Source organism: Shewanella sp. 10N.286.51.B7, assembly GCF_002873615.1.
Lineage (GTDB): Bacteria > Pseudomonadota > Gammaproteobacteria > Enterobacterales > Shewanellaceae > Shewanella > Shewanella electrodiphila.
On the sequence record NZ_MCUF01000035.1, the window covers coordinates 1 to 115,343 of the forward strand.

At 41.0% G+C, this 115,343-nt stretch carries 100 protein-coding genes and 7 tRNA genes (1 of these 107 running past the window's edge); 62 read left to right on the forward strand and 45 right to left on the reverse strand.

The genetic code is table 11. From position 1 onward, the window contains the following. Window positions 1–864 precede the first annotated feature (864 nt). The 7 genes from kdsA to hemA all read right to left on the reverse strand — a co-directional run bounded on the left by kdsA (window position 865) and on the right by hemA (window position 7,974). Window positions 865–1,713: a 3-deoxy-8-phosphooctulonate synthase gene (gene kdsA / locus BCU84_RS10510; protein WP_102528051.1), complete on the reverse strand. Its 849-nt coding sequence runs from the start codon at window positions 1,711–1,713 to the stop codon at window positions 865–867. 60 nt (window positions 1,714–1,773) lie between these two features. Then, window positions 1,774–3,027, reverse strand: a complete 1,254-nt coding sequence (locus BCU84_RS10515; protein ID WP_102528052.1) for a DUF819 family protein — start codon at window positions 3,025–3,027, stop codon at window positions 1,774–1,776. Between the two features lie 315 nt (window positions 3,028–3,342). Further along, complete coding sequence (locus BCU84_RS10520; protein WP_102528053.1) at window positions 3,343–4,131, reverse strand: tetratricopeptide repeat protein; 789 nt, start codon at window positions 4,129–4,131, stop codon at window positions 3,343–3,345. Between the two features lie 9 nt (window positions 4,132–4,140). Continuing rightward, entirely contained in the window at window positions 4,141–4,536 is a 396-nt protein-coding gene (locus BCU84_RS10525) for a SirB2 family protein (protein WP_102528054.1), read from the reverse strand. 146 nt (window positions 4,537–4,682) lie between these two features. After that, on the reverse strand, window positions 4,683–5,537 hold the full coding sequence (gene prmC / locus BCU84_RS10530) for a peptide chain release factor N(5)-glutamine methyltransferase (RefSeq protein WP_102528055.1): 855 nt from the start codon (window positions 5,535–5,537) through the stop codon (window positions 4,683–4,685). A gap of 86 nt (window positions 5,538–5,623) precedes the next feature. After that, window positions 5,624–6,709, reverse strand: a complete 1,086-nt coding sequence (gene prfA, locus BCU84_RS10535) for a peptide chain release factor 1 (RefSeq protein ID WP_102528056.1) — start codon at window positions 6,707–6,709, stop codon at window positions 5,624–5,626. A 14-nt stretch (window positions 6,710–6,723) separates the two neighbouring features. Beyond that, entirely contained in the window at window positions 6,724–7,974 is a 1,251-nt protein-coding gene (hemA, locus tag BCU84_RS10540; RefSeq protein ID WP_102528057.1) for a glutamyl-tRNA reductase, read from the reverse strand. A gap of 317 nt (window positions 7,975–8,291) precedes the next feature. Between hemA and lolB the strand changes: the two genes are divergently transcribed. The 4 genes from lolB (at window position 8,292) to BCU84_RS10560 (ending at window position 12,169) form a co-directional block, all read left to right on the forward strand. After that, entirely contained in the window at window positions 8,292–8,921 is a 630-nt protein-coding gene (lolB, locus tag BCU84_RS10545) for a lipoprotein insertase outer membrane protein LolB (RefSeq protein ID WP_241906410.1), read from the forward strand. A 101-nt stretch (window positions 8,922–9,022) separates the two neighbouring features. Then, the gene (gene ispE, locus BCU84_RS10550; protein WP_102528059.1) at window positions 9,023–9,907 is read left to right on the forward strand and encodes a 4-(cytidine 5'-diphospho)-2-C-methyl-D-erythritol kinase; all 885 of its coding nucleotides are present in this window, start codon (window positions 9,023–9,025) and stop codon (window positions 9,905–9,907) included. 104 nt (window positions 9,908–10,011) lie between these two features. Continuing rightward, entirely contained in the window at window positions 10,012–10,959 is a 948-nt protein-coding gene (locus tag BCU84_RS10555) for a ribose-phosphate pyrophosphokinase (protein WP_102528060.1), read from the forward strand. 205 nt (window positions 10,960–11,164) lie between these two features. Further along, window positions 11,165–12,169: an FAD:protein FMN transferase gene (locus BCU84_RS10560; RefSeq protein ID WP_102528061.1), complete on the forward strand. Its 1,005-nt coding sequence runs from the start codon at window positions 11,165–11,167 to the stop codon at window positions 12,167–12,169. Window positions 12,170–12,273: 104 nt separating this feature from the next. Here BCU84_RS10560 and BCU84_RS10565 read toward each other — a convergent pair whose 3' ends face one another. From BCU84_RS10565 to BCU84_RS10580, 4 genes are all read right to left on the reverse strand, one after another. Next, window positions 12,274–12,930, reverse strand: coding sequence for a hypothetical protein (locus BCU84_RS10565; protein WP_102528062.1), 657 nt, complete (start codon window positions 12,928–12,930; stop codon window positions 12,274–12,276). Window positions 12,931–13,796: 866 nt separating this feature from the next. After that, a complete protein-coding gene (locus BCU84_RS10570; protein ID WP_102438942.1) occupies window positions 13,797–15,374 on the reverse strand; it encodes a general secretion pathway protein GspF in 1,578 nt (525 codons plus the stop codon). A 101-nt stretch (window positions 15,375–15,475) separates the two neighbouring features. Continuing rightward, window positions 15,476–17,920 carry a LamG domain-containing protein gene (locus BCU84_RS10575; RefSeq protein WP_102528063.1) on the reverse strand — a complete coding sequence of 815 codons (2,445 nt, stop codon included), beginning with the start codon at window positions 17,918–17,920 and terminating at the stop codon, window positions 15,476–15,478. A gap of 2 nt (window positions 17,921–17,922) precedes the next feature. Then, a complete protein-coding gene (locus tag BCU84_RS10580) occupies window positions 17,923–19,209 on the reverse strand; it encodes a hypothetical protein (RefSeq protein WP_229370611.1) in 1,287 nt (428 codons plus the stop codon). A 254-nt stretch (window positions 19,210–19,463) separates the two neighbouring features. Between BCU84_RS10580 and BCU84_RS10585 the strand changes: the two genes are divergently transcribed. From BCU84_RS10585 to BCU84_RS10655, 15 genes are all read left to right on the forward strand, one after another. Further along, window positions 19,464–22,226 (forward strand): PD40 domain-containing protein, encoded by a 2,763-nt coding sequence (locus BCU84_RS10585; protein WP_102528064.1) that lies wholly within the window; start codon window positions 19,464–19,466, stop codon window positions 22,224–22,226. 146 nt (window positions 22,227–22,372) lie between these two features. Continuing rightward, window positions 22,373–23,134 carry an SH3 domain-containing protein gene (locus BCU84_RS10590; protein WP_102477101.1) on the forward strand — a complete coding sequence of 254 codons (762 nt, stop codon included), beginning with the start codon at window positions 22,373–22,375 and terminating at the stop codon, window positions 23,132–23,134. A gap of 65 nt (window positions 23,135–23,199) precedes the next feature. Further along, complete coding sequence (locus BCU84_RS10595; protein WP_241906411.1) at window positions 23,200–23,856, forward strand: outer membrane beta-barrel domain-containing protein; 657 nt, start codon at window positions 23,200–23,202, stop codon at window positions 23,854–23,856. A 76-nt stretch (window positions 23,857–23,932) separates the two neighbouring features. After that, entirely contained in the window at window positions 23,933–24,436 is a 504-nt protein-coding gene (locus tag BCU84_RS10600) for a TlpA disulfide reductase family protein (RefSeq protein ID WP_102528065.1), read from the forward strand. 7 nt (window positions 24,437–24,443) lie between these two features. Continuing rightward, window positions 24,444–24,689 (forward strand): DUF4266 domain-containing protein, encoded by a 246-nt coding sequence (locus BCU84_RS10605; RefSeq protein ID WP_102439160.1) that lies wholly within the window; start codon window positions 24,444–24,446, stop codon window positions 24,687–24,689. Next, entirely contained in the window at window positions 24,670–25,830 is a 1,161-nt protein-coding gene (locus tag BCU84_RS10610; protein ID WP_241906412.1) for a DUF3570 domain-containing protein, read from the forward strand. The genes BCU84_RS10605 and BCU84_RS10610 overlap by 20 nt, the downstream gene beginning before the upstream one ends. 47 nt (window positions 25,831–25,877) lie before the next feature. Next, on the forward strand, window positions 25,878–26,531 hold the full coding sequence (locus tag BCU84_RS10615) for an AraC family transcriptional regulator (protein WP_198589561.1): 654 nt from the start codon (window positions 25,878–25,880) through the stop codon (window positions 26,529–26,531). Window positions 26,532–26,536: 5 nt separating this feature from the next. Continuing rightward, window positions 26,537–28,738 carry a CDC27 family protein gene (locus BCU84_RS10620; RefSeq protein WP_133146637.1) on the forward strand — a complete coding sequence of 734 codons (2,202 nt, stop codon included), beginning with the start codon at window positions 26,537–26,539 and terminating at the stop codon, window positions 28,736–28,738. Further along, window positions 28,738–31,995 (forward strand): tetratricopeptide repeat protein, encoded by a 3,258-nt coding sequence (locus tag BCU84_RS10625; RefSeq protein WP_102528067.1) that lies wholly within the window; start codon window positions 28,738–28,740, stop codon window positions 31,993–31,995. The genes BCU84_RS10620 and BCU84_RS10625 overlap by 1 nt, the downstream gene beginning before the upstream one ends. Beyond that, window positions 31,970–32,875 carry a tetratricopeptide repeat protein gene (locus BCU84_RS10630; protein WP_102528068.1) on the forward strand — a complete coding sequence of 302 codons (906 nt, stop codon included), beginning with the start codon at window positions 31,970–31,972 and terminating at the stop codon, window positions 32,873–32,875. The genes BCU84_RS10625 and BCU84_RS10630 overlap by 26 nt, the downstream gene beginning before the upstream one ends. A gap of 1 nt (window position 32,876) precedes the next feature. Then, window positions 32,877–33,215: a hypothetical protein gene (locus BCU84_RS10635; protein WP_102528069.1), complete on the forward strand. Its 339-nt coding sequence runs from the start codon at window positions 32,877–32,879 to the stop codon at window positions 33,213–33,215. A gap of 123 nt (window positions 33,216–33,338) precedes the next feature. Further along, complete coding sequence (locus BCU84_RS10640) at window positions 33,339–33,992, forward strand: MotA/TolQ/ExbB proton channel family protein (protein ID WP_102528070.1); 654 nt, start codon at window positions 33,339–33,341, stop codon at window positions 33,990–33,992. A 5-nt stretch (window positions 33,993–33,997) separates the two neighbouring features. Then, window positions 33,998–34,546: a biopolymer transporter ExbD gene (locus BCU84_RS10645; RefSeq protein WP_102528071.1), complete on the forward strand. Its 549-nt coding sequence runs from the start codon at window positions 33,998–34,000 to the stop codon at window positions 34,544–34,546. Continuing rightward, complete coding sequence (locus tag BCU84_RS10650; RefSeq protein ID WP_102528072.1) at window positions 34,543–35,073, forward strand: biopolymer transporter ExbD; 531 nt, start codon at window positions 34,543–34,545, stop codon at window positions 35,071–35,073. Before BCU84_RS10645 ends, BCU84_RS10650 begins: the two co-directional genes overlap by 4 nt. A 1-nt stretch (window position 35,074) precedes the next feature. After that, window positions 35,075–36,070 (forward strand): AgmX/PglI C-terminal domain-containing protein, encoded by a 996-nt coding sequence (locus BCU84_RS10655; protein ID WP_102528073.1) that lies wholly within the window; start codon window positions 35,075–35,077, stop codon window positions 36,068–36,070. Window positions 36,071–36,172: 102 nt separating this feature from the next. On the opposite strand, the gene BCU84_RS10660 is transcribed toward BCU84_RS10655, so the two are convergent. The 11 genes from BCU84_RS10660 to BCU84_RS10710 all read right to left on the reverse strand — a co-directional run bounded on the left by BCU84_RS10660 (window position 36,173) and on the right by BCU84_RS10710 (window position 41,138). Continuing rightward, window positions 36,173–36,655 (reverse strand): GNAT family N-acetyltransferase, encoded by a 483-nt coding sequence (locus BCU84_RS10660; protein ID WP_102528074.1) that lies wholly within the window; start codon window positions 36,653–36,655, stop codon window positions 36,173–36,175. A gap of 192 nt (window positions 36,656–36,847) precedes the next feature. After that, window positions 36,848–36,922 (reverse strand) — tRNA-Gln (locus BCU84_RS10665). Between the two features lie 57 nt (window positions 36,923–36,979). After that, window positions 36,980–37,064, reverse strand: a tRNA-Leu gene (locus BCU84_RS10670). A 107-nt stretch (window positions 37,065–37,171) separates the two neighbouring features. Next, window positions 37,172–37,248, reverse strand: a tRNA-Met gene (locus BCU84_RS10675). A 5-nt stretch (window positions 37,249–37,253) separates the two neighbouring features. After that, window positions 37,254–37,328, reverse strand: a tRNA-Gln gene (locus tag BCU84_RS10680). Between the two features lie 26 nt (window positions 37,329–37,354). Then, window positions 37,355–37,429 (reverse strand) — tRNA-Gln (locus BCU84_RS10685). A gap of 52 nt (window positions 37,430–37,481) precedes the next feature. Continuing rightward, window positions 37,482–37,566, reverse strand: a tRNA-Leu gene (locus BCU84_RS10690). Window positions 37,567–37,686: 120 nt separating this feature from the next. Next, window positions 37,687–37,763: transfer RNA gene (locus BCU84_RS10695), tRNA-Met, on the reverse strand. 215 nt (window positions 37,764–37,978) lie between these two features. Further along, window positions 37,979–39,070 carry a redox-regulated ATPase YchF gene (gene ychF, locus BCU84_RS10700; protein WP_102528075.1) on the reverse strand — a complete coding sequence of 364 codons (1,092 nt, stop codon included), beginning with the start codon at window positions 39,068–39,070 and terminating at the stop codon, window positions 37,979–37,981. A 105-nt stretch (window positions 39,071–39,175) separates the two neighbouring features. Then, the gene (gene pth, locus BCU84_RS10705) at window positions 39,176–39,763 is read right to left on the reverse strand and encodes an aminoacyl-tRNA hydrolase (RefSeq protein ID WP_102528076.1); all 588 of its coding nucleotides are present in this window, start codon (window positions 39,761–39,763) and stop codon (window positions 39,176–39,178) included. A gap of 148 nt (window positions 39,764–39,911) precedes the next feature. After that, window positions 39,912–41,138 (reverse strand): FAD-dependent monooxygenase, encoded by a 1,227-nt coding sequence (locus BCU84_RS10710; RefSeq protein WP_102528077.1) that lies wholly within the window; start codon window positions 41,136–41,138, stop codon window positions 39,912–39,914. 232 nt (window positions 41,139–41,370) lie between these two features. On the opposite strand from BCU84_RS10710, the gene BCU84_RS10715 reads away from it, so the two are divergent. The 7 genes from BCU84_RS10715 to BCU84_RS10745 all read left to right on the forward strand — a co-directional run bounded on the left by BCU84_RS10715 (window position 41,371) and on the right by BCU84_RS10745 (window position 48,145). Beyond that, window positions 41,371–41,916, forward strand: a complete 546-nt coding sequence (locus BCU84_RS10715; RefSeq protein ID WP_102528078.1) for a hypothetical protein — start codon at window positions 41,371–41,373, stop codon at window positions 41,914–41,916. A gap of 93 nt (window positions 41,917–42,009) precedes the next feature. Then, entirely contained in the window at window positions 42,010–43,437 is a 1,428-nt protein-coding gene (gene miaB / locus BCU84_RS10720; protein WP_102528079.1) for a tRNA (N6-isopentenyl adenosine(37)-C2)-methylthiotransferase MiaB, read from the forward strand. Window positions 43,438–43,579: 142 nt separating this feature from the next. Continuing rightward, on the forward strand, window positions 43,580–44,671 hold the full coding sequence (locus BCU84_RS10725) for a PhoH family protein (RefSeq protein ID WP_102528080.1): 1,092 nt from the start codon (window positions 43,580–43,582) through the stop codon (window positions 44,669–44,671). Continuing rightward, window positions 44,661–45,149, forward strand: a complete 489-nt coding sequence (gene ybeY, locus BCU84_RS10730) for an rRNA maturation RNase YbeY (protein WP_102528081.1) — start codon at window positions 44,661–44,663, stop codon at window positions 45,147–45,149. The genes BCU84_RS10725 and ybeY overlap by 11 nt, the downstream gene beginning before the upstream one ends. Before the next feature lie 50 nt (window positions 45,150–45,199). Then, window positions 45,200–46,078 (forward strand): CNNM family magnesium/cobalt transport protein CorC, encoded by an 879-nt coding sequence (corC, locus tag BCU84_RS10735; protein WP_102528082.1) that lies wholly within the window; start codon window positions 45,200–45,202, stop codon window positions 46,076–46,078. A gap of 46 nt (window positions 46,079–46,124) precedes the next feature. Continuing rightward, window positions 46,125–47,654, forward strand: coding sequence for an apolipoprotein N-acyltransferase (gene lnt / locus BCU84_RS10740; protein ID WP_102528083.1), 1,530 nt, complete (start codon window positions 46,125–46,127; stop codon window positions 47,652–47,654). Continuing rightward, window positions 47,651–48,145, forward strand: coding sequence for a prepilin-type N-terminal cleavage/methylation domain-containing protein (locus BCU84_RS10745; protein ID WP_102528084.1), 495 nt, complete (start codon window positions 47,651–47,653; stop codon window positions 48,143–48,145). The genes lnt and BCU84_RS10745 overlap by 4 nt, the downstream gene beginning before the upstream one ends. A 45-nt stretch (window positions 48,146–48,190) precedes the next feature. On the opposite strand, the gene BCU84_RS10750 is transcribed toward BCU84_RS10745, so the two are convergent. Beyond that, complete coding sequence (locus BCU84_RS10750; RefSeq protein WP_102528085.1) at window positions 48,191–48,691, reverse strand: zinc ribbon-containing protein; 501 nt, start codon at window positions 48,689–48,691, stop codon at window positions 48,191–48,193. A gap of 120 nt (window positions 48,692–48,811) precedes the next feature. Between BCU84_RS10750 and leuS the strand changes: the two genes are divergently transcribed. The 14 genes from leuS to lipA all read left to right on the forward strand — a co-directional run bounded on the left by leuS (window position 48,812) and on the right by lipA (window position 63,260). After that, window positions 48,812–51,391, forward strand: coding sequence for a leucine--tRNA ligase (gene leuS, locus BCU84_RS10755; RefSeq protein WP_102528086.1), 2,580 nt, complete (start codon window positions 48,812–48,814; stop codon window positions 51,389–51,391). Window positions 51,392–51,573: 182 nt separating this feature from the next. Beyond that, a complete protein-coding gene (lptE, locus tag BCU84_RS10760; protein ID WP_102528087.1) occupies window positions 51,574–52,068 on the forward strand; it encodes an LPS assembly lipoprotein LptE in 495 nt (164 codons plus the stop codon). After that, entirely contained in the window at window positions 52,068–53,099 is a 1,032-nt protein-coding gene (gene holA / locus BCU84_RS10765) for a DNA polymerase III subunit delta (protein ID WP_102528088.1), read from the forward strand. Before lptE ends, holA begins: the two co-directional genes overlap by 1 nt. Next, the gene (nadD, locus tag BCU84_RS10770; RefSeq protein ID WP_241906413.1) at window positions 53,096–53,806 is read left to right on the forward strand and encodes a nicotinate-nucleotide adenylyltransferase; all 711 of its coding nucleotides are present in this window, start codon (window positions 53,096–53,098) and stop codon (window positions 53,804–53,806) included. Before holA ends, nadD begins: the two co-directional genes overlap by 4 nt. Before the next feature lie 99 nt (window positions 53,807–53,905). Further along, window positions 53,906–54,235 (forward strand): ribosome silencing factor, encoded by a 330-nt coding sequence (rsfS, locus tag BCU84_RS10775; protein ID WP_102528089.1) that lies wholly within the window; start codon window positions 53,906–53,908, stop codon window positions 54,233–54,235. Next, complete coding sequence (gene rlmH, locus BCU84_RS10780; RefSeq protein WP_055025767.1) at window positions 54,235–54,705, forward strand: 23S rRNA (pseudouridine(1915)-N(3))-methyltransferase RlmH; 471 nt, start codon at window positions 54,235–54,237, stop codon at window positions 54,703–54,705. The genes rsfS and rlmH overlap by 1 nt, the downstream gene beginning before the upstream one ends. A 93-nt stretch (window positions 54,706–54,798) precedes the next feature. Next, window positions 54,799–56,655, forward strand: a complete 1,857-nt coding sequence (mrdA, locus tag BCU84_RS10785; protein ID WP_102528090.1) for a penicillin-binding protein 2 — start codon at window positions 54,799–54,801, stop codon at window positions 56,653–56,655. Beyond that, on the forward strand, window positions 56,652–57,764 hold the full coding sequence (gene rodA / locus BCU84_RS10790; RefSeq protein WP_102528091.1) for a rod shape-determining protein RodA: 1,113 nt from the start codon (window positions 56,652–56,654) through the stop codon (window positions 57,762–57,764). Before mrdA ends, rodA begins: the two co-directional genes overlap by 4 nt. A gap of 80 nt (window positions 57,765–57,844) precedes the next feature. After that, window positions 57,845–58,855, forward strand: coding sequence for a lytic murein transglycosylase B (gene mltB, locus BCU84_RS10795; protein WP_102528092.1), 1,011 nt, complete (start codon window positions 57,845–57,847; stop codon window positions 58,853–58,855). A gap of 16 nt (window positions 58,856–58,871) precedes the next feature. Next, a complete protein-coding gene (locus BCU84_RS10800) occupies window positions 58,872–59,687 on the forward strand; it encodes a septal ring lytic transglycosylase RlpA family protein (RefSeq protein ID WP_102528140.1) in 816 nt (271 codons plus the stop codon). Window positions 59,688–59,940: 253 nt separating this feature from the next. Then, a complete protein-coding gene (locus BCU84_RS10805; protein WP_102528093.1) occupies window positions 59,941–61,119 on the forward strand; it encodes a serine hydrolase in 1,179 nt (392 codons plus the stop codon). A 163-nt stretch (window positions 61,120–61,282) separates the two neighbouring features. Then, window positions 61,283–61,549 (forward strand): DUF493 family protein YbeD, encoded by a 267-nt coding sequence (ybeD, locus tag BCU84_RS10810; RefSeq protein WP_102528094.1) that lies wholly within the window; start codon window positions 61,283–61,285, stop codon window positions 61,547–61,549. A gap of 93 nt (window positions 61,550–61,642) precedes the next feature. Further along, complete coding sequence (gene lipB, locus BCU84_RS10815) at window positions 61,643–62,293, forward strand: lipoyl(octanoyl) transferase LipB (RefSeq protein WP_102528141.1); 651 nt, start codon at window positions 61,643–61,645, stop codon at window positions 62,291–62,293. A gap of 1 nt (window position 62,294) precedes the next feature. Continuing rightward, window positions 62,295–63,260: a lipoyl synthase gene (gene lipA, locus BCU84_RS10820; RefSeq protein ID WP_102528095.1), complete on the forward strand. Its 966-nt coding sequence runs from the start codon at window positions 62,295–62,297 to the stop codon at window positions 63,258–63,260. Window positions 63,261–63,328: 68 nt separating this feature from the next. Here the strand turns inward: lipA and BCU84_RS10825 are convergent, their stop codons facing one another. From BCU84_RS10825 to BCU84_RS10870, 10 genes are all read right to left on the reverse strand, one after another. Then, window positions 63,329–63,547 carry a DUF6500 family protein gene (locus BCU84_RS10825; RefSeq protein ID WP_102528096.1) on the reverse strand — a complete coding sequence of 73 codons (219 nt, stop codon included), beginning with the start codon at window positions 63,545–63,547 and terminating at the stop codon, window positions 63,329–63,331. Between the two features lie 164 nt (window positions 63,548–63,711). Beyond that, window positions 63,712–64,110 (reverse strand): ribosomal protein S18-alanine N-acetyltransferase, encoded by a 399-nt coding sequence (gene rimI / locus BCU84_RS10830; RefSeq protein ID WP_241906415.1) that lies wholly within the window; start codon window positions 64,108–64,110, stop codon window positions 63,712–63,714. 267 nt (window positions 64,111–64,377) lie between these two features. Then, window positions 64,378–64,722 carry a hypothetical protein gene (locus tag BCU84_RS10835; RefSeq protein ID WP_102528098.1) on the reverse strand — a complete coding sequence of 115 codons (345 nt, stop codon included), beginning with the start codon at window positions 64,720–64,722 and terminating at the stop codon, window positions 64,378–64,380. Between the two features lie 174 nt (window positions 64,723–64,896). Further along, window positions 64,897–66,657 carry a GGDEF domain-containing protein gene (locus BCU84_RS10840; RefSeq protein WP_102528099.1) on the reverse strand — a complete coding sequence of 587 codons (1,761 nt, stop codon included), beginning with the start codon at window positions 66,655–66,657 and terminating at the stop codon, window positions 64,897–64,899. A gap of 3 nt (window positions 66,658–66,660) precedes the next feature. Continuing rightward, window positions 66,661–66,933, reverse strand: coding sequence for a hypothetical protein (locus BCU84_RS10845; protein WP_102528100.1), 273 nt, complete (start codon window positions 66,931–66,933; stop codon window positions 66,661–66,663). Between the two features lie 101 nt (window positions 66,934–67,034). Then, the gene (locus BCU84_RS10850) at window positions 67,035–67,823 is read right to left on the reverse strand and encodes an SAM-dependent methyltransferase (protein WP_102528101.1); all 789 of its coding nucleotides are present in this window, start codon (window positions 67,821–67,823) and stop codon (window positions 67,035–67,037) included. 115 nt (window positions 67,824–67,938) lie between these two features. Further along, entirely contained in the window at window positions 67,939–68,448 is a 510-nt protein-coding gene (locus BCU84_RS10855) for a GNAT family N-acetyltransferase (RefSeq protein ID WP_102528102.1), read from the reverse strand. Window positions 68,449–68,450: 2 nt separating this feature from the next. Next, window positions 68,451–70,205: a pepsin-like aspartyl protease gene (locus tag BCU84_RS10860; protein WP_102528103.1), complete on the reverse strand. Its 1,755-nt coding sequence runs from the start codon at window positions 70,203–70,205 to the stop codon at window positions 68,451–68,453. A gap of 489 nt (window positions 70,206–70,694) precedes the next feature. Further along, entirely contained in the window at window positions 70,695–71,105 is a 411-nt protein-coding gene (locus BCU84_RS10865) for a TetR family transcriptional regulator (protein ID WP_102528104.1), read from the reverse strand. A gap of 124 nt (window positions 71,106–71,229) precedes the next feature. Beyond that, window positions 71,230–72,087: a GGDEF domain-containing protein gene (locus BCU84_RS10870; RefSeq protein WP_102528105.1), complete on the reverse strand. Its 858-nt coding sequence runs from the start codon at window positions 72,085–72,087 to the stop codon at window positions 71,230–71,232. Between the two features lie 366 nt (window positions 72,088–72,453). Between BCU84_RS10870 and BCU84_RS10875 the strand changes: the two genes are divergently transcribed. The 6 genes from BCU84_RS10875 (at window position 72,454) to BCU84_RS10900 (ending at window position 82,698) form a co-directional block, all read left to right on the forward strand. Then, on the forward strand, window positions 72,454–74,109 hold the full coding sequence (locus BCU84_RS10875) for an amidohydrolase (protein WP_102528106.1): 1,656 nt from the start codon (window positions 72,454–72,456) through the stop codon (window positions 74,107–74,109). Window positions 74,110–74,363: 254 nt separating this feature from the next. Next, window positions 74,364–75,095 (forward strand): oxidative stress defense protein, encoded by a 732-nt coding sequence (locus BCU84_RS10880; RefSeq protein WP_102528107.1) that lies wholly within the window; start codon window positions 74,364–74,366, stop codon window positions 75,093–75,095. 250 nt (window positions 75,096–75,345) lie between these two features. After that, a complete protein-coding gene (locus BCU84_RS10885; protein ID WP_102528108.1) occupies window positions 75,346–76,278 on the forward strand; it encodes a dihydroorotate oxidase in 933 nt (310 codons plus the stop codon). A gap of 337 nt (window positions 76,279–76,615) precedes the next feature. Beyond that, the gene (locus BCU84_RS10890) at window positions 76,616–78,784 is read left to right on the forward strand and encodes a cation:dicarboxylase symporter family transporter (RefSeq protein WP_102528109.1); all 2,169 of its coding nucleotides are present in this window, start codon (window positions 76,616–76,618) and stop codon (window positions 78,782–78,784) included. 415 nt (window positions 78,785–79,199) lie between these two features. Beyond that, window positions 79,200–80,366 (forward strand): N-acetyl-alpha-D-glucosaminyl L-malate synthase BshA, encoded by a 1,167-nt coding sequence (gene bshA / locus BCU84_RS10895; RefSeq protein WP_229370655.1) that lies wholly within the window; start codon window positions 79,200–79,202, stop codon window positions 80,364–80,366. A 76-nt stretch (window positions 80,367–80,442) separates the two neighbouring features. Beyond that, on the forward strand, window positions 80,443–82,698 hold the full coding sequence (locus BCU84_RS10900; RefSeq protein WP_102528110.1) for a cation:dicarboxylase symporter family transporter: 2,256 nt from the start codon (window positions 80,443–80,445) through the stop codon (window positions 82,696–82,698). Window positions 82,699–82,805: 107 nt separating this feature from the next. Here BCU84_RS10900 and BCU84_RS10905 read toward each other — a convergent pair whose 3' ends face one another. Further along, complete coding sequence (locus BCU84_RS10905; RefSeq protein WP_102528111.1) at window positions 82,806–84,155, reverse strand: amidohydrolase family protein; 1,350 nt, start codon at window positions 84,153–84,155, stop codon at window positions 82,806–82,808. Between the two features lie 297 nt (window positions 84,156–84,452). On the opposite strand from BCU84_RS10905, the gene BCU84_RS10910 reads away from it, so the two are divergent. Then, entirely contained in the window at window positions 84,453–84,755 is a 303-nt protein-coding gene (locus tag BCU84_RS10910) for an NINE protein (RefSeq protein WP_102528112.1), read from the forward strand. Between the two features lie 14 nt (window positions 84,756–84,769). Beyond that, on the forward strand, window positions 84,770–85,015 hold the full coding sequence (locus tag BCU84_RS10915) for a TM2 domain-containing protein (RefSeq protein ID WP_102528113.1): 246 nt from the start codon (window positions 84,770–84,772) through the stop codon (window positions 85,013–85,015). 95 nt (window positions 85,016–85,110) lie between these two features. Here BCU84_RS10915 and BCU84_RS10920 read toward each other — a convergent pair whose 3' ends face one another. Then, on the reverse strand, window positions 85,111–85,680 hold the full coding sequence (locus tag BCU84_RS10920; protein WP_102528114.1) for a hypothetical protein: 570 nt from the start codon (window positions 85,678–85,680) through the stop codon (window positions 85,111–85,113). 558 nt (window positions 85,681–86,238) lie between these two features. Then, window positions 86,239–88,476, reverse strand: a complete 2,238-nt coding sequence (locus tag BCU84_RS10925) for an acyl-CoA dehydrogenase (RefSeq protein WP_102528115.1) — start codon at window positions 88,474–88,476, stop codon at window positions 86,239–86,241. A 319-nt stretch (window positions 88,477–88,795) separates the two neighbouring features. On the opposite strand from BCU84_RS10925, the gene BCU84_RS10930 reads away from it, so the two are divergent. Both BCU84_RS10930 and BCU84_RS10935 read left to right on the forward strand, forming a co-directional pair. Further along, window positions 88,796–89,362 carry an SOS response-associated peptidase family protein gene (locus BCU84_RS10930; protein WP_102528116.1) on the forward strand — a complete coding sequence of 189 codons (567 nt, stop codon included), beginning with the start codon at window positions 88,796–88,798 and terminating at the stop codon, window positions 89,360–89,362. A 591-nt stretch (window positions 89,363–89,953) separates the two neighbouring features. After that, a complete protein-coding gene (locus tag BCU84_RS10935) occupies window positions 89,954–90,184 on the forward strand; it encodes a cytochrome c3 family protein (RefSeq protein ID WP_102528117.1) in 231 nt (76 codons plus the stop codon). Window positions 90,185–90,420: 236 nt separating this feature from the next. Here the strand turns inward: BCU84_RS10935 and BCU84_RS10940 are convergent, their stop codons facing one another. Beyond that, the gene (locus BCU84_RS10940; RefSeq protein ID WP_241906414.1) at window positions 90,421–91,047 is read right to left on the reverse strand and encodes a DsbA family protein; all 627 of its coding nucleotides are present in this window, start codon (window positions 91,045–91,047) and stop codon (window positions 90,421–90,423) included. Window positions 91,048–91,281: 234 nt separating this feature from the next. Here BCU84_RS10940 and BCU84_RS10945 point away from each other — a divergent pair, with 234 nt between their 5' ends. From BCU84_RS10945 to BCU84_RS10960, 4 genes are all read left to right on the forward strand, one after another. Next, complete coding sequence (locus BCU84_RS10945) at window positions 91,282–91,560, forward strand: peptidylprolyl isomerase (protein WP_102528118.1); 279 nt, start codon at window positions 91,282–91,284, stop codon at window positions 91,558–91,560. A gap of 72 nt (window positions 91,561–91,632) precedes the next feature. Next, entirely contained in the window at window positions 91,633–92,295 is a 663-nt protein-coding gene (locus BCU84_RS10950; protein WP_102528119.1) for a sulfotransferase family protein, read from the forward strand. A 171-nt stretch (window positions 92,296–92,466) separates the two neighbouring features. Beyond that, the gene (locus BCU84_RS10955) at window positions 92,467–93,156 is read left to right on the forward strand and encodes a DUF2057 domain-containing protein (protein WP_102528120.1); all 690 of its coding nucleotides are present in this window, start codon (window positions 92,467–92,469) and stop codon (window positions 93,154–93,156) included. Window positions 93,157–93,439: 283 nt separating this feature from the next. After that, window positions 93,440–95,680 (forward strand): penicillin acylase family protein, encoded by a 2,241-nt coding sequence (locus BCU84_RS10960; protein ID WP_347231189.1) that lies wholly within the window; start codon window positions 93,440–93,442, stop codon window positions 95,678–95,680. Window positions 95,681–95,776: 96 nt separating this feature from the next. On the opposite strand, the gene BCU84_RS10965 is transcribed toward BCU84_RS10960, so the two are convergent. Further along, entirely contained in the window at window positions 95,777–96,739 is a 963-nt protein-coding gene (locus BCU84_RS10965) for a TDT family transporter (RefSeq protein ID WP_102528122.1), read from the reverse strand. Between the two features lie 242 nt (window positions 96,740–96,981). On the opposite strand from BCU84_RS10965, the gene BCU84_RS10970 reads away from it, so the two are divergent. Beyond that, window positions 96,982–97,881, forward strand: coding sequence for a LysR substrate-binding domain-containing protein (locus BCU84_RS10970; protein ID WP_102528123.1), 900 nt, complete (start codon window positions 96,982–96,984; stop codon window positions 97,879–97,881). A 40-nt stretch (window positions 97,882–97,921) separates the two neighbouring features. Then, entirely contained in the window at window positions 97,922–98,323 is a 402-nt protein-coding gene (locus tag BCU84_RS10975; RefSeq protein ID WP_102528124.1) for a thiol-disulfide oxidoreductase DCC family protein, read from the forward strand. A 98-nt stretch (window positions 98,324–98,421) separates the two neighbouring features. Here the strand turns inward: BCU84_RS10975 and BCU84_RS10980 are convergent, their stop codons facing one another. The 4 genes from BCU84_RS10980 to BCU84_RS10995 all read right to left on the reverse strand — a co-directional run bounded on the left by BCU84_RS10980 (window position 98,422) and on the right by BCU84_RS10995 (window position 101,324). Beyond that, window positions 98,422–98,796 carry a hypothetical protein gene (locus tag BCU84_RS10980; RefSeq protein WP_102528144.1) on the reverse strand — a complete coding sequence of 125 codons (375 nt, stop codon included), beginning with the start codon at window positions 98,794–98,796 and terminating at the stop codon, window positions 98,422–98,424. Window positions 98,797–98,925: 129 nt separating this feature from the next. Beyond that, window positions 98,926–99,690, reverse strand: a complete 765-nt coding sequence (locus tag BCU84_RS10985; RefSeq protein WP_102528125.1) for an alpha/beta hydrolase — start codon at window positions 99,688–99,690, stop codon at window positions 98,926–98,928. 51 nt (window positions 99,691–99,741) lie between these two features. After that, window positions 99,742–100,761: a M14 family zinc carboxypeptidase gene (locus tag BCU84_RS10990; RefSeq protein WP_102528126.1), complete on the reverse strand. Its 1,020-nt coding sequence runs from the start codon at window positions 100,759–100,761 to the stop codon at window positions 99,742–99,744. A 125-nt stretch (window positions 100,762–100,886) separates the two neighbouring features. Then, the gene (locus BCU84_RS10995; RefSeq protein ID WP_102528127.1) at window positions 100,887–101,324 is read right to left on the reverse strand and encodes a PACE efflux transporter; all 438 of its coding nucleotides are present in this window, start codon (window positions 101,322–101,324) and stop codon (window positions 100,887–100,889) included. Window positions 101,325–101,479: 155 nt separating this feature from the next. Here BCU84_RS10995 and BCU84_RS11000 point away from each other — a divergent pair, with 155 nt between their 5' ends. Both BCU84_RS11000 and BCU84_RS11005 read left to right on the forward strand, forming a co-directional pair. After that, window positions 101,480–102,394 (forward strand): LysR family transcriptional regulator, encoded by a 915-nt coding sequence (locus BCU84_RS11000; protein WP_102528128.1) that lies wholly within the window; start codon window positions 101,480–101,482, stop codon window positions 102,392–102,394. A 160-nt stretch (window positions 102,395–102,554) separates the two neighbouring features. Then, on the forward strand, window positions 102,555–104,624 hold the full coding sequence (locus BCU84_RS11005; RefSeq protein WP_102528129.1) for a TonB-dependent receptor: 2,070 nt from the start codon (window positions 102,555–102,557) through the stop codon (window positions 104,622–104,624). A 175-nt stretch (window positions 104,625–104,799) separates the two neighbouring features. On the opposite strand, the gene BCU84_RS11010 is transcribed toward BCU84_RS11005, so the two are convergent. Together BCU84_RS11010 and BCU84_RS11015 are read right to left on the reverse strand one after the other, a co-directional pair. Then, a complete protein-coding gene (locus BCU84_RS11010) occupies window positions 104,800–105,345 on the reverse strand; it encodes a response regulator (RefSeq protein ID WP_102528145.1) in 546 nt (181 codons plus the stop codon). Next, entirely contained in the window at window positions 105,338–106,597 is a 1,260-nt protein-coding gene (locus tag BCU84_RS11015; RefSeq protein ID WP_102528130.1) for a HAMP domain-containing sensor histidine kinase, read from the reverse strand. The genes BCU84_RS11010 and BCU84_RS11015 overlap by 8 nt, the downstream gene beginning before the upstream one ends. Before the next feature lie 457 nt (window positions 106,598–107,054). Here BCU84_RS11015 and BCU84_RS11020 point away from each other — a divergent pair, with 457 nt between their 5' ends. Further along, window positions 107,055–108,971: an EAL domain-containing protein gene (locus BCU84_RS11020; RefSeq protein WP_102528131.1), complete on the forward strand. Its 1,917-nt coding sequence runs from the start codon at window positions 107,055–107,057 to the stop codon at window positions 108,969–108,971. A 360-nt stretch (window positions 108,972–109,331) separates the two neighbouring features. Here BCU84_RS11020 and BCU84_RS11025 read toward each other — a convergent pair whose 3' ends face one another. Beyond that, window positions 109,332–110,798, reverse strand: coding sequence for a carbon starvation CstA family protein (locus tag BCU84_RS11025; RefSeq protein ID WP_102528132.1), 1,467 nt, complete (start codon window positions 110,796–110,798; stop codon window positions 109,332–109,334). Window positions 110,799–111,921: 1,123 nt separating this feature from the next. Between BCU84_RS11025 and BCU84_RS11035 the strand changes: the two genes are divergently transcribed. The 3 genes in view from BCU84_RS11035 to BCU84_RS11045 are tightly spaced (at most 8 nt apart) and all read left to right on the forward strand, a layout consistent with a single transcriptional unit that may run on beyond the window. Continuing rightward, on the forward strand, window positions 111,922–114,009 hold the full coding sequence (locus tag BCU84_RS11035; protein ID WP_102528134.1) for a TonB-dependent receptor: 2,088 nt from the start codon (window positions 111,922–111,924) through the stop codon (window positions 114,007–114,009). Between the two features lie 8 nt (window positions 114,010–114,017). Continuing rightward, a complete protein-coding gene (locus BCU84_RS11040) occupies window positions 114,018–114,557 on the forward strand; it encodes a YfiR family protein (RefSeq protein ID WP_102528135.1) in 540 nt (179 codons plus the stop codon). Between the two features lie 4 nt (window positions 114,558–114,561). Beyond that, window positions 114,562–115,343, forward strand: the beginning of a protein-coding gene (locus tag BCU84_RS11045) for an EAL domain-containing protein (RefSeq protein ID WP_102528136.1). The gene runs 1,276 nt beyond the window's last position; the window shows 782 of its 2,058 coding nt (coding positions 1–782); the start codon lies at window positions 114,562–114,564; the stop codon falls past the right edge of the window.

Consider the following 115,343-nt stretch of genomic DNA (forward strand, 5'->3'; position numbering starts at 1 on the left):
TGTGGGCGAAGCGCCACGACGTTGGTTTAGACGTTGATTTAGATTCTATTCAAATCTAGAAATCATTAGCTGACTAAAGCTGCTAAATCGTTTTGGGACATAAACGAGTTACCCGTTTATGTGTTGCACTTCATCTATATTTGGCTCAATGACTTAAGACCATCACTTCAATCTAATCCATTGCCTGCCGCAGGCTTATGTGCAAATACAGCTGCGAGACGCTGCACTCTTTATATAAATCAAAAGGTCCATGTAAGCTCTGCCAAAACAAATAACATCCATGTTAAACGGCCAGTTCGGCATCCATGCCTCTCGCTCAGAACGTTTCACACTGTGAAACTTCGCCATGTTTTGGAAGTTCGCTGCTGCATCTACACTGGGATTATTATCTCTTCGATTTAACTGCATTCGTGATAATTTAAAGAGCTAAGCTAGTAGATCTTACATTTAAAAGACTCAATTTGAATTGAGGACGTTGAAGAAAATAGCGTGAGCCTGACAGGATGTCAGGCTAGCTTTCGCGGTGCAGGGATGCACCATCGGAAGCGTTAGCATTTTCGAATAAGATCGAAGCAGTCTACAAACGAAGTCAAAAGCTGGATCAATCCCCATCGAAAATTATGCGCTTTTCAGCATTTTTCGTCGGGGTGCAGAGGGATTGTTAAGGGGGACAAGCTGTTTCCCCCTTGACTCTGGTGTGGGTGAAGCACCACGACCTTGATCTTATTTCAAACTAAAACACTAATAAATCATCAATTACTCATAATAAAAGCCATTAACTTAAAGTAATAAAATTTAAATATGAATCCACAAAAAAGCCCTGAACTTAACCATAAGTTCAGGGCTTTTTAATCAATCTCTTATCTACTTACTGGTATCAATTGGTTCAAACGACTTAACCAAATCATCTACCGCTTTCATCTGCGTTAAGTAGTTTTCTAACTGATTAAGTGGCAATGCACATGGGCCGTCACATTTCGCGTTATCAGGATCTGGATGCGCTTCAATGAACAAACCCGCAAGACCTAATGCCATACCGCTACGTGCAAGCTCAGTTGCTTGAGCGCGGCGACCACCGGCACTGTCTGTACGTCCACCAGGACGTTGCAGCGCATGAGTCGCATCAAAAATGACTGGGTAACCAGACTGCTTCATTTCATCCATACCTAGCATATCAACAACTAAGTTGTTGTAACCAAAGCTTGAGCCACGTTCACATAGAATAATGTTGTCGTTACCTGCTTCATTAAACTTTTTAATGATATGGCGCATTTCATGTGGCGCTAAAAACTGCGGTTTTTTCACGTTAATGATTGAACCCGTTGCCGCCATAGCAACCACTAAATCGGTTTGGCGGGCCAAAAATGCTGGCAGCTGGATGATATCAACCACATCTGCCACTGGTTGGCACTGATGAATTTCATGTACGTCAGTAATAATAGGAACATTAAAGGTTGATTTGATTTCTTCAAAAATCTTCAAGCCTTCTTCCATACCTGGACCACGGTACGAATTTACAGACGAGCGATTGGCTTTATCAAAAGAGGCTTTAAATACATAAGGAATGCCAAGCTTTTGTGTCACTTCAACATAATGCTCTGCAATCGACATGGCCAAATCACGAGACTCAAGCACGTTCATGCCGCCAAATAAAACAAACGGTTTGTCATTTGCAATTTCAAGTTCGTTCAAACCAATGATTTTTTGTTCCATAGTCAGTTCTCTTTTATCAATACTCGTCACGTTAAGTGTTTAACGCGACATAAAATGGGGCTAAACAGCAATAATCTGTAGTAACTGTCCACATAGCCATGCCATATAAGTTCCTACAGCATAGCCCAATACCGCTAATAACACGCCAACAGGTGCTAATGCAGGGTGGAATGCTGCAGCAACCACTGGCGCAGACGCTGCGCCGCCAACGTTAGCTTGGCTGCCAACCGCCATATAAAACAGCGGCGCTTTTATCAGTTTAGCGACAATCAGCATAAAGCTTGCGTGGACAACCATCCAAATCATACCAATGGCAAAATACCAAAGGTTTTGCTCGTCAGCGAGCTTTGAGACATCCATGTGCAAACCAATGGTCGCCACAAGGATGTATAAAAATGCCGAAGCGACTTTTGATGCGCCGGCCGCTTCTAACTGTTTAACAGGGCTAAATGATAACGCAAGACCAATTGAAGTCACTAGTACCACTAACCAGAAGAACTTAGAGGTTAAGCTGTAATCTCGTGTCCACGGGTAGTTAGTTTCAAAAAATGGCCCTAAAAAGTCAGCTGCAAAATGCGCTAACCCTGTGACACCAAAGCCAATAGCGACAATTAACATTAAATCACGCAGTGACGGAATACGTGCATGTTCAGCGTGATACTTTTCAACTTTTTCCTTGAGCGCTTCAAGTGCTGTCGTATCCGCCCCTGTTTTAGCATCAATCTGTTTTGCCCGTGATGCCATGAGTAATAACACTGCCATCCAGATATTAGCCACAATCACATCAACCGTGACCATCACAGAGAAGATATTGCCGCCTGCTTCATAAATCTCTTTCATTGATGCTTGGTTAGCGCCGCCGCCAATCCAACTGCCAGCAAGGGTTGTCATGCCGCGCCATACCGCATCAGGGCCATTACCACCCAATACATCTGGGTTAATCGCTGAAATAATCAGTAAGGCAATGGGGCCGCCAATCACAATGCCCACGGTGCCAGTTAAAAACATCACAATCGCTTTGGGGCCAAGACTTAAAATCGCTTTTAAATCGACACTTAAAATCAATAGCACTAAACAAGCGGGTAATAAGTAGCGTGAGGCAACGTAATACAGTTTTGAAGTATCGCCGTCGACAATCCCAAAAGTATTTAATAACGATGGTAAGAAGTAACACAACAATAAGGCTGGAATGAACTTATAAAACTTTTGCCAAAATGGATGTGAAGAAGAACTGGTGTAGAAAACGAAGCCTAGAATAACGGCTAATAAGCCCAATGCCGTAGCATCATTAGTGACCATCGGAGTGGCAGTCATGAACAATCTCCCTTGCAAATGCATTTCATAGTGAATTATTTTTATTGTTGTGCTTTTTAGCACTTATTTTTGTTTATTATTTTTTAGCTTATCAACTCATAACGGTTAATTTTAACAGCTATTTTTTATGATTTAACGTTACTAACTTATCGTTACCAACTCAGTTTTACTGCTTAGGTTTTACTGCTTAAGTTTTACTACTTAGGTCTTTCTACTTAGGTTTTATTGATGAATCGTTATTGATTTTCTGGGTGGATATTATAAAAAATTCAGGCTCAATAAATGAGCCTGAATTCACACTTTACCAAACAAAATCTAATGGTAAGTTTGCGGTTGGTCGCTGAGTTCTTTTAATTGCATTTTAACGATTTCAGTCACGGGATCGTGTGGACTGCTATCAATAAAGTGCTGTAAATCAGAAATCGCCACTTTAATACACCCCAATTGCTGAGCAATAAAAGCACGTTCACGATTTAAATTAACGTCATCAGGATGCCATTGCAGAAGTAAGTTACAGCACTCCATTGCCTGCTCAAATTGATGAGTGACAATACAGCCTGCTTTTAGCTCATGCAGCATGCGGGTGATTAATCGCTTAAGCGACGCCGTTTTAAGGTACTTTGGCTTTAGCATTGCCGAATTACCAAGTTCACCGCGTACTAACAGATGCAGTTGGTGACGGCTTAGCTCAAGACCCGTTAACGGATCGATATACACTATATTGTCATTAATTCTTGAACGGACCACTGTTTGACCGGGAAGCAGCACTGCATCTAAGGTGATATCAAGCTGCTTAGCCAATAAGATCATGACCGTTGCCAGTGTTGTACTATTGCCTTGACGGCTCATAATACAACTGCCTAAATCGGCAGCTTCAACACTGAAATAATCTTCACGCGCACAAAAGCCTAAGTCGGTATAAAACCAACGCAGTAAACCTTCAAAACGTTGTTGCGGATCTTCAACATGTAAGCTCATTACTGAACCGGCAATTTCATACCAAGCCCATAATGCTTTTTTCTCTTGAGAAAAACCTAAATGCTGCGTAATTTCGAATACAGTGTCGGGGATCTTCACTGCATCATTCATTTGATGTTTAGCCATGAAACTCTATTAACCCATTAATACAACTTGTTTAAAATGAGCCAGCCTGGCAGCTAATACGAGCCATCCAATAGCGCCTAAAAAGGCAAAGATTTTAAAGAATTTATTGCGGTCACCTTTTAATGCCATTACACCTAGACCGATGTAAGCAAGTACTGCAAGAAACTTCTCTGTCATCCACGCATCCACAAAAGGATACTGCTTGATCATGAAGCACAATGTCAGTCCTGACAATAATAAGAAGGTATCAATTACATGCGGTGCAACCTTGATGAACTTCTTGTCCATCACTGGAGATTGGCGCATATGCAGGACAAAGCGAGTAATAAAGAATACCACACTTAATAAAATGAAGGTTAAGTGGGTGTGCTTAACAGCAGGGTATAGACTGTAAAAGGTTTCCATTATTGTTTTTCTCTTTGAGCTACAGATAAAATGGACGCTAGTTTACTTCATCAAGCAACCGGATAGCAACGTTAGGCAAAACCGCCTTTTTACAGCCTAGTCAGCCATCGACTTTATTGAAGATGACCTTAGGTTCAAAAGCTTAATTAACCTTGCCATTGCCCTAATGTGCAGCGGTCATTACTACCAAAATCTCGCACTGTCGCCACATTGTCATAGCCAAGATCAATTAACTTTTTTCTGACCACTAACGCTTGCTCAAAACCATGCTCTAGTAATAAATAACCGCCTTCAGATAGATAGGCTGTTGCATGCTCGGCAATATGGAATAAATCGGCATAGCCTTGTTCAGCTGCAGTTAACGCACTTGATGGCTCAAAACGTACGTCACCTAAATCAAGGTGAACATCGGTTTCGTCAATATAAGGCGGATTAGAAACAATCAAATTAAAATCTTGATGGGCAACTGCGCTAAACCAATCTGATTGCAAGATGTTTACCTGGGGCAAATTGAGGTTTTCACGATTGGCTTTAGCCAGTTCAACCGCATCGTCGACCTTATCGATTGCAGTCATATGCCATTGTGGTCGCTCTGACGCCAGCGAAAGTGCAATTGCCCCTGTTCCTGTGCCTAAATCCAATACTTTAGCATCTTTCTCCAAAGGCAAATTTAGAGCAGTTTCCACTAAAATTTCCGTATCAGGACGCGGAATAAGCGTAGTAGCGTTAACAATAAATGGCAGCGACCAAAACTCACGTTCACCAATAATATGAGCAACAGGAGTTCCCTGGTTACGCTTTTCAATCATGGCTTTATAAGCATGAAACTGATCGGCTGTAAGCACTTTATCAGGCCAAGTATAAAGGTAACTACGGGGTTTATTAAGACAATGCAGAAGCAAGGCTTCTGCATCGATGTTAGCCGACTCGGATGAGTCGACTAATTGGCTATACGCCCACTGCAAAGATTCCGCAATGGTAGAAAAAGAAGATTGTGGCAACGTCGTTCCTTAGTCATTTTAATAACTATTGAAGCTAGCTATTGAAACTAGCTATTAAAACTTGCTATTAAAATAAGTCTTTGAAATTAATCGTCAGCTAATGCTGCAAGCAAATCGGCTTGTTCTTCTTGCATCAATGGCTCAATGATAACGTTTAAGTCGCCTTCCATGATTTCATTTAAGCGATATAAGGTTAAGTTGATACGATGCTCACTCATACGACCCTGTGGGAAGTTATAAGTACGAATACGCTCAGAGCGATCGCCACTGGCAACCAAGTTACGACGAGTTGATTCTTCTTCACTACGACGCTTTTCATCTTCAACCGCTTGCAAACGTGCCGAAAGCACACTCATTGCTTGTGCACGGTTTTTATGTTGCGAACGTTGATCCTGACATTCCACCACAATACCTGATGGTACGTGAGTAATACGGATTGCTGAATCGGTTTTGTTGACGTGCTGACCACCCGCACCTGATGCGCGGAAAGTATCGACTTTTAAGTCAGCTGGGTTAATCGAAATTTGTTCCGCTTCTGGTACTTCTGGCAATACAACCACAGTAACAGCAGAAGTATGTACACGGCCTTGTGATTCTGTTTCTGGTACACGTTGAACACGATGTCCGCCAGATTCAAACTTAAGCTTACCGTAAACACCTTCACCAGAAACTTGAACGATCAATTCTTTAAAGCCACCATGTTCGCCTTCGTTAGCGTTCATGATTTCAAGCTGCCACTTGTTTGATTCACAGTAACGTGAATACATACGGAATAAGTCACCAGCAAAAATTGCCGCTTCATCACCACCCGCACCTGCGCGGATTTCAATAAAGGCGTTACGATCGTCATTAGGATCTTTAGGTAGGAGCAAAATTTGCAATTCGTCTTCAAGACGGGCAATTTCAGACTTTGCTTCTTTGATTTCTTCTTGCGCCATTTCGCGCATTTCAGCGTCATCTTCAGCTAACATTTCGTTTGCAGACTCAAGGTTACCTTGAGCCTCTTGAAATGAAGTGAAGCTTTTAACGATGTCTTCTAATTGAGAAAATTCTTTTGATAAGGCACGAAAGCGGTCTTGATCCGCAATTACACTCGCATCACTTAGTAATGCTAACACTTCTTCATTACGTTCAAGCAAGCCTTCCAGCTTGCGAATAACCGACTCTTTCATTTAACTCTGTTACCTTAATTTTTATCTAAACCAAGCGTGACGCGTAATTGGCCTAAGGTATTCAAGTCCCCTTGACGACTAGCAGATGTTAACGCTTGTGTCGGTGCATGGATTAAGCGATTTGTGAGGCGATTAGCTAACTCTAAAATCACTTGCTCATTGTCACCACCTTGAGTCAATTTGTTCAAGGCGCGTTCTACTAATTCGTCTTTAATTGCCAAACTTTGGCTACGGTATTCTCGAATACTATCTACAGACTCTAACGATCTCACCCACTCCATAAATACATGGGCTTGTTCATCGGCAATTATCTCTGCCTGCTCGGCGGCTTCTTTACGCGAAGCCATGTTCTGTTCAATGATGCTGTGCAAATCGTCCACAGTATAAAGGAAAGCATCGTCTAATTCGCCAACTTCTGCTTCAATATCTCGTGGAACGGCAATATCAACTAATAACATCGGTTGATGACGACGTTGTTTCAGCGCCTTTTCAACCATACCTTTACCTAATATCGGTAATGGACTGGCGGTAGAGGATATCACGATATCGGCTTTAGGTAGATAGTCTGGTATTTCTTGTAAGGTAATTGCTGTGGCATTGAACTCTTCACACATGGCCTGTGCACGCTCAACCGTGCGGTTAGCAACCACAATACTGGCGACGTCATTGTCTTTTAAATGCTTGGCAACCAGTTCAATGGTTTCACCCGCACCAATTAGCAACACATTGGTGGTACTCAGTGAGGAGAAAATATGTTTCGCCATGCTAACAGCTGCAAATGCGACTGAAACAGCAGCAGCGCCGATTTCAGTTTCGGTGCGCACTTTTTTGGCGACAGAGAAAGTATTTTGAAATAGGCGATCAATCGTTACTGCCGTTGTACCCGCTTCTTTGGCTTTAACGAAGGCTTGCTTCACTTGCCCTAAAATTTGCGGTTCACCTAGCACTAATGAATCAAGACCCGAAGATACGCGCATCAAATGCTTAACGCACTCTTGATTTTCATAGCTATAGATACATGGCAACAACTCTTCGTGAGTTAAGTCATGATAATCCTCAAGCCACTCAATAATGTCTGCTTTAGAGCCATTATTACAATAGAGTTCGGTGCGATTACAGGTCGACACGATAACGGCTTCGCCAGAACTAGTGCGGCTCGCCAGACTCTTCATGGCGTCATGAATTTTATCTGGTGAAAAAGCGACTTTCTCGCGAAGGTCGACTGTGGCGGTTTTATGATTTATTCCGATTGCTACTAGGCTCATTTGACTCGTTTTAAGTTCTTCGCGGGATCATTAATTAGGCTATTCTACTTAATTGATAAAACTAAAAACACAATTGGCTTAACAAAACCGAATAATTGTCTATATTTTTTCTAATTATTCTATCTTGTTAACAAAAATATAGGAAAGTTGACCAATTCTATTAAACATTATGATGCCTATAAACGCCTAACAAGCAAAGCTTTCTTACTATATTTACTTCTATAGGTTAATAAAAACCCAAATATCTAAATGGATTTTTACAATCGTGCTTTAGGTCAGTAGAATAAAGCATCACTATATATAGGTAGCGAATTCTTTTGCGATATTTAACATTTTCCCTGCAACGCATGATGTTAGTTTGTTGTCTTTTTCTTACCGCTTGTTCGGTTAAGCCTCCCCATAAACTCACCAATATTGATGTTAACCAAGCCAGTGAAACTAAAGCTTGGGAGTTACAAGGTAAGCTTGCTTTTCGTTCTGACGCCGACAAATTCAGTACTAATCTATTCTGGTTTCATGACCATAGCTTTAATCAGCCTCATGATGAGTTAACACTCACTACTGTGATTGGCACAACGGTACTGTCGCTAAGCTCAAAACAAGGCCTCGCCAGTATCGATGTACAAGGCAAAACCTATACGGACAGAGATCCACAGCAGCTAATCTCACGTGTTAGCGGCATGCAAATCCCATTGAATAAATTGCCACTTTGGATTACAGGTCAAGTCACCAGTGACGACCAAATTGAAGCATATCACCCTGATGGCAGCATTAAAGCCTTTACCAGTAAAGACATCAGTGGAGATTGGCAAGTCAAGTTTATGAGTTATCAGCAACAAAGCGGCGCTAATGTGCCAAGATTGTTACAGATTAATCGAGCTGATGTACAAATCAAGATTCAAATTAATCAATGGCAAGCTTTAGCCCCAATGCTTGAAAACCGTTAATTTACCGTCACTACGATAAATTAGTAAAGTTAATTCTGTTCAGTTAAATCCGTTAAGCTAATAAAGTTAACCTAATAAGCCCTTTAATAAAGAAGCGTTATATGACCACCGCGACATTGAATACTCATGAAAATTCAGCCTCTATTTCAGCAAACTGGCCAGCACCAGCAAAGTTAAACTTGTTTTTGCACATTACAGCCCAGCGCAGTGATGGATATCATGAGCTACAGACGTTATTTCAGTTTATTGACCAATGTGATTACCTGGACTTTTTGCCCATAGAAAATAAAACATTAACCTTACATTCAGAATTATCTAAAGTTGTCGCAGAAAAAGATAACTTAATTCTAAAGGCCGCAAAATCATTACAAGAATATTGCAATTATCAAGGCGGCGCAGAAATTTGGTTACGTAAAAATTTACCTATGGGGGGGGGATTAGGTGGCGGTTCTTCTGACGCAGCAACCACATTAATCGCCTTAAATCGGCTGTGGAAATTGAATTTACCGCAACAAACCTTGGCTGAAATCGGTCTCAAACTTGGTGCGGATGTCCCTGTTTTTATTAATGGTTTTTCTGCTTTTGCCGAAGGTGTCGGTGAACGACTCATCAACGTTGAACCACAAGAGCTATACTATTTAGTTATCGTGCCAGATGTACATGTATCGACTCAGGCAATTTTCCAAGATCCATTGCTTCCTCGCAACACGCCTAAATTAGCAATAGATACATTAATGCATAAGAATTGGACAAATGATTGTCAGAAGTTGGTCGCAGAAAAGCACCCTCAAGTTGCCAATGCATTAAGCTGGCTGGTAGAATATGCGCCGTCAAGAATGACCGGAACTGGCGCATGCGTCTTCGGTGAGTTCGAACAGCAGCAAACCGCATTAGATGCACTGGCAAAACTGCCAACAACTATGCATGGTTTTGTTGCTAAAGGCTTGAATCAGTCACCTTTATTGACTCGATTAAGCCAAAGCTAAAATATTTCTAAAGGTGTAATACGGTAAAACCAACTGTTCAGTTCACAGTATTTTATCTACATTTTTAGCCACTAACATTAAAGCCAACACCTGAGGTTCATAAAGTGCCCGATATCAAGCTCTTTGCTGGTAACGCTACCCCTAAACTAGCCAAAAAAATAGCCGACCGTTTATTTTGCAAACTTGGCGATGCAGTAGTAGGCCGTTTCAGCGACGGTGAAATCAGTGTTCAAATCAATGAAAACGTACGTGGTGCTGATGTATTCATCATCCAGTCTACTTGTGCGCCGACTAACGACAACCTGATGGAACTTATCGTCATGGTTGACGCTTTACGTCGTGCATCTGCAGGCCGTATCACTGCCGTTATTCCTTACTTCGGTTATGCTCGTCAAGACCGTCGTGTACGTAGTGCTCGTGTACCAATTACTGCGAAAGTTGTTGCTGACTTCCTTTCAAGTGTTGGTGTTGACCGCGTACTAACTTGTGATTTACACGCTGAGCAAATTCAAGGTTTCTTTGATGTGCCAGTTGATAACGTGTTCGGTAGCCCAGTACTGCTAGAAGACATGTTAGGTAAAGAACTTGATAACCCAGTTGTGGTTTCTCCAGACATTGGTGGTGTAGTACGTGCTCGCGCTGTAGCTAAACTACTTGATGATTCTGACTTAGCAATTATCGATAAGCGTCGCCCACAAGCGAACGTTGCTCAGGTAATGCATATCATTGGTGACGTACAAGGTCGCGACTGTATCATCGTAGATGACATGATCGATACTGGCGGCACACTTTGTAAAGCTGCTGAAGCATTAAAAGAACATGGCGCAAACCGTGTTTTTGCTTACGCAACTCACCCAGTGTTCTCAGGCAATGCAGCGGCTAACATCGCAGAATCAGTGATTGATGAAGTCATCGTTACTGACACTGTGCCATTAAGCCCTGAAATGTTAAAAGTAGAGAAAGTGACTCAACTGACAATGTCAGCAGTACTTGCCGAAGCGATTCGTCGTGTAAGCAACGAAGAGTCTATCTCAGCGATGTTCCGTCACTAATCATTTATTTGAATTAGTCGCTGGCTTAAGGTCTCTGGCTTAGGTTTTTGAGTTAGGTCTTCGACTTAGCGCCGACATCGAAAAAGCGCACTCAATCGAGTGCGTTTTTTATTGGCTGTTATTTGGCATAAATCAATCTAGATTAATAACCCATAACTCAGTACCCTATTGGCTATAAAAATAATTCAACAATAAGTCATTACCCATGCTTAAGCCTTTTTCATTAATCTCACTGTGTTTTGTTGGCCTAATCTTATCCACTCAAGTCACTGCGCAGTGGCATCAAAAGAGCTTTGAAGTCATGGGGACCCAAGCTCATGTTGAATTTTGGCTTTCAGAAGCAGATAAGAATACAGGTTTAACTCAACAACAAACTGCAGATAACCTCATCATCGCCGTCGAACAAGAAATGCATCGCATCGACCGATTAATGAGTCCTTATAAAGCAGACAGCGAATTAAGCAAAATCAACCAACTGGCAGGAAAAGAAGCTGTTGTGATTAATCAAGAACTGTTTGATTTGCTGCTTGATTCACACAAGATTGCTGAGCTGACAAACGGCACATTTGATATCACTTACGCCTCAATTGGTTATCAATACGATTACCGCCAAGGACAAAAGCCAGCGAAACCCGAGATAAACCAAGCCCTCGAAGCTATAGATTACCGCGCAGTAACCTTAGACAAATCACAATCTAGTGTTCGTTTTAAAAACCAAGATGTACGGATTGATTTAGGCGGAATAGCTAAAGGACATGCCGTTAAGCAATGCTTAGCCATTTTACAAGCTGCAGGTATTAAGCATGCCTTAGTCAGCGCAGGTGGTGATACAGGACTGCTCGGTGACAGACGCGGCCGCCCATGGTTTGTCGGTATTAAGCACCCTAGAGCCGCTGAAAAAACAGCAGTGCAATTACCACTGGCTAACGAGTCAATTTCAACATCAGGTGATTACGAGCGCTACTTCATCGAAGATGGAGTGCGCTACCACCACATCATTAATCCTAAAACCGGCGACTCGGCCAGAAAAGTGGTCAGCGTATCCATCATTGGTAAAGACTCAACTTACGTTGATGCCCTATCAACAGCCGTATTTGTCAAAGGCTTACAAGAAGGCATGGCGCTAATTAACCAATTGCCAGAATACGAAGCGATTATTATTGATAATCAACAGACGTTACATGTATCAGAGGGACTACAACAGGATTAGATAAGTGATGGGTTAATGGCATTTGCTTAGTTTTTCTGCCCCTACTTATTTGTAGGGACAAATCTTACTTGATTTGAATTTGAATGCTGCAGCGGTCAAATCAGTTAGCCTCGGCTACTGTGCGGCAGGAGGCTCATGTGTGTCAGCAGTACTTTTGCCTTCACTGACGGTATCAATGCACCTAGAAAGATAATTGCCAGTATATCTATAGATATGAATTGTGATTGCATTGAGGCTGTATATTGATAAAGAGCGAAGCCTGGACTGAATGATGCATCAACACCAAGGGAAACCTGAGGTGCTAAATGGATTGAAACATATGCTCCGCCAAGGCCTGAGTATTTAGCAGAAATGGTTCCAATTGCAATATTGGGAATTTGTAGAGCTTGATTGAGAATTGAAAGCCAATAGTACTTATACTTTTCTCTGATTGCAGTTATACCAGCCACAATATTTAGAACGACTAAGACTACCGTAACCATAGTACTTAATAGGGATGCAGTACCATCAAATACTGACAAAAAATAGGTTATTGTAATTGCAAGTGCAGCTATCACTTGAAGGTAGCCAATGATTAGCACTCTATTTTCAGCAATATTAAGCTCTTTCTGTTTTGCTTTAACTTGATGAGCTGCAACTTCTTCCTTTCTGCTAGATAACTCATTCAGCAAAGACTCAAAATTTTCACTATTAGGGTCAATGCTCCTTTTTACGTCTAATAGCTCATCAATTGAATATTGAGAATAGTCGATTAACTTCATACACTTCCTTGTATTACTAACATTTGTATTGTACACATTTATTGAACTAAACATTTATAGCTTACTAAAGCAAAGCTATTGATTAATAAGCACTCTATCAAAGTTATATTAAATAAACGAGTATCCATATTTGATTGCTTAATTTCCAAACTTCGTTTGGGTTAAGTTCAACATCGTGGCGCTTCGCCCACACCAGAGCAAAAGGGAGTGGACGGCAACTTCCTCTTGCATCACCCTCGCCGCTCCGGCGAAATTTAAAAAGCAAAATTTCCAACGGAGAATCATCCAGCTTTAGCCTATATTTTGAGCCTGCTTCGGTAAGCTGCAAAAATCACTAACGCTTACGATGGGGCGTCCCTTCCCCTCGAAAGCTAGCCAGACATCCATGTCTGGACTCACGCGATTTTCTTACTTACCTCAATTCAAATTGAATATTCAAAGGAGATCAAAAGCATTAAAAAACAAATAAAATTAACTTCAAAAAAATTTGGAACTACAACCGAAGTTGCAGGCTTGATGTTCCCCATTGAAATTGCTGAAATGTGTTGAAGAAAATGGCGTAAGCCTGACAGGACGTCAGGCTAGCTTTCGTTTGGCCATGGATGGCCTATCGGAAGCGTTAGCTATTTTCGAATAAGCATGAAGCTTACTCGCTTTGAAAGAGTAATTTCGTTGGGGCGGCAAGGGATGTCGAGAAGGGAAATGCTGTTGTTTCCCTTTCGTCGGGTGTGGGCGAAGCGCCACGACTTTGATTCTGATTTTAGTTAAATTTAAAAACAAAGTTAAAAACAAATATAAAAACAAAAAAGCTCAGAGAAAACCTCTGAGCCTTTCAATTTAACCAGCAAAATAAACTTATATTTTAATCAAACTATCGGCTGAAACGCTGTTAGCGAATCTAACATCGCACTGTTACCCAAACCTTGTCTTGGTGCCACCATATTGAACTGGCCTTGTTCACCATGTAACGCCATGTAGTTAAGCAACACCGTATCCACCAGCAAGTTCACGTTATTTGCCGATGGCGCCGATGCGGTATCTACTGAGGCATCTGAGCGCATAAAGCCGATTTGTTGGTTTTGCGCCATTTGATCGGCACTTGCGCCCATTAATTGTGGCTTACCCGCTGGGTTATACACCAAGAAGAAAGATGCACCTGTAGATGAGTTATCTCCCGTCCATTCGCCCTTGCCTCGCCCTTCCATTGAGTCATCAATGCGGCCATTACTGGCAACCGAGCCATCACTGAATACATACATCATCAAAGGTTGATTGCGACGAGCGGCATATTCCAAACATGCGCCCATACAACGCCCTGCGCGTAAATCTCGTAACTCACCAGTACCACGCTCACCAGTGTGATAGTCAAACCCCCCCATAGTGACAGTGCCAGCACCAGAGAATCCATTAACCACCAGTTTCATAATAGAAGCGGTTTTTTGGAACTCTGATTCTGAATCAAATTCATTAATGGTAAAAATACCGCTTGGGCCCACAATGTCAGGATCTAACACAGGATTAAGCGTCGATGGATCACCAAAGCGATCGGCTAAATCAGCACTTTTCACATAGCCACAATTGACTAAGTCTTTAATCACATCATCACGAGTCACTTGAGTGTTCACCGAGGCCATTTTCTGGGCGCTAATGCGCTGGATGCTTTCCATTACCGTTACGGCATCGCGCTGAGATAATAAGTTAAACAAATCCCCCACATCCACAAGCCCAGTCACATCAGACGGTCGATCGATTTTAGTTGGGCGCATACTCAAATCGACAAAATTAGCCGCTGCCATTGAGTTGCCACCAGAGTCAGTGCTGCGCGAGCCAATGAGTGGCATCAGCGAGCCATTAGCACCAGCCGCCGCAATAGCATACATAGGATTATGTGGGTTATTACCCGTATCGTTATCAGAACGACAAGGGATCACCGCACCATTAATCCGTGATGCGGTATCGGCTGAAACCTTTTCCAATATGCCACGTAAAAATGCAGAGTCGGAATGAAAAGCCAAACCTAAATCTGTATTGATAAAATCAGACATACCAACATCAGGGTTTGCAATCGATGGCGCCATATCACCGGGCAAACCCAGCTTGTTATAGCCAGCTGTCGACAAGAAATCTTGCTGACCACCTGCGCCACCAACCAGCACATTTGAGCCAGCAATATTGGCGCCGCCCGCTAAATCGAAACTGATAAACGGAATTTTACCCGCCCCTTGTACGCTAATACCGCATGAGTCTCGCAATGCTTCTAGGTCAGAAGACAATGCAGCATTGGCTTGGTTTGGGTTAGCAAACATGCTCATTAATGATAAACCCGCGACCGCTTGGCCACCTTTTGCCAGGCCCGTTGAGATAAACTCACGGCGAGTCATGGGTTTACGATGATCGGAAAACAATAAAGGACTATCAGGGTGAAGATGAGTACGTTTAGTCATGTTGAAGTCCTTTTAAACTCTTTTTTGCCGCCGCTTGATTGTCGATATTCAATATTGGAAACGTCGTAATCTGTGTGGGTATTTTTATCATCATTACGCTCCTATTGAATCAACATCACAGCACTTGCCAACACTGCTGCACATGATGCTTTAGCAATAGTTTGGGTTCGTTCTGCATTACAGTTTGTGCCACACACAGACAAATTACTGACGAGTGAATCCAGCTCGTTATAAACCAAGTTAGCATCTGGCTGACTCGATAAATTCAGCGGCATAAGTTGACCAATTAACGGGTTGAGCAAGTTAGGTCTTTCTGCGCTGCTTAATGCCACGTTTGGCTCTTGCGTGAAGTCAATATCAGGGAACCAAGCGCTGCGTAAGCTATCGTCATCAATGGCGACATCACAATAGGCAATTGCCAGTTGCGTCACACCCATTTGCTGTGCAGAAATAAAGGTATCGATATTTTCGACACTCGGCAGTTGGCTTTTTACCAGCGCATAGGTATCAAACACTTTGGTTGTTTGCTGAGGTACACCAGTTAACTCACTCATTGAGTGGTTAATTTCAGCAAAGTTTCTTAAGCCTATTTGCGCGGTTTCGGTACTTGCGGGCAACTCATCAGGTGTGATTACCACCCCAGGCACAACCACATTTTCATGTTCACCGATTTGCTCAAAAGTGAGGAAAAACTCATCCTGACTGGCACCTTTTTCGAGACCAATAATAGTGCCTAATGCCGACAGCGACATAGGTTCAGCTAACGCCTGACCGCTTTCAATGGCTAAATCTACGTTAGAATAAGCTTGTCCTTGGGCACTTTCTTTACCATTAATCCCGATACGAACTGAACGCATATCAAATGCTTCAGCCACTGGCGTCCCATCGATATTCACCAATGAAGCGCCAGTAAATAAATAGCTGTAATTATCAAATTGGCTGACTTCAAACATCACATAGGTATTGGGTAAATCAATTAAATGACTTACCGAGAACAGCAAGAAAAATTTCTCACCTACACCAACATCATAGTTTTGGCTGATTTGTTCTTGCTCTAGTACGCGGTTATAAATCGCCAACAAACGAATATCACCCTGCCAGACATGTTGGTTTGAAGCCTCTCGTCCTAAAATCAACGCAAAGCTGTCATCCCAAGATGCCAACGGCGCAATATCTTCATCAGCCACTTCAATTAAGTTGCCATTGACGTAAATTTTTCGTCCTTCTGTAGCGTTATAAGTTAATACCACATGCTGCAGTGTCGCTTGCAACACTTCATCGGCATCTGGCGTACTTAAGGCTGGTTCGCCATTGGTGCTTGAAGCTTCAGTGCGCAGCATAAAGTCATAGTTATATTGGCTCTGGCCTAATGTGAAGTTACGTGCATCATCACCCGCTGAATAAGTGACGATTCTTGCAGGCCCTTCTTGGGTGACATTATTTGGTGTGACCCAAGCTTCAACTGAAAACTCACCAGTTGAGGTGATTAAATCATGGAGTTTCTTACTGTTGGCGGTACTGGCCTGCGCTTTACCATTGGTAAAAGATAAGCCCCAACTGCCGAGCCATTCAACATCACCCGTCAGCGATAAATTCGCTTCTGGCGCGATACCAGAGGTATCGTATGCAGTAGAACCCTCGCCAGTTTTAAACTGGTATAAGGCAATGACATCCGTTTCAAATCGACCACCACTTGAAGCGGTAATACCATCCGTTAAGCGTAGTGATTTAGACACCACCATTTCTGGTGAAATTTCATCGACAGCAATTGCATCACTCATCGCAGTAACAGCCGCAAGCATTTCATTGCTATTTTCTTGGCAATTTGTCCAACAGTTATGAAACTCACTGCCTAAACGAACCACTAATCTAGACTGAGATGGCTCATCGATGTTGATGACATTTTTAGCCGACTCGTAAGCTTGAGCTATATCGTTACTTGCAAAGAAAGGTGACTGAGCAAAAGTCGCTCCTTCGTTATGACAATCAACACAGTACTGACTAACAATGGGGTAAACATGTTGGCTAAATAGCGCACTGTCATCTGGGAAACTTTTGCTTGAACCTGGCTCTCGAATGACTGGCGCAGTTAACTCAATCGTATTGGCGCTACTGACCCGTTCATCTGACCACAATTTGATCCACGAGGTCATGGTTTCACCACAGGCACTATCACTGTCTAACCAACAATTATGGCCACCAGCCACTTTTTCAACTAACCGAGATGAAGCTGGATCAGTTAAATCAACCAGCGGATTAGTCGCAGCATACGCGTCGTTAACGTCTTCTCGACTGGCAAAATATGGCGCTTGATTACCTTCAGTATGACAGGCTCCACAGCGATTTTGAGTTGAGATATTGTCCCACAATGAGACTTTATATTTTTGAATGTCTTCAGTGGCAGGTGCAGGACCGGTATACACGCCAGAGTCTGGTTCTTGCTGCTGAGGCGGATTACTTTCTACGTCACCGCCGCCACATGCCGTGAGGGTTAAACATAAACTCAGCACCGAGAGGCTAGATAAGGTTTTTTGAGATAATTTCACCGTTACTCTCCCATGCAGTAGTTGCCAACTTCAGCGAATACACGCTTAAGTTGATATGAGTTTTGTTGAAAAGACTCAGTGGTCGCCGCAATTTGGTTAATATCCTCATTGGACTCTGCATCTCGTAAGCACACGGTTTTAAATACTTTCTTTACTTGGCACTGAGCGAAAGCTTGGCTATTAGCAAACTCCTCACCTAATGACTTAGCACCAAAGCCTTTACCTTCAAGGGTTTCATCCCAGCCAAGCTTTTGGTTAACCCCCTCACGCCAATAGTTATGCCATTCATCATCTTCAGTGACATAACCGTAAGGGAAACTGGTCGAGTTAATATGGTATTTACCTTGCACTCTGGTGCCTGTATCGGGGTCAACTTGGCCACTTTGGTTGTAAGCAATAGCCCCATTATCACCAACCGGATCGGCTTCAAGGTTAAAATCATATTGATAAAATGCAAACGCTTGAGCTAATGGATCCATGCCACTGTGGCAACCTAAACAGTTATTGATAAATAAGCGACTATCGCCACCAGGGCTGCGGCTAACATCTTGGCGAATTCTATCAGGTGAACGGGTATTATCTTTTAGGGGCTCTAAATCAGTGCACAAATGATTCATTAAGGTAAAACGCACCATGGCTCTGTTTGTACCTAAATAAAAGAATGCTTTGGCAGCCGCTCTACTGGTTAGAACGCCTGCTGTAGCATCACTTGGCAAACCATTTAAGCTAGACTGACTGGTTCGCTCCAAGCCATCTTTTAAATCAATAAACTGATCTTCTAATGATTGGTAATGTTGGTTATTACTGGTGCTATAGGCTGGTAAATTAAGGCTGTTCTTCCCCACATACACCATATCGGCTTGCAGTACCTGCCTGAAATCAACGTCATCTCGTACCGCACCAATTACAGTTGCACTGTAATCATTTAGTGGTGCAAAACTGTCTTGATCGATATTAGTCCAGGGGGTGGCGAACAATTTTAAGGTCGTGGAATAAAAAGCTGGGGTTTCCATTGCTAAATAAGCCGCTTCTATCGGTTTACTATCGCCGAGTAATTGCGCTATATCATTGAGAGTTTGTTCAGATGCGGGAACACCGGCGATACGATCATGTAATTGCTTAGCTTGCTCTAACGTCCCAGCATGAGACAAAGGAGCAAAAACAATTATTGAACCTAGTGTTAATTTATGCAAAAAGGCTCGGGTTTTATTCAGTGTTAATTGCGTTCTTAGCACATTGAATTTATTTGAAAATCGTTGACTTTTCACCGTACAAAGTTGCCTCTTCATACTGTCTCCTTGTCGTTATTTCAGCCAACAAACGCCTTAAGCGGCAGAGTTATAAAAACGCAGACAATGATAAGTATTTCGGGAATCATAAAGCTTGTTGTTTTTATTTTTGTTAACTTTATTTTTTACTTGGCAAAATAATTTTTATTAAAAAGTATTGAAACACTGAGACTAGGCGGCAATAATGTCAAGAGTTATTACATTTTAACTATGTAACGATAACAATAATAACAATTATATATTAAGGGTAATAAATGAAGCCATTTTTCGGCTTAAAGGGATTAGGCCGTAAAACTTTTGACAATAAAGTTTTAGGCTATAAAGCTTCTAGTTATCAAGCATTAATGGCGTTTCTTCTTGTTAGCGGTTGTAACACGGATACTGCGCTTAAGGATGAACAGCCTGATCCTGTTTTAGTTGAATACCCTGTGGTTTACATTCAGCGCGATCTCATTACCCAGCCCAGTGATGACAACCCAGAATCCGCTAGTTTTCAAAGTAGAAACCCAAGCCAATTTAATCCTGGGGCACAATTATTTGTAAAACGAAATGCGTTTACTGACTCACCCGTTACCAATATCACCGCCGAACTTTTTGCCGATTTAATCACCGAAGATCCTGATACTATCCAACGCATAGATATTCGTGATTTATCAGTCTCTGATGATGGTCAACAATTTTTAGTCTCTATTCGCGCGCCAGAAATTGCTGATGCCGACGAAGATGAGCAACCAAGTTGGAATATATGGCGTTACCAATTATCTGACCAATCACTGACCCGATTAATAGACAGTGATACGACTGCCGAACAAGGTGATGACTTGATGGCATCCTTTCTCCCTGATGGACGGATTATATTTGCCTCAACCCGCCAGCGCTTATCACGAGCCATTTTACTCGATGAAGGTAAACCGCAATACACCGCTCTCGATGAAAGCCGCGATAACGAAACGTTCAACATCCATTTAATGAACGATGATGGTAGCGGTATTGAGCAACTGACCTTCAATCTTAGTCATGATTTCTACCCACTGGTATTGCAAGATGGACAAATCCTCTATAGCCGTTGGGATGACATGGGTAGCGACCATGGTATTAACCTCTACAAAATGAATCCAGATGGCACTGAGAATGAATTAATGTTCGGCTGGCATTCTCATCAGATGACTCTCGATGAGCAAGATGAACAAATTGAGTTTGTTAAACCGCAGCAATTACCAAATGGCAATATACTAATGCTGCTGTCATCACAGGATGAAATGAGTTATCAAAAAAGGCCTGTGACAATCAATATCGATGAGTATATTGATAACCAGCAAGCCACTGCGGTATCGGGCGAAACCGACAACACAACTAACAATGCGATAAGCGATTTACCGCTCAGTTTTGATTTTAAATTTAACTTCGCAGACGCGCTATCTCCTTCTGGGCGCTTAACTCATTTATATCCATTACCTGATAACAGCCAACGTTATTTATTGAGTTGGGATCTTTGTCGGGTTGTTGTTGAAGAACAAATCCGTGCATGTGGTCAATTAACTGATGAACAGTTACTGGATCAAACCTTAACACTTGCCGATCCCTTATATGAGCTTTGGCTACTTAACGATGCCGACGGTACTCAGCAGTTAGTCGCCAATAGCGAAGAAGGTAAAGTGATTACTGAAGCGTTAGTGATGCAGCCTTCATCGCAACCTAAAGCCTTTATCGCCGATCAAGTGGTTGGTAATGAACTTGATCCACAGTTGCACCAAGAACTCGCTGCGGCAATTCACATTCGCAGCGTATATGATTTTGATGGTCAAGACAGCAGCAGTAATCAAGGCGGTATTAGTCGATTAAGCGATCCTTCATTAACCCCAGCCAGTGAATTACCAGCGCGCTTTTTAAAAGTCGTCCGCGGCGTACCTATGCCACCTGATGAAGTTCGAGATATTGCCAATACCGATTTTGGCCGCAGCCGAAATCAATTAATGCGCGAAGTTATTGGCTACACCCCAATTCAGCCAGACGGCTCAGTGAAAATTAAAGTCCCTGCAAATGTGCCATTGGCCATCAGTGTCTTAGATAGCAACGGCCAACGCATTGGTGGTCGCCACAGCCAATGGATAAGTTTACAAGCCGGTGAAACCCTGCAATGTATGGGTTGTCACACGGCTAACAGCCAATTACCTCATGGCCGTTATGATGCCCAAGCAGACAGCATTAACACAGGGGCGATTGGTGGCTCTGCATACCCTAATGCCAGCAGCAATATTATTCCAATACAAGGTCAAACCATGGCGCAGGCCGATGCCATGGTCAATGGCATTGCAGAGCTATCGGCGAGCCTACGTTACGATGATATTTGGACTAATCCAGCTATCTCAGCGCCAAACCCGAGTATGAATCTGAGTTATGAAAACTTAACAACCCCTGCACCAAATGGCAGTGAATGTTTTAATAATTGGACCTCATATTGCCGCATTCAAATCAACTATGAAGAACATATTCAGCCCCTTTGGGATTTACCTCGTTTAGCCATAGACGAAGACACCTTAGAGGTCCTTGCGGATAACACTTGCACCGTGTGCCATAGCAATGTCGATGATAATAACCTTGCCCAGGTGCCAGCTGGTCAGCTTGAATTAATTGCAGCTCCATCAATAGATCAAATCGCTCACCTAACGAGTTATCGTGAGTTATTTTTTAATGATGTCGAACAAGAAGAAGTGGATGGGATCGTTATCGACAAACTAGTCGAAGTGCTAGATGCCGATGGTAACGTGGTTTATCAACTGGATGCCGATGGTGAATTGATACTCGATGCCGAAGGTAATCCAATTCCTGTATTAACCACAGTGAATGTACCAGCAATTATCTCGACTAATGGTGCCAGAGCCAGTAGCAGGTTTTTTAATACCATGAATGATGAAACCCATCAAAATATGCTGACAGCCGACGAACTTAAATTATTAAGCGAATGGATAGATATTGGGGCTCAGTATTACAACACCCCTTTTTACGCTCAAGATTAGTCGAAAAGACTTTTGATAACAGCCGCCATAATAAGAGCAACCTTGGTAAGAGACGGCTTGATAAGAAAAACCTTGATAACAACAAAGTTAAAAGCCAAATAAAAACAACAATAAACAAGGACTGATGATGTTACAAAAAGGAAACTATGTTTAATTTCGCCTGCCCTTTCAAATTCATGTTGGCAGGTACATTACTCTGTTTAACGTTATTGAACTCCAACCTTGCTCACGCTGAATCCTCGGCGGCGCAGTTAACCATTGATGTTCCCTTTGTTGAGCTTCATTCAGGCCCAAGTGCAGGCTATCCCGTCGTACATGTTGTTGAGCAACATGAACAGGTCAGTGTACTACTCAAACGAACATCTTGGCTCAAAGTCCGTGATAAGCGTGGCATTGAAGGTTGGTTTCATGAAGATGACTTACGCGGACTCAGCCAACATGGTGAAGCGGTTAACCAGCATGTCATTGGCACTGAAGCCTTTATGCAAAGAGACTGGGAATCGGGCGTAATGTATGGCGACCTTGAAGGCGCTAACTTTTATAACGTGCACTTAGGCTATGTTTTCACCCCTGTTTTTAGTGCTGAAATATCTGCAGGTAAAGCCTTAGGTAGCATTTCTGATAGTGACTTATTTGAAGCCATGCTTTACAGCCATCCTTTTCCTGAATTTACCTTGGTCCCTTACATTGGCATAGGTGGCGGCATTATCAACACTAAGCCTCACAGTGTTATCGCGGATTCTGAATCACGTCAAAGCACCTTAATGAGTGCAGCGGCTGGGGTTAAATACCATCTCGCACGTAACTTTATCTTACGCGCCGAATATAAACTCTCGTTGGCCTTAACCGACAGAGATGAAAATGAACAACTTCAATCTTGGAAAGTCGGCTTTAGCGTCTTTTTCTAATGGGCATGGGAATAATGAAGGCAATGATGAAAACAGCGATAACAACAAAAATAAGCATTAATACCATGGTAAAAAACGCAATTAAATCTTGTTTAACCCTAAGTATCGTCACTTTAGGCATGGGCTATAGCGCCATTGCACTTTCAGCTGAAGCTAGCCAATCAAATACCGTCGGAGTTAAAGCCGATGTTGAGCGCCGCGAAGTACTCGATGATGTATTGGATACCGAAAATTTCGAGGTCGGTATTCAAGGTGGCTTGATGTCAATTGAGGACTTTGAAAATAGCCCTTGGATTAGTGCACATCTGGGGTATCACATCAGTGAACACTTTTATGTCAAAGGCAGATATGCAGTCGCTGAAGGCGGATATACCAGTTTTGAAAAGCTTGCTAACACCGCACCTTTACTGACAGATGAAGAGCGCGAAATGACCTACTACGGTCTCAATATTGGTTATAACCTTCTACCTGGTGAAATATTTTTCAGTGAAGATTTAGTCTTTAACAGTGTGTTCTCCTTTGAAGTCGGTGGTGGTAACACTGAGTTTGCCGGTGATGAACAATTTACGGTGAACTTAACCGCTAACTACCGCGTTTTTCTTAATGACTGGGTTGCATGGGATCTGGCGATGAGTGACTACATCTTTGACACTCAAATAACAGGCTCATCAAAAACGACGCACAATTTAACCTTTTCTACTGGTATTGCTGTTTATTTTTAATCTATAGCCGTTGGTCACAACCTAGCTCGAAAAAGAGTTAAACAAAAATTAAATAATAAGAAATAAAGGATTATCAATGATGTTATTTAAGCGTGGGTTCATTGCCCTGTTTACCCTATTTACTTTAAGTGTATCGATTCAAGCCAATGCGTTATCAGAAGGCGATATGGCACCAGATTTCACCTTAAAAAACATGCAAGGTGAGAACCTTAAACTCTCTGAGCAGCGCGGCAATATCATCCTGATTAACTTCTGGGCATCTTGGTGTGGACCTTGTAGAAAAGAGATGCCAGTACTGCAAAAGCTTGAAGACAAATATCGAGATTTAGGCGTTGCCGTTTGGGGCGTCAATGTTGAGCAAGAAAACCAAGCAGGTAAAGACTTTCTAGCCGATCTTAATTTAAGTTTTGACATCTTTTTTGACGAAACAAACAGCCTATCTGAGACCTACGATGTAAAAGCCATGCCAACGACTGTGATTGTAGATCGCGACGGCAAAGTGCGATATGTGTTCTTAGGTTATCAAGACGGTTACGAGAAAAAATACGCCGCTGCGATTAAAAAGCTGATCAGAGAGTAACCCTATGATGAATCCAATCAAAAAAATGCTCATGCTCATAACGGCCCTGTCGTCACTATTCATAATATCGGGCTGCTCAAGTTTAGACATAGAACCTTGGGTAAAACCTTATGAACGCCAAAACCTTGCCGATCCTATTATGCGATTTGGTAGGCATCCCATTGCCAATATGCACGTAGCGCATGTATTGGAGGCCCGTGAGTCTGCTCGCGGAGCAGAAGGAACTGGAGGCGGTGGCTGTGGTTGTAACTAAGATGCTCAAGTGCTTATTAAAGACAGCCACACTGACAGGATTAATTCTCTGCTCGCCACTCAGCCTAGCAGCAGTGCTAGAGCCTGATCGCGCTGATGTGCTTTATCACAGCTATGAAGGCGGCGGGATGAAAATTGACGGTCCTTCGGTATTGCTTCGAAAAAAGACCTCAGAATCATTGGCGTTTACTGGCTACTACTACCTCGATAGCATTTCTTCGGCCTCTGTAGATGTGCTCAGTACAGCAAGTCCATATAGCGAAAAGCGCCATGAAGGCCAAATTGGGGTCGAATACCTCAACGATAAGACCTTAATGACCTTTAATGCCCGCCAGAGTGATGAAGACGATTACCTCGCACAATCCTTTAGTGTTAATGTATCTCAAGATACCTTTGGCGATTTAACCAATTTAAGTCTTGGTGTGTCATATGGTGATAATGAAATACGCCGCAATGGCGATGACCAATTTGAAGAACAAAGCCAGCAGTACCGTATTCGCGCAGGCATAAGTCAAATTTTAACTCGCAACTTAACCGCGCAACTTAACTTTGAAGCCATTGCTGACGAAGGTTACCTCAATAACCCATACCGTACGGTACGCTACATAGATACAACTAACCCATCCGGTGTTGGCTATCAGTCAGAAATCTATCCAGAGACTCGTAACTCGTTTTCAACCAAATTATCGGCAAGCTACTTTCTGCCCTATCGCGCGGCGTTATTTTTTCATTATCGCTACTTCAACGACAGCTGGGAAATTGATGCTAATGATGTCGAACTCGGATACCGCCACCCTATTGGTGACTTCTTAGAACTTGAATTTAAAGTGCGTTACTACCAGCAAACTCAAGCTGAATTTTATAGTGACTTATTCCCTTATCAAGATGCACAAAACTACCTAGCCCGCGATAAAGAGTTAAGTGACTTTAATGACTTAACCTTAGGCCTAGGTGTCACTTATTTAATGCCTGAAAGCTTATCTTTTGGAGATACTCGTTCAGAAGCCAGTATTCAATGGGACTACATCACCTTCGACTACAACAACTTTAGAGATCCCACTGCTGATGGTGGCGTAGGTAACGAACCGTTTTACAATTTTTCCGCTAACGTCATCCGCGCTTTTTATAGCGTTTACTTTTAATCATTTTGCGTAATGTTAGCGATTTAGCCCATTTTCAAGGTAGAAATATGAACAACACAGATCAAGGTACTGGACAAGGTACAGCGCAGGGTAACACTGTTAAGTCATCTACAAATTTTAAAATATGGCTCACTTTGGGGCTATTTATAGCCATTTTCTGGAGCGCGATGCAGCCAAATGCCGCGTTAGCCAATACTGATAATGACGCGAGTGCTAATGCAATGACTAATGGTAATGTTAGCGCTGATAGTCAGAGTCAGGTAGCAAGCGATCTTGAAAACATCAAAAGCCAAGTCATTAAATTAAATCGTGATTTATTCATTCTTGAAGAAGACTTATTGTTCCCCGCAAGCACTCAAATAGCTGTATTTGTGTCAGTGGATATTGGACGTTTTTTTACCCTAGACAGTGTCGAGCTAAAAATTAATCAGCAAAATGTAGCCGGTTTTTTATATACCCAACGCCAACGTCGTGCACTGGAAAAAGGCGGCATTCAAAAAGTCTATATGGGCAATTTGAAAATGGGACAGCATCAGCTTACCGCTATTTTTACCGGTGTTGATGCAGAAGGTCGCACCGTACAAAGAGCAGTGACTCATCAATTTGAAAAGACAGATGAAACCGTGATGGTGGAATTGAAACTTGAAGATAATGAATCCAGTTATCGTGCAGATGTGAAAGTTGAAGAGTGGGTTTTATAACGGTTATGCCAGTTAATATGAACCAAGCTTTCCGTGATTTTAGCCGCTATGCAGTAGCAACGCCTCAGCTAAAAGCGATAATACTGTTTATCGTTAGCGGCTGTTTTTCAACTGCAGCTATCAGTGCTGATATGCCCACTGATGTCTCAACTGATGAACTAAATAAGCAACCAACTGAAGTTGCTCATTCAACGGCTGCAACTAATTTAACCCTTGCTCAGCAAGCTAACCTGCGCAATAAACTTTATCGCCAAGCCTTATACTTTTATTTTGAAGGTGATTACAACGCCGCATTAAGCCAAGTTAGCCTAAACAGACAGCGCTTTGATGCTGATACCGCAAAAAGCCATTTGTTTGAAGCTGGCTTACAGGTATCCATCGGTTTACATCATCAAGCTACTGAGACGTTGGCCACGTTCGAGCAAGCATTAATTCAACAACAAGCAAACGATAAGTTGGCAGGTATTGAGCCACCAACCGAAGATAAGCAAGGCAATAAAACTGCCACCTCAGCTGATGAGCTAAAGCTTATCGCACTACTACAGTTGTCAGAACAACAAATAGAGCAAGGTAAACACAGTGCTGCCCAGCAAACCCTCGCTAATATCACTCAACTGCCTGCTTCATATGCTGAGCAATATCAGATCCTACATCAATTGGCATATTGGCCTGCATCTGTGACTCCTTCAGCGAAAATACTTGATGAGTCAGCCGCGGGATCAAACCAAGCAGATACTGAATTAACTGCAAAGTCAGCATTATCTGCTTACGTCATGCTTAACCAAGCACTGCAATTGATGCAAGCAAAGGATTATCAACGCGCAGAAACACTGCTGGTACGCATTAAAAACATAAACGTAGCAGCAACTGAAACGAATTTCTGGCAAAGCTTATTTACCGAAAAGAGTCCACAACAACGAGCTCAAGTTTCTAGTAAAAATGTTAATAAAGAAATCACTGACATAAGCATAATGACAGCTGATGAATTAAAGGCAGACAAACAAATCCAGCAGCAAGCCATTAATGATTATGCTCAATTATTGTTAGCCCAACTGTATGTTAAACAAGGTCTATACCAAGCAGCATTCGATCAATTACAAGATTTTCCTGAGCACAGTCCTTACACTGAGTCTGCACTATTTCTATTTGCCTTCTCAGCTCAGCAGATCAAGCGATATGACACTTCACTGGCATTGCTTGATTTATTAAAACGTGACTATCAATACTCCCAGCTCGGTTGGCAATCAGCATTACTCATTTCTGCTCAAATCAAACAGCAAAACACACTTTCTGAGAGCCTATATAGCTATCAACAAGCCGAGCAACTCTATGTTGAACAATTAGCTGACTTAGCACGCTTTCATACCGATATTAAGCAAACAGAATTAACGCCATTATTGTTCAACAGTAATGTAAACGCTCAAACGGGAGCTAATGGTCAATGGCTGCAAAAAGCCTTAGAAAATCCAGAGCTGAAACACGATATCGATACCTTATCTGAGTTATCACTGTTAACGAGCAATATTGACCGTCAGCAGCAAAAAAATGCCTGGATAAAAGAGAGCTTAACACTCAATAAACAGCGTCAAGCTCGCATCATCGAACAGCAAAGCCAAACCCAGTATCCTGAATTGATTCAGCAGTTAACCAATCAAAAGCAGCTGTTAGCACAAATGATTACTGAGGCTGAGGCACAAGAAAACGCAGATATTTTTGCCAATGACGCAGAGCAAGCATGGCTTAAACGCGTCAATGAAAGTGAAAACGTTATCAAGGCTATTCGTGGTCAGCGCAGCACTGAAGAGTATCAACAAAGACTAAACCGCGTTAAAGCAGTCCTTAACTGGGAGTTGCAACAGCAATTTCCTCAAAGGTTATGGCAACATAAAAAATTACTTAAACAAGTCGACCAACAACTCGTACTGGTAAGTCTGCAGCAACAACGCTTTGCTCAGTTAGCCAATTCTCAGCAACAAACCACTGCGTTTGAGCAGCGCCAAGCTCAAGCAGAAACGAGACTGGTTACAACAATTCAAAATATCGCAGCACTTGAATCCTCAACCAAAGCTCAAATTCAACAAAAAATCTCAGCCTTTGTTTCTGAGCAACAAATTCAGCTTGAACAGTTATTACTGGCCTCTCGCCATGAAATGGCGGCTGTATTAGAGCAAATGTCCCAACCTGTTATAAATGGGGAGAAATTATAATGACCCCATCAAAACCAACGCTATCTCTACTCGTTAGCTGCATGATCATTGCTGGCGTCAGCGGTTGTAAAAGCACCCTAGATACTCAAGCTAATAACAATCCCAAAAGAGCGACATTAACTGATTTAGCCAAACAACAACCCCAAGTTTCATTGGACTCACTTGCTCTGACAAAAGCGCAGCGAAGCCAAAAACTTGCGCAAATTTATCAGCAATTACTGACATTAGAACCCAACCCAGAAGTCAGAACACACGTTGAATATCGTCTGGTTCAAATTAAGACTGAAAATCTTGAAGAGCAAATGTTTGGTGAGCTTGAAACCACAGTTCTTGATGAAGATACAGGGGTTAACCCGTTAGCTGCAGAGCAAAAAGCTTTGCAACAATTCAAGCAAAACGATCAACAGCTAGTAAAATTAATAGCTGAGTATCAAACACTATTACAGCGCTACCCTAATCGCGCTGATAACGAGCATCTGCAGTATCAACTGGCAAAAGCGCTAGATTTGCAAGGCCAGCTAGATGAAAGCTTAATCGAGATGGAATCGTTATTATCCCGCTACCCTAACACTCAATATTTAGCGGAGCTTAACTTTAGGCGCGGCGAAATCTATTACAACTTGCAAGATTACCCTGCTGCGATAAGCGCTTATAAACAGGTTCAATCAGCTGATAACAATGATAAATATTTACTCAACAGCATTTATATGTCTGGCTGGTCACTGTTTAAACTGAATCGCTTACCTGAGGCTGATAGTACCTTTTTAGCCGTGTTCGATACGATTTTAGCTAACCATAAACCAAAGCAAAATGAGTTAACCGCAACGGATTTCAGTTTTGCCAGTTTGAGCAGTCGCGAGCAAAACCTAGCAATTGATGCGCAGCGAGTTTTAAGTATTTCACTCAGTCAGCAGCAACAATCCGTATCCTTAGTTGCACTGGTGACATCAAAACAAGACACGCGTTACTTACCTATTTATCAACATGTTCTATTTGATAACTTAGCAAAATTCTTACTGAAACAAGAGCTGCAACATGATGCAGAGCTGGCCTATCAAGCCTATATCGATTTGGCACAAGATAACATTTGGTCTGCTCGTTACTCATTGGCTTTACTTGAGCTTTATCAGCGCCAAGGTAAATTTGCTTCAATGCATAAACTCAAAAATGATTATATTAACCAGTACGGGTTAAATAGCACTTTTTGGAGTCAAGCAAGTGCAAAGCATCAACAAGAGTTACTGCCTCATTTACTGGCATTTAGTGATGAGCATAGCCGCAGAGTTTACGCCAACGCGCAAAATCAGCCTGCAGGCATTGGCCGAGTAAGCGCTTTTAAAGCGGCTGCAAATGCATTAAGTACTTACTTACAACTCGCAAAATTGCCACAGGCAAGCAGCTTACTCAGCAAAGATATTCACACTGATGAATACCTGTTTGCTGATGCTAATTTTGAAGCCAAGCAATTTAGACAAGCACTTAACAGTTATAAAACTATCGCTTATGGTGAAATCAGTTCTATTGATGATTCGGTTCAAGCAGACCAGCCAAACCAACAAGCTGATCACTTAAGCCAACCAAATAAGCAGCTAAACCAAGAGCAGATAGCCCTCAAAAAGCAGGCTGCTTATGCAACCACAATCACAATTCGAGAAATCCTAACGCCGCTGCAAAATCAAGCTAATGCAAATTTGGATAGCACTCAGGTAGTTGTCCAAGAGAGGGTCGCCTTAGATAAACAGTTTATCGCCAACTATCCAGATGATAAACGCGCTCTAGAGCTTGCAACTCACGGCGCCCAATATTCATTTGCATCGAAAAATTACCTGGATTTAGCCCAGTTCAGCGAATTTGTATTAGTGACTCACGGTGTCATTAATCAACCCTCTGAGAAAAGTGCAGAACAAATAGCGGTAGTAGCGCGACAAACACCTGATGAATTAGCCAGTGTACAAAAACCTCAGGCTTATATCGCCCTAGATAAATCAAGTGTTATCAATCCAGTAGAGCACGGTAAACAGCTGCCTAAAACTCAATTAAAACAAGTACAACTTGTGACTCAGTTATATGCTCACGGGTTATATCAGCAAAGCCAATATGCCCTTGCTGAGCAATCTTATAATCTGGCGTTAAAATATTTAAGTGTCAGTCAAACACCGACAGCGCAGCAAGCGACATCACGAGTTGAAATGCGCGATTTATTAGCATCAAGCATTTACTTCCAAGCACAGGCTAACAAGAACGACAATCCGCAACTTGCTGTTGTCGATTTATTACGGATTAGCAAAGCTGTGCCTGAATCAAAATATGCAGTCAGTGGCGAGTTTGAAGCGGCGAATATCTTGCTTTCGCAACAGCAATGGCAACAAGCTATTACGGTATTGGTGCCATTTCAAAAGCGTTACCCTAAACATCAATTCAGTGCATCAATCCCAGCAAAACTTGCTCAGTCATATGAAGCATTAGAACAATGGGAATTGGCTGCTGAGCAACTGTTGATTATTGTTGCCAATGAACCCAAAGGAGCGCTAAAGCGTGAGGCGCAATATACTGCTGCGGAGTACTACCTCAAAGCAGGCGAAACCGAAAAAGCCCGCTTAACCTATCGAACATACGCTAAAGATTACCCTGAGCCTTTTGATGTAGCACAAGAAGTACGCCTTAAAATGAGCGAGTTTTATCAAGTTTCTAACGAGCCCAACAAGGAATATTACTGGTATCGCCAGATATTAGCCTTCCACGCCAAGCAGCAAGCTAAAGCGAATACCTTTGCTGGGCGAGAAATTGAAATTGCCTCTATTGCAGCTTCTGAATTAGCCCAAGCACACCAGCAAACATTTATCGCGATTAAGCTAACCGCGCCATTAAATAAAACCTTGAAGCGTAAACAAGACGCGATGAAACAAGCTATTGGTTATTACCAGCAAGTGTTGGACTTTCAACGAGCACAATATGTGCCGCAAGCGACCTTTAACTTAGCTGAAATGTATCGCCAGTTAGCGGCTGATGTTATGGACTCTGAGCGCCCTAGTGACCTAGATGAATTAGCGCTGGAAGAGTACGAAATATTGCTTGAAGAGCTCGCCTATCCATTTGAGGAAAAGGCTATTGAAATTCATATCAGTAACACTGAGCGAGCTTGGCAAAATATCTATGACCAATGGATTGGCAAAAGTTTCACAACCTTAACTGAACTGTCACCTGCGTTATATAACAAACAGGAGGTGACACATGATGTCGTTGAATCAATTCACTAAACCTTTAAGTAAGAGAGTAAACAGTCGGGTGAACAATAAAGTGAATAATAAAGCGAATAATAAAGTGAATAACACACTTTCCTCAGCTCATGTCACCATCAAGTTATTACTGGGTTTCAGCCTAATGATCTTGTCTGCATGCTCAACGATGACGAATGATCAAGCGAGTGAAAACGCCGAAGCTAACGGTATTGATGCCCTAGATAGCAGTATGGTGGATATGGTCAACACAGATGATGGCAATGCTAGCTCTGTGGCAAATGGCACTGTAGGGAACAACTCGAACAAGCAAACGGCGAGTAATGGCGCTTTAAATGATATAACAGCCAACAATTACAACTTATACGCTGAGCAAGCCCAGCAACGTTTAGCCAATGTACCTAGAACGGTGTTAACTCAGTATCAAGATGCGCTTGCTCTAATGAAACAACAGCAATTTGATCAAGCTGATGCATTATTTGATCAGGTACTCTTGGCGCAGCCAACCCTATCAGGTGCATTAGTAAACAAAGCCTTAATCGCCATTAATAAAAGTGACTTTAGTCAGGCTGAATCTTTGTTAAATCAAGCCATTGCCGTTAACGATAAAAACCCTTACGCCTTTCAGTTGAAGGCCCTTGTAGCAAGAAAGCAAGGTCAATTTGAACAGGCAGAAAAAGATTATTTAACCGCATTATCTATTTGGCCTAATTATCCAGAAGCACAAGTTAACCTCGCTATTTTGCTCGAGCTATACCGAGGAAAACTATTGGATTCTAGACGTTATTATCAATCCTATTTATTGCTAAAACCTGATGATGTTCAAGCCCAGCGATGGTTGGCTGGCGTTGAAATAAAAATTCAGCGAGCTGGGCTCAATTTGCAACAAGGAGAAGGATAAGATGGTTAGTTCATTAACCCCGATGACAACATACCGTGTTAACGCAGTTGTTATTGCTGTTATGACACTCTTGCTGCTATCAGTCATTAGCATGGGTGAGCTTAATGCCGCTGAAACCGTCAGCACAGCAAACAAACCCGTATTAATTGAAAGTAAAGTGACCGGCACGCAAGAGCAACCAAAAGTGCTTTACATCATGCCTTGGCAAGGAATTACCAACCCTGTAGCAATACAAGATAACAATATGCAAATCATCTTGCCGCAATTCAAACCGATTAACCCTAAAAAGTTCCAACAAGAGGTACGTGATTTCAGTGTGAATACTTCATCAAAACAATAAAGGGTGTATTCACTAAGATAAAAGTTTAACCCGAAGCAGTAACAAAAAAGCAGTAACAAAAAATAACTACATTTAGGACGAGTCAAAAACAACTTCGTTCGACTCTATAAAAAGGAAAATATCATGAGTTTTACCGACCATATCATTGCATTTTTACAAAATGGTGGCCCGTTCATATACCCTATCGCCCTAGTATTAGTCGTCGGTTTGGCCATCACAATCGAACGTTGGTTATATCTCAGTTCAGCTCATCGCACTAACCAAAAAGCATTCTCGTTAATCAAAGAAGCACTTAAAAGCGGTGATGTCGCGACAATCAGTCAACATGCGCAAAATAATAAAGCACCTGTATTTGATGTATTGCAATCTGGTATCGTCAGAATTTCACAAGCTAAACGCCGTGAAGATGTGGAATACGCCATGGAAGAAACCATCATGGAGTACATGTTGAGACTTGAAAAGCGCACGCCATTTATTGCTACCTTAGCCAATATTGCTACGCTACTTGGTCTACTGGGAACCATTATGGGGCTGATTGCCGCGTTCTCTGCGGTAGCCAGTGCAGATCCAGCTGAAAAAGCTAACCTGCTGTCTTCCAGTATTTCTGTTGCAATGAACACCACTGCATTTGGTCTTATTACCGCTATTCCGCTAATTCTATTTCATTCAACACTGCAAACTAAAACTGCGACTATTGTTGATTCAATTGAAATGGCTGGCATTAAATTACTTAATTCACTGTCTTTTTCTAAGCAAGCGGATTCGGACCGAGGCTAATAATTATGAGACGCCGTCGTCGCCCTAATACCGAAGATGCAGAACTCGATATCACTTCATTTATGAATTTGATGATCGTGCTCGTGCCTGTGTTATTACTGAGTTTGGTATTTTCACAAGTACGGATACTAAATCTGCAATTGCCTGTTATGTCAGAGTCTCAACAAGCTGAAGATGATCAAGAACCCAAAGTATTGGAACTAGTCATTACTCATCAAAGTCTTGAGCTCAACTACCCTGCAGGCATATTACTTAAACGTTTTGAAACAACAGAACAAGGTTATGATTTCAAGGCTTTGTCTGTGTACTTACAAGACCTTAAACTGACTTTTCAACAACAAGAAATCGATAAAAATGACATAGTGCTTTTGCTTGAATCTGATATCGATTATCAGACCATTGTGACTGCAATGGATACCGTGCGCTCATACAAAGCAGTGGTTGCGGCTAACCTAGTCGATGCTGAACTGTTTCCGCTTATCTCGTTAGGCGATGCACCTGAAGAATCACTTGCTGAAACACAAGTAAGTGAAACCACAGGAGGCAAATCATGAAGCAATCACCCAGAGCTAAACGACTTGCTAAGCACCATAAGCGCTTTAAATCAGGTGGCAAACTTAACTTAGTGGCCTTGATGGATATCTTTACGATTTTGGTATTCTTCTTGATTGTGAATCAATCTGAAGTACGCGTTCTACAAAATATCGAAAAGATAAAGTTACCTGTCTCTATTGCTGAAGAACTGCCAGTTGAAAACCTGGTTATCACAGTACTTAAAGATACAGTGCTTATCCAAGAGCGAGCTGTTTGGCAAAATAGTGCTGATAAGCCTAACTTCAGTGAACAAGAAAACCTTGAGTTTATCGAAGCGATGACTACAGAGCTTACATACCAAGCGAGTAAACGTACTGAGTTAACAGAGTCAGAACAGGAAAAAGGCCGTGCCGTCACCATTATTGGCGATAGCAGCACACCTTATATGGCGTTAAAGCAAATTATGGCTGCTTGTGCTGAAACGGGATATAGAAATATGTCATTAGCCGTTGAGCGCCAAGCCAGTAAAACGGCTGAGGAGAGTTAGCATGACAGCAGCAAGCTTATCCCATTCGTTTAATGGCAGTAGCCCAAATGGTAATAGCTTTAACGACATAGGTGATTTATTTAAGCCCAGTAAACAAGATAGGTTATTTAAACAGATCTTAGTGTTACTACTGGTCATTTACGCTGTGTTCGGCATCGGTGTGCCTTTACTTGAGCAAGTTGAAGTGCCAAGAGAAGTTAAAGAGCAATTACCCCCGCAGTTAGCGAAAATAATGCTTAAAGAAAAACAACTTCCAGTGCCTGAAAAGCCAGAGGTTATTCCTGAACCTGAGCCAGAACTTGAAAAAGAACCGGAAAAGGTTGAAGAAAAGCCTGTCGATAAACCTGTTGAAAAACCAATAGTACAGCCGACAATGACCCGTGAGGCCGCAAAAGAAAAAGCACAAACTTCAGGGCTAGCAGCCATGAAAGATGAGCTTTTTTCAATGCGTGAAGCGTTTGATATCAAGCCGGCATCTCAAAGTGCCCTTGAACAAACGCAGGCGCAAGAAGTGAAAGTCAAACGTAAGCTGTTAGCAGCTTCGGCCAATACCCAAAGTGAGAGTTTAACCACCTCTACCGTCAATCAAACCGTTGCGTCAGATGCTTTAAGCACTAAAAACACCCAACAAATTAGGTTGGCAGAAGAGGAAGTGTTAGCTACTCAAGGGGCTATTGCCGAGGAAGAGCAACTGGCTTCTGCGGGAAGCCAACGTTCAGAGGCAGCATTACGCCGCACACTTGAGGCGAACAAAGCACGTTTATATGCCTTGTATAATCGAGCTCTGCGTAAAGACCCTTTCCTCAAAGGTAAAGTCATGTTTGAGATTGAGATCCTGCCTAATGGCAGCATTAGTCGGGTTGATATTCAATCAAGCCAGCTTAACAATGCCAAATTAGAGCGCCAACTAAAGGTTGTGTTACGTTCAATCACCTTCCCTGCAGAAGATGTTGCAACAATGACAACCATTTGGGCGATCGACTTCTTACCCAGCTAGACAGAAGTAAGCGATAAATGATTAATTAATTTTTATCAGTTAACAATACGGCCAATTGGCCGTATTTTTTTTATTTGCTTAAGACTTAAAAAGTAAAACTGATTAAAGCACTTGTTTCATGATCTTAGCATCAGGGCCATAACTTGCGTTAGCCACCTGCTCATGATCAATCTCAAAGCCCATTTTTTGCCAAAAAGGGACTGAGCCTTGTATTGCCACAAGTTGTATTTGTGAGTAATTGTATTGCTTAGCAATTAATTTTAACTGCTCAACCATTTGCTTACCGACTCCAGAGCCTTTTAATAGAGCAGATACCGCTAAATCATGTAGAAACAACTGACTACCTTCCTTTTTCTCAGAAAGTGTCTGATAGAGCTTAGGAGGCGTTTTATTAGCCCAAACATGAGCCAATAGATAAGCCATTACCTTTTGCTCTTCATTTTGATAGACAAAACAGCAGTGAGCAGAATGCTGCCATTTATCCCGAAGGACTTCGAGCGGCTCTGGTTCAATATCCACATACACTTGCGATTGGAGTTTATAGATTTCAGGCCACATTGACTCTGTAATTGGATTGATTGGCATTTCGGGCAGACTCTGAATGTAATAATTTAGAAAGTAATAATTTGGAACGTATGACTTATCCATCATACAAAAATAATCATAAGGCTCAATCGATAAGTGATAATGGATAAATATGAGAAGATAAATCATAAATTTTAGGCAACAAAAAGCCCGTCATAAGACGGGCTCTTGCTTTAACCGTGAGGCTAAATTTGGCTGGGATACCAGGATTCGAACCTGGGGATGCCGAGATCAAAACCCGGTGCCTTACCACTTGGCGATATCCCAAAATTTGGATATGTATAACTTAATCTAGGAAGATGTACATATTGAAGAAAAATTTGATGGTACGGGAAGAGAGACTTGAACTCTCACACCTTACGGCACCAGAACCTAAATCTGGCGTGTCTACCAATTCCACCACTCCCGCATCAAATTTTTACCAGAATAAACTCATTTACATCATGAGTAAACACTGTTTCTTGCTCTTTCTAACTCAGTAGTAAAAGGGTAACCCTCTATTCTACCTTTTAAATATGGTAGCAATGGCGGGACTTGAACCTGCGACCCCAGCATTATGAGTGCTGTGCTCTAACCAGCTGAGCTACATTGCCGAAGATGGCTGGGATACCAGGATTCGAACCTGGGGATGCCGAGATCAAAACCCGGTGCCTTACCACTTGGCGATATCCCAATAATCTTTTACTACTTACTTTAAAATGGCTGGGATACCAGGATTCGAACCTGGGGATGCCGAGATCAAAACCCGGTGCCTTACCACTTGGCGATATCCCAATCTAAAGCTTTTTAAAAAACCCGCTATTTACATAGCCAATTTTTTTAATAATGGTACGGGAAGAGAGACTTGAACTCTCACACCTTACGGCACCAGAACCTAAATCTGGCGTGTCTACCAATTCCACCACTCCCGCACTGACTCTGTTTTACATCCAGAACACGATGCTCATTTAACCTTGAGAAGGTTGCCGGTCATATTTCTAAAGTTATTACTTTAACTAACCAGCAATCTCTTATTTTACATCTAGAGAAGATGGTAGCAATGGCGGGACTTGAACCTGCGACCCCAGCATTATGAGTGCTGTGCTCTAACCAGCTGAGCTACATTGCCACTTTATTCTTACTTGCCCTCGTCGTGAGGACGGGGCGTATTATGCTTATTCAGGGTATCGAGGTCAACTGCTTTTTTTAGCTATTTTCATCAATTGTTGTTGTTCGGCTATAAGTTCACCAAACTGAGCGCCAAATCGACAAAATATCCTAATAAAGTTAACCTCAATACTCTTTAACGGTGATCTTCAGACTATTATAGTTTGAAAATACCGATTACACGTTAAATAGGAAATGCATAACATCGCCATCTTTAACGATATAACCTTTACCTTCGACACGTAATTTACCCGCATCTTTAGCGCCAGCTTCACCTTTATGTTCGATAAAGTCATCATAGCTCATTACTTGAGCACGAATGAAACCACGTTCGAAGTCAGTATGGATCACGCCCGCTGCTTGTGGCGCACTCGCACCGACTGGTACTGTCCATGCTCTTACTTCTTTTACACCTGCAGTAAAGTAAGTTTGTAAGTCTAATAATTGGTAACCCGCACGGATCACGCGATCAAGACCTGACTCTTCAAGGCCAAGATCAGCCATAAACTCAACACGGTCTTCAGCATCCATTTCTGCAAGCTCTGATTCAATTGCAGCACAAACGGCAACAACTACTGCATTTTCAGTCTCAGCAATCGCTTTAACAGCATCTAAATGTGGATTATCTTCAAAACCATCTTCAGCTACGTTAGCAATGTACATCGTAGGCTTTAATGTAAGGAAGTTAAGGTAAGCAACAGCGGCAATCTCTTCTTTGCTTAACTCTAGTGAACGCAACATTTGGCCTTCATCTAATGTTGGGCGCATTTTTTCAAGCACTTCAACTTCAAACTTAGCTTCTTGGTCGCCACCTTTAGCACGCTTCTGTTGACGGAAAATAGCACGCTCTAAGCTATCTAAGTCAGCAAGTGCAAGTTCAGTGTTAATCACTTCGATGTCACCAGCTGGATCAACTTTATTAGCAACGTGAACGATGTTTGGATCTTCAAAACAGCGAACAACATGACCAATTGCATCAGTTTCACGGATGTTAGCAAGGAACTTATTTCCTAAACCTTCACCTTTTGATGCGCCTGCTACCAAACCAGCAATATCAACAAATTCCATTGTGGTTGGTAAAATACGCTCAGGGCTAACAATCGCTGCTAACTTATCTAGACGTGAATCCGGTACAGGTACAACACCTGTGTTAGGCTCAATGGTACAAAACGGGAAGTTAGCTGCTTCAATTCCTGCTTCTGTTAATGCATTAAATAGTGTCGACTTACCTACGTTTGGCAAACCCACAATGCCGCATTTAAAACCCATATTTGTTACCTTTATATATGTTGAACTGCATCGAAACTGAGGCAGTGAATATCAATAGTTGCTTTGAAACAGAAAACCTTACTACCTTTATATAGGCTATAAAATTTAAACTGCTTTAAAAGTATGTAATCTGTTCATGGCTTTCGCCATATCTTGCTTAAATAAAATCTCAGTTGAACGCACTGCTTCATCAATCACTGCATCCATCTTTTCTTGTTCGCTTGCTGGCGCTTTACCCAGTACATAACCGCTAACACGATTTTTGTCTCCGGGATGACCAATACCTATCCGTAGGCGGTGAAACCCTTTGTCATTGGCCATTTTAGCAATAATGTCTTTTAAACCATTATGGCCACCATGACCACCGCCTAATTTAAACTTTGCAACGCCCGGTTCCATATCAAGCTCATCATGAGCGACTAATATTTCTTCTGGTGTAATTCGGAAAAAATTGGCTAATGCACCTACTGATTTTCCGCTAAGGTTCATAAAAGTGGTCGGGATCAATAATCGTACGTCTTTACCATCAATCGTCACTCTGGCAGTTAAACCAAAGTATTTACTGTCAGGTACAAGCGTTGCGCCGCATAGGCGCGCTAGCTCTTGCACATACCATGCACCGGCATTATGACGAGTTTGTGCGTATTCAGCACCAGGATTGGCAAGACCAACAATTAGTTTTATTTGACTCATTAGCACTCATTTTTAGCGAATAATATGACCGCGCTGACTTCAAATCATCCTAATAAAATTGCCGAAATGTGATTTGAAGGCGCTAAAGCGCGGCATTTTAACACTCAAAACTGAACTCAACAATTACCGCGTGTTATTTAACCTAGATTTAGGCTAAACCTAATGCATATTTGAGGACTTTCTTTTTGATAGGGTTATCATGATTTGCGAGTTTTAGCATACCATTACGTAGTAGCTTAAGCGGCATTAAGTCATTACTGAAACCGGCATAAAATGCATCCATTGCCGACATCATTAATAAGTTGTCGCTATAACGCTTACATTGATATTGCTTTAAAGTGGTTTCAGTCCACCATGGACGGTTATTACCAACCGCATCGGCGATAGTCGCAATCAATACGTCGACATCTTTAAAACCAATATTCACCCCTTGACCTGCAAGTGGGTTAATCGTGTGAGCTGCATCGCCTAAAATAACCACATTATCTTGGCAATATGATTGCGCATGACGACGTGTTAACGGAAAGCTACCCCGGTCGATAACAGTAAAATCACTGTCTAATCGCTGCGGGAAGTGTTGTCTAATTTGCTCAGCAAGTTGCAGATGATTAAGCTGCATTAACTGTTTAATACGGCTACGACTGTCATACCAAACTAATGAAGCATTGTTGCCTGGAAGCGGTAATAACGAACGCGGCCCTGCTGGAGTAAATTGCTGCCAGGTGACATCTTGCTGCTCAGTGGATGTGGCGACATTAATAAGCATCGCTGATTGGGCATAATCCCAACCAGTAATACCAATACCAGCCCATTGACGCACTTGCGAGTTAGCACCATCAGCGCCAACTAATAATGCAGCACGGATTTCTGTCCCAGAATCTAAAGTGACTTTTATCTGTTGTTGATCATCAAGGGTTACACGCTCAAAACGACTGACACTTTCAGGGCAATAGAGTGTGATATTGTCCATAGCCTCTATTTTTTGCCATAAACAAAGTTGAATTAATCGATTTTCAAAGAAGTAGCCTAAATGTGGTTCATCAATTTGATCTGCATGAAATTGAGTGATGCAATCTTCCACCTCCCAAGTTTCTAGGCCTTTATAAGCCACATGACGCAAAGATAACAATTCATCCATTACCCCAAGTCGCTCAAGCAATTGCTCTGAAGCAACACTAATAGCAGACACTCGAAGATCTAGGGGCTGTTCAGGCTCATAGGCCTTTGGTTGATAGGCTTCTATCATTGCGACATTCAGGCCAAGCTGCCCTAACCCTACCGCGACAGCTGCGCCAACCATGCCGCCGCCCACAATCACCACATTATGTTGAACTTGTAGATCTTGTTTTGCCTTATCTTGAACTGCATCTTGCATTGCTAAACCCTTCTCATCGCACTTTCGTACTTATTAGCATTAACCGTAACGATTAAAATATGTACAAACGTGTCTAAAATCGCTTAATCGTGTCGATATGTTGCTATCTAATCTTAGAGCAACACCTGCTTACAATGGTGACACATTAACCAGTAAACCTCTTCATATACTGAAACTGTCTAATGAATACACCTTGCACCACATCCGTCATGCCAAGGTAAGAGAGGATACTATGTCTAGTCAAAGCACGTACGTACATTCTAACAATATTAGCAGCAACCATTCGGGCCTACTTTCTATTCCTGAGGCTATATCAAAGCGTATGCCAAAGGGCAGAAAATCAGCAAGCATCACTCGAATGTTTACCCATAGTTTACTGGCTATCACAGCATTATTTTCTGTTGCTTCCCAAGCGCAAATGCAACCAATGGAAACCGTCACCGTGATTTACCGTTCTTCGTTTGATTATGCCTTATATCAACAAACCACGGAAATACTCACACGCTTTAATCGGGAGCTACCACAACAAATTATTGCCAGAGCTCGTCAAGATAACGTGGCAATGGCAAAAGAATTCGGTTTTTCAGTCCAAGAAGCCAATGAATTAGTCTCGTTTGACTATCATGCAAATCAACTACAGCAAAACTTAATCGCTCAAGCGCGCCTTGATAATCAGCGCATAGCCAAGCAATTAGGCTTTTTTACCAATCAATCAAACGAGTTAGCCGACCAAGATAAATACTCGCAAAAAATAGGGGTATTAGGCTTTTCAGAATAATGCTCACTAGATGTGCACAAAGGCTAGCCAGCGAGCCTTTGTGCAGTTAAAATACTCGGCTATTTTTCTGTGGTATATAGAACGGCGTATCTGATGAGTAAAAAACTACACATAAAAACCTGGGGCTGTCAGATGAATGAATACGATTCATCTAAAATGGCTGACTTGCTGGACGATTATCAAGGTTACACCTTGACTGAGAATGCTGAAGAAGCAGACGTACTCCTGCTTAACACATGCTCAATTCGTGAAAAAGCACAGGAAAAAGTGTTTCATCAGCTTGGTCGCTGGAAAACCTTAAAAGATAAAAATCCTAATTTAGTTATCGGTGTCGGTGGTTGTGTTGCTTCACAAGAAGGTAAAGCAATTAAAGAACGTGCTCAATGTGTTGATATCATTTTCGGCCCACAAACCTTGCATCGTTTACCTGAAATGATCACCCAAATTAATAATGGCGACAAAGCCGTTATTGATGTGAGCTTCCCAGAAATCGAAAAGTTTGACCGTTTACCAGAGCCAAAAGCTGATGGTCCATCGGCATTCGTTTCAATTATGGAAGGTTGTAGCAAATACTGTTCATTCTGTGTTGTACCTTATACACGCGGCGAAGAAGTTAGCCGCCCAGTCGATGACGTGATTCTAGAAGTCGCTCAGCTAGCTGAGCAAGGTGTACGTGAAGTTAACCTGTTAGGCCAAAACGTGAATGCCTTCCGTGGTCCGACTCACGACGATGAAATTTGTACCTTTGCAGAGTTATTGCGCTTAGTGGCATCAATAGATGGCATCGACCGTATCCGCTTTACAACCAGTCATCCGATTGAGTTCTCTCAAGACATCATTGATGTATATGAAGACACTCCTGAACTTGTTAGCTTCTTACACCTTCCTGTTCAATCAGGATCAGATCGTATTTTGACTAACATGAAACGTGGCCACATGGCGATTGAATACAAATCAATTATTCGTCGTTTACGTAAAGCCCGCCCTGATATTCATATCAGTTCTGACTTTATTATTGGCTTCCCTGGTGAAAGCCAAGCTGACTTTGAAGACACAATGAAGTTAATTGAAGATGTAAGCTTCGATCACAGCTTCAGCTTTATTTACAGTGCTCGCCCAGGTACCCCAGCTGCAGACTTACCAGATGATGTCACTATGACTGAAAAGAAACAGCGTCTGGCTATTTTACAAGACCGAATCACCCAGCAAGCGATGCGTTACAGCCGTCAAATGTTAGGTACTGTGCAACGTATTTTAGTTGAAGGTCCTTCAGTAAAGAATCCAATGGAGCTTCGCGGTCGTACTGAAAATAACCGCGTAGTGAATTTCGAAGGTAACCCTAAGAGCATTGGCGGGTTTGTTGACGTAGAAATCGTTGACGTATACACCAACTCTTTACGTGGCGTATTTGTTCGCGCAGAAGATGAAATGGATTTACGTCGTAGTTTGCGTCCGTCTGACATTTTAGCTAAACACAAAACTGATGATGATTTAGGCGTAACCCAATTTACCCCTAATTAAGTCATAATCTAGTGATGATATTTAGTTAATAAAGGCGGCTATAAGCCGCCTTTATTGTGCTTTTACCTAAATACCGTGGTATTTTAAATACAACACTCGTAGACTCTTTGTTAATAAACATATCGTTTTTGGAGCATTATTTTTGTCCACTAAAGTTACAACCATGAATTTGTATCTCGAGCCTGCTGAGACTCGAAGAATAGCCTCATTATGTGGTCCTTATGATGACAACATTAAGCAACTTGAGCGCCGTCTAGGTGTTGAGATTGTCCACAAAAACAATCATTTCACAATTGTTGGTCTGCCTCGTAATGCCTTTAATGCCAACAATTTATTGAAACAGCTTTATATTGAAACCCAAACGGTTAAAGGCAGCACGCCTGATCTTGAACCTGAACGAGTTCATCTAGCCATTCAAGAAGTGATTAATCTTGAGGCAGAATCTTCTGCTGAAGACGATACCCTACACATCAAAACTAAGCGCGGCATCATCAAGCCACGCAACCCAAACCAAGCTAATTATGTGGCAAACATTGCTAAACATGACATCACCTTTGGTATTGGGCCTGCTGGTACAGGTAAAACCTTTTTAGCTGTTGCTGCAGCAGTAGATGCATTAGAACGTCAAGAAGTTCGTCGTATTCTATTAACACGTCCTGCGGTTGAAGCCGGTGAAAAACTCGGATTCTTGCCGGGTGATTTAAGCCAGAAAGTCGACCCGTATTTACGCCCACTTTATGATGCTTTGTTTGAAATGTTAGGTTTTGAGAAAGTTGAAAAACTGCTTGAACGCAACATCATTGAAATAGCCCCGCTGGCTTACATGCGTGGTCGTACTTTAAATGATGCCTTTGTGATTTTAGATGAAAGCCAGAACACCACTGTTGAACAAATGAAAATGTTCTTAACCCGTATCGGCTTTAATTCACGCGCGGTCATCACTGGTGATATTACTCAAATCGATTTACCGCGCAGTCAAAAGTCAGGACTACGCCAGGCAATTGAAGTGCTCAGCGAAGTCAATGACATTAGCTTTAACTTCTTTATGTCTCAAGATGTGGTTCGTCACCCGATTGTTGCCCGCATCGTTGAAGCTTATGAAGCATTTGATTCAAAAGAACTGGCACTAAAAGCTGAAAAAGAGCGCCAATATAAACAACGTCAGAATGCATTTAATGAACAAATGAGCAATGAAGATACTAATACTGTTGGAGTGGTAAAAAATGACGCTTAACTCTGACGTAGCTTCAAAGCTTGATTTAGAGCTAGATTTACAAATTGCCGTTGATGACCCGCAACAATTACCAACTCAAGATGAGTTTGAGTTATGGGTTAAAACAGCACTCGGTAATACCATGGAAACGGCTGAATTAACGATTCGCATTGTCGAAAACAGTGAAAGTCAGCAGCTTAACCATACTTACCGCGGGAAAGATAAACCTACCAATGTTTTATCTTTTCCTTTCGAGGCGCCTCCAGGGATTGAATTACCACTTTTAGGTGATTTAATCATTGCCGCTGAAGTAGTAGAACTCGAAGCAAAACAACAGAATAAGCCCCTTATAGCACATTGGGCCCACATGGTTATTCACGGCTGCTTGCATTTGCTAGGTTATGACCATATTATCGACAACGAAGCTGAAGAAATGGAGTCATTAGAGACTCAACTCATTGAAGGCTTAGGTTTTTCAAATCCGTATAAGGAAGCATAAATAAGTCAAAGGATTGCATGTAAATGCCTCCGATGATTTAGTAAAATATTATGAGTGACGACATCCCACCGAGTACCAACGCCCGTAAAAAAAACTGGATTGACAAAATAGGTCAGTTGTTTCAGGGCGAACCTCAAAATCGCGAAGATCTCGTAGAGGTCATTGCGGGCGCTGAAGAGCGTGATTTAATTACTGAAGATACCCGTGAAATGATGAATGGCGTATTAGAAGTTTCAGGATTACGCGTACGCGATATCATGATCCCTCGCAGCCAAATAGTCACACTACAAATCGATAGCACAGTTGATGAATTACTGAAAACAGTAATAGAATCAGCTCACTCTCGTTTTCCTGTAGTCAACGAAGATAAAGACCATATCGAAGGCATTTTGCTTGCAAAAGATCTGCTTAAGTATGGCTTCAAGCAATCAGACCAACCTTTCTCACTGCATCAAGTCATCAGGCCAGCTGTAGTGGTTCCAGAAAGCAAACGTGTCGATGTGCTACTCAAAGAATTCCGCTCCCAGCGATATCATATGGCCATTGTGGTCGATGAATATGGTGGGGTATCCGGTCTTGTCACAATTGAAGATATCTTAGAAGAAATCGTCGGTGAAATTGAAGATGAATTCGACCATAGTTCAGTAGAAGATACGGAAATCAAAAAAATCAGTAACACCGTGTTTATGATTAAAGCACGTACCCCTATTGATGAATTTAACGAAGCTTGCGGTACTCAATTCAGCGATGAAGAATTTGATACTGTCGGCGGTTTAGTGTCACACGCCTTTGGTCATTTACCAGAGCGCAACGAAAGTGTACTTATCGATAATATCGAGTTTAAAGTCACTAACGCTGATACAAGACGGTTAATTCAACTTAGCGTTAAGTTACCAGATCCTAAACTTCAAGAAGATAACGACGACTAACACTGTGTTTAAAAAAATAAATATCTCCAAGTCATCACTATTAAAGATGGTGACGGCTTTTGCTGCGGGCGCGAGTACCACTCTCGCCTTTGCTCCTTACGCAATATGGGCTTTCTACCCCGCGGCAATGATATTTGTTCTCTATCAAAGCCGACACTTAACCCCTAAAGAAAACTTCTTTCATTGGCTAAGTTTCGGCTTTGGTTGTTTTGCTTTTGGGATCAGCTGGGTCCATGTCAGTATTGATACGTTTGGCGGATTACCGTTATTCGTTTCAATGGGGCTTATGGCATTACTGGCATTTTATTTAGCGCTCTACCCTGCATTAGCGGGGTATCTCACCGCAAGACTTAGTCAATATCCGCACTTTAAACATTGGCATCATGCCTTTCAGTATCTCGGTTTATTCCCTGCACTTTGGGTATTAACTGAATGGATGCGTGGATGGGTGCTTACAGGGTTCCCATGGTTATGGGCTGGCTACAGTCAAACCCAGGGACCGATTTCTGAACTTGGCAGCGTTATTGGCGCACTAGGATTAAGTTATCTCATCGCTCTGTTTTGCGGCAGCATTGTTTTAGTGTTAAAGAAACGTTTTATCAGTGCAGCGGTCATCACCGCCAGCATTATCATTGCGACAATCGTTACACCATTAATCTCTGACATTACCCCTCGCGGCGAAACCGTTAAAGTGGCGTTAGTGCAAGGCAATATCGAACAAAGCATGAAGTGGGAGCCTGATGCGTTATGGCCGACACTGCTTAAATATATGGATTTAAGCCGTCCAAACTTTGATGCCGATATTATCGTCTGGCCAGAAGCTGCAGTACCCGCTCCAGAGTCAATGGTGGGAGACTTTTTACATAATACCGATAAAGTGGCGAATATGAATGATAGCGCCATCATTACCGGTATTATCAGCACACAGCAGCAAGAATTTTATAACTCACTTATTGTATTGGGTAACGCCAATCAGTCAGTGCAGCCCCAAGGTGACTATCAAGGCAATGGCACTAACGACTACAAAAAACATCACTTACTCCCTATCGGTGAATTTGTCCCGTTTGAAAGCCTGTTAAGACCATTAGCGCCGTTTTTTAATCTCCCTATGTCATCGTTTGGGCGCGGAACTTACCAACAGCAAAACTTAAATGCCATGGGCTATCAAATAGCCCCTGCTCTTTGCTTCGAAATTGTGTTTCCTGAGCAATTGCGCGCCAATATCGATAAAGATACCGATTTACTGTTAACGGTTTCAAATGATGCTTGGTTTGGCGATACAATTGGTCCATTGCAACACATGGAAATAGCCCAAATGCGCTCAATTGAATTAGGCCGTCCACTAGTTCGAGCAACCAACAATGGTGTAACAGCTGTGGTAGATATTCACGGTCGTATTACCCATCAAATCCCGCAATTTAAACAAGGCGTATTAGTTGCAGATGTTCCGTTATATAACGGTGAAACGTGGTTTAAACGTATTGGCCAAACACCATTATTATTACTCTGTGGTTTGTTGTTTTTGATAGGGTTAACTCAACAAATCATGCTTTGGAAAAAAGGCAGACCTGATTGAGCTTGAAACGATTTAATCAAGGTTTTACCTTAATAGAACTTGTTGTGGTGATTATTATTTTGGCCATACTGGCAATTATTGCTGCGCCAAAATTTATCAATATGTCCACTGAAGCCCGTATTAGCGGTTTATCTCAGCTAAATGCCAGTGCAAAATCCGCAAATAACTTAGTCTATGCTCGCTCGCAAATGAGCAGCTTCTCTACCCAAACTGTCAACAATAGAGATGACTTACTTGATATCGATCTTGAAGGTGATGGCAGTTTTAATACACGTCTTAAATGGGGTTATTTGGATAATACCGATATTGAAGATTGGTTGATCTTGGATGACGGCTTTGTCATTGAGTATCAAGGTATTGCCGATACTTTTATCGGCTATGATCTCAATGATGACGGTAAGGTGTTAGATGACAATTGTTATTTTCACTACGTTCAAGCCAATAACGCAACCACTGGGCCGCAATATAATAATGTCACAACTGGTTGCTAGCCGTTTAAACACAGCTAGTAACCAATAAATGTACAACCTCAAAATTTAAGGCGCTAACGATTCTCGGGTAAACATTTCATTGTCACACTGCGGACAATCAGGAATTAAGCTCGGAAACTCAATATTCATTTCATGATTACATTCAGTACAAATTACTTTGCCCTGATTAATCACTTCACCTGACATATAAAAGCCTTTGTGTTTGAAATCTTGAGCAATCTCATGCCACTCAACTTGGCTGCGGTCAGTAATTTCACCTAACCAGTGCCAAAGGGTGTTTTCTAAGGTGATCACCGTTGGGCTATAACTAAGATTATCGGCATTTTCGTCTTTTAGGTAACTTGCAATGTCACGCTTTAAAAATTCTTCTACTAAAGCTAACTCATCTTCACCTGCATCAGATTTGAGTTGCAAATAATCTTTACACTGGGTTATTGATGCAAAAAGGCTCTTTGCTGTCAATGAGTTATCTTCATCATAACGCTGCTTAACTTGCTCAAAAAGCGTGTGATAAAGCGCTAATAACGCTGAACTTCGTCCACTCATAAAAAATACTCCTTCATCTGAACCTTTTTAATGCATCACTTCTAGTTTATTCTATGCAGATCTCACTCGCGCTTTTTAGCGTTAGATCAAACAATGGGCGGCATAGGCCGGAATAGATTGATGCAAGAGCAATATAATCCCTCAGAAATTGAAGCCTTAGTGCAAAAGCACTGGGAAGACAAAAAAACCTTCGAAGTAACAGAAGATGAAAACAAAGAGAAGTTCTACTGTCTCTCTATGTTCCCTTATCCGTCTGGCCGACTTCACATGGGACACGTCCGTAACTACACCATAGGTGATGTTGTTGCTCGTTACCAACGTTTGCAAGGTAAAAATGTTCTACAGCCTATTGGTTGGGACTCATTCGGCCTACCTGCTGAAAATGCGGCAATCAATAATAAGACTGCCCCAGCACCGTGGACATACGAAAATATCGACTACATGAAGAACCAACTTAAGCTATTAGGTTTTGGTTACGATTGGAGCCGTGAAATCGCCACATGTACGCCAGAGTACTACCAGTGGGAACAATGGTTCTTCACCCAGCTTTATGAAAAAGGCTTAGTCTACAAAAAGACAGCTTCAGTAAACTGGTGTCCAAATGATGAAACGGTACTGGCTAACGAGCAAGTACAAGACGGCTGTTGCTGGCGCTGTGACACTGAGGTGGTTCAAAAAGAAATTCCTCAGTGGTTCATCAAGATCACCGATTACGCTGAAGAACTATTAAATGACATCGATCAGCTAGACGAATGGCCTGAACAGGTTAAGTCTATGCAACGTAACTGGATTGGCCGCAGTGAAGGTATCGAAATGACCTTTAATGTTGCTAACAGTGATGAGACATTCGATATCTATACCACACGTCCTGACACCGTAATGGGTGTGACGTATGTTGCAATTGCAAGTGGTCACCCACTGGCAGAGCAAGCGGCAAAGAGCAACCCTGAGTTAGCGGCATTCATCGAAGAATGTAAAAACGTTGATACCACTGAAGCTGCTATGGCTGTGATGGAAAAGAAAGGTGTTGCTACCGGTCTTAATGCTGTTCACCCATTAACAGGCAAAGAAGTGCCAATCTGGGTAGGTAACTTTGTATTAATGAACTACGGTACTGGCGCGGTTATGTCTGTACCCGCTCATGATCAACGTGACTTTGAGTTTGCTAAAAAATACGGTCTTTCGATTGAAGCTGTGATTAAGCCAGCAGATAGCGAAGTCGACATCAGTGAAGCTGCATTTACTGACAAAGGTGTACTGTTTAATTCTGCAGAGTTTGATGGACTTGAATTCCAAGCTGCATTTGATGCTATTGATGCCAAACTAACTGCTGAAGGCAAAGGTAAGCGTCAAGTTAACTTCCGTCTTCGTGACTGGGGTGTATCTCGTCAGCGTTACTGGGGCGCGCCAATTCCAATGGTGACCTTAGAAGACGGCACGGTAATGCCAACGCCAGCTGAACAACTTCCGGTTATCTTACCTGAAGATGTCGTAATGGACGGTATTCAAAGCCCGATTAAAGCCGACAAAGAGTGGGCTAAAACCGAAGTTAACGGTCAACCAGCACTGCGTGAAACAGATACCTTTGATACCTTCATGGAATCTTCTTGGTACTACGCACGTTACTGTAGCCCGCATGCAGATCAAATGCTTGATCCTGCTAAAGCTAACTACTGGTTACCAGTGGATCAATACATCGGTGGTATCGAGCATGCTTGTATGCATCTTCTGTACTTCCGTTTCTTCCACAAATTATTACGTGATATCGGTTTAGTTGACTCTGATGAGCCAGCAAAACGCTTATTAACTCAAGGTATGGTATTGGCAGATGCTTATTACTATAACAACGAGAAAGGCGCACGTGTGTGGGTTTCACCAGCTGATGTAACAGTTCAAGAAACTGATGACAAAGGCCGTGTAGTCAAAGCAATCGACAGCGAAGGTCATGAACTGGTTTACACCGGCATGAGCAAGATGTCGAAGTCTAAGAATAACGGTATCGACCCACAAGAAATGGTTGATAAATACGGTGCAGACACAGTCCGTTTATTCATGATGTTTGCAGCGCCGCCTGAATTAACCCTTGAGTGGCAAGAATCAAGTGTTGAAGGTGCGCACCGTTTCATTAAGCGTTTCTGGAAAACGGCACACGATCATGTTGCCCAAGGCGAAGTGGTCGCATTAGACCCTAAAGCCCTAGACAACAATCAAAAAGCACTACGCCGTGAACTGCATAAGACCATTGCCAAAGTCAGCGATGATATTGAGCGTCGTCAAATGTTCAACACTGCGATTGCTGCGATCATGGAATTAATGAACAAATTGCAAAAAGCACCGTCTGCCAATGAGCAAGACCGTGCCCTAATGCAAGAAGCATTAACCGCGGTGACTCGTTTACTTTACCCAATCATTCCACATACAAGTTTCAGCTTGTGGACTGCTTTAGGTAATACAACAGATATCGAAGACAGCTTGTGGCCAACAGTTGATGAATCAGCATTAGTTGAAGACAGCAAACTTATCATCGTACAAGTTAACGGTAAGCTTCGCGCTAAAATCACTGTTGCTGCTGACGCTTCTAAAGAAGAAGTTGAAGCCCTTGGTTTAGCTGATGAGAATGTGCTGAAGTTTGTTGAAGGCGTCACCGTTCGTAAAGTTATTTACGTCCCGGGTAAGCTGTTAAATATCGTTGCTAAGTAAACGATAATGGTGCGTTTGCTGTTATTTCAAAAGTAACAGCCAAATGCATCACACATTGCTTATACCAACAGAAAGGTTGCTATTGATTAGCAACCTTTCTTATTTCCCTGTAATCTACTATCAGGGTTGCGAAAGCAATAAATTCTATTTAAAAGTTAAGTAAAAGGATGCCGATACTAGTGATGCTAATAAAACGCATTAGCTTGGCAATGATGGCACTGGTTATATTAACCACTGCAGGTTGCGGCTTTAAATTACAACGCAGTTATTCTATTCCAGTCGAACTTGAAGAATTGCATTTAAGCACCAACGATCAATACAGTGAACTGTCACGTTTAGTCAGCGATCGCCTACGTATTCATGCTATTTCAACGGTTCCAGCATCAGATACCACGCCTACCCTTAGACTGGTAAATGATTCTCTTGAGCGTGCAACACTGTCTCTATACCCGACAGGTAACGTCGCTGAATACGAGCTCATTTATTTAGTGAGTTACTCACTCACACTACCTGAGTCTGAACCACAAATATTTCAAACAGAAATTCGTCGTGACTATCAAGACGATCCACGTACAGCATTAGCAAAAAGTCGTGAAATGGAAATGTTGGTCAAAGAAATGCGTATTCAGGCCGCGGACAATATTATTCAAACCCTGGCCTCCATTGAGGTGAATTAATGCGGGTTTACCCAGATCAAATAAACCAACACCTTAAAAGCCCTCAAGGCTGTTACTTACTCTTCGGTGATGACCCATGGCTGATTGAAAACTGTAAAGCACAGATTCTAACGGCGGCTAAAAAACACGGATTTGATGAACGTGTTCACCTAACCCAAGAAACCGGTTTTAGTTGGAATGATTTGATTCAAGAGTGGCAATCCATGAGTTTGTTTGCCAGTCGCCGCATTATCGAACTCACTCTACCTCAGGCAAAACCTGGCACTGAAGGTTCTGCTGCATTCATTTCGATGATGCAAAATCCCAATCCAGACATCATCTTATTAATTCATGGGCCTAAGCTTTCTGCTGAAACAAAAAGTAAGTGGTTCAAAACCCTTGATGCAGCAGGTATATACTTACCTTGTACTACGCCAGAAGGTAAGCAATTTCAGCGTTGGTTAGATAACCGTATTAGTCATTACAAGTTACACGTACAGATGGATGCAAAAGCCATGCTGTTTAACTTGTTTGAAGGTAATTTGCTCGCAGCTGAACAAGCATTACAATTACTGCAGTTACTTAGCCCTAATGAGCCGATTCATAGCGATCATTTAACCGATTATTTTGAAGATCAATCTCGCTTTACCGTGTTTCAACTGACAGATGCCTTACTGGGTAATCATCAAAAACATGCTCAGCATATGGTGGTGCAGCTCAATGGCGAAGGCACTGCAATGCCAATTTTGATGTGGGCGCTATTTAAAGAGCTTAATGTATTACTCAACCTTAAGACTGCTGTAGAACAAGGCGCTCAATTAAATAGTTTATGGCAACAACATCGGATTTGGGATAAACGTAAGCCATTATACCAAGCGGCTTTAACCCGCTTAACCCTCAGCCAAATTGAACACATGCTGGCCTTTGCGTCAAAAATGGAAATGAACCTTAAACAACATGGTATTGAAGATTGGACTGCTATGAGCCACTTATGCTTACTGTTTGATCCTAATGCTCATCGGCGTTTAGCGCATATAGAACTGCAAACATGAGCCCCATTTTGAGCAATAGTCATCATCAAGCAGGAATGAAAATTGGGTTATTAGGTGGCACCTTTGACCCAATTCACTTCGGTCATATCAAACCCGCTATAGAAGTTCAGCAGCAACTTGGGCTCGATAAAATTTGGTTAATGCCCAATCATATTCCACCGCACAAACAGACTACCCAAGTCAGCAGCCAACACCGCTTAGCGATGGCGCGACTTGTTTGCCAGCAATATGACCATTTTGAAGTGTGCGATATTGAAATTAATCGCGATACGCCGTCATATAGCGCAACGACACTGGAACTGCTAACACAACAATATCCTCAGCATCAGTTTTATTTCATCATGGGCACTGACTCGTTCATCAACCTACCGTCTTGGTACCAGTGGCAATCCATTTTTAATTTATGTCACTTAGTTGTCTGTCAGCGTCCAGGTTGGCAATTAGACAAAAACAGCCCGATGGCGGATTTGTTAATTCAAAATGCAAAAGTGCCCGCATTAGCTAAAACGGGAAAAATATTCCCTGTCGATGTTAGCTTGCAGGATATTTCCTCAACAGAAATTCGTCGTTTCCTCAAAAATGTCCCCTTTGAACAACAAAAAACAACGCACAACACGAAAGTATTTGTTAACACAGAGATCGCTAATATGCTGCCCTTTGTGATCCAACAATACATTTGTGAGCATCATCTGTACCAAAATAAGTAAAAGCGATTTTAGATGCTTAATTGAACACGGCTTCAATTGCGCTAGCTAGGGTATTTTGCGTATAATGCTCCGTTATTTTTACATATTGAGGTAAGTGACGTGCAGAGCACGGAATTAAAAGATTTTGTTGTCGATAAGATCGACGACCTAAAAGCCAAAGACGTTGTGGTACTAGACGTGGCAAACCAATCACACATTACTGATTACATGGTAATTTGTTCTGGTACATCAAAAACTCATGTTCGCGCTATTGCAGAAAACATGATTGTTGAAGCTAAAACTGCTGGTAACCAACCATTAGGTGTTGAAGGCCGTGATAGCAGTGAATGGGTACTCGTTGATTTAGGTGGCGTAATTTTACACGTGATGCAGCAGCAAACACGCGAATTTTATGACCTAGAAAAGCTATGGACTGAAAACGACGCCTAATGAAGTTACAACTGATTGCTGTTGGCACTAAGATGCCAGATTGGGTCACCCGCGGGTTTGAAGAGTATCAACGTCGTTTCCCTCGAGATATGGCGTTAGAACTCATCGAGATCCCTGCTGGGAAGCGCGGTAAAAATGCTGATATAGCACGCATTCTTCAAAAAGAAGGCGAACTTATGCTAGCAGCTGTGCCCAAAGGCAATCACATTGTAAGCCTAGATTTGCCAGGCAAGAACTGGGAGACTCCCCAACTTGCTCAGCAACTCAGTAAATGGCAACTTGATGGCCGCGATGTCAGTTTGTTGATTGGCGGTCCTGAAGGCCTTGCACCTGATTGCAAAGCTGCCGCTAGTCAAAGTTGGTGTTTATCAGCCCTCACGCTACCCCATCCATTAGTTCGCGTTTTGGTTGCAGAAAGCCTTTACCGAGCATGGAGCATAAATAACAACCATCCCTACCACAGAGAATAAGCCTAATCGGTAAACCTCTGGTAAAAGTGAAGTTAATTCAGCTAATATAGCTAAGCTGAATTTGTCAGCCTGAACCTATCGGAGAAAGCTTAAGTGTCGCCAAAAAAGCGCATTGCCATGCACGACCACGCTGCCGAGGCGTCGCTATTCAAACGTCGTGCTTTGTTTACTTTCCTGTGCGTGTTTATCCTAATCAGCATATTGCTTTCCAACTTGTATCAGTTGCAAGTTGTCTCATTTCAAGATTATGAAACTCGCTCAAACGATAACCGTATCCGTGTTGTACCTGTAGCACCAAGTCGCGGACTTATCTATGACCGACACGGTCAGTTACTCGCTGAAAACCAACCATTTTATACTCTTGAAGTTATTCCTGAAAAAACCAAAGACATAAGCGCATCACTAGATAAACTTAACGAGTATATTGAATTAAGTGCAGATGAGCGTGAAACTATCACTGAAAGACTTCGCTATCATCGCCGCTTCAAACCATTGACGATTAAATCTCGCCTGACTGAAGAGCAAGTTGCTACCTTCAGTGTTAATCAACATCAGTTCCCAGGTTTTAGAGTCGAAGCAGGCCTTAAACGCCATTACCCCTATGAAGGTCTCATGACCCATGTACTGGGTTATGTGGGTAAAATTAATGCCCGAGATAGAACCTCACTTGAAAAATCAGGCCAATGGAAAAATTATGCTGCAACCAATGACATTGGTAAGCAAGGCATTGAAAAATACTATGAAAGTCTCTTGCTTGGAAAACCAGGGCATTTAGAAGAAGAAGTGAACAACCGTGGCCGTGTTATTCGCACTTTAAAAGCCACGCCGCCAACACCTGGGCAAGATATCTACTTAACTTTAGATTTAAAACTGCAACAAAAAGCCATGGAATTACTCGATGGACGTCGTGGCTCTGTGGTGGCAATCGATCCCCAAGATGGTGGCGTACTTGCCATGGTATCAAGCCCTACCTATGACCCTAACTTATTTGTCCATGGCATTAGCACTAAAGCCTACAGTGCTCTACTAAATGACACATCTAGACCGCTAATTAACCGAGCAACACAAGGACAATATTCGCCGGCATCGACTATTAAGCCTCATGTTGCCTTATTAGGCCTCGAAGAAAAAACCATTACTGAGAAAACCCGCATTTGGGATCCAGGCTTTTGGCAAATTCCTAACGTTGAACGAAAGTATCGTGACTGGAAACGTTGGGGCCATGGCTGGGTTGATGTTTATAGCTCTATCATGGACTCTTGCGATACGTTTTTTTATGACCTTGCCTACAAAGTCGGTGTCGATAAAATGGCAGCCTTTATGTCCAAATTTGGCTTTGGTGAGCCAAGTGGTATCGACATTTATGAAGAAGCCAATGGCATCATGCCCTCTAAAGATTGGAAACGCATGCGCTATAACCAGCCTTGGTATATTGGTGACACCATTTCAGTGGGTATTGGTCAAGGTTATTGGACCACAACGCCACTACAACTAACCAATGCAGCCACTATTTTGGCTAATCGTGGTACACGCTTCACACCGCATTTGCTGAAATCATTCAAAGATGAAACCTCTAAGATAGACACCCCAATTGATGAACGAGAACCCATCAGCCTAAATGATGATAATAATTGGGAAATTATTAACGAGGCGATGCGCCGCACAGCGCACAAATCGCGCTTTACTGACGCCACATACACTGCCGCAATGAAAACCGGTACAGCTCAGGTATTCAGTGTTGCGCAAGATGAAAAATATGATTCAGACACGATTGCAGAGCATCTTAGAGACAACGCATTGATCATTGCTTATGCCCCTTATGAAAACCCTAAAATAGTCCTCGCAGTAGTGCTAGAAAATGCCGGTTGGGGCGGCGTTAACGCAGGCCCTGTTGCCCGCGCCTTATTGGACGAATATATGTTACGTGACGAATGGAAGGTGGCAGAATGAATGCCTCACACCACCCCCATAAAAAGAATATTTGGCAAAAGTTACACATAGACTTACCTTTGCTTCTCGGCTTATTAGCCTTAATGGTATTCGGGCTATTCGTAATCTATTCCGCCAGTGGTGAAGACGCAGCCATGATGGAAAGACAGCTAGTACGACTCAGTTTGTCTTTGTTTGTCATGTTTGTTTTTGCGCAAATAAATCCTGAAATATTGCGGCGTTGGGCACTGCCTATTTACATAGCAGGCATCATATTACTGCTTGGAGTACACTTTTTTGGCACCATTAACAAAGGGGCACAGCGCTGGCTAAACTTAGGTTTTATGGAGTTCCAGCCATCAGAACTGATTAAGCTTGCCTTCCCTATTACCATGGCGTGGTATATCAGTAAATTTCCACTGCCGCCTAAAAAACGTCATTTAGCGGGGGGATTAGTTATCTTATTAATCCCAACCTTATTGATCGCCAAACAACCTGATTTAGGTACCTCAATCTTGGTTGCGGCATCAGGTGTTTTTGTATTGTTTTTATCAGGCATGAGTTGGGTTATTGTCGGTTCCTGTGTCGCTGCAGTATTGGCATTACTGCCGATATTGTGGTTTTTCTTAATGCATGATTATCAGCGCACACGAGTCATGACATTATTTGATCCTGAGCGAGATCCCCTAGGCGCGGGTTACCATATTATCCAATCAAAAATTGCTATTGGCTCTGGTGGTTTATGGGGTAAAGGTTGGCTACAAGGTTCGCAATCTCAGTTAGAGTTTTTACCTGAAAGGCACACCGACTTTATTTTTGCAGTGGTTGGTGAAGAGTTTGGCCTAATTGGTAGTTTAATCTTACTTGCACTTTACATGTATATTATTGGCCGTGGGTTAGTGATTGCATCTCGTGCACAAACCAGTTTTGCAAGGTTACTTGCAGGCAGTATTACCTTAACCTTCTTCGTTTATATTTTTGTGAATATAGGCATGGTATCGGGCATTTTACCTGTTGTTGGTGTACCGTTACCTTTAGTCAGTTATGGTGGTACATCAATGATGACCTTGATGATTGGTTTTGGCATATTAATGAGTATTCATACTCATCGACGTTTCATAGACCGTTAAGCTTTACGCTGTATATTCGGCTTTAGGCAGGTTACAAATAATGCCAACATGATAAAACAAACATGACAAAAGGATTGTTAATGCATTTAAAAACGACATTCGCTGCTGGTTTAGCCTTACTACTGAGTTGCTCAAGTCTCCAAGCAACTGAGATAAACACCGCGGACAGTTCAGAAGTGAAGGCGCTCAAGCAGGCCTTTATCAGTGACCAAGTAAATAAAGGCTTCTCAGAGCAAGAAGTCAAAGATTTCCTCGCAACAGCAAATCATAATCAAGCTGTGTTAGATGCAATATCTAAACCTTGGGAAGCTAAGCCTTGGCATCAATACTATCCCATTTTTCTGACTGAAAAACGCTTAGAAAAAGGCTTGGAATTTTGGCATGACAATGCTGAAACCATCAACAATGCTGCAGATAAATTCCAAGTAGACCCGCAAATCATAGTGGCTATTATTGGTATCGAAACTTTTTATGGCGGCTATATGGGCAACTATAAAGTCCAAGATGCGTTATACACCTTAGGGTTTTATTACCCACCTAGAGCGACTTTTTTCCGCAGTGAATTTGGCAACTTAATGTCATTGGTTAAAGAAGAACAATTAGATAATGACAACCTAAAAGGTTCTTACGCTGGTGCTATGGGTTACGGCCAATTCATTCCATCAAGCTATCGTCATTACGCAGTTGATTTCAGTGGTGATGGTCGTCGTGATTTACTGAATAATAAACAAGATGCCATTGGCAGTGTCGCTAACTACTTCCACCAACATGGTTGGCAGCGCGGCGCACCTGTTACGCTAGAGCTTAACCACACTGTAGATACAGCACCAAAAGCCAAAGTGTGGGTGAAAGGAAAACCAACTCAAACCGTTGCCGACATTTTAACGCCAACCTTGAGCCTTGCAAAAGCGAAAGACATCGATGCATCTCAACGTGCTTTGCTCGTGAAATTGGATCAACCAGAAGCGACAGAATACTGGTTAGGCTTAAATAATTTTTACGTGATCACCCGTTATAACCGCAGTCCGTTATATGCAATGGCGGTTTATCAGTTTAGCCAACAGTTAGAAGCCGCTTACCATGCTAATTAATCTGATTAACTCATCAATGCAAAAAAGAACGATTTTGAGCATCAGCACATTAAGCTTACTGGGGCTACTGAGTGCTTGTTCAAGTTCATCTTCTACTAGTCAAGATGACCGTTATCAAATGAAAAACGATCGCGCGCCGCAAAGTGCTCCTGATGTAAGTAAAGTTGAAGATGCGCATCCTAAATACGAACCTTATAGCCGCCAAGGTAATAAACGCACCTATACTGTCCGTGGTAAATCCTACACTGTGATGCCGAGTGCCAAAGACTTTAGCCAAAGTGGTTATGCTTCTTGGTATGGCTCTAAGTTTCACGGTCATTTAACTTCCAATGGCGAAACCTACGACATGTATTCTATGTCTGCGGCGCACAAAACTTTACCCTTGCCTAGTTACGTTAAAGTCACTAACGAAGCGAACAATAAGCAAGTGATTGTACGTGTGAATGATCGCGGCCCGTTTCATGAAGGTCGCATCATAGATTTATCCTATGCCGCCGCTTATAAACTCGACATGCTTGGAAGTGGCACCGCTAAGGTGAATATTGAAACCATCCACATTGAATCACCCGAGTCGATGGCATTGGATGAACTCAAAGATGACAGTGTGCATATCATCCAAGTGGTAGCCTCTAAAGATCAAGTAAGGATCAATGTGCTCGCCAAAGAGCTTGAAGCAAAATATAAAGTGCCAGCTACTGTTGAGTCTGCTAATGGTTTTTATCGCTTGTTACTTGGCCCCATTGGTCAAAGTTACCTTGCGAATAAATTATTGCTGCAAATCAAACAAGATGGCTACCCACAAAGTTATTTAAGAGCGCCAACAAAAAAGTAGTCGTGCTTAATTCCACTTTGTAATCAAATTTAAAGATTGTAAATATGACATCCGACTTCAGTTAATAACCTGTGTTAAGGAACCTTAATGCCAAATTGAGGTCGACTAATGGTATAATCTTTTTAATTATGTCGTATCACTATGTAAATCAGCTAAAGTAGTTAGCTACTTTTTATTTAACCAGCTGTAATATAGATAATAATTGATAAACGACCTTACTTCTTTCACGACTGACCAGAGATGTGCAAACTCAATGAAGAATATTGTTAACACTCCGCTTAAATCTTTGCTGCTGCTTTCCGCTGTATCTTTATCTTCTCACGCAGCCAATGCACCCATGGTTATGCCAAATGCACCAACAGTTGCCGCTAAAGCTTACGTTTTAATGGACTACAACTCAGGCCGTGTTATCGCTGAAAGCAATGCCTACGAATCGCTAAACCCTGCCAGCTTAACTAAAATGATGACCAGCTATGTTATTGGTCACGAAGTTAAGGTAGGCAATATTTCACTAGAAGATGAAGTGACCATCAGTAAAAAAGCTTGGTCTAAAAACTTCCCAGACTCTTCTAAAATGTTTATCGAAGTTGGCAAGAAAGTCACTGTAGAAGACCTTAACCGTGGCATCATCATTCAATCAGGTAACGATGCTTGTGTTGCAATGGCTGAGCATATTGCTGGTACAGAAGATGGCTTTGTTGATTTAATGAATTCATGGTCAAAGCAGCTTGGCATGACCCAAAGTTACTTTGAAAACTCTCATGGTTTAGATTCAGACAATCACAAAACCACGGCTTATGACATGGCTTTGTTAGGCGCAGCCTTAATCCGCGACGTTCCTGATGAATACCGTGTATATTCAGAAAAATCGTTTACGTTTAACGGTATCAAACAATATAACCGTAACGGTTTATTGTGGGATAACAGCCTTAACGTTGACGGCATTAAAACCGGTCATACTTCAGGCGCTGGTTATAACTTAGTTTCTTCAGCAACCAATGATGGTATGCGCTTAATCACCGTAGTGATGGGCACAAACAGTGAATCAGCGCGTAAAGCTGAAAGTAAAAAACTGCTTAACTATGGTTTCCGTTTCTTTGAATCAATCACGCCGTATAAAGCGGGTGATACTTTTGTCACCCAGAAAATCTGGTACGGCGATCGTGAAAACGTTGATTTAGGTGTCGTAACTGATACGCCTATTACCATTAACCGTGGTCAAGCGAAAAACCTAGAAGCAAACTTCGAGCTAACTAAACCACTAACAGCGCCATTAGCTAAAGGCGAAACTGTAGGCCGTATCTTCTTCCAACTTAATGGTAAAGATATTGCTGAGTTCCCACTTGTTACACTTAATGAAGTTAACGAAGGTAGCTGGTTTAGCAAACTGATGGATTACTTCAAGCAAATGTTTGAAGGCTGGTTTAGTTAATCAGTACCAGTAGAGAATCTAATAATTAAAGCTACCTTCGGGTGGCTTTAATTTTTTTATGCTTAGGATAAATGCATAGACTCTGTGTTATAAGCCTTGTATTACAGTATAATTACCCCATATAGAACAGATAGCACATATTACAACTGCAGAGAGCAAACACATGTTAGAAACAAACTTTGGCGAACTAATGGAATTTCCGAATTCTTGCCCATTCAAAGTGATTGGTACTGCCGATGATACCCTAGCGGATCGCATTGTTGCAGTAGCGCAACAGCTTGCTCCAGGTGACTATGCACCGACTGTGAAAGCATCAAGCAAAGGCACTTACTATGCGATTTCAATCCGCATTACTGTGACCAGCAAAGAGCATATCGAGCAGGTTTATACCGACCTTGCGGCAATCGAAGGCGTGAATCGCGTACTCTAACTATGAGCAAAATGTGATCAAGCTAACACTTTGATGTCATTTTGCTGCTAGGTGCGTATAATAAGCCAACTTTTTTGAGGGGAGAGGTTGCCCTTGCAAACTCAAGCGTTACACATCAGACATCTTGGTCGCCAAGATTACGAATCCGTATGGCATGCAATGCAGGCTTATACCGATAATCGTGACAGCGAAAGCAACGATGAATTATGGATTGTTGAACACTCGCCCGTATTCACCCAAGGCCAAGCAGGCAAAAGCGAGCACATCCTTAATCCAGGTGATATCCCAGTGATCCAAGTTGACCGTGGTGGCCAAGTGACCTATCACGGGCCGGGCCAGTTAGTTGTCTATCCACTTATCGACATAAAACGCGGTAAACTCGGCGTCAGACAGTTAGTTAATAACATTGAACAAAGTATTGTTGATATGCTGGCAATGTATGACGTTAACGCCTATGCAAAAGCTGACGCTCCCGGTGTCTATGTCGATGAACGTAAAGTTGCCTCACTAGGGCTTCGTATTCGTAAAGGCTGCTCATTTCATGGTCTAGCACTTAACGTCGATATGGACTTAGCACCGTTCCAACGCATTAACCCTTGCGGTTACGCGGGTCTTGAAATGGTGCAATGCAAAGCATTAGGCGGCCCTCAAACCGTTAACGATGCTGGCGACAAACTGATTCAAACATTAAGCAAAGTATTGGGCTACCAAGAACTTGTACATCATCAAGGATTAGCAGAATAATATGAATAGGCCTGAAAGATTACAACCTGGTGTAAAACTGCGTGATGCCGAAAAAGTCGCACGTATTCCAGTAAAAGTGGTTCCTTCTGAAAAGGAAACCATGTTACGCAAACCAAACTGGTTACGCGTAAAGCTACCTGCATCAAACCAGCGTATTACTGAGATTAAATCAGCATTACGTAAAAATGGTTTGCACTCAGTTTGTGAAGAAGCATCGTGCCCTAACCTCGCTGAATGCTTTAACCACGGTACAGCCACCTTTATGATCTTAGGTGCTATCTGTACTCGTCGTTGCCCTTTCTGTGATGTTGCCCATGGTCGTCCGCTTAAGCCAGACGCAGCTGAACCTAAAAAGTTAGCTCAAACCATCAAAGACATGAAGCTTAAGTATGTGGTTATTACCTCAGTGGATCGTGATGATTTACGTGATGGCGGCGCACAACATTTTGCAGATTGTATTCGTGAAATCCGCATACTTAATCCTGAAATTAAAATCGAGATTTTAGTCCCTGATTTCCGTGGTCGTATTGATGCAGCGCTCGATATTATTGCAACTGAGCCACCTGATGTGTTCAACCATAACCTTGAAACTGCGCCTAAGCATTACCGTAAAGCGCGTCCTGGGGCGAACTATCAATGGTCATTAGATTTACTGAAACGCTTTAAAGAGCGTCACCCTGATGTGCCAACAAAATCTGGCTTAATGATGGGTTTAGGTGAAACTAACGAAGAAATTGCAGATGTGTTACGTGACTTACGTAAACACGATGTTGAAATGCTCACTCTAGGTCAGTACCTACAGCCGTCTAAGTTCCATTTACCGGTTGAACGTTACGTGCCGCCAGCTGAGTTCGATGCATTAAAAGACTTGGCTGATGAACTTGGCTTTACCCATGCAGCTTGCGGACCGTTAGTTCGCTCAAGCTACCATGCAGATTTACAAGCGCAAGGTAAAGAAGTGAAATAAGCTTTCTTCCTCGTAAAAAAACGGCGCTTTATGCGCCGTTTTTATTTGCCTAAATAAAACGACTCAAGTTACAAACCGCTTTCAACCATGGCTTTAATCTCTTTTGCCTTAACAAAATGGTCAAGCCGATGAGTTTCAATCCACCATGTAGCGGCTTCCATCAATAGCTCAGGATTGTCATTTTTGTTGGCAAAAAAAGCATAAAAAGATAAACCAACATTATCGCCTTTTGCGGCTATTTTCTTATCGCAAACCTGAATAACCTTCGCTCTTAATGAGTCTCTCATTTTTATCCTTTTATTAAATCGGCTTTTACATCGGTAAATGCATTAAATCACTGTTCAAGAAATAGTTAACAAGCTAAGTCATAGCCAATAAGTTAAAACAAAGTCATAGAGAGTCAAAGAGAGTCAAAGACAGTCATAGAGAGTCATAGAAAGCTAAAGAAAATCTAAAGCCTGTAATCCATTAGAATCGCATCTTCACGACCCGACTCAGCAGGGTAATAGCCTGTTCTACGACCTGACTCTACAAAGCCCAGTTTTTGATATAAGCCTATTGCCGCTTGGTTAGACTGACGCACCTCAAGCATGACAATCACAGCCTCATGCTGTTTTGCGTCGCTAATAGTATGATTCAGCAAGTGTAAACCTAAGCCTTTACCTTGAGACTGCGGATTGATGCAAATATCTAACAAAGTCAGCTCATCAACTATTTGCTGCACTATCGCAAAGCCAATAAGTTGCGAACCTTCATAGGCGCCAAAAACACGGTACAGGCGACCAAAACAGTCTTCTAGATTGGATAAGCTCATAGGGTGACTGTGAGCCTGGTTTTCAACACTAGACATCTCAGCAGCGTTTTCAGGGCTAAGAGGCTTAATCACTATAGAATTCGAGGGTGAGCTTGTTTCTGACATAGTTTTTAAAACAGGTTTCTTAAAATAGGGTTCTTAAAAAAATAGTTAACTGTTACCACTGTTGAAATCACGATTAAGATGGCTGTAAGCTGGCTATAAAGATTGGAAACCTCTTTATCCGAACAGCTATTTACCAAAGCGGTTCTTTATCAAAACGCTTCTTTATCAAAACGCTTTATTATCAAAATAAGGATTTAATTAGGCTGCGGTTTTAGCAAGGTATTGGTATATCTGTTGCCATAATTCGCGCTTAACTTGATGACCTGTTTCAAGAGCTGCTAATGGTGCAGATACCAGCCAAGCCACTCTAGGGCGCACCTTTAATTTGCGCATATCCCACACCACTTGCATTCCTTTGACCATCTCAGTATCAAATTCACAATCGTTCAGGTCTACACTCAGTAACCCCAAAATCTCTAGGACAATGGCATTCTGAGAAATATCAGTGTCGGAATCTTGAATAATAAGATAAGGCTTACCTTTGGCATCAGCACTGCGCCAACGAGATACACCCATTGCATCTAAATAAGCTGATTTATCCAAACTGGTCTCCAAAATGAGTAAGTGAACGCATAATTTCTTGATGAATAGAATAACAGTTCACTACTCGGTTTGTTACCCAAAAATAAAGCGATTAACGCTTTGGGCGCAATCGCTTTATCTGTAAACGGCTTATCTCTTGTGACATTAGCCTTATGGCGTTAAGTCAGTGTAAAACTAAATAATCACCGAGCAAGATTCTTTAGAGGCTTCAACATCGGCATAGTTACATACTTTATTACGGCCAGTGCTTTTAGCTAGATACATGGCATTGTCTGCATGACCTGTTAGTGCTTCAACACTGTAACCAGATTGCACACTGTCCGTTACCCCAAAACTTGCAGTAATAGGGAACGTGTAACCGCTTGGGCTGCTATCAATATTGGCAATCGCCTTACGGTAATCTTCAGCAATCTTTAATGCCGTAACGGAATCGCAACGAGACAAGATAATACAAAATTCCTCCCCGCCTAAGCGAGCAAAAATATCGTTTGTACGGCCTATATTCTTACAAGTACGGGCAACATTTTTAAGCACCCAATCACCACATGCATGGCCATAGTTGTCATTGATAGTTTTAAACTTATCTAAATCAAACAGAATACAGCTGATATTGTCTTGATTAACTTGGCAAGCTGACATCGCATCTTGCGCTGCCGTATTAAAATGGCCACGGTTATAAATTTGGGTTAACGAATCTATTTGAGCAAGGTGTTTCAAACGTTTTTGGTTTCTGTTCGAGCGAATAGCCGCAATAGCCAATAAACTGATCACCATGATCAGCAAAGCCATAAATAAACGGTTATTTTCAGTTTCACTTTCGGCTAACCGCTGGCTAGCTTGCAATAGTTTGTTTTGTTTATTGAGTAATTCGATTTGGACTTTTTGCTCAACAGCTTTATGTTGCGCCAATTGAAAGGCTAGATATTTGGTTTTTAATTCATCGAAAAATGCCTTATCAGCTTCGGCAAATTTTATGTAATAATTTAAAGCAACTTCAAACTCCCTGGAGGAAACAGCAACTTGATAAAGAGCTTCGTAAGCTATCATTTCTGGTTCCGGGTTTGTCATATTACTTGTCAGTAAGAGGACTTTTTCTCCATTTAATTTTGCTTTTTCAAACTCATTACTCGCTAAATATGCTTTTGATAATAAAGCATGGAAATGTGAAAGGATCGGGACATAGTTTATAGATTTTAATACACTAATATTATTTTCAAGCAATGTGATTGCTTCAAGGTATAATCCATCATTTAAAAAAAGGTTTGCCTTAAAAGTATATATCGAATTTAAAATTACAGGCTCATTATTCTCTTTACACGCTTTTATCGCGACCTTAAATTCTTCAGAGCCCGTTGTTAGTTGCCCCAGATAATATTTTGCTTCTACAATTTGATGTTTTACAATACAAAAATTTCTTCCGAACAAAAAATCGTCATCAAGCTTATCCGCATAATTAAGCCCCAACTCATATTGACCTAATTTGTTATAAAAAAATGCTGTTACTGAAATTCCTAATTGACTTATTTCGGGATTTTTAATTAGATGAAGAAGCTCTAAGTTTCTTTCTAAATATACTAAGCCTTCATTCCACTGTTTAGAAAAAGCCATTGTATTTATTAAAGATATATTTGCTCTAAATTGAACTTCGATTGAAACGCTTGACTTACTCAACTCTTCCCAAAGAACCTGAGCATCCACAAAATTTCCATTAAATGCCATTTGATATGCAGTTAAATATTTAAAGCGATCATTTTGAGAATTTGAGAAATTCAATTCAACAGACTTTAAGTTTTTCATAATTTGATTAAATTGAATTGCGTCGCTTGTTCTTACTTTATCAGCTTGCTCCAATAAAAAATCTACATCAGGACTTTCATCACTCCACACAGGAGTGATGAAAGTAAATAAAATAAGAAAACCAAAAACTTTAAACATTAACTATATTGTTGCTGCGATTTCTGTTTTATCTTCAGATGGTTTTGTATCACCTTCTTGCTCTTTTTCTTCTTCATCTGCTGGAAATAAGATACAAACCACATCAGGGCAAATATCTAACGCTTTTTCTAAAGCCACAATGTCTCGGTTCAACATAGTTTGCTTTAATTGTTCATTTAGGTTCGATTCTGTAATGGCCGTTTCAAACTCAATTGCAGATTCTGTTAAACCAGACTCTTGTCCCATGCGTTCTAGTAACTTGATAATACTTGACATCTTGTCTCCTTAAGATTGCTAAAGTGCCGATTTAACGACGTTTTTTAGTTATAATGTAGCAATTTAACTTATGCTAATACACTATTTAATTACGCGATATCCTACTGCGCTAATTCTTGTTCAATTTCAGCCAAACGTGCTACAAGCTTTTTATTTGGCTGCATTTTTTGACTCGGTGGAATAACTAAGGTGGTGTGCATATGAATCTCAGCTGTGACCAACTCTGAAAGCGATAGAGTTTCAATGCGAATCTTATCAATTGGAAGCACCGCCGCTTCATATAAAATAACTTGGTGATCCAGTGGGTAAACTTCACCAAGTAACTCAATTAGTACTTGCCTGTGGGCGGCACCTGTTGAAAATTTAGTTAATGACTTATCTCCAGCTAAACCAATTTGCCATAAAATCAGATAGCAAGATGGGTCATATTGACGTTTATAAAACATGAACTGACTTGTCTCAAATTGCTGGCAGCCAAAACGTCCAGGGTCGATACCTAAATCGGCAATTAAACAATCTTCAGCTGAAATACCAGGTATCATACGTGCTTGATAGCCTTCCGCTTTCGCCATTGCAATAGACTTATGCGGCGCTTGAGCAAATACCCCCGGGTGGCCATAAAAAGCACCAACCACTTTTTTGCCAGCTCTAACTTCAGTCATCATCGCATCTACCATCTCACGATAAGTAATTTGGCGGTTTTTACCTTCTTGATAATACTGCTGTAAACTGCGAACATCCGGATGCATTTCTTGTATCCAAAGTTCAGTGATGCCATGAGATACAGCTGAAAACACAACATCAGCTTGCTCTATATAGCTCTTACTCAAAGGGCTAATGTGCGCCCCTAACGTCATACCAATACCGACACAGGCCAAACTACCCGACATTTTATAACTCTTTTTATAATGTGATTTTCAACAAATTTGTTGCAAATAAGATAACAGTTATTAATTTGTATTGGAATTGTATCAATAAAGTTTCAGCGGGAAATTAATCCTTTATCTATCTTGCTGATTCTACTTTAAAACTTAATTTATCAGCAGCTGTATAGAATTCTGTAAAACCTGCTTTAACTACAACGCGTTTACTCGCTCTATTTTTAACCGAGGCATATGCAAAAATGGTTTTTAATCCAAGTTTTGTAAAACCATATTCAATCATCCCTATTAATGCCTCTTCAGGATAAAATCGCCCTTGAGCATTCCTAGCCAATATTAAACCAGCTTCGGCACTTCTTTTGTCTTCATAGTGCATTGATAAATTTTGAATCCCACATGCTTCATTTGAACTTTTATCTACAATTGCCCATATAACTTGTTTGAATGGTGCTTCATTATTTAGCTTTATCGCAGTAAAGAATGATGACTTCGCTTTGCTTTTCGTTAACGGTTCAGCAATAAAGCGCATAATTTTAGGGTCTGTATATAAACTCACATATAAATCTATATCCTTTTCCTCAAGAAGTCTGATGCTTAACCTTTCTGTCTCAAAGTTATGAATGTTATCAGCCATAATTAAGAGTCACTTTGCTCTGCAAACCTAATCACACCTGTTTCATGGGCTGAACGATCAAATACAACGTAATAATCATTGAGTAATGGTAAACCCAATAAACACTGGTTTGGCCAACCATCAATCTGTCCAAGTACTTTAAAACAAGCTTTGCCTGGTTTTGGGTAATTAAGCTGCCAATAATGTTCTGGCTTACAACTGATAGTTATTGCTTTATCGATGACTTCATTTTCTTTATCAGGACATTCGTTGGTGATTTCACCATCAAAGGTGAAGTGCAGTGTTGGCCAATGACTCAAATCATTGGAGTGATGACCCGTCATATCACCGCCTTTAAATAGTTCAGTCATATCAATCCCCTCTTCTTGCAAGCGGATATCTTTAAACGGGGTGACTAACTCCACAAACGCTTCTGATACATTGCTAAAGCCTTGCAACATAGCTTCATACAATAAGTTGGTTAGCAAAATTCCTGACACCCCAGTATCAATAATGGCGTTACTTTTATGGGAAGGAATGTATTTTTCTTGCAAAGCTGGGGCTGCGACAGGCGCTTGGTCGCCGACACTCATGGAGTACAATTTGACGTTGTAATAGCGATTATGAATAACATCAATGGTTTTAAACTTTCCCTGATACAACTCGGTATGCTCTTTGCCACCACCTAAAATCAACCAACCTTTGTTAAGTGGATCGGCTGCGATTTGCTCTTGGGTATAGTCATCTTTAGCAATATGAATACTTGAGCGCTTTGAATGAAAAGCAAAACGATTGTTGGTTAAACCGCTATTGTTAAGGCGGGTAAAATACGGCACAACGGTCTGTTGCGGCTGCTTTTTAAGAAACTTTCGAAAGCGTTTTAAATCTTCGCCGCTAAAGCGTTCTTGCTCGTCAGAACCATCACAACTCTTCGCGTCATGATCACTATGTGCTGGGCACACTGAGTTAGGATCAGAAAATGGCCATGGGAATGTCGATGCAGGCTTAATTTCATGTTGTTCAATATAGGCAGTTAAATCGTAGCTCTTGTTCAAGCCATAATAAGCAAGACCCAGTATTCCATCTGCATCGGCAAAGGTTTTTTGATGTTCTAATGAGGGTACAATTGCTACAGGGCAGCCTTCTAAATCAAGCGGTTCATGAGCGAGGTTAAGATGCGGCACATGGGTTGTCGTATTTTTATCTAGTGAATCTTGCGCTAACAAATCATCTTTAAGCCCATCTTGGCTGACACTCACCTTGGTATGCACTAATGGCCCATCCCAACCGCCTGCACCATAAATCACCTGCTGAGCAAATGGGCCAGATTGCAGTAGCTGATCATCGTGCGGTCTGTAGACCTGCTTTTTAACGACTAAGGTACTACTACCAGTATCAACGATTAGATTTGCAGGACTACCTTCACTTCCAAGGTGCATTTGCACACAGTAGCCACCTTTAGCATACACATTAACTAGAGGCAGTTTCACTGTTCTAGGCTTAATGGCTTCTGGCGTTAGTGATGCTAGAGAAGCTAATTGTTCTTGTGCTTGCGTTTCTGTCTGTTCTAGTTCTGATGCTTGTCCGTCACTACTGCATGAATTTAGCGTTTCATCCAAGTGCTGCTGCATTTGGTTATGATGATGACAATGACCTAATAGGTGTTGATGGTGATCGTCATTAGAAGCTTTTAGCGCGGCTTGTTGATTAAGGACCTGCTCTTGAGCAATTGATGCCTCATCAAGTTGTTCAGCTTGTGGATTTTCTTGCTTACTCATGCAATTGTTGCTTCCTTGCTATTGATAACCAGCTATAAAGCCGCAGCTATCAGTAGAGTTTTTGCCGTTTATATACATTAACGGCTTAACCTTATTCACCTAAGGCCGTTACTTTAAATTAACACCAATACCTTTGTCACTCATTCATATGCTTAAAAGAACATTTTTTAATCATTCAGATTTATTGAAGCGATTAAAATTGGGACTTTAGTTAACCGGCATAATAAAAGGAGTACATTTAACAGCTAATTTAGCTAAAGGCAATCAACTCAGAAAAGGAACTAATGAAAGGAAGCTAAAGTAAGGAAACTATTTCAGATTAATATCTAAACTTAAAAAATATCACAAGATGATTTTGGTTTGAGAAAATACATACAAAATTGCATTGCAAAAGCCTGATTAGACTTTTGCTTTGGCTTTGGCTTTGGCTTTGGCTTTGGCTTTAGCCTTATGCCACATTGACTGAGGTTATCAAAACGATGAAAAGGTTTAAGGATGGTTGCGCTTTCGTTCTAGCTCGAGAAACTCGAAGCCGCGCTTTAAGAATTTGAATTCTTCTTTTTCAGGTAATAGTGTTATCAATGATGTTAACTCAGCAAAAATATGCTCAAGTGCTAATCGGTCTTTGTCTTTTAAATGATTAAAAATCAGCGGTCTTAATACCATACTGAAAATCATTGCAAAGTCTTCAAAACGTTGCTCATTAATGGCTGTGATATTCATTTGAACTTCTTCGATACAAAGCGCGGCTAAAATTTCATTTTTATCACGGAAATTTTGGTAACAACAGGCTCTAGATAACCCACAAGCCCTAGGGACATCCGACATTGAAAAGTTAATCACACCATGCTGTTTGATTAATTCTTTTGCTGCATTCAGGAGTCGTTGCTCTGTTGTCATAGTGGTCTCTGTAACACTTATATTTGTACAGTATATAACAACTGACTTTGCACTTGTATAGCCGCTAGTCTAGTCACTTAAATAGTCCTCTAGAGAACTTGAATTTTATCATATTCAGGTCCTACTAAAAACTAGACTTATCAATATCTAAAGCATACTTGGGAAATTGTGATGAGGTTAAATGTGGCTGAAAATACTGATGTGAAACTTCATTACGCTTAGCAGAATACATCGCAATATCGGCATTTTTCATCAGCGACTTTCTATCCTGCCCATCCTTGGGAAATTGGGCAATCCCAATGCTAGCACCAATAACAATCATGTGCCCAGAGCATGGAATATCAACGAGTAGAGCTTGTTCGATTTGTTTGGCTATTATTGAGATATTGCGATCCTGAGCATCAGGAATAATAATGGCAATCTCATCACCGCCAATTCTTGCAGCAAGTGCATCTGCTGGTAACACGCTGTCTATACGTTCAGCCACAATCTGTAAAACTCTGTCACCTTCTGAATGACCAAAAGTATCATTAATCATTTTGAAATTATTAATGTCTAACATCATGCAATAAAACGTCTCAGGTTCTTTTGCAATGAATTGATCAATACTACGATAATACTGTTGACGGTTAGGTAGCCCTGTAAGCAAATCATGATTAGCTTGATGGTTTTTTTCTTGCAGTAAATTATCCATATTCTCGATTGTTTGCTTGCTCAAACGTGTCACCAAATAAACAAACCAACCTCCGGCAAAAAAGATCCCTGCGACAACCAATTGAATAAAATTAACGGTTTCCTGAGCCTTCAATAATAATGATAAATAGCTAAAATAACTCACAATAAACAATGCGATTAGCATCAACAGGGTTAGCCAACCTTTGCTGCTAAATTGAGAATAAGCACAAATTTGATATGCAGGCTTTAAGGATAAACTCAGTCCAATTAACCCTAAAAGTACTAATATTGACGCGCTTAACCCCATAACCTCTCCACTTGCCTTTGCTTAATACTGCTTCTCAACTTTTTGTCTAAATCTTTTTTGTTTACACTTTTTGCCTAAACATCATGATTTAAATCAAAATACCGTTATTGTACTTAAATAGTCACTCGCTTGAATATTACACCAGTAACATTAGTAGCAAGTCGTTTAAGACATTTCTAGTGTAGCAGTTATCACGTTAGTTGCTTGCCATTCACCTGCTTAATGAATCTGTCGATTACGCATTAACATGTTTATTTCACTCTCGTTTTTCTACAAAAAACCAGTTAACATAAAATCAACAACAAAAATTAAATATTGTTCAATAGCTAAAAGACAAAACAATAAGAACATGGAACGAATTAACACATGATAAATACCTACAAAAAGCTGCTTATCACTTGTATCTGTTTAGTCAGTTTCCCCGCGCTTAGCCAGAGTCAATTGATCAGTAACATTCATGGATATACTGTTCAAGATGGCAACCTCATCGAATTTAGAGCCTTGCAATTTGATGGTGACACCATCGAAAAAATATATACCGAACAAGACAACTTACCCTATAAAACCGAAGCTAATATCAATCATATTGATGGTAAAGGTCGAACCTTACTTCCGGGCTTAATTGATGCTCACGGGCATGTATTGAGTTACGGTTTGAGCTTGATGCGTGCTCAATTACGCGACAGTAAATCAGAATACGACGCTGTTAATATTGTCGATAAATTTAGGCAGCAACAATCATCACTAAACTGGGTACAAGGCAGAGGTTGGAACCAAGTATTATGGCCAAGCAAGCAATTTCCTACTGCCGCCTCTCTCGATAAGATATTTCCTGACACGCCTGTATGGTTAGTACGAATTGATGGGCACGCTGGCTGGGCAAATTCAGCAGCAATGGCAGTTGCTGGAGTCGATATCAACTCAATCAGTCCTGCAGGCGGCGAGATCCTTCGCCATAAAAATGGTCAGCCTACTGGCGTATTTATTGATAATGCCATGAGCTTAATTACCAACAATATCCCTAAACTGTCGATTGAAGAGCAACAAGCAGTGCTAGAAACAGCTTTAACCTCATTAGCAGAATTAGGGTTAACCAGTGTGCATGACGCTGGGATTCAGTCTGATACCATTGCGGCTTATCAAGCCTTGGACTTACGCAGTAAAATGCCTATTCGCGTTTACGGCATGATTGACGCTGAAGATCCTGAGTTTGATCAATTAATGGCTGCTGGACCATACCGTATCGATACCGATAAATTCCGTGTTAGCAGTGTTAAAATTTCTGCTGACGGCGCATTAGGCAGTCGCGGCGCTGCGTTAATTGAAGATTATAGTGACTTAAAAGGCCACAAGGGGTTATTGCTATATTCGCCCCAAGCCTTAGGTGATAAGATTGAAAAAGCCATGAAAGCAGGGTTTCAGGTTAATACCCACGCAATTGGTGATAATGCCAATCAAATTGTTTTAGATCATTACCAATCATTAATTGCAAACAGTAACAGTCGCCATTTACGACACCGTATTGAACATGCACAAGTATTGCAGCTCAGTGATATTTCTCGATTTGCTGAGCTCAATGTGATTGCTTCTATGCAGGCAACACATGCCACCAGCGATAAGAATATGGCAGAAGATAGAGTGGGCAACTCGCGAATAAAGGGCGCTTACGCTTGGCGTAAATTAATCAATGCGGGCGCTGTTATTGCAGCTGGTTCTGACTTTCCCATTGAGTCCCCTAACCCTTTTTATGGCCTTCATGCCTCTGTGACCAGACAAGACCATGACAATCAGCCGGTTGATGGTTGGTACCGTAGAGAAAGCATGACACTCACTGAAGCGCTCGCCAGCTTTACCACTAATGCCGCTTTTGCTGGTCATCAAGAAAAAGAGATTGGTCAGCTAAAACCAGGATTGAAAGCAGACTTTATCTTAATCGAAACCGATATTTTCTCAGCCCCTGTTGAAGATATTTGGAAAACTAAAGTCAGCGAAACCTGGGTTAATGGACAACGAGTACATTGATACAACTAAGCTCGACTTATTCAAGTCGTTACATCTAATTGAAATGCTAAGGGCAGATAAACCTTTATCTGTCCTTGTGTTCAACCTCTGTTGTTTCAGTCAATTCAGTGAACCTTTCATAAAGCTAGCAACCTGTTAGCCAGCACAATCCATTCAACGTTCTAACAATATTTTTAAAAAAATAACCCTTTTCTATATTGTCTGCGTTTATAGCAATAACAACGAATTTACTTTCTATTATTGCTGGAGCAATTATGACTCAATTAATCAATGTGAACACACTAAGAAAAACCTTGTTAAGTACATTAATCGCATCTGGGCTCGTTTTCGGTTTAACAACCAATACCGCAATAGCCGCTAACTATGATTTCCCTCACTTAGAAACCGTTGGCACCAGCCAAGTTAAAGTAGCCCCTGATATGGCAGAGATTTCAGTACAAGTAAGCTTAACCAAAGATAACGCCAAAGAAGCTAAAACAGCGGTTGATGCAGCGGTCGTTAAGTTTATCAAACGCCTTAAACAGGCTGGTGTCAGTAAACAGGACATTCAAAGTGCAAACTTGCACATTCAACCGCAATATCATTACCCATCAAACCAACCTAAAGAATTAACCGGATATAGTGCTAGCAGACAGTTGACGGTTAGCGTTAAAGAGTTAGCTAAGTTAAACGACATTCTGGATTCAGCTCTAGAAGAAGGCATTAACCGAGTGCAAAATATTGCTTTAAAATCATCCGATGAAACCCAAGCTATTGAGCAAGCAAGACAAGCAGCCATTAAAGATGCAAAGCACAAAGCGCACTCTCTAGCGCAAGGTTTTGACCGTGAACTCGATGGCGTATGGGAAATACGTTACTTAACACAGCACCCAGTGCAACCCGTAATGATGAGAATGAGCGCAATGCAAAGCGATATGGCAGAAAGTTATCAATATGGTGAGGTGAGCGTTGAAGAACGTGTAGAAGTTATTTATCGCTTAAAATAAACCCTTATGAACTGGTGACCTAGCCGCTGCAGGTCACTTTGAGTTTCTTGTTTGTTTGCTCTAGTTAACACTATTACAAATTTATTGTCTCTTTTGCTTTTTTCTTGTTTCTAATCAATGTCTATATTGTCTTGCTGAATAAACTATGGCGCAATTTGGCGGTGAATAATTTAAAACCTTTCAAAAACCTTAATCACCTCAAAGCGGTCGTATTGTTTTATCCATACTAATTCAGTCAAGAGGACGCTTCATGAACATCGATTTATCCACTCAAATTGCTGGAACACAGCTAGACAGTTATTTGATGAATGCCTCTGGCCCTAAATGTACCACTTGGGATGAGTTGCACACCATTGCACTATCCAACTCGGCAGCCGTGGTAACCAAGTCTTGTACAATTGAATCGCGCGAAGGAAACCCTGAACCTAGATATCAAAACCTGCCATTAGGATCTATCCAGTCTATGGGGCTCCCCAACCTTGGATACAAAGCGTATTTAGAAATGGTGCCGCAATTAAAAGCCTTGGGGAAACCTGTCATTGTCAGTGTTTCGGGCTTTAGCGTTGAAGATAATATTGAAATGGTCACCGCGTTTCAAAACAGTGACGTCGATTTAATTGAAGTAAACTTTTCTTGCCCTAATATCCCTGGTAAAGCTCAAGTCGCTTATGACTTTGAACAGACAGACCAAGCACTTGCCGCGATTACCGCCTTAGGCAATAAACCTATTGGGATTAAATTAGCGCCGTATTTTGATATGTCACACTTTATTGCAGTGGCCAATATCATCAAGAAATACCCAGTAAAGTTCATTACCTGCATTAACTCTATCGGCAACACCTTAGTGATTGATCCACACACAGAGCAACCTATCATTAAACCTAAAGGCGGCTTTGGTGGTTTATGTGGAGATTACATTAAGCCTATTGGCCTTGCCAATGTGCGCGCATTTCGTGAACTGTTAGATGATGATGTTCAAATCATCGGTGTTGGCGGCATTAAAACCGGTATCGATGCGTTTGAATATTTATTAGCAGGCGCGGACGCGGTACAAATTGCTACTTGTTTTGAAAAAGAAGGCGAAGCTTGTTTCGAGCGTATTGAGTCTGAGCTTGCTGAGTTTATGCAATCTAAAAACTATCAATGTATTGCTGATGCAAAAGGCAAACTAAAGCCACTATAAACCCCCTTAGCAAATCCATTTACATCTAATAGCCAGTTCATTTGTTCTGGCTATTTTTATGGCCATAACTAAAGTTAGAGCCAATAGCTATCACCAACATCCCCCAATTCCTCGCCAATTTATTAGCATTTACTAACCTATTTTATCGCTAAAATTTATTCGTTAAAGTCTGACTATTGATTAATAAGACTGTTAATATTGATTTAAATTAACAGCTTCACCACTTAAAACCTGACAATTGATAAACTTTCAGTAACCTACTATGCAATAAATAAAGCGCTTAATGAGCCTTAAGACTCAAACGCCGCAGGCATAACATAATAAATGGATACGACACGTGGTTAAAAAATTACTTTCAATGACCAGTTCAACACAAATGCTAATTGCCATGTTTGTCGGTTTTGCTGTTGGTATTTTCTTTGGCGAATCCGTTGGCTGGCTAAGTACCATAGGTAATGGTGTCATCTTATTAATGCAGATGACGGTTTTACCCTACATTGTTGTATCGCTGATTGGCGGTATTGGGAAACTGCAAAAAAGTACTGCTATCTTAATTTTTAGTCGCGCGGGACTTATCATGTTGCTGTTGTGGTTGGTCGGATTGGTGCTTACTGCATTAATGCCATTGTCATTCCCATTTGTAGAATCCGCCTCCTTTTTCAGTACCAGCATTATTGAACCTGTAGAACCGATTAATTACTTCAAGCTTTACATACCATCAAACCCATTTGAATCCATGGCTGCAGGTTATGTACCTGCTATGGTGGTATTTAGTATTGCGATGGGGTTGGCACTCATCGGCATGGAAGGTGATAATAAAAACCAAGTGCTTTCTTTCATGCACACCATTACCGAAACGTTTTCACGCATTACTCAAGGCTTAGTTAAAGTATTACCGGTTGGTATTTTCGCTATGTCCGCAGCGGCGGCAGGAACGATGGGGGTCGATGAATTTGCCAGTATGCAGGTGTATTTAATCAGCTACTTTGTTTTGTGCTTATTGCTCACCTTTGTGATTTTACCTTGGATTGTTTGCTCGCTAACACCAATTACATATATGCAAACCGTCAGCATTACTAAGGCAAGCCTAGTAACTGCGTTTGCTACTGGTAATATCTTTATTGTCATTCCCGTGATTATTGAAGAATGTAAGCAGATCATGCGTGAGCATAATAACCTTAGTGAAGACGGCTTAACCCTAATTGAAATTCTTGTACCTATTGCCTTTACCTTCCCAAATATCGGTAAACTCACGGTTATTTTGTTTGTTTATTTTGCTGGCTGGTTTAATGGTACCCCTGTTGATATCAGTGCTATTCCTTCCTTATCGATTAGTGGCCTGTTATCACTATTTGGCAGCGTTTATGTTGCAATCCCCTTTATGCTCGACTTAGTGCATTTACCTTCTGATTTATTCCAATTATTTGTTATGTCAGGCTTTATAACGGGTAAATTTAACTCTATTGCTGCGGTAATGAATTTATTCGCATTAACCTTACTGACAGTTTGTTTATTCCAAGGTTGTCTTAAAATTCGTGCGCCGCAATTAATTAAAATGTCTGGTGGCTTAGTGGCCAGTACCATAGTCACCATATTAGTGTGTCGAATTGGGATGGGGGTATTTATTACTAGCCCTGAAATCACTAGTGGCGTGATTGCCAACATGAAAGTAGCTGACAAAGTGCCTACTAAAGTAACCCGACAGTTTCCTGAAGTAGGTAAAACACCCTCTCAGCCAATAGTCGATGTACAAACGATCAGAAAGCGTGGCGTGTTAAGAGTCGGTTATATTCCAAGTAATGTGCCCTTTAGTTATTACAATAACTCAGGTCAATTGGTGGGCTTTGATTCTGCGATGGCCACTAAACTAGCCGAAGATTTACATGTTGATATCGAATTCATTCCTTTTCATAAAGATAAGCTTGCTGTGTCATTGCAAGCAGGCTTTTTTGATGTGGCTATGTCAGGGCTTGCCATGGATATCAAACAAATGGATCGCTTAAGTTACAGCGATCCAGTATTAGAACTCAATATCGCCATTGCCACTAAAGACCACCGCGTCAATAGCTTTAAAACCAATGAGTCGATTCTGGCCATGGAAGATGTCACCGTGGCTTATGTTGAACATGATGACAAAATCAAAGAAGCCAAGAAGCAGTTGCCCCATCTTAAATTTGTCAAAATTGAAGGTTACAAAGATTTCTTCAGGCAGAAAAAAGACAAGTACGATGCTGTGGTTATCAGCGCAGAGGCAGGGTCAGCCTGGACGCTATTTTTCCCAGGTTACGGCATTGCGATTTTAGAAGGTAAAAATCGTTATCCTGTGGCTTATGCGGTGGCTCAATCGAACCAGTCATTACTGAACTATATTAATAATTGGCAAAAACTGCGTAAGGTCGATGGTCATCAACAAGAGTTTTATGACTATTGGATGTTAGGTAAAGGTGCCACTACACCTCAGCCTCGCTGGTCAATTATCCGAGACGTTTTACATTGGGTTGATTAACTTCTCAATCAACATTTGAACCCAATTAGTTTGCCTTAAAGCCTAATGTATCAATATACATTAGGCTTTTTAGTCTCTTAAAAGTGCTTATTTTCCCTTACCTTAAATTGTCATATTGTCATATTGTCATATTGTCGAATTACAGTATAAAGCGAAGGTTTTTTATTTATGCCATAGTGAATAGTGAATAGTGAATAGTGAATAGTGAATAGTGAATAGTGAATAGTGAATAGTGAATAGTGAATAGTGAATAGTGAATAGTGCATTGTCATTATCTCGCTGAACAGATGCCCCATACAGTTAGATAGAAAAATATTGCAATATTCAAAAAGTTAACCTAAAAATAACATTACGATTATTATTCATAATTGCCATTTCATTGCGCTGAGCACGCTAGTAAGGATACGAGTGAAAAATGATGAATAAGTTACGCATAGGTATTGTCTGCCACCCAAGCATTGGTGGTTCTGGGTTAGTGGCCACTCAGTTGGGTATTGGCTTAGCAAAATTAGGTCATGAAGTGCATTTTATTGCCCATAAACGACCATTTAAGCTTATCCAAAATTATAGTAATGTTTACTTTCATGAAGTAGACGAAGTAAATTATCCTTTATTTGAAGGTCCACTACATACCTATTCGTTAACCGCCAAAATTGTCGAAGTCGTCGAACAATATCAATTACATTTGATCCACGCTCATTATTCTATTCCTCACTCTTTATGTGCATTTCTAGCCAGTAATATCTGCCAATATTCATTCCCGATTGTTACCACTATTCACGGAACTGATGTCACGATTGTCGGTCAAGATAATGCGATAAAGCGTTTAAATACCTTCAGCATGAATCAAAGTACCTTATTAACGACAGTATCCAATTTCCAGCGCCAATATATTCAGCAAGAGTTTGAAATAAACCAACCCATTAATGTGGTGCATAATTTTATTGATGCCAACGATTTTACCCCAGAGTTAGTTGACCAAAACCTAAGACGAACATTGGCAAATGATGACGAAAAAATCTTAATGCACGTTTCAAATTTCAGGCCGCTAAAAAACACCCAAACCGTCGTTAATGCTTTTAGTCAATTACACTGCGATGAAAAAGTCAGGCTAGTGCTGGTTGGTAGCGGTCCGGATATCGAAAAAATTAAACAGCAATGTAGTCAACTCAACATCTTAGATAGAGTCCGTTTTACTGGTTCAGTGAACAAGGTAGAACGCTATATTGCTAATGCAGACTGTTTAATTCAGCCAAGTTACCGCGAGTCTTTCTGTATGGTTATTCTAGAGGCAATGTCCTGTGGGGTGCCAACGGTTAGTAGCAATGTTGATGGCATTCCTGAGGTCGTCGAAGAAGGTGTAACTGGCTTTATGCATCCACCTGAAGATGCGCAAAGTATGGCTAGCACCATTAGCAAGATTTTTGCTGATAACCAGTACCAACAGCAACTTGGAAAAGCTGGGCGTGCAAGAGCGATTCAGCACTTTAATACTGAAATTAAAGTTAATCAGTATGTCGATTGCTACCACCAAACACTCGCGATTCATGGCCAAGCGCAACAGCTTGTTAGTTGCAGCTAACTCATTCAGTTAGTGTATTAGTCGCAAGCAATAGCAATATCACCATTCGCGAAATAGAGCATATAAAAGGATTCATATGGCAACGGCCACACCAGACAATGATAAAGCAGATCCCACTAATAATACTGCACAAAGCCCAGAGCAAGCACAGGCGGTTTCGCCCGCCAATAAAGAACCTAAAAAGAACAAACTCAGCATGTCGAGTTGGGTGTTACTCTCCTTTGCTGGCGGCATCATTGCAGGGCTATTTTTTGGCGAAATGCTCGCGTGGATGTCTGTAATTGGTGATGCTTTTATCAAGCTTCTACAAATGACCATCATCCCTTATATTATCGTGTCGCTTATTTCGAGTTTAGGCAGTTTAACCTTAGAGCAAGCAAAATCTCTGGGCGTTAAAGTGGGTAAATTGATGCTAGTCATTTGGCTATTGGGTTTACTCAGTATGTATTTGATCAAATACACATTTCCTGAGTGGCAAGCGGGAGAGTTCTTTAGCTTAACTGCGCTCCAAGACCCTAATTCAGTCAATTTATTAGACTTATATATCCCATCTAACCCATTTTTTTCATTATCGAATAGTTACATCCCAGCCATTGTATTATTTTGTGTCGCCACAGGCATCGCGCTTATTTCGATTAAAGACAAAGAGTCTTTGATGCGTCCTTTGCAATTATTAGGTGAGTCTTTTAATAAGGTCACACAAAGCATTGTGATGCTCATGCCCATTGGCATTTTCGCCATGACAGCGGCCACCGCTGGCACCATGGATTTTGACGAGTTTCAAAAATTGCAGGTGTACTTTGTCGCTCATGTGGTAATGACGGTGATTTTGACCTATTGGGTGTTACCGGCAATCATTATGGTGATCACCCCATTTTCCTACCGAGACATTACAGGAATTGCTAAAGACGCGATGATCACTGCATTTGCGGCAGGTAATATTTTCATTATTTTACCTTTACTCATTCAACGCACTAAAGAGCTATTCCATAAGTACAATATCGGTGATGAGCAAACCGATGATTACGCCAATATCATTATCCCTGTGGTCTTTAGCTTTCCTAATTTAGGTAAGCTCCTCACCATTGTATTTGTGTTATTTGCTGCTTGGTTTTCAGGTAAAGAACTCGATTTCCTCAGTTATTTTCCTATGTCTGTTAACGGGCTGATTAGCTTATTTGGTAGTGTCTATCTGACTATTCCGATGCTTCTTGACTCATTAGAATTATCATCTGATCTATTCCAGCTTTATATGGTGTCTAGTTTGTTCACCAGTCGATTTACTTCGCTATTAGCCGCAATGAATATATTTATTCTCGCCATCGGTGGCACAGCCATGCTGGCAGGTATTGCTAAAATCAGCATGAAGCGACTCATTCTTTGTAGTGCCATTACCCCAGTTGTTTTCGGAATCACGCTGCTAGGCACCAGTTGGGTATTGAGTAGTATCGTTGATACTGAATACAACATGGATGAAGTTGTTGCTCAAATGAGCTCTGCCGCAGAAGTGCCTGAAGAAATCACGGCTTTTAACTGGTCAGAAGAACTTGAAGTGAATGGCCCACGAACCATAGAGCAAATAAAACAAAGCGGGCTATTACGCGTTGGCTATAACCCTGTTCAAGTGCCTTTTTCCTACTACAATGCTGGTCAGGATCTTGTGGGGTTTGATATTGAAATGATGCGAAAACTTGCCGCTGAACTAGAAATTAAAGTGGCATTCATTCCTTATAACTCAGCCAATGTGCTGGATGGGATCAACAGTGGCTTATTTGATATCACCATTTCAGGGCTACAAATGACCACCTTCCGTATTGGCTTTGTCGATTTCACTAATCCCGTACTCGATTTACACTACGCCTTTGTCGTGAAGGATTACCGTGCTGATGAATTTAAAACAGATCAATTAATCCATGAAGCTGAAAAGGTGAGAGTGGCCTCTGTCGGTGACTACTCCATCATTCCGCACATTCAAGAAAAGTTTGATAATGTTGAGTTTAGCTCTATCGACTCAGACAAGTTATTCTTTGAAGATGATGGTGAAAACTATGATGCCTTATTAATTAGCTTAGAAGCTGGCAAAACATGGACGATTTTATACCCCGAATATACTGCCATGTATAACCGTGAAGAAATTAAATCCTTCCCAGCTTCATACGCTGTAGCTAAAGGTAATCACTCGCTGCATACCTTCTTAAACAGTTGGTTATCCATCCAACAATCCTCAGGTTATGTCGACACACTTTATGGCTATTGGATTTTAGGTGAAAATGCCCAACCTAAAAAGCCTCGTTGGTCGGTCATCAAAGATGTTTTACATTGGGTCGAGTAAGCTGTTTAACGCCAATTATTGAATGGTATTAATCAAATTAGACTCTTCGCGGATAGATTAAGCTGACTCATGATTAAGTCAGCTTAACCTCCATCCACACGACTGATTTATTGTTTATGGATGTCGCCAGACTTCATCACAAACTGCACATTAAGTAATGCATCGATTTGGGTTAATGGACTCACTTTCATCGCGATAACATCAGCTTGTTTACCTTGCTCTAAGGTGCCGATTGATTCTGACATCCCCACTAAGTCAGCGCCATTAATGGTGGCAGAAATTAAAATATCTTTGTTCGACATACCTGCTTGAGACATCAGTACCGCTTCTTTAGCGTTATCACCATGACGAGACACACCACTGTCAGTTCCAAAAGCAATCTTTACACCTTTTTTATACGCATTGCCGAAGTTATTTTGCATGTCATTACCCACACGAATCGCTTTCGCTTTAATCGCATCAGACATAAAGTTGCCTTTCGAGTTCGCCATTTGCACTACAGTATCACCAGCCAATAAAGTCGGAACTAAATAAGCTCCAGACTTTTTAAATAACTTAATTGACTCTTTATTGGCATAACTGCCGTGCTCAATACTATCAACACCCGCCCGTAGCGCAGCATTAATACCTTCAGCCGCATGAGCATGACTGGCAACCTTGCGCCCTAATGCGTGAGCGGCATCAATCACTTCTTTTAATTCATCATTGGCCATTTGCTGACCTGTACCAGTATTGGTATCAGACAACACCCCACCTGTTGAGGTTATTTTAATGACATCTGCACCATATTTAATTGCACGGCGAGTCGCGCGGCGACAATCAAAAGGGCCATCACAAATGGTTTTAGAGGTCAGCATATCCAATAAATCTGGGCTTTTACCGTCCACATCTCCATGACCACCAGTTACCGACACACCGCCTGATGCAACAATTCTTGGTCCAGGCAACCAGCCCTTATTGATTGCGTCACGCAGTGCATATATTTGTTCAGGTTTAGCGCCTAAATCACGTACTGTAGTAAAGCCAGCCTGTAAGGTCTTATTTGCAAAATATGCACTTCTCATTGCCACATCTGCATCTGACATCCGGAGCGCTTCACTGTCATTTTTAGGCCCTATTTCACCTTGTAAATGCACATGCATATCCATCAAGCCAGGCATGACAAAACTGTCTTTTAAATCTATATATTCAACGGTATCAGTCGCTATTACCTTATCTTTTGATAAAGTGACATAGCCCTTTTTTATTTCAGTAATTTTGTCATCTCTAATGATCAATGAGTATTGCTGCAATGGTTTTTCACTGGCAACGGTTAACAGCTCACCGGCATGAATAACCTTATAATCAGCTGCGTTTACAAAGGGAGATATTGCGCAAACTAGTATCGCTATTGATGAATAGCCTAGGCGCTTTGTTAAACTGTCATGTCTCGTATCGTGTTGTGTTCTTGTCAACATTTGATTCCCTTATGCCCATTGCCAAAGCAGTCATTTTTAACCAAGTCTTAACATGCCTAATTAAAACAACAATTACAATAACCCTTTCATTTACCAAACCATTAAAACATTGAATGTAAAATAAAATTTCATATTCAATATACAAATCTCAATTTCAATACTCGCTAAAAAGCCACACTCGAGCACCTTAACGATAAGATCTGAGACACATTCTTAAGTTAAATTTAACATTTGTAATTGATTAAGCTAACTCTTTGCTATATAAAAGATTTAAGATTTTCATCAAGGAGGTTGAAAGTGACTGAATCAGTCAAGTCTGATAAAAAATACGCTACTGCGGTTATTTTATCGGGTATTTTTGGCGTTTTAGGAATTCACCATTTTTATTGTGGCAGAGTTTTACATGGTTTTTTCGATTTAACGTTAGCCATTGTTGGCATTATCCTAATACAGTTTGGAGATGTTACGCTCACCCTCATAGGTGCAGGTCTTATTCTTATTGATGTTATACACACTGTTGTAGTGACATTTATGCTTCTTGTTGGAAGCTACAGAGACGGGAAAGGTAAATTAATTACCTATCCAGGACAAAAAATATAATTAAAGGATTTATTATGTCAGAAGTTCAAACAGCAGAAACACCTGTTCAATTAAGCGAAAAAGGTTTCGTACCAACACTACTTTTATGCTTCTTTTTGGGCTCTTTAGGTGTGCACCGCTTTTACACAGGTAAAATCGGTACTGGTATCTTAATGCTACTTACTTTAGGTGGTTTAGGTATTTGGACATTAATCGACTTCATCATGATTGCAGTCGGTAGTTTTAAAGATTCTGAAGGTAACGCGATTAAAGCATCTTAATTGCTAATATAATCACATTACTATAATTAGGCTGTCCGACATATTCGTGGCAGCCTTTTATTTTTCTTAAGATACATTGATACTTTTAATCCTTTTCAAAAGCTCAAATCGACTCCCCAATACACTTGTTCCGCATCATTTACAGACAGAGAAACCGCCCCTAGGTTTTGAACTGAAGAAGTATCATTATGCTTTAAATAGCGAAATCCCAATTCAGATGTAAATGCATTACCAAAATCAAACATTAATCCTGCCTGAGCGCCAAATACATAGCAACTATTTGAATCATAGTAAGTTTGATCTATATCTGTGATTTGAAACTCATGACCGCTTAGCCCTACTGATGCACCAATAAACCAACTCACTTGATTAGATGGCTCTAGAAAAAATAATTTATCATAAGAAATAAGCACACCTTCATGATACGTCATGTCATCAGAGTTAAAAGAATACGTTCCGTATAAGCGACTCGCATCACCAATGTCGACACTATTTCTTATTTGATAATTAATCCCCCATTCTTCACTGCTAGATAAACCTGAATAAGATGAAGTACTGTGAGTTTGATAACCCACAGTTCCACCAATAATGATATCTGCAGCGTGTGAAATCCCAGGAAGTAAACACATCACAATTACGTTTGTCATCAAAGATAATCGTGCCATTTTGCCTCCTAGTTCAGGGCCAGTTGATCTTTGCCGGTTAAGTTTCGTTCGAAATAAAAGCGTTTTAATCAAGGCGGATGAATTGATGCCTAGTCATCTAAGCACCTTTTATTTACAAAGATGTATTCAACAAAGAGTAAAACGCTTTTAGTCGACCCCTTCGGGCAGCGTTTGTTGGTCATTTTTACTGCGTTATCGATTTTTTATGTAGAATAACTACACCACAAAGTCTCTGCCTTGTATAAATGACCAACAATTCGCTGCAAAAACAACCTTGAAAGTTCAACAGGCCCTAGTAATAAGTACTTTATTATTTACCAAACTAAGCTAAGAAAAATGCTGCCAAGCTCAAATTTTCACCTAATGAAATACCTATAAGGTAAAATTTTTTTCAATCTGTGATCTGCTTAAAATTCGAACCAATTATATATTTTGTTAGTTCCATTTCTTTTTAAATACAAAAAGGCCGCTTAATAGCGGCCTTTTAAATTGGTTTACTTAAACAGTAAGCGACTTAAACAGTAAGAGACTTAAACAGTAAGAAACTTAAATTTATCTTTAGTTAGCGATTTTTAAGTTTGCTTTGTCTGAGATGAGATTCAAATCAAAATCAAACTCATCAACTCGAATCGCTCGCTCACGTTTAAGATTGTAGTCTTGTAATTGCTTGTGCTCATCCATTGTAATGACATTAGCTTGAAGTGCATTATCAAGCGTAATTGAGAAGCGAACACCCGCTTTAAATACACGCTGTTTAAGTGATTTTTTCACTTTTGACAACAGTGGTAAACAAGCCATTTTAGCTAGATAAGCTTGCTCATTAATGTAATTACCATCACCAGCAACCGGTTTAATCAAGTGTGTTAATTGCTTCTTAAATACAGTATCTAGCTGAGCTTGCTCTGCTAATTCACGCACCAAATCATCATTCACTTTTACCATTTTACCTGAGTAAGTCATGGTGATTAAACGCATAAACTGACGCGTAGGCTTAGACGGGAAGTTCTCTAAAAATGCCAATATGGCTTCTTCAGCTTTACATAAAGACCAACGAGTCGCGTACTCAAAATATGGCTTAGCTTGGCTACGTTCTTCAGCTGACACTTTCTGCTCGTAAAAACGAATCGATGCCATTGCTGCATACAGGTAGCTCATTACGTCACCTAAACGAGCTGACAGCATTTCTGCTTGCTTTAGTTTTCCGCCTAATACAAGTAGCGAGAAGTCAGCATAAACGGCTAATTTTGATGCCAATTTATGTACAGATTTTTCGTAACCTATGACTTCAGGTAATGATGATTGCGCAGGTGCGGTAAAGGGTAAAAGACCCAATTTAAATGCACGCAAGCTATTACCAACACTGTAACCAATTGTTTGTCTGAAGATACGATTAAAGGTTTTATCAGCATCACTGGCGTCACTATGAATAGACTCAACCATGCTTTGTAAATGTGGATGACAACGCATCACACCTTGACCAAATATCATTAGGTTACGGGTAAGGATGTTGGCACCTTCAACTGTAATCGCAATTGGCTGAGCCACATAACCTGACGCTAAGGTATTTTGTGGACCGCGCTGAATCGCTTTACCCGCTTGAATATCCATAGCTGAATCAAGAATATCACGACCTAACTCTGTCATATGGTATTTGGCAATCGCCGTTACCACTGATGGCTTTAAGCCAAGACCTAAGCCTTCAGTAGTCAATACGCGCATGGCTTCTTGTAGGTAAGTTTTACCTGCGATATCAGCCAGCTTCTCCTGAATACCTTCAAACTTACCAATTGATAAACCAAACTGCTCACGTACTGCTGCGTATTCAGCAGAAGACTTAAATGAGCACTGACTGACTGATACACCTAATGCAGGTAATGAAATACCACGGCCTGCACCTAAACAGCTAACCAGCATCTGCCAGCCGCGGCCAATTTTATCTTGACCGCCAATGATGAAGTCCATAGGGATAAACACGTTTTCACCACGAGTCGTACCGTTATAGAAACGACAGCCCATAGGATCATGACGGTTGCCAAGTTGTACACCAGGATGTGATTTTGGAATAAGCGCACAAGTAATACCCAGTTGTTCCTTTCCGCCCAACAAGCCTTGTGGATCTTCGACTTTAAATGCAAGCCCTAGTACCGTGGCAATAGGCGCTAGAGTGATATAACGTTTGTCCCATGTCACTGAAAGGCCAAGCACTTCTTTACCTTCGTATTCTCCCATAGTGACGGTACCGATATCAGGAATACCACCAGCATCACTACCAGCTTCAGGGCTAGTCAGTGCAAAACATGGAATTTCTAAACCATTAGCTAAACGAGGTAACCAGAAGTTACGTTGGTTCTCTAAACCGTAATGCATTAACAATTCGCCAGGACCTAGCGAGTTAGGCACCATTACAGTAACTGCCACAGCAGAACTTTTAGCAGCAATAGTCGCAACGATAGTTGAGTTAGCATAAGGACTAAACTCTAATCCACCGTAAGACTTTGGAATAATCAGCGAGAAAAACTTATTCTCTTTTAGAAAAGTCAGTACATCATCTGGCAAGTGCTTACCATTTTGAATATCAAAATCATCGACCATTTCAATCAATGTCTGCACAGGGCCATCTAAGAAAGCTTGCTCATCAAGCGATAAGGTTGCATTGGGAATATCACGTAATGCAGCAAAATCAGGAATACCTTGATAAATTGATCCTTCTAACCAAACATCGCCCGCATCTAATGCTTCTTGTTCAGTCGTTGAAATACTCGGCAATACTTTCTTAAATGTTGTTCTTATGCTCATAGTTCTACACTCATCAGACCAGAATAATAGTGTGCATTACGTCACAAAAATTAAATTAGATCAAATATTCTAATTGGCAAATAAAGCTAATATTTACAGTAACAAAGCCATCGTTAAAAATAATTATTGCCAATTCATGAACTTACACGTGTACGCTGAAGATAAAAATAATTCAAAAATTTATACGCTCGTTTGAATTTTTATAAAAATTGACCAATTAACGAGACTTTTTTTATGAAAATAATCTCAAAAAATAGTTTTATAATGCTAACGTTAACGGGACAATATTGTTCAAGAACTGAAATGGAAGGGACACATTATGTGTGGCAGGTTGGAGGTCTTACTTGATGGCATGAAAGGACTACTCGATCCACTATTTGACCAGCCATTGAGTATTCAAACGAATCTTGATTTAAGGCCGACAGATCCAGTTACAGTGCTGAGTTCTACAAATGGTAAGCTTATTGCTACTCAGCAAAGTTGGGGGATACAACCTGAATGGTCCAAAAAACTCATCATTAATGCCCAAGCTGAAACTGTCGCAGACAAACCCACATTTGCCGAGGCTTTTAATCAACATCGATGCCTGATCCCATGTAGTGGCTGGTTTGAATGGCGCGATGAAGGCCAAGCGAAAAAGCAAAAGTACCGCTTTTCCCATGCGGCTAATAAACCTTTATTCATGGCTGGTGTCATTTATCCAGATCTCCAACAATTAGTCACCTTAACCATTAAACCTAATGATAAGTGCGCCCAATATCATCACCGCATGCCGCTATTTATCCCCTCAACAGCCATTAGCAGTTGGCTCAACAATACCCCAGAGCAAGTCAGCGATTTGATGCAGCCATTACCAAACGAGTGGATCAAAGTATCAGCAGCATGAACTCCTGAGTCAACTATATAGTCGTAATGGATTTCACAACCAAGAGTTTCAATGTCTGTGATTTCTTGCCTGTAAATTCAAAAGCCCGAAAATTCAAAAGTCTGGAATTTCTAAGCCTGTAATTTCATTGTCTGTAATTTCAAAGCTTGTAATTTCAACAATAACAATTCGTTCATCTTGGGTTCATCTTAGTGACAATATACTGCACATAAACAGATAATTGATGCTTAGATACGAGCCTCAAAACACATTTTAAAGTTTAAGAATTTTATTAAGCAGATCACAACCTTGAAATTTAACTATGCTAGAAGATGTAAAAAAGTGGCTTTAAGCGCTCTTTTAAGTTTTAATTAACATAAATCAATAAGATGGTATCGTAGGTAGAGTAATTTAAGTTTAAGAGTTCACTCTTCTGCTTAACATTGCATTACGAATACTAAATTAAAATGTGCTAACCAATATTCAGTGTCCTTAGTTATAAAGTAACGGATTTATTTGCATTAAGAGATGCGGTCATTGAGTCAGCGCGAATTGCTCAGGTTTAACACCTAGCATGGGCGATAACGCCCCTTAACTGATGATGGAGTTACTATGAAATATTTAGCTATGATTGCTGCACTTATGTTTGCAAGTTCTGCTTTTGCTGTTGATTGTGTTGATTGTCATGAAGCAATCAATGTTGAAGAACATGCTGAAATGGAAGCAAACATCGAAACGTGTAATGATTGTCACAGCTTTGCTGATGCGCACGAATTAGATGCTGATCTACATACACCAGATTTAACAATCACTGAATGTGCTGATTGTCACGGTGTAGACTAATACCCTTGGGTATTTAAGTCCTTTAACCTTGATTTAAGCACTGCTTAATGCAGATTGACCATTTACCAGATTTGGCCAAGCTAGTTCACTAAATCAAGCGTTAACCTCTCTGAAAGAGAATAAAAACCAGTTGATCGCTCAGCTGGTTTTTTTATATCTGTAATCTGTTAATACCCTAAAGTCCATATAGAGACCAACACAGATGGTATTCTTGAGTTAGCTAATCTTCTTATTCATTATAAGGCCTTAGTTATCGCATCTATCGTCGTTTGAGGATCATGGTAATCCAAGTGTAACCCGATATTTTGTCCATTCACTTGCAATACCAATGATGGAAAACCTCTAATCGGTAATTGATGCACAAAATCCAATTCTTTCATAAATGCTTGTGCTATTTCTGCTGACGATAAACGTTCAACAAAAACCGTTTTATCAATACCTACACTTTCTGCTGCTTCAATAAGCGTATCAAGATCTGATGGGTTCTTTGCCTGTAAGTAATAAGCCTGTTGAATCGCAAGCATCATTTCTGACTCAAGAGCAAATTCTCTAGCAACTATACACGCTCGACAAGCTGGATAAGTTGAACGCCTTGGTTGACACTCTTGCCAAAAAGCATGATTAAACTCCGTACCGAGTTGCTGGGCAATTTTATGCCATGTTTGAGCTAAAAACTGCTGCATTTCTGCTGGCATCGGCATATCTGAATCAGGCGCTAAACCACCCACTTTATAGTCAATTGCAAGGGTTGGGAACAGTTCGATTAACTGCGTTTTTAATCCAAGTAAGCTAGGTTTATAGCCCCAACACCAACTGCACATAGGATCATAAACATAAATCAATCTTGCGGAGGCTGTCATCATCAGGTTCTCTTAATCAGCGGGCTTAATTAGGGGCTCTTAAACGAGCATATTAACGTGCTAGTTTGCAAAAATTCATCCTTCATATTAACCCATATCACGCTGTTATAACGAATACGTAAGCTATATAAACTCAGATTAATCACAAAAAAATCATTATCGCCCCCAACTGCCACTCTGGCTTGCAAGTTATGATTCACGTTATAATTAGCGGCTATATTATTGGAGAGTATCAACATGGCCAGAACTGCGGCTGCATTGCACATTTTAGTTAAACATAGACAGCAAGCTGAAGATTTAATCAAGCAACTAGAAAAAGGCGCTAAGTTTGACGTACTTGCCAAAAAGCACTCTTCATGCCCTTCTGGTAAAAGTGGCGGTAACCTCGGTGAGTTCAAAAAAGGCCAAATGGTGCCTCCGTTCGACAAAGTTTGTTTTACAGGTGAACTCATCACCCCACACCTTGTTAAAACTAAATTCGGTTGGCATGTGATTAAAGTCTTATACCGCACTTAAATTGCACAAATTATTTAAAAGAAATAGTTGAATCTAAGCACTCACACCAATTTAAGGCTGTATCTAGCTTCTATGAATAAAGTTTTTATTATCGGCCTTCCAAGAACAGGTACCACCAGCGTCAGTGTCGCCTTGTTAGAGCATGGTTTTAAGGTTGCACATATTGGGCTAACTAAAAAAGCCTTTGAAGTGGCTGATGTGGTTTCTGATGTGCCTTGTTTTTGTGATTACCCGCAATTAGATAAGATTTTCCCTGGAGCCAAATTCATCTATATCGATCGTCCTATACAGCCTTGGATTAATTCAATTCAAATGCTGCTGACAAAAATGGTGCCTAATCTGGCCGATAAAACAGGTACCTTTCACCCCATTTTGAAGCGGTGTTTTAAGCAGACTTTCGGCGATTTAAGTGCCGACGATTTACTGGACGAGGCTCGCTTAAAGCAATGTTATTTATCTCATCAGCAAGCTGTGTACCGTTACTTTGCTGACAGAGATGATTTACTGACAATTAAGCTTAATGAACCAAATAGCTTACACACTTTATTGCGCTTTATTGGTGTCAGTGACAACGTCATTGCTGACAATAACACTACAGATTTCCCTGTATTAAATGTCGGCAGTCATGTGGCAAGCTGGGGCGAGTATAAACACCCGAACAAAGTAAATACCAATTTAGCAGGTGTTGAACACCGTAAGTTCTTTGATTATCAAAAGTTAGGCTTAATGGGTTAGCAACAAGGCTTGATCAATTAAAAACAAGTCCTCTGCATTATGTAACTCTTGTTAGGTTTGCTATAACTTAATCTTGCATACTTGGCTGTTCGTGAATGCAGGTAATCCCATAAACATCAAAGTCGCAGCAATCAGTGTTATGAAGCGGCCCTTAGCTCTAATGAGAATAAAATGAACTCAAAATCCTTATTTTTTAGCCTATTACTATTAACCCTTACTCCATTAGCATATGCTGCCAGCGTGTTAGAGCTCCCAACAAGTGTTGAAGTTAAAGTGCTCAATGGCCAAGTTTATAGCGGTGATAGAGATATAAAGCTTTCTGAAGGTGAAAACCAAATTGTATTTAATTATGTGGTCAACTATCGCGATAATGGCATGCAAACCCAATTTAACTCCAATGCTGTAGTGTTAACGTTTAATGCTCAGAATGACCGATATGAGTTAACGTTGCCAACAATTCGCAATAAAAATGCTGCCAACAAGTTCAATAAAACCCCCAGTATGACTCTCACCAACAAGCAAGGAAGTACTGTTTCTTTTCAAAGTGAAGCTTTGATTAAAGCTGGCTTACAAATTGGTCGTGATTACCCAGAAGAAATGATTGCCTACAATCAAGCTGGCCACATTGCTTCAGTGCCACGTTTCGCACCTGCCGCTCAGGTAGCAGTAGTACCTATTGCCGCAACGGCGGCGTCAGCTCCATCTATCAATCATCCAGCTGAACCTGTCACACCAAACCTTGCCGTTAAACCTAAAACCATTGCTGAAGATCAAGCCGAAATCGGCGAAATGCTTGATTACTGGTATAACAAAGCTAATGATGACACCAAGGCGAAATTTAAAGCCAAAATCAATCAATAAACCTAATTTAAGCCAACTCAAAACAAGTGCAGTTAGCTCAAACTCAGCGATGCAGAGCTAACTGATTCATTTTTATTTGCTTTTATCTGTAAAACTTCAAAAACTACTTTTAACATTTCAATAACCTTGGTTATGATAGGCAGGTCACTCCAATGGGTAATTAAACATGTCAGTCAGCCTTAATAAGGTTTTACAATCCAAGATAACCAAATACACACTTGCCTCGCTGCTTTTGTTTTCTTCTGCCATTATTTTAGCCGTATACTGCGTGTTAAGGCTGAGTATGCCAAGTCTATCCAACACTATTATCAGTGAAGATATTTCAGCACCAGTCACCATTGAGCGTGATACCTTAGGTACAGCAATCATAACAGCTAATAGTCGCATTGATGCCTCTTACGCCATCGGCTACGCCCATAGCCAAGACCGCTTTTTTCAAATGGATTTACTGCGTAGAAACTCAGCGGGCGAACTTTCTGAAATCTTCGGTAAAGCTGCATTAGACCTAGATAAGAGTCGCCGTTTTCATCAGCTTAGAAAACGTGCCCAACATATTTTTGAACAACTTCCAGACCAAGATAAAGCCTCTTTAACGGCATACACTAAAGGCGTTAACCAAGCGCTTGCCGACCAAACGGTATTGTCATTTGAATATCTTTTAACAAATTCATCTCCCCGTGAGTGGCATGAAACAGATAGTTTGTTAGTGATTTACAGCATGTACCTAGATTTGCAAGGCAACACAATCAAACGCGATATGGCATTAACCCAATTACAGCAAGCTTTTGGCAATGATATGCTCGCATTTTTAATCCAGCCTAGTCATCATCAAGCAGCATTAGATAATAGCCAAATAGCGCTTTACCAAGGCAGTATTCCACAACTTGAAGAACAAATTCTCATTAGCGCGATAAATCAAGATATTGAAGAGCCAGTAGAAGTGGGCAGTAATAACTGGGCAGTGACTAGCCAATTAACAGGTACTGGTCGCGCCATGTTATCTGATGACATGCACTTATCTTTTGCTGTGCCGATTATTTGGTATCGCGCTCAACTCAACTACCCTAGCACTCATCGCTCAGATGCAGATAAATCAAATAACATAAAGCAAATTACAGGGGTATCTCTGCCTGGCGCCCCTGCCATTGTTGTTGGCTCTAACGGAAAGTTAGCTTGGGGCTTTACCAACAGTTATATCGATACTGCAGATTGGATAGAGATCAGCTCAGACACTGAAATAGAACTTGAGTACGAACCCATTGATTTACCCGAAGGCCAAGTTAATTATACCGTTCAAGTATCCAAATATGGCCCTGTCAAAACTGTTGCCGGTATCGACTATGCCTTATCTTGGGTAGGACATACTGATTATGCCGTTAACATGGCATTGTTATCTTTAGAGAATGCACAAAGTGTTGAGCAAGCAACGGAGTTGGCTACACAAATCGGCATTCCAGCGCAAAATATGCTGTTAGCAGATGCTCAAGGGAACGCCGGCTGGAAAATCGCAGGAGCAGTTCCTGCACGTGATAATCCTTCCGATACAGCCCAATCCACTAATGGTTATCAACAAGATAATTGGCAGCAACAACAAGCAGTAATGCCTGAAATGATTAATCCTGACAATCATCGTATCTGGACTGCTAATTCAAGAGTTTTATCTGCTGAAGCGCAATTAAGATATGGCGATGGCGGCTATGCCCTTGGCGCTCGCGCCGCGCAAATCCGCGACCGATTACTGGCTAATAATAACTTTACTGAAGATGATTTTTATCAGTTACAACTGGATAATGAAGCGCGATTTTTAGTGCCTTGGCAGCAATATTTACTTTCGGTGCTCAGTGAGCAACCTGTGTTATTTGCTGAAGATATTAAACATATTTCCAGTTGGGGCGAGTGTGCCTGTGCTGACTCTGTGGGTTATACCCTCGTTAGAAAATTTAGAACTGCGTTAATCGATCAAACCTTTGCCCCTATTGAAACCGAGCTGAAACAGCGTAGTAGTGGCTTATCGGCTATCAAGCGTTATTTAGAAACACCTATGTGGCAAATATTGAATCAGCAACCAGCAACATGGCTACCTAAAAATCATGCTAATTGGCAATCCTTTGCTGTCTCGGCTTATCAAGATTCCACTGCAGCTTTACTTAAAAAACATAGTCCAAAGAAAAAACTAACCGATTTACGCTGGGGCAAGGTCAACCAACTGACCATTCAACATCCCTTTTCGAAACAATTGCCGCAATTAAGTCGTTGGCTAGATATGCCTACAATTGAAGGTTTTGGTGATAGCTTTATGCCTGCTGTACAAGGTAAATCTTTTGGCGCTTCACAACGCTTCATTGTGCAACCTGGGGCAGAACAAGATGCCATTATGTCGATACCTGGCGGTCAATCAGGTCATCCCTTGTCCCCCTATTACCGCAATGGTTATGAGCAATATGCCAAGCAAAAGCATACGCCTTTATTACCAACTGAAATTGAACATAAATTAGTGATAAACCCTTTCGTGGATAGTCATTAAAGCAAGTGGTGCTAAACCAACAAGCGCTAAAGTAAATGACAGCAAAGCCAATGACTCATTTTGATTGGCTTTGCTACACCTGCCTTAAACGTTTTTTTAAACGCTAACCTTTGTCCCACCTTGGTAGAAGTGAGCATATCGAAAAGCCACATATGCAACGACCACCGTGGCTATAGTTAACTCTACACCTGCCAGTAACCTAACTTGTTGAACATACTCATCTGCCATGCCAATGCTTTCCATCCAGGTCACCATTTTAAATAATGCAGTGGCACCAATCACCATAGGGAACGTGAAAGCCGCATAACCAGGGCTAAATGGTAATTGCAGTAATTTAAAAAATGCCAGGTAGATTATCGCGGTCATTAACACTGCAATGCCGAACAATAACGCGATAATCACTGGAGAAGGATCCGCAGTCACCGTTAAGTAACCGGCCAAGGATAAACTGGCTGGTGCGGCAAGAATAGCCAGTGTCGGTTTAGCAGCATCTGGAATTTCATGGGTAAACATAAGACGATAAATCATCATTGGTAACATAATCGCGTAAGCAAACATGCCAAACACTAATGCGAGATGCGCTAAAAAAGCTAATTGAGGGTTACCTGAAAATGAAACGTCAGCAACTATAATCCCAACAGGTGGTACAAACCAACTTGGTACCATGTGATGTAATTCAAAATCCTTAGCGCGGTGATATAAGAAGCTGACTAAAAACACAATATGGAGCACTAAACCTAACAGCCATAATGCATCGCCAGCGATAGCTGAAAATTGGCCTAACGAGTTAGACACCACCATGGTTGCCATCGCAAAAGTGGGCACGACACTCCCCACCACAGGGTGCGATAAATCTTGCTTTAAGGTATGAGAATGGACCAGAAATTTAAACGTCAGTACCAATAATAATACGCTAGCTATCGCTGCACTGAGCCATTGACCTACCCCATGTAAATTGGCCAAACTTTCCCAGCTCCAACCTAGGCTTGCGATACCTAACGCCAGCCCTGCCATAGGTGTAGGTGCCATTAATAACCTAAGTTTTGCTTTCTGAATCATAATAACCTCAAGCTAATTATTGCGATTGCTTAGCCTGATATTGCGCTATCAACCGCGAGGAATTGTTTAATTAAGGCCATAATACGCTTGCTATTTGTTTGTATATATCCAACAATTTAAAACATGGGTTAATTTAAATTGAACGTATTTGTAATTACTAACCTTAGTACGACCCTCAATACGACTCTCAATACCAACCTCAATAAAAGCCTCAATCCGGATCCAATTAAAATGAGACAACCATGAACCCGCATATTTCTTTTAAACAGTTGAATGTCTTTAGCGCGATCACCCAACATAAGACTCTTACCGCAGCGGCTGAACATTTGTGTCTCTCAAAAGCTGCCGTCAGCATGGGGTTAGCTGAACTTGAAAAGCAGTTAGGACATCCGCTCTTTGATCGAGTGAATAATCGTTTAATACTCAATCAGGAGGGTCATAAACTGCTGCCGCTTGCGGATGAGTTAATCAACCGACTTGGCGATATCAGTCTGATGTTTAACGATGAGCAAGTCATGTCTGGGCAGCTGCGTATTGGCAGTAGTGACACTGTAGGTAACCATTTAACCCCCATAATACTCAGTGCTTTCAGGCAGCAATATCACCATGAATCACAAAGTTTGTTCGTATCAAACTCAGCACATATCTGCCAAAAACTGGTGGATTTTGAGCTAGACATTGCCCTGATTGAAGGTGAGCACCATCACCCAGATATTATCGCCATCCCTTTTAGCCAAGATGAGATGTGTGTGATTAGCTCGCCTAATCATCCTTTAGCAGCAAAAAGCATGATTGAGTTAAGCTCATTAGATAACAGTCACTGGGTATTACGAGAGCAAGGCTCAGGCTCAAGGGACTGTTTTATGCAAAATCTGGCGCCTCATATAGGGAATTGGCATACGAGTGTTGAGCTAAATACTACAGAAGCACTGATTAATTCAGTCGCTGCAGGCTTGGGGTTTGGTTGCTTATCTAATATTGCAGCGCAATATGCTTTAGAGAGCCAGCGAGTGAGTAAAATAAATGTACCTGTAGACATGCAAAGAGAGTTTTGGATATTGATCCACAAAGATAAATACCAAAATCCGTTATTAAAGCATTTTATTGAGTTTTGTGTGAAATGGGGAAATACTCAAAAGTAGATTCAATAGAGAAATACATACAACAGGGTGCTTAGGGAAAATGAAGACACAACACATTATTATCTTTGATGGCGTGTGTAACCTATGCAATGGCGCAGTCAACTTCATCATTAAACGTGATCACAAAGATGTGTTTGCTTTTACGCCAATGCAAAGTGAAACCGCGCGAGCGTTAATGACTGAGTATCAATTGGAAAATATTGGATTTGATTCGTTTATTTTAATAAAAGATGGAAAGTATTTACTAAGAAGTGATGCCGCGTTAGAGATAACTAAAGATCTGTCAGGGCTTTGGTTTTTATGTAGGGTATTTAAGGTGTTACCCACTGGGGTTCGGGATTACTTTTACCGTGTTTTAGCTCACAATCGTTACCGTATCTTTGGAAAAAAAGAGACTTGTATGCTTCCTACACCTGAGCTGAAAAGTAAATTTTTAAAATAATGGCTTTATTAATACTAAGCGACTACATCCCAGCTACTAAATCTCAACTACTAAATCTCAACTACTATATCTCAGCTAAGTAAACCAAGTTAAATCGCTTACTGAGATTCAGCGACTTTAACGGTTACTCGCTCCTGATTCGATAAACGAATTTGAATACCATCAACAGTGGTAATTCGCTGGGCTTCAATGTCTTTTTTACGTACTTGGTAGCTTGCCGACATGGCTTCGATTGGAGAAGATATAGTGACCTCAACAACGGTATTGTCATCATACCAAGTCCAGCCCCAGTAACTTGCAGACGCTAGCATTGACACTGCAATCATGGCGTAAATAACAATACGGCTAAAAAATGGTGAAGCATCAGCTGCAATGTATTTCTCACTGCGAGCCACTTTACTGCTTCTTCCACTGCGTAAATACGCAAAAGCACCGGCTATTACTAAAAGCGTCACTAAAATTTGTGTCAGCACAACATCTTCCACCCGTCATTGATTAAACTCGATTATAACTAATCTAAATTAATTTAACGTTATCTAGCCCACATGACCAGAGCATGATTGAGTTGATAAGCGAATATACATTGTGTTGGATAACAAAACCTATGATGCCGATTCAGAAATCGTATCTTGAATCAATTGTCTTATTTGATCAGGGTGGTCAAGTGTAGCGTCATGACCGCACTGTTCCACTTGCAGTAACGGGGTATGATAAAACTCCGCTAATGCTTTACTGCATTTAGGGTTCGCCAATTTGTCTTGATTAGCTCCGATAACGCTCACACGGCAATGACCAAACCAAGTGCATTGATAACGTGCGGCGGCGTATATTTGTCTCGCACCATTAAATATACTGGTGTGCAGTTGACTGCGCATATTGCCCCAGTCGCTAATAACACTTTCGTCATCAGCTTTTGTTACTGTGGTGTAATTGAGAACACAAGACTCAATAAAGCTTAGATTTGCTGCTTTATGTCGATGCCAAATAGAACTGATTAGTGGTCTTAATTGAAAACGCTGATACCAAGGTGACAAGTTACCAGCACTGGAGTTAATCAAAACCACATGACGTACTTGTTTATGGCGTTGTCTGGCCATCTCTAAAGCAATCATGCCACCCATCGACACGCCAATGATCACTAACTCTCGGCTAAACTCTGGATTATCGTTAAGCCCTTTATCAATTTGCTGCCAAATGTCATCGCTGTAATTACCAATCGTTAAATGACTTGGCTTCGAAGCTAAAGTCCCATTGCCAGTTGCATCAGGGGTTAATACGTCTATTCCTTCATCACGCAGCTGAGCGTCAAAACCATACCAATGACGACTATCTCGCATTAATCCACGTAATAACACCCAAGTTGCCATCAGAATACTCCTTTGCTACGCCTGTGAATTAAGCTGTTTCTATCAAGATGCTTAAGGCTTTTTAGCCCAGTATCGCTCAGCGTCAGTTTGTAAACGCTCAAATTGTGCTTGGTTAATGTTTTCAAGCACATTAGCGTAAGCCGCTTCAATTAAGAACTGCATTAATACCACGTGTCGGCGTAATATTCGATGGTGTCGATGTGTTTTTTGCGGATTAAAATAACCAGAGAAATTAAAAATTTGCCGAGGATTCTTCTTTACCCATGCCCAAGAGCCCATCTCAAGCGTTAATGGAATAAAGGGGTTATTACTGGGGTTTGTTTTAGCAAGATAGTCCCAAATATCACCATGAGTTTGATAAAAATGACTTTGAGGGGCAAGTTTGTAATGACCATGATGTGGGTAACCGCGATCAAATAATTGCTTTAAGTGATAAATATAGCCCATTCCTTCAAAGGGTTTACGCGTATGGGCATACGGAAACCAAATATGGTCTGACAAACCAAAACCTGAATGAGCATCTAAGGCGATAACACTGGTACTTGAGTCTTGCAATTGGTGAACATAATCCACCAGAACTTGTGTTTCAGCTTCCATCCCCTTCTTGCCCCGATACCACGGCAACTTGTTAGTGAGCCGATGCCCCCCAACTAAAAAGGTCACTTTTTCTTCTGCATCAATAGGGGCATTACGCATTAAGTCAACATAATTACCATTGCTGCGTGAACCTTGTAAAAAGCCCACAGGATTTGCGACGGGGACAAATGCTAAACGCACTTCTTTTAGTAATGCTTGTAAATGGCTATCCCAAGAAAGACGATTCAACAAACTGCCTAAAAAAGCTAATACGACTTGAGCACCAATGCGCTCAACCCCATGTACACCTCCGACAAACAACACCGTTGGGCAAGGTGCATCTTGCTTACCAAGTTCAATAGCTGTGACAGATAATGGTTCACCGCGATAATGTAAATCCAATAATGACTGGTGCCGAAATAGACCTTGATACTGAGCAATCAATCTTTTGAGAGTATCAATTTCAAAACTGTGCTCGAAGGAAAACTTTGCCATTCACCTCGTCCATTTCTAACAAATAATGATTAGGCCAGGATATAAACCTAACCCACAAATGAGACAGATTAATGACAAAAACAAGCACAGCTTTGATTGACTAAATATTACGTAGGCGCTCGATATTATTGAGTATCAAGCGCTACCTTGTTGCGATTAAGCATGACACGAGCACGAATATGATCGTATGCATAGTTATAGACATAGGCGTAAACAGTGATGAAAACTGTCACACTGATATCTAGCCAGAATGCCTCTATCAATGAAATCCCTAAAATATAAGCCATTACGGGGATAGTGAGCATTAATAAGCCTGCTTCGAAAAAACCAATATAAATCATTCGCTGAATGACAGTTCTTTGCTCTCGAGGTTCGGTGTAAAACTTATCGAAAATAATATTAAAGATGAAATTCCATCCCATGGCTATTGTCGCAATAGCTATCATAGTTCCTGAAAGGGAGGCTAACGCATAATCAGTAAATATCATCAAACCAATAACTGAACCAATAATGGCAAGAAACTCAAACAACACAGCATGAAATATGCGCTCTACTGTAGACATAACAACCTCAACTTACTTTACACATAGGATTCTGAATTAAATCGAGTTGGATTATGACCTGCATATTCACCTAACAAAAGTTAACAGCCATCACTAAAAGTGATAGCTTAATATGACTGATACGAAGTGATGCTACACAATAAGGCGATAATTGAATGTACAGTTTAGAGCAACTAAAAATATTCATTACCGTTTGCGATACCGGTTCTTTCTCTGCAGCGGCAAGGAAACTGCAGCGAGCGCAATCAGGCATTAGCCAAGCAATTTCCAATTTAGAAGTGAGTATTAATCAAACCTTATTTGATCGTAGTGGTAATACGCCATCACTGACCAAAGAAGGTGAAGCTTTACTCCCAGCAGTGAAAGCCCTCATGCTGCAACAACTGCATTTTGATCAAAAGATAGCCTCTTTAGAATTACAACATGAACACGAGTTGATCATTGCTATCGAAGAAAGCTTAATCAGCCCTGCATTACTGAGCCAATTAGCTAAATTGGCTGATGAGTTCCCGATTACTAATATCGAGATCATCGCAGAATCAACACTGGATATTGGCCAGCTCGTCAGTAACGGTAGTGCTCATATGGGGATAGTTTATGCAGACGGGAAAATCCAAGATCAAGTTGATTTCAGCACCATTGGTTACACTCGATTCATTACACTTGCTGCCCCGAGTCACCCTTTAACCCAAATGCGCCGTATTAAAGACATTGATTTACGTCAGCACAGGCAGGTCGTACTTCGCGCCAACACAGGGCAAGAGCTGTGGTTTAGTTATGGGATTAGCTCACAGCGATGGCATGCCAATAGTCATTATCTTATGAATGAACTGACTCAACAAGGAGTCGGTTGGTCGATTCTACCTGAGGAAATGGTTACACCAGCCATAGAGGAAGGCAAACTCGTCAAGTTAGATGTTGAATACGAGCCCAATGGTTGGATTAATACAATTGACTGTTTAGCGAGTCGAAGATTACATCTTGGGCCTGTATTTCTTCGAGCGAGGGCCATTATTGAGCAATATATGCAAACCCAAAATGACAACAACATTTTTATTATGAAAAAGTAATGAGCTAATTAATGCACTGACCCAAACTTCTGTTGGTTACATTAAAATGGAATAAAGCTGAATGGCCCTGCGACATCTTGTCGCAGTTTAGGACATTCTAATTGTGTCCCCCCTAAATAACACAGAGCATTAACATACGATTCTTCAATAAAAACATAATATGAAGCTAAATTTATCTGTGTACTCTTTGTTATCTGCTTTACCTGTTGCCGCACTAAGTACCCTCTTCCACTGTAACGCTCAAGCTGATGAAATCATTGAAGTGATTAACATCAGCGGTTCAGTGGCCACGCCTATCATGCTTGTTAGCCCCAAAGATATCTCGCCAACAGTTGATATTGCGCAAGCGGTTAACGCATTACCAGGAGCTGCAGTGAATGCTAATGGGCCTTTAACCGGTATGGTTCAATATCGTGGCCTGTCTGGCGATCGTGTTAATAGTAAAATTGATGGTGCCAGTCTTGCTAGCGCAGGGCCTAATGCCATGGATACACCGCTAAGTTATGCCAGTATTAGCATGACTGAGCGAGTTGAGCTTTATCGTGGTATTGCACCTGTATCATCGGGTATTGATACATTAGGTGGCAGTGTAAACGTGATTCAAACTCAGGTTCAATTTGAGCAACACTCAGCGGAACTAGCAGGCCAATATCAAACCAATGGTGCTCGCACAGCCATTAGCGGTAAAGCTAATCTCGCTAATGATAGTCACGGTATTCTCGTCTTTGCAGATGATATGCACGGCAATGACAATAGCGAAACCGGTAGTGGCAATGACATTTCACCCACCACTTATGACAAACAAGTTTTTGGCGGTCAATATCGATTTAACCTTGCGGATAATACCCGTCAAAATGAATCCATAGGCATTAACTATCTGCATAGTGAAACCACAGATGCAGGCACACCCGCATTACCAATGGACATTGATTTCATTCGTACTGATAGAGTTAAATTCGATGGTATACACACACTCAATGATTGGGAAATTAACTGGCATCTGGCGTACAGCGACGCCCGTCATGGTATGGATAACTTTTCTGAACGCAATTTAATGCCATCTATGGGCGCACGTTACAACAACGCTGATAGCACTAGTTATGATGCCCACTTTTCAATAAGTAACGAGCAATGGCAATGGGGAGTAGACAGCCAGTTAAGTGAACATGACTCTGTGATTACCAATCCTGAAAATCCAATGTTTTTAGTCGATAATTTTTCTGGCGTCAGTGATGATAAATATAGCGCCTTTGTGCAGTGGCAGCAGGCCTTTAATGCTTGGCATTGGGAGCTTGGAGCTCGGGTTAAATATTACCAATCCGATGCAGAGCAAGTCAGTCACTCTATGGCGATGATAATGCCTGCAGTTAATGTGTTGATGCAAAGGTTTAATAACGCCGATCGCGCGCATTCAGAAACCGGCATTGATGCAGTAATTAATGGTCGTTATCAAGTGAGCCCACAGCTTAGTTGGATTATGGGTTTTGCACATAAGCAGTCACCCGCCAGTTATCAGCAACGCTATTTGTGGGTCCCCATGCAGTCAACGGGTGGTTTAGCTGATGGGCGCACTTATGTCGGTGATGTGTCATTAGCATTAGAAACCGCTTATCAGTTTGAACTTGGTGCTGATTATCACGCAGATAAACTCACGATTAGCCCACGGGTTTTCTATCATCAAATTGATGATTACATTCAAGGCATTCCTTCCACTGATCCTGCGGTGATTATGGCTGCGGCAATGATGGGCGACAGTAACCCAATGCAATTTGCCAACGTTGATGCAGCCCTAATGGGCATAGATATCAACGCCAATTATCAACTCAATGATGAATTTTCTTTTGATATGTTAGCGAACTACATCAGCGGCGAACGTAAAGACATTGATGATAATCTCTACCGTATTGCGCCACCTAAAATATTGCTAGGCATAAACTATCAACACAATGGCTGGCGTGCACGCATGGAAGCTGTGGGGTTCAGTGCACAAAACAATGTCTCAAGCACCCAGTTAGAGCAAACGACATCAGGCTATGGCTTGTTCAATGCTTCAGTGGGCTATGACGCTGATACTTGGGGGCTTCAAGCGGGTGTAGATAATCTATTTGATACTGAATATGAGGATCACTTAGCGGGATATAACCGTGTTATGGGAGGCGATTTAATGCCAGGCGAGCGTATGCCTGGTGTCGGGCTACAAGCTTGGGTAACGGGCGAGTATCGTTTCTAAGCACAGTGTTATTAGCACAGTGTTATTAGCACAGTGTTATTAGCACAGTGTTATTAGCTTAGGGTTACTAGCTTAGGATTAAGCTCCTGCTAACTCAAGGTATCATGAACATTAAGGCCTCATTGAATGAGGCTTTAATGTTGGATGAGAGCGTAGATATGAGTTTTGGCGCGAGTTAGGCTGGACGATTATCTGCTATCGGTTTTTTAAGTAACTTACGTTGCAGCGTGCGACGGTGCATACCTAATAACCTCGCGGTTTCTGACACATTGCCATTATTGTTAGCAAGCACTTGTTGGATGTGTTCCCACTCCAGACGTTTTGGGCTAATAGGCTGTTCTGTAAACGCTACAGAAAGGTCTTCATCTTCTATTTCAATGCTCAACGCATTGAGTAAGGTTTGCGTATCCACAGGTTTCGCTAAATAGTTATCTGCACCGAGCCTTATCGCCTCTACTGCGGTTGCGATGCTGGCATAACCTGTCAGCAGTACCAACTTAACCTTGGGTAATAACCCCCTCAATGGCTTAATCAACGTAAGGCCATTTTGCTCAGCAATCTTCATATCCAATAAAATATGACTAGGATTAAACTGTCTGGCCATTAATAAGCCTTCACTAGCATCATTACACTGCGCGCATTCAAACCCTTGCTTAGTCAATCGCCTTGCTAACGCTGCTGACAGCGCTAAGTCATCTTCAATGATTAACAATTTATTCATCATAATTTGCTGGCAACATCACAGATGCGATAGTGCCTCCTTGGTTATGGCGTGACAAACTTAATTGACCACCTAAACGTTCAAAGCTTGCATGACTAAGTAACACACCTATGCCCATGCCTTTTGGATTACTAACCACATTATTACCCAGTTCAGACAACTCTTTTGCATTCATGCCTTTGCCGAAATCACGAATATTGAAACATAATTGTCCAGAGTCACCTGAAGTCACTGATAAAGTCACCTGCGCTTTTTGGATGTTTTCTAAACTGGCTCTCGCGCCATTTTCAATTAAGGCCAGTAACGCTGGCAACAAGCTGGTATCAGCATTCACTGCGGGATAAGCAGTTAAAGTATCGATTTCAATGGTGAGCTCAGTTTCAGGCATAAGTAATTGCACTTGCTCATGTAAGTTACTCACTAGTTTATCGACTTTTTGAGGGTAAGCTTTTTGCTGACGAATGGATTCGGTGGCCAATCTTAAATCGGCTAAAGTGGTTTCGCATCGAGTTAAAGCTTGTTGCATTTCAGGCTCGATGTCTTTTGCTGTGCCATCTTCAACAAGTTCATCGACTAGCAACCTTAAGGTGGATAAAGGCGTCGCCATTTGGTGTGCCATTTGCGCAGAGACGGTGCCTAAAGCTAACAGTTTTTCTTGACGTAATTGCGCTTCACGTAAATAGCTTAGTTGGGCATTTTTTTGTCTCACTCGCTTTGCAATATAACCAACCGTAATCGTGAGTACCAAGGCCGAAATAACAAAGTTAAACCACATACCAAGGTAGTGTGAACTCATATCCATGCCATGATGACGAATCCGATTTTCTGGCATAGTCAACATCATCAGGGTGTATAAACTGGTCGAAAGAAAGGTCAGTATCCACGGTGCCCAGCGCGGAAGTGTTACCGCACCAATAGCGACAGGTAATAACAGCAGTGATACAAAGGCGTTAGTTGCCCCACCGGTGTAAAAAAGCCAAGTAGACCAAAACAGAATATCAACGATCAGTGTTATTAATAAAATAGATGGGGTATTAATACATTGAAACCGATAGCGATAACAAAAAGCCACATACACAGCTTCAAGGAACAAGACATAACTCAGTTCATTGGGCGGACGAGTTAAATCGAATAACTCTATACCAAAAAAAATCAACCCGAGTTTTAATAGCAGATTGAGTAGCCTTAGGAATGCCAATTGCTCTTTATTGCTGTTCAAACTTCCTACTATATGACCTGTTTTTGATAACATGGATGAGAAATGCCCTTTCAACTTTCTTAGTTTGAGTCATACATTTAATCATGAACTCTATTAGAAAAACGCTACACCCAACACTTATTTAAAACTAAAATGATAAAAGTATAAACTGTAACTTAAATAACATACTTCAAGTTTAAAACTATTTACACTGCGAACAACTTAAAATACAACATTAATTCAACATCCACTAAACGTTCCTTGCGTAACTAAGTTCGGTTTGTAAAAACAAATAATCTCTATTACAGCAGCACATATGTTATGAAGTTATGTATCAAGTTGTATCAATGGTGTAACACAAATAACTTAACCATTTATATTTATTAGACTTTATATTTATGACTAATATTGCCATTATTGTATTCGTAGATATTTAGATTTATAATTTCGCACCAGGTGAAACAAGGTTTAAACCTAGTTGTAACATCACAGCGATGCATTAAGATATTTTATGACCAAAATTTCAAAACTAATTTTTACCTTTGTCAGCTTCTTTTTGATGCTGTACGTGTTACTTGTAATTAGTTTTAATCAGGGTTTACAGGCTATTCATAGTAATAACTTTCATCATAAAATAATCGATGTAAATAATTCTGATGTCGTCAACGTCAATGCCAGCTGGGAAAAGTTTCTTTTTCTTGAAAACGATATTGTAAAATCTGAGCAATATTATTTCGCTGTATTAAATAGGGCTGAATCAAGCCTCAGTGTGATTAAAATAAAAGATGTGTTCAGTGAAATGATCATGTTCAGTAATATCCCACTTTTACTCATGGTGCTACTCGCCTACGCAATCCCTTTTTATATAAGATCAAAATCTCAAAAAAAGAATAGCGCTTCATTAGATTTTATTCGTAGTGAAACCGATAAGTTACTCGCTAATTTTAATATCGATTTACCTCAAGGTAAGCAAGCTAATACACTCTCCCAGATCAGCATCGCCCTTAATGAGCTCAATAAGCACGTAAAAGAACATAACATTCAAACTCAATTAAGCATTTACCAAGATAAACTGACAGGTCTGATTGATCGTCATGCCTATTTAGAACACCTTGAATCGCAACTGCAAAAAGCTGAACAGACAGGTTGCAAACAAGCCTTACTCTTCATCGATTTAGATGGCTTCAAACAAGTTAATGACTCTTTCGGACATAGTTTTGGTGATGAAATACTGATTCAGGTGGCTGAACGACTCACTACCGTTGTGCGTAACAATGGACTCAGTAAACTGAGCGAATCATTTGCCCTAGAACTTAATTTATCTCGCTTGGGTGGTGATGAGTTTTCTATTTTTATCGACAACATCGAAGATAACTTGCGAGCCGTAGAGGTGTCTAAAAACGTCTTACAAGAAATTGAACGCGATTTCGTACTTGGCAATAAAGTGATTAAAATTGGTGCCAGTATTGGTATTGCAACCTACCCAGACAGCGCTTCAAATCCGAATGCATTATTACAAATGGCCGACGTTGCCATGTACCGTGCTAAGACTGATGGCCGCGGTATTTTCAGAGTTTACTCGCCTGAAATGGGCAGTAAAATTCGCCGTTATCATTACCTGCTCGAAGAGATTCGCTTAGCAATAGCCAGTCAAAACTTCACTTTGTCTTTTCAACCTATCGTAAATGTTGACGATTGCAGCATTGATTACTTCGAATCGCTGGTACGCTGGAACCACCCGGTGGAAGGCCCTATTTCACCCGCTGAATTTATTCCTATTGCCGAAGACTCAAACCTCATCATTGAACTAGGAAATTGGATACTATTTGAAGCCTGTCGCCAAATGTCAGCTTGGCATAACGCAGGAATGAACAAAGTCAGAATGTCAGTCAATATCTCTGGCGTACAATTAAAGTACTTACCTATTTATGACTGGGTTATGGACACCTTAACTAAAACAGGTTTACCACCAAGTGCCTTATTACTTGAGATAACTGAGTCTTGCCTTTTCCATGCCTCCGAAAAGATTATTCAAGATTTGGAAAATCTACGTAAAGAAGGGGTATTAATTGCCATTGATGATTTTGGTACGGGGTTCAGTTCATTATCCACCCTTGCTAACTTACCTGTGGATGTGATTAAAATTGATAAGTTGTTTATCGACCAAGCCACAATTAACCCTAAGTACGAAAAAATATTAAATTCAATCAGTGGCTTAGGGAAAACATTAAACCTCAAAGTCGTGGCTGAAGGGGTTGAAGTTGCCTCGCAGTTTGAATTGATCAAAAACCTTGGTATTCACTGCGTCCAAGGTTATTTGATTAGCCGCCCTGAATCTTCCTATGATGTCGGCAATAAGGTGATTAAGAACAATTTAAATCATATTGCGTTGACTGGTACAGGCGTCTGCTCACCGTCTAAGTCATGATACATGGGTGACAACCTCACCCTGCTGTCTCTTCAATCAATGCTCAATGCTCAATGCTCAAATATAAATTATTATCCTTTATAGGCAAGAATGTAGTAAGTTGCTGGCCTTTGCCGTTCAAGCCCACTTGCCCGCCAAGTTGTTCCTTAAAAGCTGAATCAATTCCCAGACTGCGCAATCACTCGTTAAAGAGTATTGCTTAATCTCTAACTCATCAGTGATTCAATCGCTTTTTATTGATTCACAATTAACTGCAGCTGATTGCGACTAACGGTTCATTCTTATCTCGATTTTACTTGTTGTAAATATCAGCAACAAAAAAGGACTGCCAATGCAGTCCTTTTTGATTATAGCTAACGCTTATTGAGTCACAGCTTTTCGCTTGTTATGTGCGATGATAAGCCCAATTAAGCAGACAATACCGGTTGCGATACCAACAGGCTGACTTAACGACTGGGGCAAGCCTAAACCAATACCTGCAGTCATAATGTAAGACACGGTGACACAGGTACCAATAATCGCCGGCAAACTCACAATCCAATGGAAAGTACCACGGTCAAATAAGTACTTAGTGGCTAACCATAAAACACTGGTTGAAAGCAGCATGTTTGAGAAAGCGAAATAGCGCCAAATCAAAGAGAAATCAATTTTAGTCATAAAGTAAGCAATGATTAAAATTGGAATCGCAACTAATAGACGGTTACGCATGCTTTGAGGAATATTAAACGCATCGATAATTGTTAGACGCAGTGAACGGAAAGCGGTATCACCTGACGTAATAGGGAAAATAGCTACGGCGATAATCGCCATAATGCCACCCGCAACACCTAGGTAAGTACTGGCAACTTGGTTAACGACCAAACCTGGACCACCAGCATCAAGAATACTTTTCAGCTCAACATAACCACCAGGGAAAGCAGCAATACCCGCTAGTGCCCATACACATGCCACAATACCTTCAGACATCATTGCACCGTAATACACAGGGCGCACGTATTTCTCGTTCGTCAAACAACGCGCCATAATTGGCGCCTGAGTAGAATGAAAACCACTAATTGCACCACAGGTAATAGTTACAAATAGTAATGGCCAAACAGGTAGCCCATCAGGGTTTGGCGCTAATAAATCATTGTTGTAATGGCTGTGGTCGAAGTAAGCAAATATATCGCCAACTTCTGGTAACTGTGGCGCACTAATTAATAAAGCAACTGCGATAGAGGTTGTCATCACAATCATCAATAAACCAAAAATAGGATAAAGCTTGGTAATGATTTTATCGATAGGCAATAACGTTGCTAAGAAGTAGTAAGCTAAGATTAATACAACCCAAAATACGTTATTAGCAAAAATGGTCCCTTCAAAGTATTCAAGATTACTCAGAAGACCTGCTGGACTCATAATGAAAACAACACCGACGAAGAATAGTAACATCGCAGTGAAAATCAGCATCACGCCTTTAAAGTAGATATTAAAATAGTGACCTGCGATTTCAGGCAAACTTTTACCATCTTCTTTGATACTTAGCACACCAGAGAAGTAATCGTGAACAGCACCGCCAATAATATTACCAAGCACAATCCATACTAATGCGATTGGGCCATATAACGCACCAAGAATTGGACCAAAAATTGGACCGACACCTGCAACATTAAGGAATTGAATCAGATACGCTTTAACAGGATGAACTTCGACATAATCGACACCGTCCTCAAAACGTTTTTGTGGTGTTTTTGCGTTGGGGTCAATGTCTGCTTGACGCTCTACGAAAGGACTGTAGAACTTGTAAGCGAGGATTAACAACGCAATACAAATAAAGAAAATTAACATTTTTTATAGTCATCCATACTTGGTAGGGTATTTGAATAGCATTGAGTGTCATTCACTTAGTGTCATTGGTCAAGCAACTGCCTATTATACCAAAGTAGGGGTTGCCAGCCTCAAAGCACTACTGCAGGTGAAATGTTGATGGGGTGTAAACATCTCTGCCCTGCGATATTTCAATTAAAGGATAAAAAGGAGCGGCTTACGCTAGTATTCAGGTTTTACCCAGCGAATTGAGTCACTTGGTGAGTTTTTGTACAAAATAAAAGCCAGCCATTGTTAACAAAAATTTCTTGCAAAACAGTTAATTCTAGCCCGCTGATACAAATATTTAATCCTGTTAATTAATATTAAAAAGTTAGAGCAAGCTCTAATTTCTCTCACACGAATGCCCTTTGTTATCACTTTAAATGAATTTATATATCCGCTATGGGTTTAAGCTTGAATTCACAAGGCAATGCATATGAATTCACCTAAAACTAGCACTAGCACTAGCACTAGCACTAGCACTGCAGCATTTACCTCAACAAAACGATAAAACACTTCTTTGAATATATTTAAGCGAGTAACCTCACCACAGCTCAAAATGATTGATAGGCGTAACCAATCAAGCAAGTAAATATTTCTTACATACTGGGCGTGTTGATCTTTCAGGGCTGTTTTGGCAAAAAATTTACTTAGATTGCTAAACGGCAATTCATTCGCTGCACCTAACCCGTTTTTATCTCGAATATAATTCAAGCAGCAAAGCACAACACGTCCTGAATATCAGACTATTAAAAAAATAATTTAAGAGGGGATTTTAAAGCTGATTAACAGCAAAAAGCGCACAAGTTCAATCTTTAGTATACACTTACTTGTAACCTGTCCGTAACAGGTGTAACGTCATTTGTTGGTTAGAACTTTTAGATTAATCAATCATTTAATAGCAAATAAAACTGGTTATCATTCTTGTTCTTAACTTGCGAACTTCAAGACCTTCGATAAACAGTCGATAGCGTTACAGTAATATAAAGCAACCAATTATCTTCTTCGTCACAAGGGTGCATAAAAAGAATTAACGCAAACAGCAATGTCAACATGGTGAGCTTGTATATAAAATAAAGGCAAAGCGCGATGTATTGAGTAAATGCGTATTTATACTGTCGGAGAGCAAACATTGAAAAAAAACATTAACTTATTATTGGTCCTATTAGTTACTTCTCCTATAGCTCAAGCGGTTGACTCACTTGAAGATTTAGATTTAGAGTCTTTAATGGCAATGGATGTCCAAGTGACTTCTGCAATGAAACGTTCTCAATCAGCCTTCGATACCGCCAGTTCAATTTATGTCCTCACTAAAGAACGCATTACTCATTCGGGTGCATCTTCTGTTCCTGAAGCCTTAAAAATGGTCCCAGGACTCGTCGTTCGCCAACTTGATAACAACCAATGGGCAATATCAGCTAGAGGAGTCGCTTCAAGATTCTCCAGCAAAATGTTGGTCATGATTGACGGTCAAAGTCTTTATACCCCGCAGTTTTCAGCAGTGTATTGGGAAACCCTCAACGTGCCTCTTTATGATATTGAGCGCATCGAAGTGATCCGTGGTCAGGGTGGACAACTATGGAGCAGTAATGCCAATAATGGCGTGATCAATATTATTACTAAAAACAGCATTGATACTCGCGGCCTGTTTGTGGACGCAGCTAGCGGTAGCCAAGTTAATATTGATGCTAATATTCGCTATGGTGCTGATATAGGCAGCAGTGGAAGCTACCGTGTTTATGGCCACGTGAAAGATGGTAATGCTTCTAAAAAAGGCCTAACTGTTGAACCCAATGACACCACAGAGCAATACTCCTTAGGTGGTCGACTGGATTTTTCTCTCAATGATGACTGGTCTGGTTTTATTCAAGGCGATATGACGGAATCAACACTTGGACAAAACTATCGCGGTGTTGTGGATGATACTAATGAAAATGTGACCTTTTCTGGTGAGCTAGAACGCACTGACTCACGATTAATGGCTCGGCTTGAAAATAGAATATCTGACTCAGCAAATCAAATGATCCAAGTATCGTGGCTGGATCAATCAGGTACCCAAACCTACCTTCAAGAAGAATTTGAATCCTTTGATATTGATTATCAAATGAACTTTATTTATCAAGCTTTACAGCTCGATTGGGGATTAAATTACCGCTATAGCACGATTTCATTTGAAGATAGCTTATTTCTTCATAGTGATAAAGACTTCGATAACCTACAACAATTCGGCGGCTTTGTTCAGGCACAATTTGCCCTTATTCCAGAACAACTTGATTTTGTTATTGGTACCAGAGCTGAGCATAATGACTTAACTGATTGGGAGTATCAGCCTTTAGCAAGGTTGCTATGGAAACCCGAAGACAATCAAGTACTATGGACATCAGTATCCCAAAGTGTTCGTATCCCCTCACTTATTGAGTTTAATGATAATTATGCCATTAATGGTCAGAAAGTTAGCGATGTTTTGCCTTTATCAACAGGCATTGAGGCAATAGACGATTACCACATAAAAACCTATCTCAATGGCAATGATCAAGTCGAAGCAGAAACGTCTTTATCCTATGAGTTAGGTTATCGTTTATCGCAGGATGCCTGGAATATTGATGTATCTGTGTATCATACGGAAGCTGAAAACGTTGCTGTTATTGATATTGACCCTAACATGGAGCAGTTTTTACCTGTTCTAGCCCTTTTCCAAGCAGGTCAAATACAACTGGCTTCACAAGCCTTAACTCAAACAACCATTCAATTTGATATCGTTTCTACCGCTGATGTAACCACTCAAGGCGGCGATATTGTGTTGTCTTGGGTACCTGCTGAAATGTTTAACGCTGAGCTAGGTTATAGCTATAACACCTTCGATTATGATCTTCCTGAGAATACTTTTCCAGCCATTGGACGCGACTCTACAACTCGACAAATTTTTGCCAAAGCAGATATTCACGTATTTGATAACCATAATATTTTTGCCTCGGTAAGAGTAGAAAACAGTGATGCTTATCAATCAGAAAACTACACCTTGCTTGATTTAACATGGAGCTGGGCACTGACTCCTGACTGGGTTGTCTCGGTCACTGGAAAAAATTTATTTGCAGGTAGTCATCTTGAATATGCAAATCGACAAGAAACATACACTATCCCCAATTACATTGATGAAAGTGTATTGTTCAAAGTAACGGCGAACTTCTAATTAACTTAATGCGCAATATCACTTCGTTTTTACAGGTTTTACTATTCTCATTCTTGCTACTCAGTAGCCCGAATGCAAATGCGGCTGAGCAAGAACACGCACTCAAAGCAGGTTTCCTATATAACTTCGCCCGCTACGGAAATTGGCAAGATAATACCACCAAGGATGAATATTTTAATTTGTGCAGCGCTGACGCCGCTTTTGTCGATACCGCACAATCAACACTTAAGCAGCGAAGTGTCGATGACAAACCTATTCTGATTAAACAAATTCAATTTGAGGGAGAACAATTTAACCATTGCCAATTGTTATTCATTACCTCTGAAACATTCATCCAATGGGTCAACTGGCACAATGTTCACCCTAAAGCTTTAGCCAACACTATGATTGTCGGCGAATCAAAAGGCACCATTGAAGCTGGTGGTCATATTCGTTTTTTCATTGCCAGTGGTAAAGTAAGGTTCGAGATATCACCGCAACAATTACAGCAATCTGGTATCACCATGAGCTCAAAAGTACTGCGACTTGGTCGCGTGCTGGATAGGTGATGCCATGACTAGATTCTTCTCGATGAACACCATCAGCAAAAAGTTACTCATGATTTTAATGGGGGTCTCTTTTGCGTCCATTATCACCGTTACTTTTGTATTCAGCGCCTACGAACTTACCACTGCAAAACGTGAGCAAGTTGATGGCTTACAAACCATCGCTAAAATGCTATCTCCCAATATTACAGCCGCAGTTCTATTTGATGATCAAGACGCAATACAAGAACTGATCGAGCCTATTCTACTTCGCGGCGATATTGTGTCAGTCACAATTACTGATAACCAAGGCAAGGTACTGGCATTTGTCAGTAAAACGCCCCGTGAGCCAGACAATATTTTAAACCCACCGATAAATGTAACCCAAATTAATAACCCTCTGACATTAGATGAACAAGAGTATGGTCAAATTCACATCTTAGCCGATGAAAGTTATATCACTACTCGCGTTAAATTCTACGGCCAGTTCATTATCATATTGTTGATATTTGCCCTAGGGATCAGTTTTTCACTGTCGCTCATCTTACGGCGCCGTTTCTTAAGCCCAATATTGCATTTAGCGACTATTGCAGAACGAGTATCTGACTCCAATGACTATAGTTTGCGCGCCAAAGAGTTATCTCATGATGAAGTTGGCAAGCTAAGCGCTCACTTTAATGACATGCTTGAAACCATTGAGCAACGTGATAAGCGCTTAGAAAGTCAGGTAAAAAGTAGAACCGAAGAGCTTGAAAGCGCTAATGAGAAATTACACCAATTCGCTTATCAAGATGGCTTGACCGACCTGCC

Coding starts and splice junctions, on each gene's coding strand:
- kdsA (WP_102528051.1), bottom strand. CDS start 1,713: ATGGAACAAAAAATCATTGGTTTGAACGAACTTGAAATTGCAAATGAC.
- BCU84_RS10515 (WP_102528052.1), bottom strand. CDS start 3,027: ATGACTGCCACTCCGATGGTCACTAATGATGCTACGGCATTGGGCTTA.
- BCU84_RS10520 (WP_102528053.1), bottom strand. CDS start 4,131: ATGGCTAAACATCAAATGAATGATGCAGTGAAGATCCCCGACACTGTA.
- BCU84_RS10525 (WP_102528054.1), bottom strand. CDS start 4,536: ATGGAAACCTTTTACAGTCTATACCCTGCTGTTAAGCACACCCACTTA.
- prfA (WP_102528056.1), bottom strand. CDS start 6,709: ATGAAAGAGTCGGTTATTCGCAAGCTGGAAGGCTTGCTTGAACGTAAT.
- hemA (WP_102528057.1), bottom strand. CDS start 7,974: ATGAGCCTAGTAGCAATCGGAATAAATCATAAAACCGCCACAGTCGAC.
- ispE (WP_102528059.1), top strand. CDS start 9,023: ATGACCACCGCGACATTGAATACTCATGAAAATTCAGCCTCTATTTCA.
- BCU84_RS10560 (WP_102528061.1), top strand. CDS start 11,165: ATGCTTAAGCCTTTTTCATTAATCTCACTGTGTTTTGTTGGCCTAATC.
- BCU84_RS10565 (WP_102528062.1), bottom strand. CDS start 12,930: ATGAAGTTAATCGACTATTCTCAATATTCAATTGATGAGCTATTAGAC.
- BCU84_RS10570 (WP_102438942.1), bottom strand. CDS start 15,374: ATGACTAAACGTACTCATCTTCACCCTGATAGTCCTTTATTGTTTTCC.
- BCU84_RS10580 (WP_229370611.1), bottom strand. CDS start 19,209: ATGAAGAGGCAACTTTGTACGGTGAAAAGTCAACGATTTTCAAATAAA.
- BCU84_RS10585 (WP_102528064.1), top strand. CDS start 19,464: ATGAAGCCATTTTTCGGCTTAAAGGGATTAGGCCGTAAAACTTTTGAC.
- BCU84_RS10590 (WP_102477101.1), top strand. CDS start 22,373: ATGTTTAATTTCGCCTGCCCTTTCAAATTCATGTTGGCAGGTACATTA.
- BCU84_RS10595 (WP_241906411.1), top strand. CDS start 23,200: ATGGTAAAAAACGCAATTAAATCTTGTTTAACCCTAAGTATCGTCACT.
- BCU84_RS10600 (WP_102528065.1), top strand. CDS start 23,933: ATGATGTTATTTAAGCGTGGGTTCATTGCCCTGTTTACCCTATTTACT.
- BCU84_RS10605 (WP_102439160.1), top strand. CDS start 24,444: ATGAATCCAATCAAAAAAATGCTCATGCTCATAACGGCCCTGTCGTCA.
- BCU84_RS10615 (WP_198589561.1), top strand. CDS start 25,878: ATGAACAACACAGATCAAGGTACTGGACAAGGTACAGCGCAGGGTAAC.
- BCU84_RS10620 (WP_133146637.1), top strand. CDS start 26,537: ATGCCAGTTAATATGAACCAAGCTTTCCGTGATTTTAGCCGCTATGCA.
- BCU84_RS10625 (WP_102528067.1), top strand. CDS start 28,738: ATGACCCCATCAAAACCAACGCTATCTCTACTCGTTAGCTGCATGATC.
- BCU84_RS10630 (WP_102528068.1), top strand. CDS start 31,970: ATGATGTCGTTGAATCAATTCACTAAACCTTTAAGTAAGAGAGTAAAC.
- BCU84_RS10635 (WP_102528069.1), top strand. CDS start 32,877: ATGGTTAGTTCATTAACCCCGATGACAACATACCGTGTTAACGCAGTT.
- BCU84_RS10640 (WP_102528070.1), top strand. CDS start 33,339: ATGAGTTTTACCGACCATATCATTGCATTTTTACAAAATGGTGGCCCG.
- BCU84_RS10645 (WP_102528071.1), top strand. CDS start 33,998: ATGAGACGCCGTCGTCGCCCTAATACCGAAGATGCAGAACTCGATATC.
- BCU84_RS10650 (WP_102528072.1), top strand. CDS start 34,543: ATGAAGCAATCACCCAGAGCTAAACGACTTGCTAAGCACCATAAGCGC.
- BCU84_RS10655 (WP_102528073.1), top strand. CDS start 35,075: ATGACAGCAGCAAGCTTATCCCATTCGTTTAATGGCAGTAGCCCAAAT.
- BCU84_RS10660 (WP_102528074.1), bottom strand. CDS start 36,655: ATGCCAATCAATCCAATTACAGAGTCAATGTGGCCTGAAATCTATAAA.
- ychF (WP_102528075.1), bottom strand. CDS start 39,070: ATGGGTTTTAAATGCGGCATTGTGGGTTTGCCAAACGTAGGTAAGTCG.
- pth (WP_102528076.1), bottom strand. CDS start 39,763: ATGAGTCAAATAAAACTAATTGTTGGTCTTGCCAATCCTGGTGCTGAA.
- BCU84_RS10710 (WP_102528077.1), bottom strand. CDS start 41,138: ATGCAAGATGCAGTTCAAGATAAGGCAAAACAAGATCTACAAGTTCAA.
- BCU84_RS10715 (WP_102528078.1), top strand. CDS start 41,371: ATGTCTAGTCAAAGCACGTACGTACATTCTAACAATATTAGCAGCAAC.
- miaB (WP_102528079.1), top strand. CDS start 42,010: ATGAGTAAAAAACTACACATAAAAACCTGGGGCTGTCAGATGAATGAA.
- ybeY (WP_102528081.1), top strand. CDS start 44,661: ATGACGCTTAACTCTGACGTAGCTTCAAAGCTTGATTTAGAGCTAGAT.
- corC (WP_102528082.1), top strand. CDS start 45,200: ATGAGTGACGACATCCCACCGAGTACCAACGCCCGTAAAAAAAACTGG.
- lnt (WP_102528083.1), top strand. CDS start 46,125: ATGGTGACGGCTTTTGCTGCGGGCGCGAGTACCACTCTCGCCTTTGCT.
- BCU84_RS10750 (WP_102528085.1), bottom strand. CDS start 48,691: ATGAGTGGACGAAGTTCAGCGTTATTAGCGCTTTATCACACGCTTTTT.
- leuS (WP_102528086.1), top strand. CDS start 48,812: ATGCAAGAGCAATATAATCCCTCAGAAATTGAAGCCTTAGTGCAAAAG.
- lptE (WP_102528087.1), top strand. CDS start 51,574: ATGCTAATAAAACGCATTAGCTTGGCAATGATGGCACTGGTTATATTA.
- holA (WP_102528088.1), top strand. CDS start 52,068: ATGCGGGTTTACCCAGATCAAATAAACCAACACCTTAAAAGCCCTCAA.
- nadD (WP_241906413.1), top strand. CDS start 53,096: ATGAGCCCCATTTTGAGCAATAGTCATCATCAAGCAGGAATGAAAATT.
- rlmH (WP_055025767.1), top strand. CDS start 54,235: ATGAAGTTACAACTGATTGCTGTTGGCACTAAGATGCCAGATTGGGTC.
- rodA (WP_102528091.1), top strand. CDS start 56,652: ATGAATGCCTCACACCACCCCCATAAAAAGAATATTTGGCAAAAGTTA.
- mltB (WP_102528092.1), top strand. CDS start 57,845: ATGCATTTAAAAACGACATTCGCTGCTGGTTTAGCCTTACTACTGAGT.
- BCU84_RS10800 (WP_102528140.1), top strand. CDS start 58,872: ATGCAAAAAAGAACGATTTTGAGCATCAGCACATTAAGCTTACTGGGG.
- BCU84_RS10805 (WP_102528093.1), top strand. CDS start 59,941: ATGAAGAATATTGTTAACACTCCGCTTAAATCTTTGCTGCTGCTTTCC.
- ybeD (WP_102528094.1), top strand. CDS start 61,283: ATGTTAGAAACAAACTTTGGCGAACTAATGGAATTTCCGAATTCTTGC.
- lipA (WP_102528095.1), top strand. CDS start 62,295: ATGAATAGGCCTGAAAGATTACAACCTGGTGTAAAACTGCGTGATGCC.
- BCU84_RS10825 (WP_102528096.1), bottom strand. CDS start 63,547: ATGAGAGACTCATTAAGAGCGAAGGTTATTCAGGTTTGCGATAAGAAA.
- rimI (WP_241906415.1), bottom strand. CDS start 64,110: ATGTCTAGTGTTGAAAACCAGGCTCACAGTCACCCTATGAGCTTATCC.
- BCU84_RS10840 (WP_102528099.1), bottom strand. CDS start 66,657: ATGTTTAAAGTTTTTGGTTTTCTTATTTTATTTACTTTCATCACTCCT.
- BCU84_RS10845 (WP_102528100.1), bottom strand. CDS start 66,933: ATGTCAAGTATTATCAAGTTACTAGAACGCATGGGACAAGAGTCTGGT.
- BCU84_RS10850 (WP_102528101.1), bottom strand. CDS start 67,823: ATGTCGGGTAGTTTGGCCTGTGTCGGTATTGGTATGACGTTAGGGGCG.
- BCU84_RS10855 (WP_102528102.1), bottom strand. CDS start 68,448: ATGGCTGATAACATTCATAACTTTGAGACAGAAAGGTTAAGCATCAGA.
- BCU84_RS10860 (WP_102528103.1), bottom strand. CDS start 70,205: ATGAGTAAGCAAGAAAATCCACAAGCTGAACAACTTGATGAGGCATCA.
- BCU84_RS10865 (WP_102528104.1), bottom strand. CDS start 71,105: ATGACAACAGAGCAACGACTCCTGAATGCAGCAAAAGAATTAATCAAA.
- BCU84_RS10870 (WP_102528105.1), bottom strand. CDS start 72,087: ATGGGGTTAAGCGCGTCAATATTAGTACTTTTAGGGTTAATTGGACTG.
- BCU84_RS10875 (WP_102528106.1), top strand. CDS start 72,454: ATGATAAATACCTACAAAAAGCTGCTTATCACTTGTATCTGTTTAGTC.
- BCU84_RS10880 (WP_102528107.1), top strand. CDS start 74,364: ATGACTCAATTAATCAATGTGAACACACTAAGAAAAACCTTGTTAAGT.
- BCU84_RS10885 (WP_102528108.1), top strand. CDS start 75,346: ATGAACATCGATTTATCCACTCAAATTGCTGGAACACAGCTAGACAGT.
- bshA (WP_229370655.1), top strand. CDS start 79,200: ATGATGAATAAGTTACGCATAGGTATTGTCTGCCACCCAAGCATTGGT.
- BCU84_RS10900 (WP_102528110.1), top strand. CDS start 80,443: ATGGCAACGGCCACACCAGACAATGATAAAGCAGATCCCACTAATAAT.
- BCU84_RS10905 (WP_102528111.1), bottom strand. CDS start 84,155: ATGTTGACAAGAACACAACACGATACGAGACATGACAGTTTAACAAAG.
- BCU84_RS10915 (WP_102528113.1), top strand. CDS start 84,770: ATGTCAGAAGTTCAAACAGCAGAAACACCTGTTCAATTAAGCGAAAAA.
- BCU84_RS10920 (WP_102528114.1), bottom strand. CDS start 85,680: ATGGCACGATTATCTTTGATGACAAACGTAATTGTGATGTGTTTACTT.
- BCU84_RS10925 (WP_102528115.1), bottom strand. CDS start 88,476: ATGAGCATAAGAACAACATTTAAGAAAGTATTGCCGAGTATTTCAACG.
- BCU84_RS10930 (WP_102528116.1), top strand. CDS start 88,796: ATGTGTGGCAGGTTGGAGGTCTTACTTGATGGCATGAAAGGACTACTC.
- BCU84_RS10935 (WP_102528117.1), top strand. CDS start 89,954: ATGAAATATTTAGCTATGATTGCTGCACTTATGTTTGCAAGTTCTGCT.
- BCU84_RS10940 (WP_241906414.1), bottom strand. CDS start 91,047: ATGATGACAGCCTCCGCAAGATTGATTTATGTTTATGATCCTATGTGC.
- BCU84_RS10945 (WP_102528118.1), top strand. CDS start 91,282: ATGGCCAGAACTGCGGCTGCATTGCACATTTTAGTTAAACATAGACAG.
- BCU84_RS10950 (WP_102528119.1), top strand. CDS start 91,633: ATGAATAAAGTTTTTATTATCGGCCTTCCAAGAACAGGTACCACCAGC.
- BCU84_RS10955 (WP_102528120.1), top strand. CDS start 92,467: ATGAACTCAAAATCCTTATTTTTTAGCCTATTACTATTAACCCTTACT.
- BCU84_RS10960 (WP_347231189.1), top strand. CDS start 93,440: ATGCCAAGTCTATCCAACACTATTATCAGTGAAGATATTTCAGCACCA.
- BCU84_RS10965 (WP_102528122.1), bottom strand. CDS start 96,739: ATGATTCAGAAAGCAAAACTTAGGTTATTAATGGCACCTACACCTATG.
- BCU84_RS10970 (WP_102528123.1), top strand. CDS start 96,982: ATGAACCCGCATATTTCTTTTAAACAGTTGAATGTCTTTAGCGCGATC.
- BCU84_RS10975 (WP_102528124.1), top strand. CDS start 97,922: ATGAAGACACAACACATTATTATCTTTGATGGCGTGTGTAACCTATGC.
- BCU84_RS10985 (WP_102528125.1), bottom strand. CDS start 99,690: ATGGCAACTTGGGTGTTATTACGTGGATTAATGCGAGATAGTCGTCAT.
- BCU84_RS10990 (WP_102528126.1), bottom strand. CDS start 100,761: ATGGCAAAGTTTTCCTTCGAGCACAGTTTTGAAATTGATACTCTCAAA.
- BCU84_RS10995 (WP_102528127.1), bottom strand. CDS start 101,324: ATGTCTACAGTAGAGCGCATATTTCATGCTGTGTTGTTTGAGTTTCTT.
- BCU84_RS11000 (WP_102528128.1), top strand. CDS start 101,480: ATGTACAGTTTAGAGCAACTAAAAATATTCATTACCGTTTGCGATACC.
- BCU84_RS11005 (WP_102528129.1), top strand. CDS start 102,555: ATGAAGCTAAATTTATCTGTGTACTCTTTGTTATCTGCTTTACCTGTT.
- BCU84_RS11010 (WP_102528145.1), bottom strand. CDS start 105,345: ATGAATAAATTGTTAATCATTGAAGATGACTTAGCGCTGTCAGCAGCG.
- BCU84_RS11015 (WP_102528130.1), bottom strand. CDS start 106,597: ATGTTATCAAAAACAGGTCATATAGTAGGAAGTTTGAACAGCAATAAA.
- BCU84_RS11020 (WP_102528131.1), top strand. CDS start 107,055: ATGACCAAAATTTCAAAACTAATTTTTACCTTTGTCAGCTTCTTTTTG.
- BCU84_RS11025 (WP_102528132.1), bottom strand. CDS start 110,798: ATGTTAATTTTCTTTATTTGTATTGCGTTGTTAATCCTCGCTTACAAG.
- BCU84_RS11035 (WP_102528134.1), top strand. CDS start 111,922: ATGCGTATTTATACTGTCGGAGAGCAAACATTGAAAAAAAACATTAAC.
- BCU84_RS11040 (WP_102528135.1), top strand. CDS start 114,018: ATGCGCAATATCACTTCGTTTTTACAGGTTTTACTATTCTCATTCTTG.